Source organism: Thalassospira lucentensis, assembly GCF_001613805.1.
GTDB classification, from domain to species: Bacteria; Pseudomonadota; Alphaproteobacteria; order Rhodospirillales; family Thalassospiraceae; genus Thalassospira; species Thalassospira lucentensis_A.
Map to the genome: position 1 here is coordinate 1 of NZ_LPVY01000024.1, position 115343 is coordinate 115343.

Annotated in this window: 100 protein-coding genes, 5 tRNA genes and 1 other RNA gene (1 of these 106 running past the window's edge); 69 read left to right on the plus strand and 37 right to left on the minus strand. The window is 56.2% G+C overall.

Features of this window, described 5'->3' with window-relative positions:
• Nucleotides 1-46 precede the first annotated feature (46 nt).
• An RNA gene (gene rnpB, locus AUP42_RS19320) (RNase P RNA component class A) lies at nucleotides 47-442 on the minus strand.
• Nucleotides 443-641: 199 nt separating this feature from the next.
• Here rnpB and AUP42_RS19325 point away from each other — a divergent pair.
• Nucleotides 642-1454: a transporter substrate-binding domain-containing protein gene (locus tag AUP42_RS19325; protein ID WP_170954190.1), complete on the plus strand. Its 813-nt coding sequence runs from the start codon at nucleotides 642-644 to the stop codon at nucleotides 1452-1454.
• A gap of 8 nt (nucleotides 1455-1462) precedes the next feature.
• Here AUP42_RS19325 and AUP42_RS19330 read toward each other — a convergent pair whose 3' ends face one another.
• The 6 genes from AUP42_RS19330 to AUP42_RS19350 form a co-directional block, all read right to left on the minus strand.
• The gene (locus AUP42_RS19330; protein WP_082824859.1) at nucleotides 1463-2191 is read right to left on the minus strand and encodes an N-acetylmuramoyl-L-alanine amidase; all 729 of its coding nucleotides are present in this window, start codon (nucleotides 2189-2191) and stop codon (nucleotides 1463-1465) included.
• A gap of 15 nt (nucleotides 2192-2206) precedes the next feature.
• Complete coding sequence (locus tag AUP42_RS19335; RefSeq protein ID WP_062953244.1) at nucleotides 2207-3079, minus strand: DMT family transporter; 873 nt, start codon at nucleotides 3077-3079, stop codon at nucleotides 2207-2209.
• 35 nt (nucleotides 3080-3114) lie between these two features.
• Nucleotides 3115-3411 (minus strand): type II toxin-antitoxin system RelE/ParE family toxin, encoded by a 297-nt coding sequence (locus AUP42_RS21275; RefSeq protein WP_082824860.1) that lies wholly within the window; start codon nucleotides 3409-3411, stop codon nucleotides 3115-3117.
• Nucleotides 3405-3587: a hypothetical protein gene (locus AUP42_RS19340; protein WP_062953245.1), complete on the minus strand. Its 183-nt coding sequence runs from the start codon at nucleotides 3585-3587 to the stop codon at nucleotides 3405-3407. The genes AUP42_RS21275 and AUP42_RS19340 overlap by 7 nt, the downstream gene beginning before the upstream one ends.
• Before the next feature lie 78 nt (nucleotides 3588-3665).
• A complete protein-coding gene (locus AUP42_RS19345) occupies nucleotides 3666-5498 on the minus strand; it encodes an ATP-binding cassette domain-containing protein (RefSeq protein ID WP_062953434.1) in 1833 nt (610 codons plus the stop codon).
• 107 nt (nucleotides 5499-5605) lie between these two features.
• Nucleotides 5606-6418 (minus strand): TerB family tellurite resistance protein, encoded by an 813-nt coding sequence (locus tag AUP42_RS19350; RefSeq protein ID WP_156484660.1) that lies wholly within the window; start codon nucleotides 6416-6418, stop codon nucleotides 5606-5608.
• A 199-nt stretch (nucleotides 6419-6617) separates the two neighbouring features.
• Here AUP42_RS19350 and AUP42_RS19355 point away from each other — a divergent pair, with 199 nt between their 5' ends.
• From AUP42_RS19355 to AUP42_RS19365, 3 genes are all read left to right on the plus strand, one after another.
• The gene (locus AUP42_RS19355; RefSeq protein WP_062953246.1) at nucleotides 6618-8612 is read left to right on the plus strand and encodes a methyl-accepting chemotaxis protein; all 1995 of its coding nucleotides are present in this window, start codon (nucleotides 6618-6620) and stop codon (nucleotides 8610-8612) included.
• 263 nt (nucleotides 8613-8875) lie between these two features.
• Nucleotides 8876-10840 carry a methyl-accepting chemotaxis protein gene (locus AUP42_RS19360; RefSeq protein WP_062953247.1) on the plus strand — a complete coding sequence of 655 codons (1965 nt, stop codon included), beginning with the start codon at nucleotides 8876-8878 and terminating at the stop codon, nucleotides 10838-10840.
• Nucleotides 10841-10976: 136 nt separating this feature from the next.
• A complete protein-coding gene (locus AUP42_RS19365) occupies nucleotides 10977-11486 on the plus strand; it encodes a winged helix DNA-binding protein (RefSeq protein WP_062953248.1) in 510 nt (169 codons plus the stop codon).
• Nucleotides 11487-11579: 93 nt separating this feature from the next.
• On the opposite strand, the gene AUP42_RS19370 is transcribed toward AUP42_RS19365, so the two are convergent.
• Nucleotides 11580-12329, minus strand: coding sequence for an SDR family oxidoreductase (locus tag AUP42_RS19370; protein WP_062953249.1), 750 nt, complete (start codon nucleotides 12327-12329; stop codon nucleotides 11580-11582).
• A gap of 271 nt (nucleotides 12330-12600) precedes the next feature.
• Between AUP42_RS19370 and AUP42_RS19375 the strand changes: the two genes are divergently transcribed.
• From AUP42_RS19375 to AUP42_RS19410, 8 genes are all read left to right on the plus strand, one after another.
• Nucleotides 12601-13575, plus strand: a complete 975-nt coding sequence (locus tag AUP42_RS19375; protein WP_062953250.1) for a TRAP transporter substrate-binding protein — start codon at nucleotides 12601-12603, stop codon at nucleotides 13573-13575.
• Between the two features lie 139 nt (nucleotides 13576-13714).
• Nucleotides 13715-14227 (plus strand): TRAP transporter small permease, encoded by a 513-nt coding sequence (locus tag AUP42_RS19380; RefSeq protein WP_062953251.1) that lies wholly within the window; start codon nucleotides 13715-13717, stop codon nucleotides 14225-14227.
• Between the two features lie 10 nt (nucleotides 14228-14237).
• The gene (locus AUP42_RS19385; protein ID WP_062953252.1) at nucleotides 14238-15539 is read left to right on the plus strand and encodes a TRAP transporter large permease; all 1302 of its coding nucleotides are present in this window, start codon (nucleotides 14238-14240) and stop codon (nucleotides 15537-15539) included.
• A gap of 68 nt (nucleotides 15540-15607) precedes the next feature.
• Entirely contained in the window at nucleotides 15608-19261 is a 3654-nt protein-coding gene (locus tag AUP42_RS19390; protein WP_062953253.1) for a hydantoinase B/oxoprolinase family protein, read from the plus strand.
• A 178-nt stretch (nucleotides 19262-19439) separates the two neighbouring features.
• Nucleotides 19440-19880, plus strand: coding sequence for a hypothetical protein (locus tag AUP42_RS19395; protein ID WP_156484661.1), 441 nt, complete (start codon nucleotides 19440-19442; stop codon nucleotides 19878-19880).
• 382 nt (nucleotides 19881-20262) lie between these two features.
• A complete protein-coding gene (locus tag AUP42_RS19400) occupies nucleotides 20263-21942 on the plus strand; it encodes an FMN-binding glutamate synthase family protein (protein WP_062953255.1) in 1680 nt (559 codons plus the stop codon).
• A gap of 33 nt (nucleotides 21943-21975) precedes the next feature.
• Nucleotides 21976-22329, plus strand: a complete 354-nt coding sequence (locus AUP42_RS19405; RefSeq protein WP_062953256.1) for a VOC family protein — start codon at nucleotides 21976-21978, stop codon at nucleotides 22327-22329.
• 122 nt (nucleotides 22330-22451) lie between these two features.
• Nucleotides 22452-22991, plus strand: coding sequence for a hypothetical protein (locus AUP42_RS19410; protein WP_062953257.1), 540 nt, complete (start codon nucleotides 22452-22454; stop codon nucleotides 22989-22991).
• 87 nt (nucleotides 22992-23078) lie between these two features.
• On the opposite strand, the gene AUP42_RS19415 is transcribed toward AUP42_RS19410, so the two are convergent.
• The 3 genes from AUP42_RS19415 to AUP42_RS19425 form a co-directional block, all read right to left on the minus strand.
• The gene (locus tag AUP42_RS19415) at nucleotides 23079-23555 is read right to left on the minus strand and encodes a GNAT family N-acetyltransferase (protein WP_062953258.1); all 477 of its coding nucleotides are present in this window, start codon (nucleotides 23553-23555) and stop codon (nucleotides 23079-23081) included.
• A gap of 227 nt (nucleotides 23556-23782) precedes the next feature.
• Nucleotides 23783-24910, minus strand: coding sequence for a sensor domain-containing diguanylate cyclase (locus AUP42_RS19420; RefSeq protein WP_231858356.1), 1128 nt, complete (start codon nucleotides 24908-24910; stop codon nucleotides 23783-23785).
• Nucleotides 24873-26294, minus strand: coding sequence for a branched-chain amino acid ABC transporter permease (locus AUP42_RS19425; protein WP_156484662.1), 1422 nt, complete (start codon nucleotides 26292-26294; stop codon nucleotides 24873-24875). The genes AUP42_RS19420 and AUP42_RS19425 overlap by 38 nt, the downstream gene beginning before the upstream one ends.
• A gap of 186 nt (nucleotides 26295-26480) precedes the next feature.
• On the opposite strand from AUP42_RS19425, the gene AUP42_RS19430 reads away from it, so the two are divergent.
• On the plus strand, nucleotides 26481-27188 hold the full coding sequence (locus AUP42_RS19430; RefSeq protein ID WP_062953261.1) for a TIGR00266 family protein: 708 nt from the start codon (nucleotides 26481-26483) through the stop codon (nucleotides 27186-27188).
• A gap of 37 nt (nucleotides 27189-27225) precedes the next feature.
• Here AUP42_RS19430 and AUP42_RS19435 read toward each other — a convergent pair whose 3' ends face one another.
• The gene (locus tag AUP42_RS19435) at nucleotides 27226-28152 is read right to left on the minus strand and encodes a LysR substrate-binding domain-containing protein (RefSeq protein WP_062953262.1); all 927 of its coding nucleotides are present in this window, start codon (nucleotides 28150-28152) and stop codon (nucleotides 27226-27228) included.
• Nucleotides 28153-28298: 146 nt separating this feature from the next.
• Between AUP42_RS19435 and betC the strand changes: the two genes are divergently transcribed.
• From betC to AUP42_RS19450, 3 genes are all read left to right on the plus strand, one after another.
• Complete coding sequence (gene betC, locus AUP42_RS19440) at nucleotides 28299-29840, plus strand: choline-sulfatase (RefSeq protein WP_231858357.1); 1542 nt, start codon at nucleotides 28299-28301, stop codon at nucleotides 29838-29840.
• Nucleotides 29841-29881: 41 nt separating this feature from the next.
• Complete coding sequence (choX, locus tag AUP42_RS19445) at nucleotides 29882-30835, plus strand: choline ABC transporter substrate-binding protein (protein WP_062953264.1); 954 nt, start codon at nucleotides 29882-29884, stop codon at nucleotides 30833-30835.
• Nucleotides 30836-31044: 209 nt separating this feature from the next.
• Nucleotides 31045-32448: an FAD-binding oxidoreductase gene (locus AUP42_RS19450; RefSeq protein WP_062953265.1), complete on the plus strand. Its 1404-nt coding sequence runs from the start codon at nucleotides 31045-31047 to the stop codon at nucleotides 32446-32448.
• 76 nt (nucleotides 32449-32524) lie between these two features.
• On the opposite strand, the gene AUP42_RS19455 is transcribed toward AUP42_RS19450, so the two are convergent.
• Together AUP42_RS19455 and AUP42_RS19460 are read right to left on the minus strand one after the other, a co-directional pair.
• A complete protein-coding gene (locus tag AUP42_RS19455; protein WP_062953266.1) occupies nucleotides 32525-33610 on the minus strand; it encodes a lipid A deacylase LpxR family protein in 1086 nt (361 codons plus the stop codon).
• Nucleotides 33607-34515, minus strand: a complete 909-nt coding sequence (locus AUP42_RS19460; protein WP_062953267.1) for a LysR family transcriptional regulator — start codon at nucleotides 34513-34515, stop codon at nucleotides 33607-33609. Before AUP42_RS19460 ends, AUP42_RS19455 begins: the two co-directional genes overlap by 4 nt.
• Nucleotides 34516-34672: 157 nt before the next feature.
• Between AUP42_RS19460 and AUP42_RS19465 the strand changes: the two genes are divergently transcribed.
• Entirely contained in the window at nucleotides 34673-35584 is a 912-nt protein-coding gene (locus AUP42_RS19465; protein ID WP_062953268.1) for a DMT family transporter, read from the plus strand.
• Between the two features lie 81 nt (nucleotides 35585-35665).
• On the opposite strand, the gene AUP42_RS19470 is transcribed toward AUP42_RS19465, so the two are convergent.
• On the minus strand, nucleotides 35666-36502 hold the full coding sequence (locus AUP42_RS19470; RefSeq protein WP_062953269.1) for a DUF2189 domain-containing protein: 837 nt from the start codon (nucleotides 36500-36502) through the stop codon (nucleotides 35666-35668).
• A 395-nt stretch (nucleotides 36503-36897) separates the two neighbouring features.
• Here AUP42_RS19470 and AUP42_RS19475 point away from each other — a divergent pair, with 395 nt between their 5' ends.
• From AUP42_RS19475 to queG, 10 genes are all read left to right on the plus strand, one after another.
• Nucleotides 36898-40512, plus strand: coding sequence for an AsmA family protein (locus AUP42_RS19475; RefSeq protein WP_062953270.1), 3615 nt, complete (start codon nucleotides 36898-36900; stop codon nucleotides 40510-40512).
• Between the two features lie 169 nt (nucleotides 40513-40681).
• Nucleotides 40682-42211 carry an inorganic phosphate transporter gene (locus tag AUP42_RS19480; RefSeq protein ID WP_062953271.1) on the plus strand — a complete coding sequence of 510 codons (1530 nt, stop codon included), beginning with the start codon at nucleotides 40682-40684 and terminating at the stop codon, nucleotides 42209-42211.
• 262 nt (nucleotides 42212-42473) lie between these two features.
• Nucleotides 42474-43019 (plus strand): queuosine precursor transporter, encoded by a 546-nt coding sequence (locus AUP42_RS19485; RefSeq protein ID WP_062953272.1) that lies wholly within the window; start codon nucleotides 42474-42476, stop codon nucleotides 43017-43019.
• 125 nt (nucleotides 43020-43144) lie between these two features.
• Nucleotides 43145-44194: a tRNA preQ1(34) S-adenosylmethionine ribosyltransferase-isomerase QueA gene (queA, locus tag AUP42_RS19490; protein WP_062953273.1), complete on the plus strand. Its 1050-nt coding sequence runs from the start codon at nucleotides 43145-43147 to the stop codon at nucleotides 44192-44194.
• A complete protein-coding gene (gene tgt / locus AUP42_RS19495; protein ID WP_062953274.1) occupies nucleotides 44194-45336 on the plus strand; it encodes a tRNA guanosine(34) transglycosylase Tgt in 1143 nt (380 codons plus the stop codon). The genes queA and tgt overlap by 1 nt, the downstream gene beginning before the upstream one ends.
• 4 nt (nucleotides 45337-45340) lie before the next feature.
• Entirely contained in the window at nucleotides 45341-45808 is a 468-nt protein-coding gene (gene queF, locus AUP42_RS19500; protein ID WP_062953275.1) for a preQ(1) synthase, read from the plus strand.
• Nucleotides 45809-46008: 200 nt separating this feature from the next.
• On the plus strand, nucleotides 46009-46533 hold the full coding sequence (locus AUP42_RS19505) for an RNA polymerase sigma factor (RefSeq protein WP_062953436.1): 525 nt from the start codon (nucleotides 46009-46011) through the stop codon (nucleotides 46531-46533).
• Between the two features lie 139 nt (nucleotides 46534-46672).
• On the plus strand, nucleotides 46673-47695 hold the full coding sequence (locus AUP42_RS19510; protein WP_082824861.1) for a FecR family protein: 1023 nt from the start codon (nucleotides 46673-46675) through the stop codon (nucleotides 47693-47695).
• A 182-nt stretch (nucleotides 47696-47877) separates the two neighbouring features.
• The gene (locus AUP42_RS19515; RefSeq protein WP_062953438.1) at nucleotides 47878-50355 is read left to right on the plus strand and encodes a TonB-dependent siderophore receptor; all 2478 of its coding nucleotides are present in this window, start codon (nucleotides 47878-47880) and stop codon (nucleotides 50353-50355) included.
• Between the two features lie 112 nt (nucleotides 50356-50467).
• Nucleotides 50468-51622, plus strand: a complete 1155-nt coding sequence (queG, locus tag AUP42_RS19520; RefSeq protein ID WP_062953276.1) for a tRNA epoxyqueuosine(34) reductase QueG — start codon at nucleotides 50468-50470, stop codon at nucleotides 51620-51622.
• Between the two features lie 2 nt (nucleotides 51623-51624).
• On the opposite strand, the gene AUP42_RS19525 is transcribed toward queG, so the two are convergent.
• Nucleotides 51625-52401, minus strand: a complete 777-nt coding sequence (locus AUP42_RS19525; protein WP_062953277.1) for a phosphodiesterase — start codon at nucleotides 52399-52401, stop codon at nucleotides 51625-51627.
• Between the two features lie 78 nt (nucleotides 52402-52479).
• Between AUP42_RS19525 and AUP42_RS19530 the strand changes: the two genes are divergently transcribed.
• On the plus strand, nucleotides 52480-52734 hold the full coding sequence (locus tag AUP42_RS19530; RefSeq protein WP_062953278.1) for a ribbon-helix-helix domain-containing protein: 255 nt from the start codon (nucleotides 52480-52482) through the stop codon (nucleotides 52732-52734).
• Nucleotides 52734-54653: an asparagine synthase (glutamine-hydrolyzing) gene (asnB, locus tag AUP42_RS19535; protein ID WP_062953279.1), complete on the plus strand. Its 1920-nt coding sequence runs from the start codon at nucleotides 52734-52736 to the stop codon at nucleotides 54651-54653. The genes AUP42_RS19530 and asnB overlap by 1 nt, the downstream gene beginning before the upstream one ends.
• Nucleotides 54654-54783: 130 nt before the next feature.
• Here asnB and AUP42_RS19540 read toward each other — a convergent pair whose 3' ends face one another.
• On the minus strand, nucleotides 54784-55878 hold the full coding sequence (locus AUP42_RS19540; RefSeq protein WP_062953280.1) for a response regulator: 1095 nt from the start codon (nucleotides 55876-55878) through the stop codon (nucleotides 54784-54786).
• 276 nt (nucleotides 55879-56154) lie between these two features.
• On the opposite strand from AUP42_RS19540, the gene AUP42_RS19545 reads away from it, so the two are divergent.
• The 8 genes from AUP42_RS19545 to AUP42_RS19585 all read left to right on the plus strand — a co-directional run bounded on the left by AUP42_RS19545 (nucleotide 56155) and on the right by AUP42_RS19585 (nucleotide 66149).
• On the plus strand, nucleotides 56155-57057 hold the full coding sequence (locus tag AUP42_RS19545) for a MurR/RpiR family transcriptional regulator (protein WP_062953281.1): 903 nt from the start codon (nucleotides 56155-56157) through the stop codon (nucleotides 57055-57057).
• A complete protein-coding gene (locus tag AUP42_RS19550) occupies nucleotides 57054-58415 on the plus strand; it encodes an aspartate aminotransferase family protein (protein ID WP_062953282.1) in 1362 nt (453 codons plus the stop codon). Before AUP42_RS19545 ends, AUP42_RS19550 begins: the two co-directional genes overlap by 4 nt.
• Nucleotides 58415-59245: a 3-keto-5-aminohexanoate cleavage protein gene (locus tag AUP42_RS19555; RefSeq protein WP_062953283.1), complete on the plus strand. Its 831-nt coding sequence runs from the start codon at nucleotides 58415-58417 to the stop codon at nucleotides 59243-59245. Before AUP42_RS19550 ends, AUP42_RS19555 begins: the two co-directional genes overlap by 1 nt.
• A gap of 205 nt (nucleotides 59246-59450) precedes the next feature.
• Nucleotides 59451-60428 carry a TAXI family TRAP transporter solute-binding subunit gene (locus AUP42_RS19560; protein ID WP_062953284.1) on the plus strand — a complete coding sequence of 326 codons (978 nt, stop codon included), beginning with the start codon at nucleotides 59451-59453 and terminating at the stop codon, nucleotides 60426-60428.
• Nucleotides 60429-60636: 208 nt separating this feature from the next.
• Nucleotides 60637-63228, plus strand: coding sequence for a TRAP transporter permease (locus AUP42_RS19565; RefSeq protein ID WP_062953285.1), 2592 nt, complete (start codon nucleotides 60637-60639; stop codon nucleotides 63226-63228).
• Between the two features lie 14 nt (nucleotides 63229-63242).
• Nucleotides 63243-63671 carry a universal stress protein gene (locus tag AUP42_RS19570; protein WP_062953286.1) on the plus strand — a complete coding sequence of 143 codons (429 nt, stop codon included), beginning with the start codon at nucleotides 63243-63245 and terminating at the stop codon, nucleotides 63669-63671.
• A gap of 730 nt (nucleotides 63672-64401) precedes the next feature.
• Nucleotides 64402-65271 (plus strand): formylglycine-generating enzyme family protein, encoded by an 870-nt coding sequence (locus AUP42_RS19580; RefSeq protein WP_062953288.1) that lies wholly within the window; start codon nucleotides 64402-64404, stop codon nucleotides 65269-65271.
• Nucleotides 65272-65408: 137 nt separating this feature from the next.
• Nucleotides 65409-66149, plus strand: a complete 741-nt coding sequence (locus AUP42_RS19585) for a DUF6969 family protein (RefSeq protein ID WP_062953289.1) — start codon at nucleotides 65409-65411, stop codon at nucleotides 66147-66149.
• Nucleotides 66150-66226: 77 nt separating this feature from the next.
• On the opposite strand, the gene AUP42_RS19590 is transcribed toward AUP42_RS19585, so the two are convergent.
• Nucleotides 66227-66622, minus strand: coding sequence for a c-type cytochrome (locus tag AUP42_RS19590; RefSeq protein WP_062953290.1), 396 nt, complete (start codon nucleotides 66620-66622; stop codon nucleotides 66227-66229).
• 266 nt (nucleotides 66623-66888) lie between these two features.
• Here AUP42_RS19590 and AUP42_RS19595 point away from each other — a divergent pair, with 266 nt between their 5' ends.
• A complete protein-coding gene (locus AUP42_RS19595) occupies nucleotides 66889-68028 on the plus strand; it encodes a DUF2336 domain-containing protein (protein ID WP_062953291.1) in 1140 nt (379 codons plus the stop codon).
• A gap of 129 nt (nucleotides 68029-68157) precedes the next feature.
• On the opposite strand, the gene AUP42_RS19600 is transcribed toward AUP42_RS19595, so the two are convergent.
• The 6 genes from AUP42_RS19600 to AUP42_RS19625 all read right to left on the minus strand — a co-directional run bounded on the left by AUP42_RS19600 (nucleotide 68158) and on the right by AUP42_RS19625 (nucleotide 73396).
• Nucleotides 68158-69549 (minus strand): TRAP transporter large permease, encoded by a 1392-nt coding sequence (locus tag AUP42_RS19600; RefSeq protein WP_062953292.1) that lies wholly within the window; start codon nucleotides 69547-69549, stop codon nucleotides 68158-68160.
• 23 nt (nucleotides 69550-69572) lie between these two features.
• Nucleotides 69573-70160 carry a TRAP transporter small permease subunit gene (locus AUP42_RS19605; RefSeq protein ID WP_062953293.1) on the minus strand — a complete coding sequence of 196 codons (588 nt, stop codon included), beginning with the start codon at nucleotides 70158-70160 and terminating at the stop codon, nucleotides 69573-69575.
• A gap of 115 nt (nucleotides 70161-70275) precedes the next feature.
• Complete coding sequence (locus tag AUP42_RS19610) at nucleotides 70276-71337, minus strand: TRAP transporter substrate-binding protein (RefSeq protein WP_062953294.1); 1062 nt, start codon at nucleotides 71335-71337, stop codon at nucleotides 70276-70278.
• A gap of 604 nt (nucleotides 71338-71941) precedes the next feature.
• Nucleotides 71942-72018, minus strand: a tRNA-Pro gene (locus AUP42_RS19615).
• A gap of 203 nt (nucleotides 72019-72221) precedes the next feature.
• A tRNA-Pro gene (locus AUP42_RS19620) sits at nucleotides 72222-72298 on the minus strand.
• Between the two features lie 87 nt (nucleotides 72299-72385).
• Nucleotides 72386-73396 carry a polyprenyl synthetase family protein gene (locus tag AUP42_RS19625; protein WP_062953295.1) on the minus strand — a complete coding sequence of 337 codons (1011 nt, stop codon included), beginning with the start codon at nucleotides 73394-73396 and terminating at the stop codon, nucleotides 72386-72388.
• Between the two features lie 235 nt (nucleotides 73397-73631).
• Here AUP42_RS19625 and AUP42_RS19630 point away from each other — a divergent pair, with 235 nt between their 5' ends.
• The 6 genes from AUP42_RS19630 (at nucleotide 73632) to ppdK (ending at nucleotide 80981) form a co-directional block, all read left to right on the plus strand.
• Nucleotides 73632-73889, plus strand: a complete 258-nt coding sequence (locus tag AUP42_RS19630) for a DUF2007 domain-containing protein (protein ID WP_062953296.1) — start codon at nucleotides 73632-73634, stop codon at nucleotides 73887-73889.
• A 60-nt stretch (nucleotides 73890-73949) separates the two neighbouring features.
• On the plus strand, nucleotides 73950-74735 hold the full coding sequence (locus tag AUP42_RS19635) for a tRNA1(Val) (adenine(37)-N6)-methyltransferase (protein WP_062953297.1): 786 nt from the start codon (nucleotides 73950-73952) through the stop codon (nucleotides 74733-74735).
• A gap of 85 nt (nucleotides 74736-74820) precedes the next feature.
• Nucleotides 74821-75054 carry a hypothetical protein gene (locus tag AUP42_RS19640; RefSeq protein ID WP_062953298.1) on the plus strand — a complete coding sequence of 78 codons (234 nt, stop codon included), beginning with the start codon at nucleotides 74821-74823 and terminating at the stop codon, nucleotides 75052-75054.
• Nucleotides 75055-75301: 247 nt separating this feature from the next.
• The gene (locus tag AUP42_RS19645; protein WP_007092414.1) at nucleotides 75302-76192 is read left to right on the plus strand and encodes a glycine--tRNA ligase subunit alpha; all 891 of its coding nucleotides are present in this window, start codon (nucleotides 75302-75304) and stop codon (nucleotides 76190-76192) included.
• Between the two features lie 3 nt (nucleotides 76193-76195).
• Nucleotides 76196-78259 carry a glycine--tRNA ligase subunit beta gene (gene glyS / locus AUP42_RS19650; protein ID WP_062953299.1) on the plus strand — a complete coding sequence of 688 codons (2064 nt, stop codon included), beginning with the start codon at nucleotides 76196-76198 and terminating at the stop codon, nucleotides 78257-78259.
• Nucleotides 78260-78317: 58 nt separating this feature from the next.
• On the plus strand, nucleotides 78318-80981 hold the full coding sequence (ppdK, locus tag AUP42_RS19655; RefSeq protein WP_062953300.1) for a pyruvate, phosphate dikinase: 2664 nt from the start codon (nucleotides 78318-78320) through the stop codon (nucleotides 80979-80981).
• Between the two features lie 84 nt (nucleotides 80982-81065).
• Here the strand turns inward: ppdK and AUP42_RS19660 are convergent, their stop codons facing one another.
• Entirely contained in the window at nucleotides 81066-81980 is a 915-nt protein-coding gene (locus AUP42_RS19660; protein WP_062953301.1) for a YgfZ/GcvT domain-containing protein, read from the minus strand.
• Nucleotides 81981-82140: 160 nt separating this feature from the next.
• On the opposite strand from AUP42_RS19660, the gene AUP42_RS19665 reads away from it, so the two are divergent.
• From AUP42_RS19665 to AUP42_RS19695, 7 genes are all read left to right on the plus strand, one after another.
• Nucleotides 82141-83169, plus strand: a complete 1029-nt coding sequence (locus AUP42_RS19665) for a glycosyltransferase (RefSeq protein WP_231858358.1) — start codon at nucleotides 82141-82143, stop codon at nucleotides 83167-83169.
• Between the two features lie 3 nt (nucleotides 83170-83172).
• Nucleotides 83173-84144: a glycosyltransferase family 9 protein gene (locus tag AUP42_RS19670; protein ID WP_062953303.1), complete on the plus strand. Its 972-nt coding sequence runs from the start codon at nucleotides 83173-83175 to the stop codon at nucleotides 84142-84144.
• A gap of 25 nt (nucleotides 84145-84169) precedes the next feature.
• On the plus strand, nucleotides 84170-84901 hold the full coding sequence (locus tag AUP42_RS19675; protein WP_331710673.1) for a glycosyltransferase family 2 protein: 732 nt from the start codon (nucleotides 84170-84172) through the stop codon (nucleotides 84899-84901).
• A 153-nt stretch (nucleotides 84902-85054) separates the two neighbouring features.
• The gene (locus tag AUP42_RS19680; protein WP_062953305.1) at nucleotides 85055-85330 is read left to right on the plus strand and encodes a hypothetical protein; all 276 of its coding nucleotides are present in this window, start codon (nucleotides 85055-85057) and stop codon (nucleotides 85328-85330) included.
• A gap of 58 nt (nucleotides 85331-85388) precedes the next feature.
• The gene (locus tag AUP42_RS19685) at nucleotides 85389-85769 is read left to right on the plus strand and encodes a YkvA family protein (RefSeq protein WP_062953306.1); all 381 of its coding nucleotides are present in this window, start codon (nucleotides 85389-85391) and stop codon (nucleotides 85767-85769) included.
• A 92-nt stretch (nucleotides 85770-85861) separates the two neighbouring features.
• Nucleotides 85862-86860 (plus strand): MDR family oxidoreductase, encoded by a 999-nt coding sequence (locus tag AUP42_RS19690; protein WP_062953307.1) that lies wholly within the window; start codon nucleotides 85862-85864, stop codon nucleotides 86858-86860.
• A 97-nt stretch (nucleotides 86861-86957) separates the two neighbouring features.
• Nucleotides 86958-88916 (plus strand): response regulator, encoded by a 1959-nt coding sequence (locus tag AUP42_RS19695; protein ID WP_231858360.1) that lies wholly within the window; start codon nucleotides 86958-86960, stop codon nucleotides 88914-88916.
• Between the two features lie 53 nt (nucleotides 88917-88969).
• Here AUP42_RS19695 and AUP42_RS19700 read toward each other — a convergent pair whose 3' ends face one another.
• Both AUP42_RS19700 and AUP42_RS19705 read right to left on the minus strand, forming a co-directional pair.
• Nucleotides 88970-89623, minus strand: a complete 654-nt coding sequence (locus AUP42_RS19700; RefSeq protein WP_062953309.1) for a response regulator — start codon at nucleotides 89621-89623, stop codon at nucleotides 88970-88972.
• Between the two features lie 287 nt (nucleotides 89624-89910).
• Nucleotides 89911-90666, minus strand: coding sequence for a putative metalloprotease CJM1_0395 family protein (locus AUP42_RS19705; RefSeq protein ID WP_231858361.1), 756 nt, complete (start codon nucleotides 90664-90666; stop codon nucleotides 89911-89913).
• A gap of 198 nt (nucleotides 90667-90864) precedes the next feature.
• Between AUP42_RS19705 and AUP42_RS19710 the strand changes: the two genes are divergently transcribed.
• Nucleotides 90865-91896 carry an NAD-dependent epimerase gene (locus AUP42_RS19710; protein ID WP_062953310.1) on the plus strand — a complete coding sequence of 344 codons (1032 nt, stop codon included), beginning with the start codon at nucleotides 90865-90867 and terminating at the stop codon, nucleotides 91894-91896.
• A 6-nt stretch (nucleotides 91897-91902) separates the two neighbouring features.
• Nucleotides 91903-93186 (plus strand): oligosaccharide flippase family protein, encoded by a 1284-nt coding sequence (locus tag AUP42_RS19715; RefSeq protein ID WP_062953311.1) that lies wholly within the window; start codon nucleotides 91903-91905, stop codon nucleotides 93184-93186.
• A gap of 175 nt (nucleotides 93187-93361) precedes the next feature.
• Here AUP42_RS19715 and AUP42_RS19720 read toward each other — a convergent pair whose 3' ends face one another.
• The 3 genes from AUP42_RS19720 to AUP42_RS19730 all read right to left on the minus strand — a co-directional run bounded on the left by AUP42_RS19720 (nucleotide 93362) and on the right by AUP42_RS19730 (nucleotide 94580).
• Nucleotides 93362-94180, minus strand: coding sequence for a hypothetical protein (locus tag AUP42_RS19720; RefSeq protein ID WP_062953312.1), 819 nt, complete (start codon nucleotides 94178-94180; stop codon nucleotides 93362-93364).
• 224 nt (nucleotides 94181-94404) lie between these two features.
• Nucleotides 94405-94479 (minus strand) — tRNA-Thr (locus tag AUP42_RS19725).
• Nucleotides 94480-94505: 26 nt separating this feature from the next.
• Nucleotides 94506-94580, minus strand: a tRNA-Thr gene (locus AUP42_RS19730).
• A gap of 177 nt (nucleotides 94581-94757) precedes the next feature.
• Here AUP42_RS19730 and AUP42_RS21455 point away from each other — a divergent pair.
• From AUP42_RS21455 to AUP42_RS19760, 7 genes are all read left to right on the plus strand, one after another.
• Nucleotides 94758-94931 carry a hypothetical protein gene (locus tag AUP42_RS21455; RefSeq protein WP_156484664.1) on the plus strand — a complete coding sequence of 58 codons (174 nt, stop codon included), beginning with the start codon at nucleotides 94758-94760 and terminating at the stop codon, nucleotides 94929-94931.
• A 142-nt stretch (nucleotides 94932-95073) separates the two neighbouring features.
• Nucleotides 95074-95628, plus strand: coding sequence for a dCTP deaminase (gene dcd, locus AUP42_RS19735; protein ID WP_037989813.1), 555 nt, complete (start codon nucleotides 95074-95076; stop codon nucleotides 95626-95628).
• Nucleotides 95629-95710: 82 nt separating this feature from the next.
• On the plus strand, nucleotides 95711-97003 hold the full coding sequence (gene murA / locus AUP42_RS19740) for a UDP-N-acetylglucosamine 1-carboxyvinyltransferase (RefSeq protein ID WP_062953313.1): 1293 nt from the start codon (nucleotides 95711-95713) through the stop codon (nucleotides 97001-97003).
• 60 nt (nucleotides 97004-97063) lie between these two features.
• A complete protein-coding gene (hisG, locus tag AUP42_RS19745; protein WP_007092064.1) occupies nucleotides 97064-97723 on the plus strand; it encodes an ATP phosphoribosyltransferase in 660 nt (219 codons plus the stop codon).
• Nucleotides 97713-99008, plus strand: coding sequence for a histidinol dehydrogenase (gene hisD / locus AUP42_RS19750; protein WP_062953314.1), 1296 nt, complete (start codon nucleotides 97713-97715; stop codon nucleotides 99006-99008). Before hisG ends, hisD begins: the two co-directional genes overlap by 11 nt.
• A gap of 50 nt (nucleotides 99009-99058) precedes the next feature.
• Complete coding sequence (locus AUP42_RS19755) at nucleotides 99059-99535, plus strand: UPF0262 family protein (protein ID WP_170954197.1); 477 nt, start codon at nucleotides 99059-99061, stop codon at nucleotides 99533-99535.
• A 6-nt stretch (nucleotides 99536-99541) separates the two neighbouring features.
• Complete coding sequence (locus AUP42_RS19760) at nucleotides 99542-99988, plus strand: arsenate reductase ArsC (protein WP_062953316.1); 447 nt, start codon at nucleotides 99542-99544, stop codon at nucleotides 99986-99988.
• A 1-nt stretch (nucleotide 99989) separates the two neighbouring features.
• Here the strand turns inward: AUP42_RS19760 and AUP42_RS19765 are convergent, their stop codons facing one another.
• The gene (locus tag AUP42_RS19765; RefSeq protein WP_231858362.1) at nucleotides 99990-100514 is read right to left on the minus strand and encodes a GNAT family N-acetyltransferase; all 525 of its coding nucleotides are present in this window, start codon (nucleotides 100512-100514) and stop codon (nucleotides 99990-99992) included.
• Between the two features lie 228 nt (nucleotides 100515-100742).
• On the opposite strand from AUP42_RS19765, the gene infA reads away from it, so the two are divergent.
• The 6 genes from infA (at nucleotide 100743) to AUP42_RS19795 (ending at nucleotide 104707) form a co-directional block, all read left to right on the plus strand.
• On the plus strand, nucleotides 100743-100961 hold the full coding sequence (infA, locus tag AUP42_RS19770) for a translation initiation factor IF-1 (RefSeq protein WP_007092059.1): 219 nt from the start codon (nucleotides 100743-100745) through the stop codon (nucleotides 100959-100961).
• Between the two features lie 128 nt (nucleotides 100962-101089).
• Nucleotides 101090-101668: a Maf family protein gene (locus tag AUP42_RS19775; protein WP_062953317.1), complete on the plus strand. Its 579-nt coding sequence runs from the start codon at nucleotides 101090-101092 to the stop codon at nucleotides 101666-101668.
• 2 nt (nucleotides 101669-101670) lie between these two features.
• Nucleotides 101671-103083: a ribonuclease E/G gene (locus tag AUP42_RS19780; RefSeq protein ID WP_062953318.1), complete on the plus strand. Its 1413-nt coding sequence runs from the start codon at nucleotides 101671-101673 to the stop codon at nucleotides 103081-103083.
• Nucleotide 103084: 1 nt separating this feature from the next.
• Nucleotides 103085-103291: a DNA gyrase inhibitor YacG gene (locus AUP42_RS19785; protein ID WP_062953319.1), complete on the plus strand. Its 207-nt coding sequence runs from the start codon at nucleotides 103085-103087 to the stop codon at nucleotides 103289-103291.
• 97 nt (nucleotides 103292-103388) lie between these two features.
• Nucleotides 103389-103464, plus strand: a tRNA-Phe gene (locus tag AUP42_RS19790).
• 172 nt (nucleotides 103465-103636) lie between these two features.
• Nucleotides 103637-104707, plus strand: a complete 1071-nt coding sequence (locus AUP42_RS19795) for a linear amide C-N hydrolase (protein ID WP_062953320.1) — start codon at nucleotides 103637-103639, stop codon at nucleotides 104705-104707.
• A gap of 164 nt (nucleotides 104708-104871) precedes the next feature.
• Here the strand turns inward: AUP42_RS19795 and AUP42_RS19805 are convergent, their stop codons facing one another.
• Nucleotides 104872-105855: a hypothetical protein gene (locus AUP42_RS19805; protein ID WP_062953321.1), complete on the minus strand. Its 984-nt coding sequence runs from the start codon at nucleotides 105853-105855 to the stop codon at nucleotides 104872-104874.
• Nucleotides 105856-107027: 1172 nt separating this feature from the next.
• Here AUP42_RS19805 and AUP42_RS19815 point away from each other — a divergent pair.
• Both AUP42_RS19815 and AUP42_RS19820 read left to right on the plus strand, forming a co-directional pair.
• Nucleotides 107028-108575, plus strand: coding sequence for a CYTH and CHAD domain-containing protein (locus AUP42_RS19815; protein WP_062953323.1), 1548 nt, complete (start codon nucleotides 107028-107030; stop codon nucleotides 108573-108575).
• A gap of 36 nt (nucleotides 108576-108611) precedes the next feature.
• On the plus strand, nucleotides 108612-109166 hold the full coding sequence (locus AUP42_RS19820) for a hypothetical protein (protein ID WP_156484665.1): 555 nt from the start codon (nucleotides 108612-108614) through the stop codon (nucleotides 109164-109166).
• 7 nt (nucleotides 109167-109173) lie between these two features.
• On the opposite strand, the gene AUP42_RS19825 is transcribed toward AUP42_RS19820, so the two are convergent.
• Complete coding sequence (locus tag AUP42_RS19825) at nucleotides 109174-110658, minus strand: cryptochrome/photolyase family protein (RefSeq protein WP_062953325.1); 1485 nt, start codon at nucleotides 110656-110658, stop codon at nucleotides 109174-109176.
• Between the two features lie 111 nt (nucleotides 110659-110769).
• A complete protein-coding gene (locus AUP42_RS19830; RefSeq protein ID WP_062953441.1) occupies nucleotides 110770-112281 on the minus strand; it encodes a PLP-dependent aminotransferase family protein in 1512 nt (503 codons plus the stop codon).
• Nucleotides 112282-112414: 133 nt separating this feature from the next.
• Here AUP42_RS19830 and AUP42_RS19835 point away from each other — a divergent pair, with 133 nt between their 5' ends.
• Nucleotides 112415-113071, plus strand: a complete 657-nt coding sequence (locus AUP42_RS19835) for a pyridoxamine 5'-phosphate oxidase family protein (protein ID WP_062953326.1) — start codon at nucleotides 112415-112417, stop codon at nucleotides 113069-113071.
• A gap of 49 nt (nucleotides 113072-113120) precedes the next feature.
• Here the strand turns inward: AUP42_RS19835 and AUP42_RS19840 are convergent, their stop codons facing one another.
• The 3 genes from AUP42_RS19840 to ilvN form a co-directional block, all read right to left on the minus strand.
• Nucleotides 113121-114029 (minus strand): pseudouridine-5'-phosphate glycosidase, encoded by a 909-nt coding sequence (locus tag AUP42_RS19840; RefSeq protein WP_062953327.1) that lies wholly within the window; start codon nucleotides 114027-114029, stop codon nucleotides 113121-113123.
• Between the two features lie 153 nt (nucleotides 114030-114182).
• Nucleotides 114183-115202 carry a ketol-acid reductoisomerase gene (gene ilvC / locus AUP42_RS19845; protein ID WP_007092048.1) on the minus strand — a complete coding sequence of 340 codons (1020 nt, stop codon included), beginning with the start codon at nucleotides 115200-115202 and terminating at the stop codon, nucleotides 114183-114185.
• A gap of 98 nt (nucleotides 115203-115300) precedes the next feature.
• Nucleotides 115301-115343, minus strand: the 3' end of a protein-coding gene (ilvN, locus tag AUP42_RS19850; protein ID WP_037989846.1) for an acetolactate synthase small subunit. 467 nt of this gene lie beyond the right edge of the window; the window shows 43 of its 510 coding nt (coding positions 468-510); its start codon lies beyond the right edge, outside the window — the gene reads right to left on this strand; its stop codon occupies nucleotides 115301-115303.

The window sequence follows — 115343 nt, forward strand, 5'->3', positions numbered from 1 at the left end:
GGCGGGGCAGGTCCCCGCCGATCTGTTATCGGCATCAGAAAAAGAAATAACCAGATGGCCTGTAAGCCGGGTTCTGTCCATGCGGCGAACCGCACTGGATGGCCATTCATCTGGGACGCCCGTCGCCGGACGCCTCCTGCAACCAACCCGAATGGTGGCGCGGAAACCCGCCTGCCGACAATGCCGAAGCATCCGGCCGACCATTCCTATTAGGTTTTGCTCCCGGTGGGGTTTACCATGCGTCCCGCATTGCTGAAGGACCGGTGCGCTCTTACCGCACCCTTTCACCCTTTCCTGATGGCTTGCGCGATCAGGTGGTTTGCTTTCTGTGGCACTTTCCCTAGGGTCGCCCCCGCCAGCCGTTAACTGGCACCGTATTTCCATGGAGCCCGGACTTTCCTCCCCCGTTCCGAAGAACAGGGGCGGCCATCCGGCCATCTGGTGGGCGTGATGTAGGTGACATTGACCCCGTCGTCAAGAAAAAGCAGTGGCTACAGGGGCTTATACGATCGTTATTTTAACCATGTGAAAAATGCATGGAAGCCCGGAAAACTGCGGGTTTGCCATATCCCTCGTAAGGGGGTATGTCCTGTTTCCGGTTTCATATGGATGATGCCGGATTTTCATTTGAAGGATTGGCCATGGGTGCGGCGCTTCGGGTTTTGAGCGCGATATTGATCTTTTGTGCTGTGCCGTTGGTCGCGCAGGCAAAAGACGTGCGCCTGTGCTATGACGAATGGACGCCCTATGCCTATGACGATCAGGGCGTTGCCCGCGGGCTTGCGGTGGATATGGCGACCCGTTTTCTGGAAGATGCCGGGCATTCGGTGACGTTCGTGCAGATGCCGCTTGCGCGCTGCCATTTTTCAATCCGCTATGGGGCGGTGGATGGTTTGCTGCTGGATGATCTGTCGATGGCGGATCAAACCGGGCTTGTGACATCGGCCGAGTCCCTTGTAAGCCGGGTGACAGTGGCGATTGTGCGGTCAAGCTTTACCGTTGCGACCTATGACGGGCCGGAAAGCCTTGATAACACCAACTGGCTTAAAGTCATCGGGCAGCCTTATCCCGAGGAAATCCTTGCCAATGACACCATGCATCCGGTGGAAGTCGCCGAATATGCCAAGGGTTACGAGATGCTGAAACGGCATTATGTCGATGTGCTGTTTACTGATCTGGCCTGCCTGCGGTTCAGCGGCGGGGATCAGAAAAGCCTGATGGAGTTTAAGGTGTTGCGTCCGGCGGTCGAGACGGCCAAGCGGTATATGAGCCTTCGGCCCGAACTGGCATCGGTCATCAATGATTTTGACCGGGAAATGGCGCACGGACTGGTGAACGGGGTGGTGGATGATATCTATCGCCGGCATCTTGGTTTCAGCCGGGTCGGCTTTGCGCGCTATGTCGGATTGTCGGACGTGCCGATTGCCAATCCGGGCGGGCTGATTGCCCAGTAGGCTTTCCCCTATCGCCCGGTTTTCGCTAGCAGGGCGCGCAAGATCGCGGCACATTCGCCGTCCACCTTTCCCGAAATATCGGACGGCCGCCAGTGGCGCTGAAAGGCGATGCGGCGTTTGAGCGTATCGTTTGGCCCGTATCCCAGACGATCCAGCATCGCGTCAAATTCGGTTTCGGTGCAGGCGTCATCATCCTTAGTTGGTTCCGCGCGCGCCCATAATCCGATGCCGTTGGCGGCAAGCCGATCCCAGGGGAAAAGCTCGCCCGGGTCTTCCTTGCGGTCGGGGGCCATGTCGGAATGGGCGATGATGCGGTCAGGCCGGATATCATGGCGGGTCAGGATATCGCGGCACAGCGCGATCACCGCATCGATCTGAATATCGGGAAAGGCGCGATAGCCGAATTCATGGCCGGGATTGACGATTTCAATGCCGATGGAACTGGAATTCACATCTTCGCATTCCTGCCACTGGCCGCGCCCGGCATGCCAGGCGCGTTTATCCTCGTCGACCAGTTGGAAAATGGTGCCGTCTTCCTCGACCAGATAGTGGCTGGAGACGGAGGCCGCCGGATCGCACAGGCGATCCAGCGCAGCCGCACCGCTTTGCATGCCGGTATAATGCAGGACGAGGATATCGACCTTGCGGTCCCCCTTGGCATCACCGGGTCGGTCGCCGCAATTGGGCGAGGGGCGGGCGATGAAGCGGTTCTTGAGGTTCTCGTTTCCGGCAGACATTGTGGGCATTGCGGGTCAGTCCATTCCCTGTTCCTGTTGCTGCGGCGGTTTGCGCAGCATGATCACGCCGACCCCGGCCAGAACCGTCAGGCCGCCGATGATCTTGAGCGTGCTGATCGGTTCGTTAAAGACAATGAACGATCCGGCGACGCTGATGACCGGGGCCAGCAATGACCACGGCACCACCACATTCACATCCTGCGTTTTCAGAAGATGATACCAGAAGCCATAGGCCACGATGGACGACATCACGACGGTGAACGTCGTGTTGGCCCATGCGGCCCAGCTTGCATCAAAGATTGCATCAACAGCCGTGGGTTCCAGCACAAGCGAGAGGATCAGCAATTGCGGGGCGGCCATCAGCGCCATCCAGCCATTGAGCTGGAAGGTATCGATATTGCCGAGTTTCTTGATCATGACATTGGCAACCGCCCACATGAAGGCGGCAAACACCACCAGCAACAGGGGCAATTGCAGGTCGGTCATGGTCGGGTCCCAGAACATGATCATGACCCCGGCAAAGGCCAGCGTCATGCCCGAAAGCCGTTTCCAGCCCAGCCGGTCATTGAAGAAATAGGTCGCCAGCATCGAGGAAAACGGCACGCCAAGCAGAATGATGATCGCGACCGGCCCGGCATCAAGCATCGACAGTGCAAAGAACAGCACCCCGAAATGACCGGTGCCAAAGACGACCGACAGAATGGCGAGACGGCCAAAGCGTCCCGACGGCATTTTGGTGAAGGGCAGCAGCAGGACAGCAACCGCACCAAAGCGGATTGCGGTCAGCATCAGGGGCGGGATTTCGCCGACCGCGCCTTTGACGGTCAGCATATTGACGCCCCAGATCACGGCAACGGACAGGGCCATCAGAACGGCTTTGAGGGGCATGGCACGGGCTTTCGGCAGTGGCGCACAAAGAGATATCAGTCACTATTAGCGGGTGGCGGCGTGAAGGACTGACGTTGATGCAAGATAGCAATAATTACAGTTTGACTGCTATCAGTTTGATAAATCAGGCGCCAGGAAAAGACAGCGATTTCACGGATTTGCGGATTGCCGATTTCAGGAACAATCCGCCCGCGTGCGGAAAAATCAGCCAGAGTTTCTGATTTATCAGCAATCGTGTCGGAAACATGCCGGGCATAATGCGGCGCTGTTTCTGAAAGATATCGATGAATTTGGCCAAGTTGCGATAGAGCGTGATCTGACCAGATCACCATTCGGCGATGGCCTTACGGACGTCAGCCAGATCATGCGTTTTGCCCGCCGCGATGTCGGCCTGACCGCGCCGGATGTTTTCCAGCACGTAAAGCCGATACATGATGTCATCCATGCTGGCATCATCGGGAAGCTTGGCAATCGCGTCGATTGCATCCTGTTTTACAGCGTGGCTCATACCGATCCCCTGCAATGTTCAGTCAAAAGAGTACGGTTTTAACCGGAAAGTTGCAAGCGGTTGGCGGCGGTCCCGGGCTTATGACAGCCCGAGTTCCTCGCGGAGCATTTCGAGTTCGAGCCAGCGTTCTTCACCGGCTTCGAGTTCGGCCCGCACAGCGGCCATGCGGTCGACCTTTTTCTGGAAGGCATCCGGGTCCTTGGTGAACAGGCTGCCATCGGACAGGGCGGCTTCGATTTCGGCAATCTCGGCCTCTAGCTTGGCGATCTGGCCGGGCAGATTGTCGTATTCGCGCTGGTCCTTGTAGCTCATCTTGCCGGTCGGCTTGGGCTTTGCCGCCGGGGCGGGGGCGGATTTTTTGCCGCCTTTGCCCGATGTGCTGCCAAGCTTTTCCTCGGCCACGGCGGGGGCGGCGGACAGTTTGCGTTGCGCGACATAATCGGAATAGCCACCGGGATATTCGGTGGCGATGCCGTTGCCTTCCATCACGATAGATGACGTCACGACGCGATCGAGGAAGTCACGATCGTGGCTGACGAGAAGCAGGGTGCCTTCGTAATCGGCGAGCATTTCCTGCAACAGATCAAGCGTATCCATATCAAGATCGTTGGTCGGTTCGTCCATGATCAGAAGGTTGGTCGGCTTGGCAAGCTGTTTGGCGAGAAGCAAACGGTTGCGCTCCCCACCCGACAGCGCGCCGACGGGGCTTCTGGCCTGTTTTTCATCAAACAGGAAATCGCGCAGATAGCTTACGACATGGCGCGGGTTGCCACGCACCATGACCTGATCCCCGCCGATATCGCACAGCGTATCCCACAGGGTCATGGTGTCATCAAGGGCCGCACGTTTCTGATCGAAATAGCTGGCATTCAGGTTGGTGCCGATCTTGATCGTGCCGCTATCAGGTTCAAGCTGCCCGGTCAGCATTTTAAGCAGGGTGGTTTTGCCCGCCCCGTTCGGGCCGATAATGCCGACCTTGTCGCCGCGCAGGATACGGGTCGAGAAACCCGAGATGATCGTGCGGTCACCAAAGGATTTGGTGATGTCGGTCGCCTCGATCACGACCTTGCCCGAGGTGCTTCCGGCGTCAGCCGCGAGTGACACATTGCCAATGCGTTCGATCTGCTGCGATCTGGTTTCGCGCATATCATAAAGGCGGCGCAGACGGCCCTGATTGCGTTTGCGACGGGCCGAGATGCCCTGCACGGACCAGACGGTTTCCTGGGCGATCAGTTTATCAAGCTTGGCGCGTTCCTCGGCCTCCTTGCGGAAGATTTCCTCGGACCATTCTTCGAATTTCGCGAAGTTCTGATCGGTGCGGTGCATGACACCGCGATCAAGCCACAGAATGCCGGTTGAAATCGCGTTCAGGAAGGCGCGGTCGTGCGAGATGGCGACAACCGCCCCGCGGAAGTTTTTGATCTCGCCCTCAAGCCATTCGATGGTCGGCAGGTCAAGATGGTTGGTCGGCTCGTCGAGCAGAAGGACCTGCGGATCGGCGATCAGGGCGCGCGCAATTGCCGCGCGGCGGCCTTCACCGCCCGAGAGTTTGGTCGGGTCGGCCTGCGGATCGATATTGACCGAGTCCAGCAGCATATAGACGCGATAGGCGTAATCGATTTCATGTTCGTCCAGAGCCGAGAGGACGTAATCCTCGACCGTGGCGAAACCATCGAATTTCGGTTCCTGATTGAGATAGGCGACCTTGCAGCCCGGCTGAACGAAACGTTCGCCGCCATCGGCCTCGATTTCACCGGCGATGATTTTAAGCAGGGTCGATTTCCCGCCGCCATTGCGCCCGACAAGGCACAGGCGATCCCGTTCGCCGATGGCAAAGGAGACATCGGAAAACAGATCGTTGCCGCCAAAGGTCAGACGGATATCGTTTATATTGATCAGCGGTGGCGCCATGGAAAAACCGATAAGCTTGAGGTCACAAAAATGTGCCCCCTGCAAACCGCAAATCGCGGCATCTTGCAAGGGAAATCATTGCATGCAGGGCAGATGTGCGTGGCAAACTAGCGAATGCCGCGTTCCTTGCGGATCTGATCCCATGCGGCATTGATACGGGCCATCTTGTCGTTTGCCTGTTCGATGAATTCGGGCGGCATGCCCTTGGCCATCAGGGTATCGGGATGGTTTTCGCGTGACAGTTTGCGATGGGCGGCCTTGAGGTCATCGTCGCTGGCATCGCGGCCTAGGCCAAGCTGTTCATAGGGATCGGGGCCGCCGGGGCTGGTGTAGGCGTGATGCACGCGATCAAAATCAACATCGGCAAAGCCGAATATGGTCGCGACCTTGTGCAGGTAATCCTTTTCGGCGGGATGCAGGGCACCATCGGCCATCGCGATCTGATAGAGCGCTTCGAGGATGCCTTCGAGCAAAGCACGTTCGCCGCGGAACAGAAGGGCGATCTGTTGGGCGTAGGGTTCAAAGCCGTCCGATGACTTGCGTGCCATGTCAAACAGGCGGCCGACATTCTTTTCCTCGCCCGGCGGGATGTGAAACACGCGCTTGAAGGCGTTGATTTCATCACGCGATACCACACCATCGACCTTGGCCATCTTGGCCGACAGTACGACAACAGCGGTGGCAAAGGCGACCTGACGCGCATCCTGCCCGCCAGCAAAGCTGCCCTGTGCGGTACCGGTATAGCCGCCGATGCGGGCTGTGCGGATATTGTGCTTGATCCTGTCGACGACATGACCGGCCGCGGCACCCAGAATGGCGCCAAGTGGCCCGCCAAGGGCAAAGCCCGCAGTGCCGCCAATGATTTTACCCCAGATGCTCATGCTTTTGATCAGGCTCTTGGTTGCGAAAAGGACATTCATTTATCGCCGTATCGGCCAGATGCCGACAGACAAAGCGCATTAGATAGTACGGGTGGCCGACGATACTAGTCCTTAAGTCTATGAAACAGGCTTTTTCGGATATTTATCTGGAATATTACGTTTTTCGTAACAATCTTTAGCTCAAGGTTGAATTAACAAAGTTGAATGAACAAAGATAAAGACTGCATCGGGGGAAACGATGAAATTTCTGTCACGAATGAAGCTGGTCTACCAGATTTCACTGGTCGGGCTGGTGGCGCTTGTTCTTTTTGTTTTTGTCGCGGGTGTTTTGTTTGTCAGCGACCAGCAAAGAAAATCGGCCGAGCACGAAGCCGCCAACGCAATTTCCGATCAGCTTTTGGTCGATCGGGTATTTCGCGAATTTCTGAATGCAAGGCGACGCGAGAAGGATTTCCTTTTGCGTCTGGATGAACAGTTTGTGACCGATCATGCGACAACGGTTGCGGCGGTTCGCAGCGGTCTGGAAACCCTTGCCAATGACCCGCAACTGGTTGAATTCCGCGACAATGTCAATCTGATCACCGCAGCATTCAACAATTATGCGGCGGCATTTGAAAAAGCCGTCGCCCTGCAACGTGATATCGGGCTGGATGGTGAAAGCGGGCTTTTGGGCAGCCTGCATACGGCCGCACGGAACATCGAAAATGCGTTGGCCGAAGTTGCCAAATTCGAGGCGATGCTGGGGCTGAGCCAGACCAAGGACATGTCGATGATCATGTTGATGATGCGCAGCCTTGAGAAGGATTTCCTTACACATCCCGACCCCGAAATCATCACACAGATGGATAACCGGCTGGCCGACTTCCTGAAGGCATTAAATGCCGCAACCAGCATCAAGGATGATAAAAAGGCATCGATGTCGGATTTGATGAAATCCTATGTCGATGATTTCAAAACCCTGTCGGCGACGATGCTGCAACGTGAAGAAGCGCTTGCGGAACTCAGCACGCATTACAGTAGTGCCGAACCGGTTCTTGAACAGCTTGGTGCCGATATCGGGGCCAATGTGGCACGTATCCAGAAAGAAGCCGAACAGATCGCGCAATCCGCCCTGATGATGACCATCGGGATTTTCGTGGTTGGTGCCCTATTGCTGGTGGTGTTTTCGATCATCCTGTCACGCGCGATTGTGCATGCGATTGGCGGTCTGACCGGCAAAATGACGCGGCTTGCCGGGAACGATTTTGACGTCGATCTGGGCGAGGTCGACCGCAAGGATGAAATCGGCGAAATGGCGCGGGCGGTTCTGGTGTTTCGTGAAAACGGGGTGGAACGCCAGAAACTGGAAGCCGATCAGCGCGCCGCCGAGGAAGCCCAGCGCAAGCGGTTTGAAACGCAGGAAAGCTATATCCGCGAATTTGATACCGAGGTCGTCACGATGATGACGGCGGTTGGCAGCGCGGTCGAGCAATTGCATACGGTGTCCGAGGTCCTTCGCAACAGCGCCAATACCGCAACCGAACAATCCAGCGCGGTTTCCGCCGGGACCGAGGAAGCATCGTCAAACGTGCAGCTTGTCGCGACGGCGGCGACCGAGCTTTCGGCATCGATACATGAAATCGCCGGTCAGGTAACCGAAACATCAAGCATGGCCCAATCGGCCAGCGAACGGGCGCAAAGCACGAATGAGGAAATCCAGGGCCTGAATGACGCGGCCCTTCGGATTGGCGAGGTGATCGGGCTGATCAACGATATTGCCGGGCAGACCAACCTTCTGGCGTTGAACGCGACCATCGAGGCGGCGCGCGCCGGTGACGCGGGCAAGGGGTTTGCCGTGGTTGCAAGCGAGGTCAAGAACCTTGCCAATCAGACCGCGCGTGCGACCGAGGACATTTCGGCCCAGATCAACGGCATTCAGCAGGCAACACGTTCGGCGGTGGATGCGATTGATGAAATCGTTCGCATGATCACCGATATCAGCGAACGGGCATCGGCGGTGGCCGCCGCGGTTGAACAACAGACCGTCGCGACCAGTGAAATATCGCAGAATGTCGAACAGGCCGCCGCGGCCACCAGCGAGATTTCGGCCGCCATGCAGGGCGTATCGGGCGCGGTATCCGATACCAATGCGGCGGCAGGCGATGTGCGGGGATCGGCGGAAAATCTGGGCGATCAAAGCGGCGGATTGCGCCGCCAGATCGATACCTTCCTGCAACGGATGCGGTCGCTTTAACCAGAAGCCATATGTCGCGTCAAAAGGCAGTTCGGGAAACCGGACTGCCTTTTTTGTCTGTTTCCGGCAGATGTTTGAAAACAAAAAAGGTTGGTGTATGCCCCCTGTAAACCGGGGGGGCGGACACCCAATTAACAGAATTGGGCCAGACCAGAAGCGCACAAGATGCCGGTTTCGCCCGCAAGCCCCACCACTCAAACAAGTTCCATACCTTTTTAAGGGTGGATTGTGCCTTTTGACTGTTCCTGTCGGGGGAAAGTGACATGAATTTTCTATCGCGTATGAAGCTGATTTATCAAATCTCGTTGATCGGGGTGGCGGCCTTATCGATTTTTGCCATCGTTGCCGTGGTCCTGTTTGTGGCGGACAATCAGCGGCAGACCGCCGAAGTGCAGGCAGAACAGGCGCTTGAGGACCGGTTGGTTGTTGACGGGATCGCGCGCGAATTTCTGAATGCGCGGCGACGCGAGAAGGATTTCCTGTTGCGGCTGGATGAAAAATACGTCGCGGCCCATGCCGAAACCGTTGCAACCGTTCAAAGCGGCCTGAAAGCACTGGCCGCAGACCCGGCGCTTGACCGGTTTGATAGCGAAATTGCGATGATTGAAACGTCATTTGACAATTATGCCGCCGAATTCCGGACGATTGCCAATCTGCAACGCGAAATCGGGCTGAACGAGGAAAGCGGTCTTTTGGGCAGCCTGCGCGGATCGGTTCATAATGTTGAAGAAGCGCTTGCGAAATACGAGGCCGACAAGCTGACGATCATCATGTTGATGATGCGCCGTCACGAGAAGGATTTCCTGGCGCGGATCGATCCGAGATATGTCGAACGTATCGATGCCCGTCTGGCGGAATTTGGCCCGGCACTGGCGGCGACGGACAGTATCCCGGCAGATGAAAAGCAGAAGATCACCGATCTGATGAAATCCTATGTCGCGGATTTCAAGGCGCTGGCGGCGGGCATTCTTCAGCGCGAGGAAGAACTGGGCAAGCTGAGTGACTATTACGCCGAAGCCGAACCGGTTCTGGAACAGCTCAGTGCCGATATTTCGGCCATCGCAACCGCAATGAAGGCCGAGGCCGAGGCGATTTCGCGCCGCAGCCTGATCACGACGGTGGTGATGTTTGTGGTCGGCGCACTGGCGTTGCTGGTGCTGTCGATCTTGCTATCGAAGGCGATTGTGCGGGCGATTACCGGACTGACCGGCAAAATGACGCGGCTTGCCGATAACGACTTTGATGTCGAGATCAATGAAGTCAATCGGGCGGATGAAATCGGTACGATGGGGCGGGCGGTTCTGGTGTTCCGTGAAAACGGGATCGAGCGGGTCAAGCTTGAAGCCGCCCAGCGCGAGGCGGACGAGCGCCGGCGCAAACGCATGGAAACGCAGGAACAATATATCCGCGAATTTGATCAGGCGGTGGTTTCCGTCATGGCCGAGGTCGGTGTTGCGGTCGAACAGCTTCATCAGGTGTCAAACGTGCTTCGGCGCAGTGCCGATACGGCGGCAAGCCAGTCGATGGCGGTGTCATCGGGGACCGAGGAAGCATCATCAAACGTGCAGCTTGTCGCGACGGCCGCGACCGAGCTTGCGGCATCGATCAACGAGATTTCCGGTCAGGTCAGCGAAACATCGAACATGGCGCAATCGGCAACCGAACGTGCGCGTCATACCAATGAAAACATTCAGGGGCTGAATGATGCGGCGCTCAAGATCGGGGAGGTCATTGGCCTGATCAGCGATATCGCCGGGCAGACCAACCTTCTGGCACTTAACGCCACCATCGAGGCCGCCCGTGCAGGCGATGCCGGCAAGGGATTTGCGGTCGTGGCAAGCGAGGTCAAGAACCTTGCCAATCAGACGGCCAAGGCCACCGATGAAATCACCAGCCAGATCAATGGTATCCAGCAGGCGACGGGATTGGCCGTCGAGGCGATTGACGAGATCGTCCGGATGATTTCCGATATCAGTGAACGGGCGGCTGCGGTTGCCGCCGCGGTCGAACAGCAGACGGTTGCGACCAGCGAAATATCGCAGAATGTTGAACAGGCCGCCGCCGGGACCGAGGAAATATCAGCGGCCATGCAGGGCGTATCGGCGGCGGTGGCGGAAACCAATGTTGCCGCCAATGACGTGCATGGTTCGGCCGATAATCTTGGCACCCAAAGCGGCAATTTGAGGGGCCAGATTGACGGGTTCCTGGAGCGGATGCGATCACTTTGATAACGAAATGTCGGCAATGATATGCAGCCTGGGCTTGTCCAGGCTGCTTTTTTTGCGATAAAATCCCGACAAAGCGTATAAGTGAATGCCACAAAGCGCATCGCGAAAGTTAACAACGGGATTTCAGGAACGCCGCATGACCGACAAACCACGTATTGTATCATCATCGCATCTTGTATCGGAACGTGCCGCCGAGCTTTCCGAGCTTGAATTTGCCCTGATCCTGTCGGGTAATGCGTTTAACCGCTGGATGGTGCGGTGCATGCGGGCCGCAGGCATGCCCGATGTTTCGGTGCTTGATATCCTTGTTCTGCATAACGTCAATTCACGCGAACGGGAAAAGAGCCTGTCGGAGGTGTGTTTCGTTCTGAATGTCGAAGACAGCCATCTGGTCAATTACTCGCTTAAAAAACTGCGCAAGCTGGGGCTGGTTGACGGGATCAAGCGCGGCAAGGAAGTGCATTATTCGACGACCAAGGAAGGCCGCGAAATGTGCCAGAAATACCGTGACGTCCGCGAGGCCTGCCTGATCGAGACGTTCCAGCGGCTGGGCGTCAATCACGAGGAAGTCGGCGATGTGGCCAAGACGCTGCGCGCGATTTCGGGCGTTTATGATCAGGCATCGCGTGCGGCGAGTGCGATGTGATTAACTTCCAGAGTTTCTGAAGAGCAGATAAAAGGCAGCGCGATGGTTATCGGGGCTGCCTTTTTCATGTCTGCGTGTTCGGGCGTCCCGACCTTAGGGTTGGGGCAGAAGGGTCCGGTTATGGGTCGGGGACATGATGATTTCGTTAAAGCAGATCCGTGCCGGGGCCGCGACGACATAGGTGACCATGTCGGCCAGATCGTCGGGCTTTAGCATCAGGGCGCGTTCGTCTTCTTTGATCGGGACGGGGCGCTGGTCAAGGATCGGGGTCGCGACTTCGCCGGGGCTTATGCAGCAGCAACGGATATTGTTGTGCATTTCTTCCTGATTGATGCTGTGTGACAGGTCGACAACGCCGCGTTTGGACGCGACATAGGCCGGGCCTGCGACGGGGAATTCATGCTTTGCCGCCCAGGATGCAATATTGATGATCAGCCCGTCCTTTTGCGCGCGCATCAGGGGCAGGGTCGCGCAAACCGTGTTCGCCACACCATTGAGATTGACCGCGACGATGCGGTGCCAGTCAGCGATATCAAGATCGCGCCAGTGCCGTTTGGGGCTGTTCATGCCGGCACAATTGATCAGGACATTGATTTTGCCCATGGACGCCTGAATGTTGCGCGCGGCGTCCGCGATCTGATCGCTGTTGCTGATATCAAGCGGATGGATTTCGACCTTTCCGCCATCTGAGGTGATTTCGTTTGCGACCTTCTGAAGGGCTTCTTCGCGCCGTGCAGACAGGGCGACCTGTGCGCCCGCCGCGGCAAGCGATTTTGCAATGGCCTCGCCAATGCCGCTACCGGCACCGGTGATCCAGACCGATTTCCCCGAAAGATCCTGCACGGGCTTTCTCCCTGTTTGTTATTTGCCGGGACACTAGCACACGGACATAAGTCGAGGAATATCATATTGGTGGGGCGTTCTGATCGGTGTTCGGGTGGGGCAATGCCGATAAAATATCCTGCGTAGTTTCCCGCATTATGCATATCAGCCATGAAATAACATTGACAATTTATCAGTAAAATGTGACCGTTCTGTTGGGAGGCTACTTCGGAGTCACGAGATGCGCGCGAAAATGCATGTCGGCCTCATCACACACAGGGAGACTTGACTGATGCTTAAAAAGGCACTTTCCACCGTTGCAGTTGCCGCGATGACCATGTCGGCCGGTTTTGCCATGGCAGCCGAAAAATGGGATATGGCGACCCCGTATCCGGATGCGACATTCCATACCCAGAACATCATCGAATTTGCCAAGGACGTGAAAGAAGCGACCGGCGGTGAACTTGAAATCACGGTTCATTCCGGTGGTTCGCTGTTCAAGCACCCGGACATCAAACGTTCGGTGCAGCGCGGTCTGGTTCCGGCCGGCGAAACCCTGATTTCGCTTCTGGCGAACGAAGACCCGGTTTACGGCGTTGACGCGATCCCGTTCCTTGCGACCAGCTATGACGAAGCCAAAAAGCTTTGGGAAGCTTCGCGCCCGGCGGTTGAGGAAAAACTGGCGGCTGATGGCCTGAAGGTTCTTTATGCCGTCGCATGGCCGGCACAGGGTCTTTATACCGCAAAGCCGGTCAATACGGTTGAAGACCTGAAAGGTCTTAAATTCCGTGCCTATAATGCCGCGACCTCGAAACTGGCGGACCTGACCGGCATGGTCGGCACCCAGGTTGAGGTTCCGGAAATCCCGACCGCCTTTGCGACCGGCATTGTCGAAGCGATGATGACCTCGCCCTCGACCGGTGCGAATTCCAAGGCATGGGACTTTGTCGAAAACTTCTATGACGTTCAGGCATGGCTTCCGAAAAACATGGTGATCGTCAATGCCAAGTCGTTCGACGGTCTGTCGCCGGAAGTTCAGAAAGCCGTCATGGACGCAGCCGCCAAAGCCGAAACGCGTGGCTGGGAAATGAGCATGGCCGAAACCGATGCGCAGAAAAAGGTTCTTGCCGATAACGGCATGAATGTTGCCGCACCGAGTGCCGAGCTGAAAGCTGGTCTTGCCAAGGTTGGCGAACAGATGGTTGCCGATTGGCAGGCCGAAGCCGGTGATACCGGGGCTGCCATCATCGACGCCTTCAAGAAGTAAGCGCGAAACCACGTTTCCCGATCCGGGTGAAAATGCCCGGATCGGGACGCCCCGCCGAAATTCATGATATGACTGTCCGAAGGGGCTTTGCCCTTGTCAGCCACCACTGGGAAATCCCGCGGGCGGAAAGGGGACTGCTGTGCGCAGATCATTAGATTATTTGTTCAAATTCAGTGCGGGGTTAGCAGCCATTTTTCTGGTTGCCATCGCATTGCTGATCCTGGCCTCGTCGCTGGGCCGGTTCTTTGGAATTGCCGTGCATGATGCCAATGAACTTGCCGGTTTCTCGCTTGCGGCGGGGACGTTCCTCGCACTTGGTCCGGCACTTCGGGCGGGCACCCACATCCGGGTTCTGATCGTGTTATCGCACCTTAAGGGCGGTGTACGCCGGGTGATCGAGACCATTACGCTGGCGCTGGCAAGTTTCCTTGGCGGGTATTTCGCCTACTGGATGGCGGTTCTGGCAGAGGAAAGTTTTTCGTATGGCGATACGTCGCCCGGTGTTCTGGCCTTTCCGCTCTGGATTCCGCAGGCCGCCATGGCGCTTGGACTGGCTGTTTTTACCATCGCCATGCTTGAGGCATTGTTCGACGTGGCACGCGGTCAGCAGCCCGGCTTTGCCACGCGCGAAACCAGCGAACTGACGGAATAGGGGGACGGTCATGGGTGTACTTGAAATCGGCCTGATCCTTATGGGGATCATGTTCCTGTTCCTTGGGGCGGGGCTTTGGGTGGCATTGTCGCTGTTTGCGGTTGGTGTCATCGGACTTGAGTTTTTTACCAGCGCGCAGACCGGGCCGATCATCGCGACGACCGCGTGGTCGGGGCTTGCAAGCTGGTCGCTGGCACCGCTGCCGCTGTTTATCTGGATGGGTGAAATCCTGTTCCGGTCGCGGCTGTCCGAAGACATGTTCACCGGCCTTGCGCCGTGGCTGAACAAGCTTCCGGGCCGGTTGCTGCATGTCAATATTCTGGGCTGCGGGATTTTTGCCGCTGTTTCGGGTTCGTCGGCGGCAACCGCGGCCACGATTGGCCGGATGTCGATCCCGGAACTGCGCAAGCAGGGCTATGCCGACAAGCTGATCCTTGGCACGCTGGCCGGGTCGGGGACGCTTGGGCTTCTGATCCCGCCTTCGATCATCCTGATTGTTTACGGGGTTTCGGCCGAGCTTTCGATTGCGCGCCTGTTTATTGCCGGCATCCTGCCCGGTGCGATGCTGATCATCCTGTTCATGGGCTTTGTCATGATCTGGGCGACGATCAACAAGGACAAGATGCCGCCTGCCGGGCCGGTTTACAGCTTTGTCGAGAAAATCCGGGCGTCCGGTCGCCTGATCCCGGTGATCGCGCTGATTGCTGCGGTGATCGGATCGATCTATGGCGGGATTGCCACCCCGACGGAGGCCGCGGCCTTTGGTGTCGTCGGTGCGCTGATCCTGTCTGCGATCAGCGGGTCGCTGAACTGGGCAAGCTTTATCGACGGCCTGATGGGGGCGACGCGCACATCGTGCATGATCGGTTTCATCTTGGCCGGGGCGGCGGTGCTGACCGTCACCATGGGCTTTACCGGCATTCCGCGCGAGCTTGCGGCATGGATCGCGGAAATGAACCTTTCGCCCTATGCGTTGCTTGCGGCATTGACGGTGTTCTTTATCGTGCTGGGCTGCTTCCTTGACGGGATTTCGGTGGTGGTTCTGACCACCTCGGTGATCCTGCCGATGGTGCAGGCCGCCGGGATCGATCTTTTGTGGTTTGGCATCTATGTGGTGCTGGTGGTCGAAATGTCGCAGATCACCCCGCCGGTCGGTTTCAACCTTTTCGTTCTGCAAGGGCTGACAGGCAAAAACCTGTTTTCCATTGCGCTGGCTTCCCTGCCGTTCTTCTTCCTGCTGTTGCTGGCGGTTTTGCTGATTACGGTCTTCCCCGAAATCGCCACCTGGCTTCCGCAGAAAATGAACGGCTGACCCGCGCCGTTTAACGGCCGGCGCATTCGCAAGATTTGTTTGAATACGATGCTGAAGGAGTAAGCATCATGGCTTCGCACACCCAAAATTCGTCCGCTTCGCAAACCACAGATCAGACGACGGGACAGCCGAAATGGCAGTTCTGGATCGACCGTGGCGGTACCTTTACCGATATCGTCGCCCGCAAACCCGATGGCAGCCTTCTGACGCACAAGCTGCTGTCGGAAAACCCGGAACGTTATGCCGATGCCGCCATTCAGGGCATTCGCGAACTGCTTGACGTCCCGGCGGGCGAGAAAATCCCGGCCGAGAAAATCGAAGCGGTAAAGATGGGCACCACGGTTGCGACCAATGCCCTGCTTGAACGTAAAGGGGATCGCACGGTTCTGGTGACGACGACCGGTTTCCGTGATGCGTTGCGCATTGCCTATCAGAACCGCCCGAAGCTGTTTGATCGCAATATCAAACTGCCGGAAATGCTGTATGAGCGCGTGATCGAGGCCGATGGCCGCTTTGATGCGCAGGGCGAGGAACTGACCGCGCTTGATCGCGAGAACCTGCGGAAGGATTTGCAGGCAGCGTTTGATGACGGTATCCGGGCCTGCGCCATCGTGTTCATGCATGGTTATCGTTATACCGCCCATGAAAATGCAGCCGCCGAGATCGCACGCGAAATCGGCTTTACCCAGGTATCGGTCAGCAATCAGGTCAGCCCGTTGATGAAACTGGTGTCGCGTGGCGATACCACGGTGGTTGATGCCTATCTGTCGCCGATCCTGCGCCGTTATGTTGATCAGGTTGCCGGTGAACTGGGCGGTGTGAAGCTGATGTTCATGCAGTCCAATGGCGGGCTTACCGATGCCGCCAAGTTCCAGGGCAAGGATGCTATCCTTTCGGGCCCGGCGGGCGGTGTTGTCGGCATGGTGCGGACCGCGGAAATGGATGGCTTTAACCAGGTCATCGGGTTCGATATGGGCGGCACATCGACCGACGTTTCGCATTATGACGGCGAATATGAACGCGATTTCGAAACCCAGGTTGCCGGTGTGCGCATGCGCGCCCCGATGATGAAAATCCATACGGTTGCGGCCGGTGGCGGGTCGATCCTGCATTTCGATGGCGCGCGTTTCCGCGTTGGCCCGGACAGTGCCGGTGCCAATCCGGGACCGGCGGCGTATCGCCGTGGCGGGCCGCTTGCCGTGACCGATATCAATGTCATGCTGGGCAAGGTTCAGCCGGACTTCTTCCCGAATGTGTTTGGCCCCGAAGGCAACGAGCCGCTTGACGCGGATGCGGTCAAGGCGGGCTTTGCCGACATGGCGCTTAAGATCAAGGACGCCACCGGTCAGGTCCGAACCCCCGAAGAAGTCGCCGAAGGGTTCCTGCGCATCGCGGTCGAAAACATGGCGAACGCGATCAAGCAGATTTCGGTTCAGCGCGGCTATGACGTGACCGATTATATCCTGCAATGCTTTGGCGGGGCCGGTGGGCAGCATGCCTGTCAGGTGGCTGATACGCTGGGCATGACACGCGTGTTTGTCCATCCGTTTGCCGGTGTTCTGTCGGCCTATGGCATGGGGCTTGCCGATATTCGGGCAATGCGCGAACAGGCGGTCGAGGCGAAGCTTGAAACCGCTGCCCTTGCCGGGCTTGATGAAAGCCTTGAGGCACTGGCCGCCGAAGCACGTGGCGAGCTGCATGAGCAGGGCATTACCGATGCCAAGATCAGCATGCTGAAAAAGCTGCATCTGCGTTATGACGGCACGGATAACCCGTTGATCGTTGATTTCGGTGATGTTGCATCGATCAAGGCGCAGTTCGAAGAGCAGCACAAGCAGCGTTACGGCTTTGTCATGGATGAAAAGCCGCTGGTGGTTGAGGCCGTCGCGGTCGAGGCGATTGGCGAAACCCAAGGCCTGCCCGATGCCGAAGCCGAGGTTTCCAAGGATGGCGTCAAACCCGATCCGCTTGCCACCCGCAAGGTCGTGTTTGATGGCAAATCACAGGAAACGCCGTTCTATAAACGCGAAGATCTGAAACCGGGTGCCACCGTGCGCGGCCCGGCGGTGATTGTCGAGCCGGTCGGGACCACCGTTCTTGATCCGGGCTGGGAAGCCGAGGTCAATGGCCGGGATCACCTTGTGCTGACCCGTGTTGTACCGTTGAAACGGTCGGAAGCGATTGGCACGCAGGCCGATCCGGTGATGCTGGAAGTGTTCAACAATCTGTTCATGAATATCGCCGAACAGATGGGGGTCACACTTGCCAACACGTCCTATTCGGTCAACATCAAGGAACGGCTTGATTTCTCGTGCGCGCTGTTTGATCAGGAAGGTCTTCTGATTGCCAACGCACCGCATATGCCCGTCCACCTTGGATCGATGGGTGAATCGGTTCGGGCCGTGATGGAAAACAATGCCGGGAAAATGAAATCCGGCGATGTTTACATGCTGAACGATCCTTATAACGGCGGCACGCACCTGCCCGATATTACGCTGATCACGCCGGTCTTTGGTGATGACGGCAAGGAAATCCTGTTCTATGTCGCATCGCGTGGTCACCATGCCGATGTTGGCGGGATCACCCCGGGCTCGATGGCGCCAAATTCCCGTATTCTTGAGGAAGAAGGCGTTCTGATCGACAATTTCAAACTGGTTGATCAGGGCAGGTTTGACGAAGCCGGTTTGACTGCCCTTCTGGAAGGCGCGAAATACCCGGCACGTAACCCGTATCAGAACATCGCCGATCTGCGCGCACAGATTGCCGCCAATGAAAAGGGCGTGCAGGAATTGCGCAAGATGGTCGATCACTTCGGGCTTGATGTTGTGCATGCCTATATGGGCCATGTGCAGGACAATGCCGAGGAAAGTGTTCGTCGCGTGATTGACGTGCTTAAAGACGGCGAGTTTTCCTATGAAATGGATAACGGGGCAGTGGTGAAAGCCAAGGTCACGATCCATAAGGAAACCCGTTCGGCCACGGTTGATTTCACCGGTACGTCCGATCAGCTTGATAACAACTTCAACGCCCCATCGGCGGTGACGCGGGCGGCAGTTCTTTATGTCTTCAGAACGCTTGTTGATGATGACATTCCGCTGAATGCCGGGTGCCTGAAGCCGGTTAACCTGATCGTGCCGGAAGGCTCGATGCTTAATCCGCGTTATCCGGCCGCCGTGGTTGCCGGGAACGTTGAAACATCGCAGCATGTGACCGATACGCTGTATGCCGCCCTTGGCGTGATGTCGGGTGCGCAGGGCACGATGAACAACTTCACCTGGGGCAATGATACGCACCAGTATTACGAAACCATCTGTGGCGGTACCGGTGCGGGCCCGGATTATGACGGGACGTCGGGTGTGCATTCCCACATGACCAACTCGCGCCTGACCGACCCGGAAGTCCTTGAATGGCGTTTCCCGGTTCTGCTTGAAAGCTTTGGCATCCGCAAGGGTTCCGGCGGTGCGGGCAAGCACAAGGGCGGGGATGGCACGGTGCGCCGGGTTCGCTTCCTTGAGGAAATGACCGCATCAATCTTGTCCAACCACCGTCGCGTGCCGGTTCAGGCCGTTGGCGGCGGGGAGCCAGGCAAGCTTGGCCGCAATGCGATCGAGCGCACCAACGGCACGGTCGAGGAACTCAAGGGCACCGATGGCGCCACCATGTATCCCGGTGATGTCTTCATCATCGAGACGCCGGGCGGCGGCGGTTACGGCAAAGCCTGATCATAATACTCAGAGCCGACAGGACATCCGGGAACACCCGCCCCTCATCACGGGGTGTTCCCGACAGGGTGTTACTTGTCAGACTTGCAGCCGCCGGGAAACCGGCGGCTTTTTTAATTCTGTTTGATGAAATGCATGTTTTAAAGTCTTTTGAATTATAGCTTTTGGAGGGCTTGAAATGGGAAATGGAAGTTGGTCAAAGTTACTGTCTAGCAGCTTAATGTCTGCGTTAATCGGTGCATTAGTGGCTAGTGGTGTTTCCGCTGTGCTTAGTTATTACGGTACTTCATCTCTTCAATTGGCCGCCTATCAAATGGAAACGACGAAGGGGATGTTTGAGGTTAAAGAATATCAAAATCCAGATGCCTTAATATTCAACGAAGTGACCGGTCTTATGAAAGTGGCAATTTTTATGCCGAGGGAGGTTTTACGTTCTTATCATGAAGTTGAAATGAAGGAGTGTTTCAATGAAATACGAGAAGAATGTATTCCTCAAGTGAAGCATATGTTGAATGCGTATCGTGATGCAATTGGTACTGGAAAAGTTGAAGATGAGGTAATGGAAACTATTGTTCGCAGCATGCAGAAGAGATTGGAGATGCTCCCGTCGCGACAATAGCTATCTAGAAATAAAAGTATATTGGTTCACTTTGGGAGCTGATTTCAAATTTTTAACCAACACAGATAAGGTGCTAGGTTAAAAGAACAATTATTGGGAACTCGTCTTGCGCGACCGGTTGATAGCAATCTGTCAGGACTGTAACACATGACAGGTGCAGCGATGAAACGCCTTGCAGGGGTTAACGCAACGTTCAGCCATGCATGTTTTCGCTTCTGTCGGATGGCGGGGGTGAACAGGAGATCGGTCTTACCGGTCTGATCTCCCTGTCACACCATTTTGCTGTGCATGTCGATTTCACCCTGACGGCGGCGGCATAAGCAGGTACGATCACGCACCACATTCAAAAATTCCCCGCATCATTGAATGGGATAGGATCACTGTGAAATTTCTGATTTTGAATCAGCGTTATGCGGTTCTGGCCGGTGTGACGCTTTTGACGGTTGCCTCGTTGATCTGTGCGGCCTTGGTCGATGTCTGGTTCTGGCTGCCGGTGGTGATCTTTGGCGGGTTGATGGTTGTTGGCTGGTTTGATTTGCGCCAGACCCGGCATTCGATCCTGCGCAACTATCCGGTCAGTGGTCATATCCGGTTTATCCTTGAAAGTTTTCGCCCGGAAATCCGGCAATATATGATCGAAAGCGATCAGGACGAGGTGCCGTTCAGCCGCCAGTCGCGAGGGCTTGTTTATCAGCGTGCCAAGGGGGTCGAGGACAAGCGCCCGTTTGGCACGATCGAGGAAGTGTATAGTTCCGGCTATGCGTGGCTGACCCATTCGGTCGCGCCGACCAGCATCACCGATATCGATTTTCGGGTTCGGGTCGGCGGGGCGGCATGCAAGCAGCCTTATGACGCCAGCCTTTATAATATTTCGGCGATGAGCTTTGGCTCGTTATCGGGCAATGCGATTCTGGCGCTGAACAAGGGGGCGAAAAAGGGTGGTTTTGCCCATGACACGGGCGAAGGCAGCATCAGCCGGTATCACCGTGAAGGTGGCGGGGATCTGATTTATCAGGTGGCTTCGGGTTATTTCGGATGCCGCAATGATGATGGCACTTTTTCCGAGGAACGCTTCGCCGAAACCGCATCCAACCCGCAGGTCAAGATGATCGAGGTGAAGCTGAGTCAGGGGGCGAAGCCCGGTCATGGCGGCATGTTGCCCGCAGCCAAGATCACCCCGGAAATTTCCGAGGCACGTGGTATTCCGATGGGGATTGACTGCATATCACCCGCCGCGCACAGCACGTTTTCCACCCCCGTCGGCCTGATGGAATTCATCGCCAGGCTGCGCGATCTTTCGGGGGGCAAGCCGGTCGGGTTCAAGCTGTGCATCGGGCATCGGCGCGAGTTTATGTGCATCGTCAAGGCGATGCTGAAAACCGGTATTCTGCCCGATTTCATCGTGGTCGATGGCAAGGAAGGCGGCACGGGTGCGGCCCCGGTTGAATTTGCCAACCGGGTCGGCATGCCGATGCGCGAAGGGCTGACATTTGTGCATAATGCCCTTCGGGGGGCGGGTGTGCGTGATCAGATCAAGATCGGGGCGGCGGGCAAGATCGTTACGGCGTTTGATATCGCGCAGACCTTGGCGCTCGGTGCGGACTGGTGCAATGCGGCGCGTGGTTTCATGTTTGCGCTGGGCTGCATTCAGGCGCAGTCATGCCACACCAACCATTGCCCGGTCGGCATTGCAACGCAGGACCCGCTGCGCCAGCGGGCCCTTAATGTGGGTGATAAAAGCGACCGGGTGGCGCGGTTCCACCATAATACCATGCATGCACTGGCGGAGATTACCGGGGCGGCGGGCCTGACCGATCCGCGCAATTTCATGCCCTATCACTTCATGGTGCGCCAGAAGGACAACGAGTTTCTGGATGGCAACGAAGCCTATCCCTACCTGCCCGAAGGGTTCCTTGTTTCCGGCGGGCCGGAGATCGAGGGGCTTCATGACTGGTATTCACGCTGGGACCGGGCATCGGCGGAAACCTTTGCCCCGTCCGAAATCCCGTTCGGGCCGTTCAAGCGACACAAGAATGTCGTGACCGAGAAGGCGGCACAGTAGCGGCGTAGCAGGCCGAAAAGCAGGAGGCTCCCCATGGCGGTCAAACGCATCGTTTCGAACTTTGCCGTCGATGATATCGCAAGGGTCAGGGCGTTTTACGAGGATATCCTTGGCCTTGACTGCGTGATGGATCACGGCTGGATCGTGACCTTTGCCGCGGCAGGGCAAAATATGGTGCCCCAGATCAGCATCGCGACCGAAGGCGGTTCCGGCACTCCGGTGCCCGACCTTTCGATAGAGGTTGATGACCTTGAAGAGGTTCTCGCGCGCGTCAAGGAAGCCGGGACCGGCATCGAATATGGCCCGGCGGTCGAGCCGTGGGGCGTTAAGCGGTTTTATGTTCGCGACCCGGCGGGCAGGCTTCTTAATGTTCTGTGTCACTTGTAAGGGGAAAACGGGAAGCCCGCTACGCGCCGTTCAATTGGCACAAGAATGTCGTGGCTGAGAAAGTGGTAACGCAGAGAGCCTCTGCTTAAAGTTCCGTTTCAAACGTAGCGGTTCATTTCCTAGTGAAAAACAACGCGATTTTTACGAACGCTAAAGTTGATGTTTATATGAGTAAAATTTTTCACATTACGTCTATTGAATGCGCCAAAAACATTATTGCGGGTAAAACGATATTCGGTGCCGATTGCTCAGAACAAAGTCATGAAGCATATCCTCATTTTTTCCATTGCGAGTATGGGCGCAGTAACGCTTATTTTCCAAACGGATCAGAAATAGAATTGTATTTCAACTGCGATCTCCCAGAGAAAATAACAGAATATTCACCTCCTGAACCCGATAGATTAAATGTTCATTTCGATGGAGATACGTTCTGGCAATGTACTATTCATCCAGATACTCGATCATCACTGAAATTTGTCGGCTGGAAAGTTCTTGATCAAGTTTATATATCCGAAGATGACAAAAATTTTTTTGAAGAATTATCTCAGATGGAAGTTGAGGTTAAAGTAATTTGGCAGAGGCAACACTATGCTATCTTGATAAAACGTAAAAATTTTAGGCAAAAGATAAATCAGATATTTAATTTTTTCAAAAGACCGTAGTTTAGGATGCGTTTTAATGTAACGTGCATGCTGGTAATTCTTGTTTCATCCAAGTAGTTATTTTGGAGAAGTTTCAGTGTGGTATGATCACGCCGCCCGCTGCATCTCCACGGTCGGGATGTCGCGGCCCGGGATCGGGCCGGTGACGAGGAAGCCGAATTTGCGGTAGAACGCCTTGGCGCGTTCGTTGTGCGCGACGACCGAAAGCCTGACGGTTGCATGGGGTTTGCGTTCGGCCAGCGCATCGAGGGCGGCGATCATCAATGCCTTGCCCGCGCCCAGCCCATGTGCGGCCGGGTCGACCATGATCCAGTCGATTTCGGGATTGTCATGGATGACAATGACATAACCCAGCAGGTCATCGCCCTGGGTTGTGACGATGACGCTGTGATTGTCGCTTGCAAGCGCGTTTTCAAACACGCCGGTCGACATGTCGACATAGCGGGCAACGGTTGCGGTGGCCGCATCGCCCATGCCTTCGATGAAATAGGTTGAATCGGTTGCGCGCTTGGTCAGGTCGCGGATGAAGGGAAGGTCGTTGGCAGTGCCTTGGCGGATCTGCATTCTGGCGCTCGTTGTTTTTTCTTGTTGGGTATCGGATCGCCGAGGCGATCAGGGCGTCATATGTTTTTCGGGGGCGTCATAGCATCGACCTGACCGGATGTCACTTCCTGCTTTGGTGTGTTTTGAGAATATAGCACACGTTTTAATGGTGGATTGCCGTACATCACCGCGTAAAAGCAGGGGCAGGCAGCCAGCCAGTCCGGGGGAAGACAAGGCGGGTTGCCGCGCTATCGTTTGCGGTTTTTGTCGCGATACATTTCCTGATCGGCCATATCCATCATGGTTTCGAGGCTTTCCTTGACCGGTTCGAAAAAGACAGCCGCCCCGGCACTTATTTTCGGGGTTTCGTGGATCGGCTTTTTCGAGGCGGCCACGGTCAGTTTGACCGCCAGAAGCGCATTGCGGATACGGGTGATGATGGTGGTCAGATCGCCGCGATTGCGCACATAGCCCAGAATGGCAAATTCATCGCCGCCGATCCGCCCGCAAATATCAACCTCGCGAATGCTGGCGGTGATGGCGGCCCCGACGGCCTTGAGTGCCGCATCCCCCGCGGCGTGACCATAATCATCGTTCCAGTGTTTCATGTCATCAAGATCGATGAAGATCAGGCCGATATGATGGTGATAGCGTTTTGCGATGCGGATTTTCTGCTGGGCGAGCATTTCAAACCCGGCGCGGTTGTTAAGCCCGGTTAACTGATCGGACAGCGAGATGCTGCGCATGATCTGGAACTGTTCATAGAGCCGAAGGTCGGCTTCGATCAGATCGCGGATGGTTTCGATCAGTTTTTGCAGCGTGTCGGAATATCGCGTCGGTTCACGGTCAAACACGCAGATCGTGCCAAATATCGTGCCGTTCGACCATGTAACCGGCACCCCGAAATAGGAACAGAAACCGTCTTCGGTCAGTTCGGGGTTGTCGGCCCATTCGGGTTTGCCGCGTGCGTCCGGTTCATAGAAGGTGTCGCTTTGTGCGATGACCTGCCGGCAGAAAATATTGGCATCAAGCCCGGTGATCGAGGTTTTGCACCCGGCATAGGGATTGGTGTTGTTCTGGCTGGTGACGACGGACCGGTAACCGATCCGGTCATTATATTCGACCACGAAACCGGCGGTCGCACCCAGAAGTTCGGTCATCAGATCGACCGCACGCTGCCACTTTTCGAGTGACGGCGCGATGGCCTCGTCATCGACAAGCCAGTCGCGGGTCTTGAACTGCACCATATCCTGACGTTCCCGGTCCCTCCATTTCCCTGATGGTGCCGGTCTTTGTGCGCCAAGTGACGTGACCAGACGTTTCAGGGGTCCGTTCTTTTCATATTTGTCCGTTCCGTGCGGAGAACAAGCTGTCATGACTGTCATTTATCCCCAAAAGCCCCTGAGGGCGCAGGACGAGGATCGCCGCCAGAAGCCCGAAAACCGCCACATCGCGATAGGCCCCGCCGAAATATCCCGACCATAATGTTTCGGTCAAACCGATCATTAACCCGCCCAGCCACGCACCGCGCATCCGCCCTATTCCCCCAAGGATGGCGGCAGTCAGTGCCTTGAACCCGAAAAGCGTACCACTGTGAAAATTAATGACACCATAACGAAGGGCCAACATTGCACCGGTTAATCCGCATAAAAATCCTGCCAGAACAAAGGATTGGGATTCAGTGCGCGAAAGAGACACCCCGCAAAGGGCCGCCCCCAGACGATCCTGGCTTATGGCGCGCCAGTTCCGGCCAAAGGCGGTTTTGCCCATGATCCAGACCAGAATGCCCGCAACCATAACCGCCCCGCCAATGGCGAGCATATCGAACCCGTGCAGGCGCACGACAAAATGATCGCCGCGCAGAAGGGGGATGGAAAACTGCCAGATCGGCGGCAGGTTGAAATTGCGTGCGGATATGACAATCCGGATAAATTCCTGAATGACCAGCACACAGCCAAGGGAAGCGACAATCATCGCCCGCCCGCCTGCTGCCTTCCGGCCCAGGGGGCCGAACACATTGCGCCATGTCAGGTGGCTTAACCCCGATCCGACAAAGGCCGCCATCGCGACCGATCCGACCACCATCACCGGGATCAGCCAGCCGACCATGCCTGATATCCACAGGCTTGTGATGATGGTGCCAAGGGCGGCCGTCATCACCACCTCGCCAAAGGCAAGATTGATCCGCCCGATCAGGCCATAGATCAGGGTAAAGGACAGGGCCAGCAGGCCATAGATCGCCCCGCGCGCAAGGCCGCTTAGCACCAGTTGGGTGGCATAGGCCGCGGGCAGCCCGATATCGGGCACATCGGCGCGCAGGCCGTGGCTTTCGGGATCGATATAGCTTTCGAGTGCGGTGCGCCCGACCCGGTCAATCCAGAACCGTTTGAGCAGGGCCATATGGGCATCGGACACCGGGCCAAGGCGGGTTGTTTCAATCGCATAAAGGTTGGTGGGTGTGTTGGGTTTGGTCGCTGCTTCGAAATGGCAGGTGATACTATGCGTTTCGGTCGAGGGCAGGGGGATTTCACCCGGTTCGAGCAACTGGTAACGCAGGGTGATCGTATTGCCGTCAGAGGTCTCGTCAAACCGGGTGACAAGGCGGATCTGTTTGTCTTCATCCTCTATCCCCGGCAGGGCGAGGCGGCAGATATTGAACTGATAGGGATCGCGCGGCGCGCAGGAAGACAGGATTGCGGCCAGAAGTGGCAGCAGCCAGAAAATGCGACGAAGATGCCTTGACCCTGATCTGGTGTTCACCGGGTGCTCCGGCTTGCCCTTGATCACCTCATCCTCGTGCGATTTGGGTGTTTTTACAAGTGCTTGGTGTTGTTGCGATGACAGGAGACGAAATTTCGCCCCTTTTGGTTGCGATCAGGGGGTGGTCGTGCTGAACTTGATCAATGACGATGGATTTAACCAAAGCCCGAAGATGGAGACGCCCAAATGGCAGACGTGATCGACTATAAAATCCATGGCGAGGAAATGCAGCTTGTCGAGATCGAACTTGATCCGGGCGAGGGCGTGCGGGCCGAAGCCGGGGCCATGATGTATATGTCGGACGGCATTGCCATGCAGACCGGCACGGGCGGCGGGATTTTTTCCGGCTTCAAGCGGATGCTGACCGGCGAGGGGTTCTTTATCACCAGTTTCGTGCATGAAGGATCGGGCAAGGGGCATGTCGCCTTTGCCGCGCCCTATCCGGGCAAGGTGGTGCCGATGAATTTGCCGGAACTGGGCGGCGAGATCATTTGCCAGAAGGACGCGTTTTTATGCGCGGCATCGGGCATTGATATCGATATCGCGTTCTCCAAGAAACTCGGTGCCGGTTTGTTTGGCGGGGAGGGCTTTATCCTGCAGCGGTTGCGTGGTGACGGGCTGGCATTCGTTCATGCGGGGGGCACGATCATCCGCAAGGATTTGCAGGCGGGGCAGACATTGCGCGTGGATACCGGGACACTTGTCGCGATGACGCCATCGGTTGATTATTCGATCAAGTTTATCGGCGGCTTTACCAATGCGCTGTTTGGCGGCGAGGGGCTTTTTGTCACGACCCTTGAAGGGCCGGGGACGGTCTGGTTACAGACATTGCCGTTTGCAAGGCTGGCCGATCGGATTGCCGCGGCCCTGCCGCAGGATCGCAACAAGGGTTAGGGACCGGGGCGGAAGCCCGGCTTGAGGATCGCGGCCCTCAGGATGCGATGGCCGGAGTTTCGTCTGTTTCGGGTTTTTGCGCGACCAGATCGCGGGCCCAGCCGAGAAACGCATTGATCTGTTCCTGCCGGTGGGTGTTTGACCGGCAGGACAGGACATATCCGCGGTCTGACCCCAGTGTCACATCACCAAGTGTGACGAGCTGCCCGGTTTTCAGGTGCTGCTGCAACAGGGCGGTCCAGCCGAGCGCCACCCCCTGTCCGGACAGGGTGGCCGAAAGGACGAGCAGATAGGTATTGAACCGGTGACCGTAAAGCCGCCCGGTTTCCCGAACCCCGGCGGTGCGCAGCCAGCTTTCCCAGTTAAACCAGCGATGATCGATTTCATCATCCAGATGGATCAGCGGATAATGCCGCAGATCGGCGATGTTTTTCGGATGGCCGCGGGCCGCAAGGAACGCCGGGCTGCAGACCGGGGTGACCTGCTCGGGGATCAGCATCACGTCTTCGGGGTGGCAGTTCCCGAACGAGATTTCGATATCGATATTCTGATCGGCGGCGAAATGCCCGGTCTGGTTGGTGACGACATTGACCTCGATATCGGGATGGCGGGCAATGAATTCCGGCAGATGCGGCATCAGGATAAAGGACGCAAAGGCGAAATCGGTGCCGACACTGAGCCGGGCCGACCGTCTGGTTTTGATCCGTTCGACCGTGCGGTCGATCTGACCGAATGCCACCGAAATGCAATCAAACAGTTCCTGCCCGGCGCGCGTCAGTGACACACCGCGATGCTTGCGGCGAAACAGCGGTTGGCCAAGCTGTTCCTCAAGGGCGGTGATCTGGTGGCTGACGGCGGGCTGGCCCACACCCAGTTCGCGCGCGGCTGCGGTGAAGCTGGCGCGGCGGGCGGCGGCTTCGAATGCGATCAGGGCATGCGGCGACGGGATGTGATGAAATTTCATGACATGAATTATATTGATACCAATGATCGATGCAAGCGGCCTTCACAACCCCCGGATAAACATGAAACATATGGTTTCCAGTTATTTTCGCATCCGGCCGGTTTGCGAAAGACATCATGTTGGTGAATAGCAAAAGGGGGTTAGCGGTGCCGAAGGCCTCAAAACCGATGAATATTCTGTTTGTCATGGCCGACCAGTTGGCCGCGCGGTGTCTGCCGGTTTATGGTCATGAGGTGGTCAAAACGCCCAACATCGATGCGCTGTGTGAAAATGCGGTGGTCTTTGATTCCGCCTATACCAACAGCCCGCTTTGTGCGCCGTCGCGCTTTTGCCTGATGACCGGGCAATTGCCCGGCCGGATCGAGGCCTATGACAACGCATCCGACCTGCCGTCCGATATTCCGACGGTGGCGCATTACCTGCGCCGCGCCGGATATCGCACTGCCCTTTCGGGCAAGATGCATTTTTGCGGTGCCGATCAGCTTCACGGTTATGAGGACCGCCTGACATCGGATATCTATCCGGCGGATTATGGCTGGTATTGCGACTGGGACAATTTCGAAGACCGGCCAAGCTGGTATCACAATATGGGGTCGGTCACGCAGGCAGGGCCGGTTTACCGTTCCAACCAGCTTGATTTCGATGACGAAACCGCGTTCGAGGCGAAGCGTTACCTTTATGATGTCGCGCGCCAGAAAAAACACGATGATCGCCCCTTTTTCCTGACGGTATCCTTTACCCATCCGCATGATCCGTATAATGCGCGGCCGGAATTCTGGGACCTTTATGACGGGGTGGAAATCGATCCGGTGCGGGTCAAGATCGACGATGCGGAACTTGATCCGCATTCACGGCGTTTGCGTCATGTCTATAATCTTGATGAACAGCCGGTTACCGATGACGAAATCCTTCAGGCGCGCCGTGCCTATTATGCGTCGATCAGTTATGTCGACAGTCTGGTCGGGTCGCTGATGCAGACCCTTCGTGAAACCGGCATGGACGACAATACCCTGATCGTGTTTAGCGGTGATCACGGCGACATGCTGGGCGAACGCGGCATGTGGTACAAAATGTCGTGGTTTGAACCGAGCGCCCGGGTGCCGATGTTCTTTGCCTTTCCGGGGGCAAAGGGGCAGAAACGCGTTTCGCAATCGGTATCGCTGATCGATATCCTGCCGACATTGCGCGAGCTTGCCGGGGATGATGCGGCGGGGGCGCTGGCCGGGCCGATTGATGGCAGAAGCCTTGTGCCGCACATGCAGGGGACCGGTGGCCATGACGAGGTGATTGGCGAATATTGCGGCGAGGGGGCATTGTCGCCGATCATCATGATCCGGCGCGGGGCCTATAAATACATCGCATCGGGCATTGATCCCGATATGCTTTATGACCTTGAAAGCGATCCCGATGAAGTGCACGACCTGATCAATGATCCGGCACATGGCGAAATCCGCGATGCGTTTCGTGCCGAACTTGCGGAAAACTGGGATCTGGATGCGTTCCGCGAACGCGTCATCCACAGCCAGAAACGCCGCAAGCTGGTTTATGAAGCCCTGACACAAGGGCGGGTTACACCGTGGGATCATCAGCCGAAACGCGATAGTTCGACCATGTATATGCGCAATCATCTTGATCTTGATGACGTTGAACTTGACGCGCGTCTGACGGTTCCGGCGGCAGGGGAATGAACGGCCGGAACAGCAATTAACCAATCAGAAGGAGGCAAAAAATGAAAAAAACAGGACTTTTGGGGATGATGGCGATCGGTGTTGCACTGGCCGGGTTTGGCCAGACGACGCCGGCAAGTGCGGCAGATGCCGCCTGCGATACCGTGGTGTTTTCCGACCCGCAATGGACCGACATCACATCGACCAATGCGCTGACCGGTGTGGTGCTTGAAGCCTTGGGCTATCAGCAGAAAGTCGAAACCATTTCCGTGCCGGTGACCTTTGAAATGCTGGGGGCCGGGGAGGTCGACGTGTTTCAGGGTAACTGGATGCCCGCCCAGCAGAAATTTGTCGATGCGGCCAATGAAAAGGGTGGCATTGAAAATCTTGGCGTGAACCTGAAGGGGGCGAAATTCACGCTTGCGGTGCCGGAATATGTTGCGGCGGCGGGGATCAAAAGCTTTGCCGATCTGGGCGCGCATGGTGAAGAGTTCGATCACAAGATTTACGGGATCGAGCCGGGCGCACCGGCCAACCAATTGATCCAGAAAATGATCGATTCCGGTGATTTCGGTCTTGAGGGCTGGGAACTTGTCGAAAGCAGCGAACAGGCGATGCTGGCGCAGGCCAAGCGCCTTGAACGCGGCGAAGACTGGATCGTGTTCCTGGCATGGGCACCGCACCCGATGAACAACCAGTTCGACCTGACCTATCTCGAAGGCGGGGATGATTATTTCGGCCCGAATTACGGCGGGGCGGATGTCTATACGCTGGTGCGTGGTGACTTTGCCAAGGCCTGCCCGAATGTCGGCAAGCTGCTTGATAATGTCAGCTTCACCCTTGATATGGAAAACACCATGATGGGGATGATCATCAATGATGGCATGGCGCCCAATGATGCCGCGACCAAGCTTCTGAAAGAAGACCCGTCGGTTCTTGATGCGTGGCTTGAAGGCGTTACCACCAAGGATGGCGGCGACGGACTGGCCGCTGTCAAGGATGCACTTGGCGTCTGAGACAGGCGGACATCGTAACCGGATTTGCAAAACCGCCCGTCACCTCACGGGCGGTTTTTTGCATTTCGCGGCAAAAGGTAATACCAATTTGGGATGTATCGGATTAGGCTGGGGGCCAAATTTTTGACCTGCCGGCCCTGCGCCCCGTTTGATACCGCCTGATACTGTGTGATCCCGGCAGGCTGCCACCAAAGACTAAGAGGAACGTCATGTCCCATCGCCAATATGACCGCATTGAAACCCCCGAAAGCCTGATCGCGTCACTGCGCGATATGCTGGGGGATCGCCTGTCGACCGCCGCCGCCGTTCTTGAACAGCATGGCAAGGATGAAAGCTGGCACGCGGCATCCCCGCCTGATGCGGTGGTGTTTGCCACCTCGACCGAGGAAGTCGCGAAGGTCGTGACACTTTGCGCCGAACATAATGTGCCGATCGTGCCGTTTGGCACCGGATCGTCGCTTGAGGGGCATGTGGCGGCCCTTCGAGGCGGGATCTGTATTGATCTTTCGCGGATGGATGCGATCCTTGAGGTCAATAACGAGGACCTTGATTGCCGGGTTCAGGCCGGGGTGACGCGCGAACAGCTTAATGATCATCTGCGCGATACCGGTCTGTTTTTCCCGATTGATCCGGGGGCGAATGCCTCCATCGGCGGGATGACGGCAACGCGCGCATCGGGCACCAATGCGGTGCGTTATGGCACCATGCGCGACAATGTCCTGAACCTGACCGTGGTTACACCGGATGGCAAGATCATCAAGACCGCCAACCGGGCGCGCAAATCATCGGCGGGTTATGACCTGACGCGCCTGTTTGTCGGGTCTGAAGGTACGCTTGGCGTGATTACCGAAATCGCATTGAAGCTGTATGGCATCCCCGAGGCGATGTCGGCAGCGGTCTGTGCGTTTCCAAGTGTTGATGCGGCGGTCGATACCGTGATCCTGACCATTCAGGCGGGTATTCCGGTGGCGCGCATCGAGTTCCTTGATGAAATGCAAATCCGGGCGATCAACAATTATTCCAAGACCGACCATAAAGAAGCCCCGACCCTGTTCTTCGAATTCCACGGCACAGACGCCGGTGTGAAGGAACAGGCGGAGTTTGTTCAGTCGGTTGCCGAAGAATTTGGTGCCGAGGAATTCCAGTGGGCGACCCGTCAGGAAGACCGCAACAAATTGTGGGCGGCACGCCACAAGGCGTATTACGCGTCGCTGCAGCTTGAACCGGGCAAGGCGGGCATGCCGACCGACGTTTGCGTGCCGATTTCGAAACTTGCCGAGGCGATCCGCGAAACGCGGGCCGATTGCGATGCCAGCCCGCTGACCTGCACGATTGTCGGCCATGTCGGCGATGGCAATTTCCATACCCTGATCCTGCTGGACCCCGAAGATCCGGCGCAGATGGCAGAAGCCAAACGCCTGCATGACCGCATGGTTGAACGTGCGTTGAAACTGGGCGGGACCTGCACGGGCGAACATGGCATCGGTTACGGCAAGCTTGATTTCATGGAAGCCGAACATGGCCCCGATACGATTGCCCTGATGCGCGCGATCAAAGGCGCCATTGATCCCAAGGGACTGATGAACCCGGGCAAGCTTATTCCGGGGCTTTAAGATCGTCCGATCTGTCAGAGAAATGCAAAACGGGGCCCAAGCGGCCCCGTTTTTTGTTTGATCGTATCGTATCAGATCAGAACCGGAAGGAAACGGACAGCGAGCCGAATTGATCGCCCTTGTCCTGACCTTCAAATTCGGCAGTGCGGTAGACGTGGGTGTAGGTGAAACGGGCCTGTCCGACGATGATGGCGAAACCGATTTGCAGATCGCCGACCAGCGGTTCCTTGTCGATGGAATTGCTGTCCTTGAACGTGTTGCCATCAAGGGTGATGTCGCGCAGCACCCAGCGGCCCGCAGCCCCGGCGAACAGATAGCCGCTAATGGGGACGCCTTCGGTGTCGGGGGCGAAGAAGTCCGATCCCGGAAGGCTTGGGCGGATGCGCGGCGGGCCGTAATCCGCCGGCAGGTCAAAGCCCAGCCGGAACATGGTCCCAAGTTCGGCATTGGTGTAGGCGTTACCCAGCATGAAACCGGCATGCGGGGTGGCGTCATATTCAAGGCCCAGCACATCGCCTTCGAACCAGCTTCGGTATTTGCGTTCATAGGCCAGGTTTACAATCGGTTCGTTGCGGATCTGGTTGTCCCAGCCCCGGGGTTCCGGGCTGTCGATCATTTTATGAACGACTTTCTGGGTGTTGTCAGCGAAGGATGCCGGACCGACAACGCCAAGGGTCAGTTCAAGCGTATCAATGCGCGAATAGTCGCTGTCGCCTTCGCGCTGCAGGCCGGTATCGGACAGAAGCCCGACACTGCCATAAAGCAACCCGGCCCACGGGCGGTCATCGGGCTGGTTTTCGGCAATCGTGATGTCGTTTGGCGTAAACATGCTTTGCCCGACGGCGTAGCTTGTCCGGATGCGGCCGTTCGATGCGAAAAACGGCACGGCCTTGGCCGCACTCAGCACTGGTTCGGGGGCGTTGTCTTCGGGGGAAACGAAGGCCAGCCGCACACCGTTGGTGTAATGCTGGTCCTGATTGTTCTTGGTGAACAGATCATTTTCAATCGACAGCGACACCCCCCATTTGTCATCGGGGGTGCGCATGGATTGCGGGCCCTTGGCGGTATCCTGCTGGGCGTGTGCGATATTGGCAATGGTCAGGGCACCAAGGACGGGCAGTGATGCCAGAAGGCGTGTCGAAGCGGTTGTGGACAATGTCATCGAATGCTCTGATCATTATTTGCGCGTAACTTCCGGACCATGAAATCAATCACGGTTCTGATCTTACGCAGTTTATGACGTTGCGGTGCACATAAAGCGAAAAGTCCCAGTTCGCGCGGGGCGAAATCATCGAGCAGGCTTATCAGGCTGCCATCCTTTAGCAAATCCTCGACAACCAGACGGGGTGTCAGCGTGATCCCGCAACCTTGCAGCAGGGCGTCACGCTTCGCAAGGCTGCTATTGACATAAAAGCGGCCTTTGACCTGAATGCTGCGTTCATGTTCACCATCGGAAAAGGTCCAGAAACCCGGACGACTGTCATTGGTGTAAACAAAGCAGTTGTGGTTCAACAGATCCTCGGGTCTGGTCAGTGGAGGGGATTTGGCAATATAGGCGGGGCTTGCGCACAAGACTCTGGAATAGCCGCATAATCGCCGGGCAATAAGGCTTGAATTGGGCAGCGATTCACTGACCCGAAGGGCGATATCAAAGCCTGCGTCCACCAGATCGACGACCTTGTCATTCAGTTCAAGTTCGATGGTCAGTTCGGGATAGGCATCGATCATTTCGGCAATCATCGGGGACAGTTGCCGGATGCCAAACGACATGGGGGCGGCGATACGCACCCGGCCACGCGGACCTTCATTCAAGTCACGCACGGTTTCATCGGCATCGGCCATTTCATCGAGGATGCCGGTAATCCGGCCAAGATAGGTTTCACCTGCCTCGGTCAGGCTCATGCGGCGCGTCGTGCGGGCGATCAACTGCACGCCAAGCTGATCTTCAAGCGCGTTGATATGCTTGGTCATCGAGCCCGGCGTCATGTTGAGTTCGCGGGCGGCGGCGGCAAATGTGCCGCGTTCGGCAATTTTACGAAAACATTCCAGTGCGCGCAGACGGTCCATTTATAACCCCGTGAATTGATCGAATAATTTCCATATTGGAAATAAACTACGATCAAATACCGGCAAGATCGACTGATAATGTTGTGCTAGTTTGAACAAAATTGAAATTGCCCGCGCGCCCCACATATCTGCGCCGGCCGGAGGAAGGATAAAGATCATGAGCGCCACCTGGCTCAAACCTGTTTTATTGCTGATTGGTTCCGGAACGATGGGCGGCAGTTCCATCCTGCTTGCCAAAGTTGGTGTGCAGGAGGGTATTCCGGCACTGTCCTATCTGTTCTGGCAATGCCTTGGGGCCGGAGTGGTTCTGGGCATATTGTCGATTGGCCGGGGCGGTTTGCCGCCATTGCGTGCGACATATATCCGTTATTATTTTCTGGCCGGTCTGGTCAGCCTCGCTTTACCGATGGGGCTTGGCTATTTCATGGTGCCCTATATCGGGGCATCGATGGCCGGGGTCTTTACCGCATTGCCGCCATTGATGACCTATCTGATTTCGATGGGGATCGGGATTGAAACCGCGCAATTCAAACGCCTGATGGGGTTGATGGTCGGTTTCTGTGGTGTGCTGTTTTTGTATGTGCCGCAGATCAGTGCGCCCGATAGCACCATTCTGGTTTATCTGCTGGTGGCGGCCCTGATCCCGGTCAGTCTGGCGATTGGCAATGTGTACCGGACGGTGGCATGGCCCAAGGGGGCATCGCCCCTGACACTGGCATCGGGGATGATGCTGGCCAGTGCGATCCTGTGTCTTGTGTTTGAAACCGGTCGTGATCAGTTGCATGTCCCCGATTTCGGCAATGGCATGGCGTGGCTGATCATCGGGGTTCAGATGGCGGTCGCCAGCATGATGTATATCTGCCATTTCGAATTGCAGCGTGTGGCAGGCCCCGTATTCCTGAGCCAGATCGGCTATGTTATGGCCCTGACCAGCCTTGCCGGTGGGACGTTGCTTCTGGGGGAAACATTACGCCCGGAACTGATCGTAACACTGGGCTGTGTGGTGGCGGGTACGTTCCTTGTGCGCCCGGCACGGCCAGCGGATCGGCGGGCATCGGCCACCAGTTAATCCGACCCGACAACAGAAAACGCCGCCCATTGATCAAGGGCGGCGTTTTTTTGATGGTGAAGGTCAGGCGTTGTGTGCCGGTTACGGCACCACGCGCCGCAGGCGGCGGGCTTCGGCCTTTTCGGTATCGATCAGACCGCGATAGGCATGCCAGCTTGAATAACCCAGAAGCGGCATCATGATCGCAAGACCCAGCAGGAAAACCACCATGCCACACGCCGCCATGACGGCAATCATCGCGGCCCAGCCGGTCAGGACCCGCCAGTTTTTGCGGAATGCCGCAACGCTTGTGATCAAAGCGGTAATCACATCAACATCGCGATCCACCAGAAGCGGGATTGATACCACCGTGATGGCAAACACCATCATCGCCAGCACCCCGCCAAGGATGGTGCCGGTAATCAGAAACGTGATGGCATCGCGCGAGAAAAAGGTTTCCCAGATCAACACATCAAGGGACGGCACCGATCCGTTGTAAAACAGTGCGAATAACAGCATCGCGATGCGCGTCCATGCCAGGAAGAACAGCATCAGAATGACGCCAATCGCGCCAAGCTGCCCGGGATTGCGCCGGAAGCCATTCAGGCTGTGCCACAGGGTGACATTTTCGCCCATTTCAAGGCGGCGGCTGGTTTCATAAAGGCCGACCGCGATGACCGGGGCCAGAAGCATGAAGCCTGCGCCGAGTGGCAGGGTCAGATAGGGCTGACCCGATTGAAAGAGACTAAGCAGAATAAGGTAACCGGCAATAACGCAAAGCCCGCCATAGGCAAGGCCAATGGCCGGGGTACGTTTGAAATCGCGCCAGCCTGCTTCAAGCCATTTGCCCGACTGGTCACTGGTGGCTTCGCGGATCGCAATGCCTTGCGGAAGTCCGCTGACGGGACCCGTTGATTGTTCAATTGTCGTTTCGGACATCTGCATCCTCCCTGCACCTTATTGACAAAGGTGGCCGATACACAGACTCAAAATCCTGAAAGCTTGTTCTTTTTTGTTGATGATATCACTTCGAAAAACAATTGCCAGTGTTGGCTGTGTTGAATGTCATTAGATTTTCATATGAGTATTTACCGGTGGTTTTCCATAGGCCACGGCTTGATAGCAGGCGGTTTTGGTCACAAATACATATGTGAACCGGCAAAAGGGAAAAATCCGTACCGGATAAGCACGTAAACGGCATCATCAACCAACTTGTTGCCATTTTCTGTTGCGACGAGCGGTATGAGCCATATGCTGCTGGAATCAAATCATAACATTGCACTCTGCCGAGCCGTCGGTTTCCAGAGTGCCGAGCAAAAAGCGGAGCCGGACTGTTGAAAAAGATCCTTGCCGTGATTGGTGCCGTTCTGGTCGTGATCATCGCCGCCCTGTTGATCATTCCATCCGTGATCGACTGGAACGGTTACAAGCCACAAATCACCCAGGCAGTGCGTGAAGCAACCGGCCGCAATCTTGACATTCGCGGTGATCTTTCAATGTCTGTCCTGCCGTTCCCGGCCCTGTCGGTCGAGCAGGTGACACTCAGCAACCTGCCCGGCGCGCAGGACCCCGACATGGTATCGGTCGAGGAAGTCCGCGTTTCGGTGGCCCTGATGCCGCTTCTGACCGGCAATGTGCAGGTCACCGAAATCAGCCTGATTGATCCGGTGATTTCCATCGAGACGTTCGAGGATGGCGGCAACAATCTGGTATTTGATCCGGCACAGGCCACCCCAAGCGGCCCGGATGCCGGCACGATCACGACACCGCCATCCGCAACCCCGTCACCATCACCGGCGCCGGAAGGCGATGCGGCAACACCCGAAGCGCAGTCGGGTGGCAGTGACGCCGGTTCATCGGATTTTGCCAGCACGATCCAGATTGATCGTCTGGAAATCGAAAATGCGACGATCCTGTATCATACATCGGGCAGTACGGAGCGGATCGAGGGGCTGACCCTTGGCGTGTCGGCCGATAGCCTGAATGGTCCGGCCGAGGGCGAAGGTTATGTTTTCTATCGCGGGATTCCGTTGACGTTTAATTTCAATGTCGGTCAGGTCAGCCAGACCGGACCGTTCCCGGTTGGCATGCAGATCGGCATCGACAAGGTTGATGGTGGCATCAATGTCAGCGGCCAGGTTGATCTTTCGGCGGAATATCCGGGCTTTAACGGCCAGATTGACGGCAAGTTCGATGATCTGCGTGAAGCAGCCCTTCGGATTGCTGGTGAGGGTGCCGATATCCCCGATATCGCGGCGAAGCCTTTCAATCTGGGCGGGCAGGTTGCGGCCAATGCCAAATCAGTCACGGTCAATGACCTGTCGATCCGGTTTGGCGAAACCCGTGGATCGGGCGCGATTGCGATTGATCAGGACCCGAAAATGAAGGCCGATGTGGCGCTTCGTTTCAATCAGCTTGATCTCGATTCAATCCTTGTCCTGACCCATATGGGCGATGGTGCCGCCCCGGCAGGCGGTACGGAAACGGGCACCGATGGCAATGGCGATGCCGCCCCGGCGAATGGCGGGCATGCAACAGGTGGCCAGTCGATCCCGTCGCAGGGTGGCAAGAAATCGGGTGCGGCCAATGGGCCGATGATCCCAGCCGATCTGACCGCGTCGATTGATTTTGAGGTTGAAACCCTGATTTACAATCAGACACCGGTGCATAATGCGCGGATAAATGCCGCGATTGCCAATAGCAAGGTGACGCTGAACGAAGTTTCGGCGGGGCTTCCGGGCGGAACCGATTTCTCGGTCTTTGGCAGCATTTCGGGCGAGGGTCCGAAACCGAGTGCGGCCCTGTCCTATGAGGTGGCATCGGAAAATATTCGGGCGGTGGCGCGCTGGCTTGGGGCGGATGTAGATGGCATCCGTGCCGACCGTCTGCGCCGTTTCTCGTTGACCGGCGGGATCAAGGGAACACCCGACAAGCTTGATATTTCCGATCTGGATATGCGGATTGACGATACGGCCATTCGCGGTGCCATCGTCGCCAATCTGAGCGGCGAGGGATTGCCCGCCCTTGGCATCGGCCTGAAACTGGACCGGATCAATCTGGATCAGTATATCAGCGCAGCCCCGGCGGGCGCCAATGGTGATGCGGCGTCAGGTGCGACGGCAAGTGATCCGGCTGCGTCTGGTTCCGGCACGGCGTCGGGTGGGGCGGACAGTGCAGCCCCGTCTTCGGGGCCTGCAGCGGGCGGCGATGCCATGGTCAAAACCATCAAGGATGCGTTGGCACCGCTGGACGGGATTGCGGCCAATTATCGGCTGGCGGCGGATGAAATCATTTCATCGGGCGTGTCGATCAAGGGTATTTCCATTGATGGCAGCCTGACCGGTTCGCAGATCAAGCTGAATAATTTTGCGGTGGCGGATGCGGTCGGTCTGTCGGCAAGTGCCAGCGGGGTTTTCCGTGGCGATATTGCCGTTCCGGCATTCGAGGGGCTTAAGCTTAAGGTCACGGCCAAAACGCTGGAGCCGGTGGCGAAGCTGACGGGTATTACGCTTCCGGCACCGGCAAGCGAATATAAAAGCATTCAGGCCAATGTCGGGCTGAATGGTCCGGTGACCGGCCCGAACCTTGATCTTGATGTGTCCAACCCTTTGATGCAGGTGGCATTGAATGGGGTGTTGCAGGACCTGTTTGGGGCGACACCGGGCATTGACGGCAAATTTGCGATGCAGGCATCAAGCCTGAACCGTGTATTGCCGTTGGTGGCACCGACTTATGAACCGTCGGGCAATCTGGGGCGTCTGGTCCTGGATAGTACGGTCAAGGGCAATGCCAAGAATGTTGCGCTTGATATCGCGAAGTTCGGCATCGGTCCGTTTGAAACCAAGGGTGATGTCGATTTTGACGCCAGCGGCGAACAACCGAAACTTTCTGTTGCCCTTTCGGGCGGGACGCTGAATGTCGATCCGTTCGTGCCAGCCGCCAAACGCGCCGGTCTGATGCCGGAAGGCGGCAGTGGTCCGCGCCGTGCGGCATTCAATATGCCAACAGGCATGAAAGTCGCGACGGTCGATGCCCGCGATGGCACGCCGTGGGATGACACGGTGATTGATGTATCGGCCCTGCGTTCGATTGATGCCGATATTTCGCTGGCACTCGATCAGCTTGATTTCGATACCTACAGCCTTGTGAAGCCGGACCTTGAGGCGACGCTTGTGACCGGGCTTCTGACCATCGAGAAATTCACCGGCCTTCTGGGCGACGGGGACCTTTCGATTGATGGCACGTTTGATGCGCGCAATTCCGATACGCCGAAACTGGCGCTTAAAGGTAGCCTTGACGGCGCGGATATCGAAAAACTGGCCCCGATCCGGGTTGCCAATGACACGGTGATTGGCGGTGCGGCGACCAAGTTTGATGTGACCGCATCGGGCAATACGTCGCGCAAGCTGGTCAGTGCGTTGAACGGGACGGCGAACCTTGTTCTCAATAATGTCCGGTTCAGCAATGCCGACAAGCGGTCGGAAGATCCGAAGCTGAACATTCAGGCATTGTTGCAGCAGGGACCGCAGGCGATGGTGGTTGAAGGGGTCGGTAACAACGATCTGGTTCAGAGCCTTGAAGCCGATATCGCCATCACCAACGGGATTGCCAAAACCACCCGTGTCGAAGCGGTATCGCGCGTGGGAACGGCGGATGCCGATGCGACCCTTGATCTGCCGAAATGGCAGATGGATACCCAGGCAGATTTCGATTTTTCCAAGAAAATCGAAGAATTGCCGCCATTCAGCGTTTACGCCAAGGGCAATATCAGCAACCCGGCAATTACCGGGCGCATGGACAAGGTTGCGATCAAGGTTCTGGATAATATCCTTGATAAGGCACTGGGCGGGAGTGGTTCATCTGATAGCGGGTCGTCAGGGTCGGGAAATTCGGGCAAGGACGCGGCAAAGGATGTCCTGAAAGGGCTTTTGAACCAGTTCGGTCGGTGATTTTCTGACACGGCTCCAAATGACGAAACGGCCCTGCAATGCGGGGCCGTTTTGCTTTTGGCGGGGGGCTTTGGGACATGACTGTCATAAAAAGGCAAAAAAACCTTAACAAACCGGGTTTGCTTCGACATGATCCGCGCGTCGATTCCCTTTTTAGTAACGGTTGATCATGGTCGCAAAGAAAACCGCTCTGGATAAGGATCTCAAATGGCAGCGCCGCATGGATGCGGGTGTCGGAGAGACTGCTTCCCTGAGTGCGAAGCTCGGACTTGCGCTTGTCTTTCTTTTGGCGTGCAGCGCCTTTGTTGCCTTTCATATGGGTGGCTTGCCGCAAAGTGGGTTCCTGATCGCCGCCGCGGTGATTGGCGGTTACATGGCACTGAATATCGGCGCCAATGACGTGGCCAACAATGTGGGACCGGCGGTTGGTTCAAAGGCGCTGACCATGGTTGGCGCCCTTTTGATTGCAGCCGTGTTTGAAGCCGCCGGTGCGATTATCGCCGGTGGCGATGTTGTCGGCACGATCAAGAACGGCATTATCGACCCGACGCAGATGCCCGATGCGCAGACCTTTGTCTGGGCGATGATGGCGGCCCTTCTGGCAGCGGCCCTTTGGCTTAACCTTGCCACGTGGCTTGGCGCGCCGGTTTCGACCACCCATTCCATCGTTGGCGGTGTGATGGGGGCGGGTATGGCAGCCGTCGGCATTGGCGCGGTCAATTGGCCGACCATGGGCACGATTGCCGCAAGCTGGGTGATTTCGCCGGTTCTGGGCGGGGTGATTGCCGCCGGGTTCCTTGCCTTTATCAAGTTCAGAATTCTTTATACCGACAACCGTGTCGAGGCGGCCCGCAAATGGGTGCCGATCCTGGTCGGTGTGATGGTGTCGGCCTTTACCATGTATCTGATGATGAAGGGGATATCGAAGGTCTGGAAAACCGAGACCTGGCAGGTTGTTCTGATCGGCATTGGTGCGTTTTTCGTGACCCTTTTCCCGGTGCGCAAGGCGGTCCTGCGGGCATCGCGCAGCATGACCGGGCGGCGCAAGGAAATCGCATCGCTGTTTCGTATTCCGCTGATTGTGTCCGCCGCCCTTCTGTCATTCGCGCATGGGTCAAACGATGTGGCAAATGCCATCGGTCCGTTGGCCGCCATCGTTTCGGGTGTTGATAGCGGCCAGATCGTGACATCGGCCCCGATCCCGATCTGGGTGATGGTGATTGGTGCGATTGGCATTTCGGCGGGTCTGATCCTTTTCGGGCCGAAACTGATCAAGACGGTCGGATCGAAAATCACCAAGCTTGATCCGATCCGGGCCTATACCGTGGCGCTGTCGGCGGCATTGACGGTGATTGTGGCGTCCGCCCTTGGCCTTCCGGTCAGTTCGACGCATATCGCGGTTGGGGCGGTGTTTGGCGTCGGGTTCCTGCGTGAAACGCTGAGCCATCGTCGCCGGGTCGATAATGCGCCGATGCTGGTTGGCGAAGATACCGAAACCGACGAACAGAAACAGCATATCGAAGCCCTGCGCCAGCTTGACCCGGCACAGGCCGAAAAGGCCGAGAAGAAACTGCGCAAGCGGTTGCTGGTGCGGCGTCGTTATGCGGTGACGATTGCGACCGCCTGGGTGATCACGGTTCCGGCCGGGGCGTTCCTTGGCGCGTTGCTGTTTTTCACCATTCGCGGGATCATGCTTTAATTCCGACGGAATTAAGCGCAGAATTGAAGTTTCGCGGCACGGTGCTCCTCCTTTTCCCCGGGGCAGCTTGCAGCGATCTGCAGCGGCGGTCAGGCTTTGGTCTGGCCGCCGTTTTTCCTTGACCCTGTGCGGTGGCAAGCGTAATTACCGAAAACATAATTTGAATCAAACCCGTGCCGAATCGTCGCCCAATCAAAGTGGGCCGCGAGATTTCTTATGCGTGCGTTCTGCTTTTGGTCAGGATTTTGGTTAAGGAAAAACGATGAAAGCCATCATTATTGGCGTTCTGGCAATGGCCGTCACGGTTGTTGCATCGAACATTCTGGTTGAATATCCGCTGCCGGGCGTTTTGGCCGACTGGCTGACTTATGGCGCGTTTACCTATCCGGTGGCGTTTCTGGTTACTGATCTGACCAATCGCGCACGCGGGGCCAGGGCCGCACGCGTTGTCGTTCTGGCAGGCTTTGCGATTGCGGTTGTTTTGTCTTTGATCGTCGCAGACACGCGCATTGCCATTGCATCGGGCACGGCGTTTCTGATTGCGCAGATGCTCGACATTACGGTGTTTGACAAGCTGCGCCGGGCGACCTGGTGGAAAGCACCGCTGATATCATCGGGGATCGGTTCCGCTGTCGATACGGCCTTGTTCTTTTCCATCGCGTTCGTTGGTACCGGGCTTCCGTGGCATACGTGGGCGATGGGCGATTTCGCGGCCAAGGTGATCATGGCGCTGACCTGTCTGGCGCCGTTCCGTTTGCTGATGACGGTGGTGACCCCGCGTATGAAAGCAGCCCCTGCCCAAAGCTGATGGCGGGTTGATGCCAGGTGGATGCAGGGCTGATATTCCGACGCGATGCCTTGAGGTTTTGCAAAGAGGGGCGGTATAAAACGCCCCTCTGATTTTTTCTGATAATTGCAGGTTTTGTTTTTCCGATGAAAGTCGATCTGTTCGATTTCGATCTGCCGCGTGAGTGTATTGCCGAACATCCGGCCAATCCGCGTGACAGTGCCCGTATGCTTGATCTGACGGGCGGGGAAACGCACGACCGCATCGTTCGTGAACTGCCCGATATCCTGCAGCCCGGCGACCTTCTGATTTCCAATGATACCCGCGTGATCCCGGCCCGCCTGTTTGGCAAGCGCGGCGATGCAGGCATTGAAGTGACCCTGCACAAGCAGGAAGGTCTTGCACAATGGCGCGCCTTTGCCAAACCGGCCAAGAAGCTGCGCATTGGCGAAACCTTCAGGATTGCCGATGATTTCGAAGCCGAAGTCATGGAAAAGAAAGACGGCGGCGAGGTGTTGCTGCGGTTTAACGTTGCCGGGGCTGATCTGATTGCCGCCCTTGAAAAATATGGCGTGATGCCGTTGCCGCCCTATATCCGGCGCGACAAGGGTGGGGATGATCAGGACCGATCAGACTATCAGACGATTTTCGCCCAGCATGACGGCGCGGTGGCAGCCCCGACGGCGGGATTGCATTTTACCCCGGAATTGCTGGCAGCGATTGATGCGCGCGGTATTGAGCGCCGCACGATCACGCTTCATGTCGGGGCGGGCACGTTTTTGCCGGTCAAGGTCGATGATACCGACGATCACAAAATGCATGCCGAATGGGGCAGCATATCGCCCGAAATCGCCAGCCTGATCAATGACACGCGCGCTAGGGGCGGGCGGGTGATTGCGGTGGGGACGACGTCGCTTCGGCTGCTTGAAAGTGCGGCGCGCGAAGACGGGGTGGTTGAACCGTTCGAGAACGAAACCGACATCTTTATCACGCCGGGATACAGGTTCCGGGCGGTTGATATGCTGCTGACCAACTTCCACCTGCCGCGGTCGACCCTTTTCATGCTGGTATCGGCCTTTGCCGGGTTTGATCGCATGAAGGCGGCCTATGGCCACGCGATTGAACACAAGTACCGTTTCTATTCCTATGGCGATTGCAGCCTGCTTGAATGCGCCAGCAAGATTGAAAAAAGCTGATGACTGAATTCCGTTATGAACTTCTGGCGACCGACGGCAAGGCCCGTCTTGGCCGCATTCATACCGCCCACGGCGTGATCGATACCCCGGCCTTCATGCCGGTCGGAACGGCTGCCACGGTCAAGGGCATGTTGCCGGAAAATGTCGCCGATACGGGTGCGCAAATCCTTTTGGGCAATACATACCATTTGATGCTGCGCCCCGGTGCGGAGCGCATTGCACGCCTTGGCGGTTTGCACAAATTCATGAATTGGGACAAGCCGATCCTGACCGATAGCGGCGGGTATCAGGTGATGTCACTGTCCAAGCTGCGCAAGATCACCGAAGATGGTGTTACGTTCAAAAGCCATATCGACGGGCGCAAATTTGCGCTGTCACCGGAACGGTCGATGGAAATCCAGCATCTGCTGGGATCGACCATCACCATGGCGTTTGACGAATGCACCCCGTTCCCGGCGACCGAGCAGCAGGCCGCAGATTCCATGCGCATGTCGATGCGCTGGGCAAAACGGTCCAAGGATGCGTTTGTCGAACGTGAAGGCTATGCGCTTTATGGCATTCAGCAGGGCAGCGTTTTTGAAAGCCTGCGGCGCGAAAGTTCCGAAAAACTGGCCGAACTTGACCTTCCGGGCCATTCGGTGGGCGGTCTTGCGGTTGGCGAGGGCCAGCAGATCATGTTCGATACACTTGATTTCTGTGTCGATATGCTGCCCGCCAACAAGCCCCGTTACCTGATGGGGGTTGGCAAGCCATCGGACCTTGTCGGTGCGGTGATGCGCGGGATTGACCAGTTCGATTGCGTTTTGCCGACCCGTTCGGGTCGCAATGCACAGGCCTTTACCCATCGCGGGACGCTGAACCTTAAGAACGGCCGTCATCGCGATGATGACCGTCCGCTTGACGATCAGTGCAATTGCCCGGCCTGCACGAAATATTCGCGCGCCTATCTGCATCACCTGATCAAGGCAGGCGAGATTTTGGGTGCGGTTCTGCTGACGTGGCATAACCTTGCCTATTATCAGGACCTGATGCGCGGCATGCGGGACGCCATTGCCGAGGGCCGTATGGAACAGTTCGCCCGTGATTTTTACGCCGGGCAGGAAGGCGGGGACATTGATCCCGTGCCGATCATCGAGGATTAATCACATGGCCGATCAAACCATTTACGACAACCTGACCATGCTGGGCGGGACCACCGAACAGCCCGCCAGCCCGGATGAGGCGGTTCTTGAGCGCGTTTCGAACCCGCAGGCGGGAACGGATTACTGTGTGCGGTTTGTCGCACCGGAATTCACATCGCTTTGCCCGATCACCGGTCAGCCGGATTTTGCCCATCTGGTGATTGATTATGTGCCGGGTGACTGGCTGGTGGAAAGCAAGTCGCTGAAGCTATTCTTGACGTCGTTTCGCAATCATGGCTCGTTCCACGAGGATTGCACGGTCAAGGTCGGCAAACGGATTGCCGATATGATTGATCCGAAATGGCTGCGCATTGGTGGCTACTGGTATCCGCGCGGCGGCATTCCGATTGACGTGTTTTACCAGACCGGCCCGGCCCCCGACGGGGTGTGGATCCCCGATCAGGGTGTGGCGCCCTATCGCGGGCGTGGCTAGTAGCCAGGCTTGCCGGAATTGATGCAAAATTAAAGGCTGCTATCGGGAAACCGGTGGCAGCCTTTTGTTTTGGGGGTACCGGTATGTATAGTTATTAACAATGCGAATTATTCTCATTGTTTTGTGTTATGGTTCTTGCTAATACACGGGCGGAACAGGGGAACCTGTATCATTTGGCAACGGCATGTTTGGGCAAGACCATGGCGCGCAACAGCGCATCGGTTCTGATCGCAAGCTTTCAGGAAAATTACGAACAGCTTTTCCGGTTTCTGACCCGAAAGCTGGGCGGGGACCATGAACGTGCAGCCGATGTCGTGCAGGATACCTATGTGCGGCTTGCCGATACACCCGATCAGGGGGACGTGATCGACAATCCGCGTGCCTATGTCTATCGGGTGGCCGGGAACCTTGCGATTGACGGGATCAGGCGCGAAAAACGCATGACCGCCCATCACGACATGGACGAGGATACCGACGCGATCCACGATCCCAAACCCGGCCCAGAAAACATTATCCTGGATCGCGAACAGATATTACTGCTTGATAAAGCATTGGAAAAACTGCCAGAAAAGCCACGAATGGCGTTGCTGATGTTTCGGGTTGATGGTTTGTCGCACAGTGAAATTGCCAGTCGCCTTGGCGTATCGAACAGCATGGTGGCGAAATATATCGTGCGCGCCCTGCAACATTGCCGCGACGAGCTTCTGCGCGAGGGCAAAAAATAATGACGGAAATCATTGTGGATTTGCCCCTGCCCAAACGTCTTAACAGTAAGGGCCCCGCAACCGGGGCCGGACAGAACCATTTTCGGGGTATCGGGTTTTGAAGACCGGGCATTCGGATCCGCAGTCAACAGACAGGCCAGTGGCGACTGATCTTGGCGATCAGGCGATCGAGTGGCTTGTGATGCTGCAATCAGGCGATGCCACGGCGCGCGATCATGCGGCCTTTGCCGACTGGTGCGCGCAAAGCCCGGATCATGCCCGTGCCGCGGCAGAGGCCCGAAGCCTTTTTGCCGCCGTCGGTCAAACCGAAGCCGCGCAGCAATGGCAGGAAAATCCCGATATCCGGCACGAGATCGGCAGTTTCCAGTCACCCGCGCCGAAGGCCGCACCGATCCGCAGGCAACCTACTCTTCAACCGGCACGACACCGGGCAGTTTGGCTCCGGCCCAGACGCCTTGCCATGGCGGGGGCGATGGTCTGTGCCTTGATGCTGGCGGTGTTTGGCGGGGTGGAAGCAACCGGGCCGATCGCGCGCTGGACATCGGATTACAGTACGGCCATCGGGCAGCAGCGCGTGGTGACGCTTGCCGATGGGTCGGTTGCGCATATGAATACCGCATCGGCCTTTTCCGTTGATTTTTCCGGTCCGCGCCGCGAAATCCGCCTTGCAGCGGGTGAAGTGATTTTTGACGTGGCAAAGGATGCCGATCATCCATTCGTCGTTTCCGCCAATGGGGGGGCGGCGCGTGCGGTTGGCACGGTTTACGGGGTTCGGCTTGACGGGGACGCGGCGAATGTCACCGTGCGCGAAGGCATTGTCGAAGTCACCAGTGGCGATAGTGAACCGGTGCGGATCACGGTCGGGCAGCAGGTGCGTTATGATGGCAATGGCGGGCTGAAAAAGATCACGGATGCCGATCTTGCCGCCTATGGCAGCTGGCAGCGCGGTAAGCTGATTTTCAATCAGCGGACCCTTTCGGATGTGATGACGGAGTTGGAACGTTATCAGCCGGGCAGGATCGTTGTGGCGCGGGATGCGTTGCGCGGGCTTAAGGTTACGGGGGTGTTTGAAACCGCCGACCTTGATGCGATTTTCGCCTCCATCGAACAGACGACGTCGGCGCGTGTCACCCGGTTGCCGCTCCTGACCGTCATCTATTGATCTTCTGCCGGCGGCCAAATCCCCTGTTTTTTGGCCTTTTTCCTGTCTCTTTCCTGCTTCGGAAAATTTTTTGAATTTTTTACTGCAAATCACGTTAGGCGGTTTCGTCTCAGAAATAACAGCGAATGATTTCGGTTCTTAATTTCATTCGCATTGGGGTTTCTGACGAAAAGGCTTATGGAATGAATACAAACGTTTGTGTGGTCCGGCGGATGATGCTGATGGGCTGGAAACGCCGTCTTGCGGTAACCACGGTGATTTCCGGCATCACGGCCATCGCACCGTTTTATGCGATGGCCGCCGATATTGCGCCATCGCGGGACAATGCCGAAATCGCACAGGCGAGCGTGATTGATTTCAACATCCCGGCACAGGACCTTGACCGGGCCCTGACCAGCCTTGCCGATCAGGCAGGTGTGCGTCTGTTCTTCCCGTCCGGCGGGATTTCCGGGGTTCAGGCATCCTCCGTTCAGGGGGAAATGACGGTTGATCAGGCACTGGGGCAGCTTCTGAGCGGGACGGGTTACACCTGGCGCTTTACCGAGGATAACACGGTCACGATTGAACAGATTGCCGCCAGTGGTGAAACGGTTCTTGATCCTGTCCGGGTCGAAGCCAATGCGGTCACCGAAACCGCCGATGGGCCGGTGGACGGGTATGTCGCGACCCAGTCGCGTGCAGCAACCAAAACCGGAACGCCGATCCTTGAAACACCGCAAAGCATTAGCGTGGTGACCAAGGAGCAGATGGAAGATCAGGGATCGCAGACTGTGATGCAGGCGATGCGCTATACGCCCGGTGCCTTTACCGGACAGGTCGGTGCATCAAACCGGTACGATTACATTATCCTGCGTGGTCTGGTGGACCGCAGCATCGATAATATCTATCTCGATGGCCTGAAAACCATGAGCGATGACTCGACCTATAGCTCGATGCAGATCGATCCCTATTTCGTCGAACGTGCTGACGTGGTCAAAGGCCCGGCATCGGTTCTTTATGGCCGCAGTTCGCCCGGTGGTCTGGTGGCACTATCAAGCAAGAAACCGCAATTCGAACAGCAGGGCGAAGTCGAACTTTCCTATGGCAGCCGCAATCAGCGCGGGGTCGGTTTTGATTTCACCGGTCCGCTGGACGAGGCGGGCAAGCTTGCCTATCGCGTTGTCGGCAAGGCCGATGCGTCTGATACCCAGTTTGAAGGCACCGAAGAAGAACGTTATGCCATTGCCCCGTCACTGACAGCCAATATCAGCGATGATACGCGCCTGACACTGTCGGGTTATTTCCAGAAAGACCCGGAAGGCGGCACCCATAATGGCCTTCCGTCCGAAGGCACGCTTTTCCCGCGTAACGGCCAGTATATCTCAAACACTTTCTTTGACGGTGATCCGGCATTGGAAAGTTTCGAGCGCACCCAGAATATGGTCGGTTACGAGTTCGAACATGATTTCGACGATACCTGGACGGTGCGCCAGAATTTCCGCTTCCTTGATGCCGATGTGCATCTTGATCAGATCTATCAGACGGGCTGGAGCGGCACCTCAAACGAATTGACCCGTACCTATGGCGGTGGGGATGAAAGCCTTCGGGCCTTTACGGTGGATAACCAGGCCGAAGCCAATTTTGCCACGGGCGACATCGACCACACGGTTTTGATGGGCTTTGACTATCAGGATCGTAAAAGCGAAAACGAATGGCAGTTCCCCGCAGCATCGAACCTTGATGCCTTCAATCCTGTTTACGGCAATCCGGGGGTAACTCTTGGGGCGCCGACCAGCAGCAACAGCCGGTCTCTTGAACAGGCCGGGCTTTATGTCGAAGATCAACTGGCATATGAAAACTGGCGCTTCTCGCTGGGGCTTCGGCAGGATTGGCTGGAAACCAGCAACTTGGACCGTCTGACCAATGCTGAACAGAGCGAAGATCGCAGCAAGCTGACCAAACGGGGTGGTGTGCTTTACCTGTTTGATAACGGCATTGCGCCCTATTTCAATTATTCGGAATCCTTCAATCCCAGCCTGTCGAGTGACGCATCGGGCAAGCCGCTGGAACCGACCGAAGGCACGCAATATGAAGTCGGTGTAAAGTTCCAGCCCGAAGGCAGCAAAACGATGCTGAGCGTGGCGGCATTCCATATCGAACAGGAAAATGCGGCAGTTTATAACAATACAACTTTTGCATGGGAACCGTCGGGAACGATTGAATCACAGGGGATCGAACTGGAAGCCCGCAGTGACCTGACCGAGAATTTCAGTGTGCTGGCCGGTTATACCTATACCGACGCATCCTATGACGCGCCGGGTTCGGTCAAGGATGGTAACAGCCCGCAGCAGGTGCCGGAACATATGGTGTCGCTTTGGGGGCATTACCGCTTTGATCAGGGGGCGCTTGATGGGCTCGGCATCGGGGCGGGTATCCGCTATGTCGGTGAAACTGCCGCGAATGAGGCGAACACCCTTATGGTTCCGGACTACACACTGGTTGATGTCGTGCTGAACTATGATCTGGCACAGGTTGGCATGAACAATGCCGATTTCCGGCTGAACGTGAACAACCTGATGGACGAGGAATATGTCGCATCCTGCCTGATCACGCAGTGGTCGGATAACTGCTACTATGGCGAGGAACGCACAATTCTGGCGACGCTACGCTATCGCTTCTGATTTCGCCCAGTGTCGACTTAAAGGCCGCAGCCATATGCTGCGGCCTTTTGCGTTTCGGTGACAAACCTATATAAGGCAGCACAGAGAGAGAAAACGACCCAGATGTTTTGCCATGACGGTTGGTGCTGCGATAACCCTTGAAAGCCTTCAGGCCAAAGCCCGTGAAATCGGCTTTGATGTCTGTGGTGTGGCGCGCCCGCAGATTGACGAACGCAATCAGGCGCGGCTCGATGAATTTGTCGCCGCCGCCGAATATGGCACCATGGACTGGATGAACGACCCGGAACGGCTGCCGCGTCGTCGCGACCCGAAAATGCTGTGGCCGGATGTCAAATCCGTCATTGTTCTGGGTTCCAACTATGGCCCGGCGGAAAATCCGCTGACGCTTCTGGATCATCCCGACCGGGCGATGATTTCGGTCTATGCCAGAAATCGCGATTATCATGACCTGATCAAGAAACGCCTGAAACAGCTTGCGCGCTGGATGATGGAACAGGCGCAGAAGTCCGGGGCAGGCGGGGAACAGGTCAAGGTATTTGTCGATACCGCACCGGTGCTGGAAAAACCGTTGGGGCAGGCAGCCGGGATCGGCTGGCAGGGGAAACATACCAATCTTGTGTCGCGCGATTATGGCAGCTGGCTGTTTCTGGGCGAGGTGTTCACGACCCTTGAATTTGATCTGGCAGCGCCGGAAATCGATCATTGCGGGTCGTGCGCCAAATGCCTTTCGGCCTGTCCGACCGATGCGTTTCCCGGCCCCTACAAGCTTGATGCGCGCAAATGCATTTCGTATCTGACGATCGAGCATGACGGGTTGATCCCGCCCCAGTTTCGACGCGCGATGGGGAACCGGATTTATGGCTGTGACGATTGTCTGGCGGTGTGCCCGTGGAACAAGTTTGCCAGCCGGACGCAGGAAATGGCCTTTATCCCGCGCGCCGAACTAACCGCGCCAAGGCTTGCCGATTTCCTTGATCTTGATGACGAGACATTTCGCAGTTTCTTTACCGGATCGCCGATCAAGCGGATCGGGCGGGCAAAGTTCCTGCGCAATGTCCTGACGGCGGTGGGCAATAGCGGGGCGGCGTATCTTGTGCCGCGTGTCGAGGGCCTTTTGACAGACGAAAGTCCGCTTGTGCGCGGGTCTGCCGTCTGGGCGCTGTCGCAATTGATGGATGACAGCGGGTTTGACGCTCTGCGATCCCGTCATGAACGCATGGAAAGCGATCCGGCGGTGCTGGCGGAATGGGCGCGTGAGGCTTCCTGATCCTACTCAAACGGTACCGTTTCATAATGATAACGCACATTGCCCGACGGATCGGCAAGCACGATACCGAACATCGGCTTTAACGGGGCGCGTTCAACCAGTTCTTCTTCCTTTTCATGACGCATGTCGAGAGGTTCGCCCTTCTGGCTGCTGCCACCGACATTGAACGGAATACCCTGCCAGATGCCGTTGCCGGGACGGTGGAGGTGGCCAAGGAAGATATGTCTGACTTGCGGATTGTCCTTGAGGATGGCGGCCAGTTCGGCGTCCGCATCCATCCGGATCGAATCAAGGAACGGCAGGCCCATATCAAGCGGCGGGTGATGCATGAACAGAAAGGTCGGCAGATCGCGATGGCTGGCAAGTTCGCGTTTCAGCCAGTCAAGCCGGGCGTCGCACAATGTACCGTGATGGGCATCGGGCACGATGGTATCAAGCATCACAAACCGGATACCGCCGATTGTCTGGCCATGATTGATAAAGCCGTTTTCATCGCGCGGCGTATCGGGAAAGGCAGCCAGCATCGGTTCGCGGATATCGTGATTGCCCGGGATCATGATAAACGGCATCGCAAGGGTCGCGAACAGTTCGACCGCATGGTCATATTGTTCGGGGCGGCCATGATGGGTGATGTCGCCGGTAATCACGCAGATCGCGGCATCGGCATGATATTCGTTGATTTCGGCAATGACGGCACGCAGCGTTTCACCAGAATGCGGCGGACGCGAAAGATCATCATGGGCCAGCAGATGCGTATCTGAAAGATGTATGAATTTCATAGGGATGCCTTATCATGATCGGGTGACGCCACCGGCATGATGATCGAGTTGCCGAGGATTGGGAAGATATACAGGCCGATGAGTAGCGACGTTCGCAAAAGATCTGTGACAATTGCCGGACACCGGACGAGTTTCTCGCTTGAAGATGCGTTCTGGTTCGAACTTCAGGGCATCGCCACACGGCGCGACATGGCCATTGCCGAACTGGTGGCCGAGGTTGACGAAGGCCGCGACGGCAACCTTTCAAGTGCCCTGCGGTTATATGTACTGGCGGATTTGCAGGGGCGGCTGGCTGAAAGTCCAGATACCCAAAATATTCCGGAAGATATCTGATGTGCGGCTTGGCGGGGACGACGACGGTTGAGGACCGGGATCGTGTGTCTGTTGCCCTTCGTGCGCTTACCCATCGGGGACCTGATGATGAAGGGTGCTGGTCTGATCGCGCGGGTGCTGTAACGCTTGGCGTGCGTCGGCTGATCACAACCGATCCGGGGATGGCGGCAAACCAGCCCCTGATTTCACCCGATGGTCGGTTTGTCTTTGCTTTTAATGGTTATATCGCGGGGCATCGGCGGCTGATTTCTGGACTGCGTGACCAAGGACAGCAGGTTGAATGTGACAGTGATGCGGCGCTGTTTCTGACGGTTCTTGGTAATGCCCTGCGTGATGGTGGTGATCCTGCCAAAGCGCTTGCCGATCTTTCAGGGCAGTATGCCTTTGCGCTTTGGGATTGCGTCTTGCGGCAACTTTGGCTGGGGCGTGATCCGGTCGGGATAAAGCCGCTTTATTTTTCCGAATATGGCAGCGGGAATGTGGCGTTTGGGTCCGAGTTCGCAGCCCTTCGTTGCATCGTACCGGCCATGCCGGACCAGAATGTTTTTCCGCATTATCTTGCCCATCTGTTTGTGCCTGCACTGGCGACCGGCTTTGCCGATATCCGGCAGTTAAGGCCGGGAGAGCTGATTTGCTGGCAGGATGGCAAGATTGATAGCCGGATGATCCGGCCAGCCGTTCGCCACCGAGCTGCTGGTGACAACACAGTTTCCGACTTGCGCCGGGCCATTCGCCAGTCGGTGGCGGATGCGATGGATGCGGATCGCGAAGTCGGGACGCTTTTGTCCGGTGGGATGGATAGCGGGGCGATTGCGGCGATGGCATCAGACGTTGCGCGCGAACGCGGGCAAAAGCCGCCGCCGGGATTTGTCATGCAATTTGACAGTGCCGAGATGGATGAAACGCCGCGGGCACAGCAATTGGCAAAGCATCTGGGTATGGAGTTGCACATTGTTGCGGCACCTGACAGACCAGAGGAAATTCTGGCGCATCTGAATGATGGCCTGCGGGCTTTTGGGTCGCCCTTTGGCAATCCGTCGGTTGTTTTGATGCAGGCATTGAGTGCGGTGGTATCAAGGCATGTGCCGATCTGCCTGGCCGGGGATGGCGGGGATGAGCTGTTTGGCGGTTATCCGCGCTATCGGGCGGCTGCGATGTTCGGCGCGTGGCAGTCTGTTCCGGATTTTATCCGACGCAAGATGGCAGGCAATATTGCCCGGTTGCTGCCGCGCGGGGGTGCGCGGTTTGTTCGGGGCGGGCAGGGGGACGCACAAAGGGCGTTTCAATACTGGAATGATCGTTGCGGATTGGCGGAATTGGGCGCGCGGTTAGTGGTACCCGAGGATTTGCCGGACGGTGATTTGTGCGACCGGATGATGGCGTTTGACCGGCTGGTGACCTTGCCGGGCAATCAACTTGCCATGTCGGATAGATGCGGCATGGCGTACGGGCTGGAATACCGGGTGCCGTTACTTGGTCATGAGGTGATGGCAATTGCCGGGCGTGTTGCCGCACAGGGGCATCTGCGTGGCGGGGCGAAGTCGCTGTTGCGTGCGGCCATTGCGCCGATGATGCCGGATGGTTACCTGAGCGCAGCTAAAGTCGGGTTCAATCCGCCAGTATCGGACTGGCTGGCAAAACTTGGTGGCCTTTTGTGGGGGCGCGAGGCCCGGATTATCGAGATGCTGTTTGCCGATCTGCCAATAATGGATCGTACGCGGCAGGATTACTGGCGCAGCGCAACACGGCATGGCGAGCAGGATATGGCGCTTGGCCTTTGGGCGTTACTTGTCTGGCGGATTTGGCAGACACATCTTGCAACGGATCGCAGGGCAGAGATCAAGTATGCAAAAGGCAGCGTGGATGGATCGATAAAGGCGGCTGTTCAAGCAGAAACGTTGCCCGAGGCAGCGATGTGAAAATCGTGCATTTGATTTGGGCTTGGGATTCGGCTTGGGGCTCAGTCCTTAATTCTGCCTCTGCCTTAAGCTTAACCTCGGCCTCTGTAAGAGGTGTGGCCGGGGTGGCGAGTGTCGTCGTGAAGGCAGGTTATTGGGTTCTTTGCGGATTTCCCCAGCCGCGTGAACGGCGATAAAGGTTAAGTGCTGTCAGGGCCGTCGGTGCGAGTTGCACGACCTGGCGTGACAGAGCGAGGATGCGGCCTTCGTCGATATCGTCTTCTTCAAAGAAATTCTGCGTCGTTTCGCAAAGGTCGGAAAGCTGGCGCAGGCCAAAGGTGCCCGATGTGCTTTTAAGCACATGGACCTCGTCGCGCACGGTTGCGAGATCGTCGCTGGAAAGGGCGTTATCGATCTTGACCAGACGGGTCTGGGTTTCATTGATGAAAAGATCAATGCCGCAAGACGCCCCTTCGTCCCCGGCATCGGCATAAAGCTGTTCCAGCGTGCGGATATCAAGAACCGGGCTTGCTGGCGGGTCAAGCCGTTCCGGGCGGCTGAGGCGCGCGCCCTTGGAACGCAGCACGGGCGGCGGTGAAAGTCGCGCGGTTGGCGTCGCACCGTCCGGGGATCGGCTGATGAGGTCGCGAATGGTATCAAGAAGCTTGGTCCGCTGGATCGGCTTGTTGATGAATTCGTCCACGCCGGACTGACGCGCAATCACGTTCCAGTCGCGCGACTGGTGGGCGGAAAGGGCGATGATCGGGGTCTGGGCGACCGGGCCCTGCATGTGACGGATGCGGCGCGTTGTATGCAGGCCATCCATATCGGGCATTTCGACATCCATCAGGATCAGATCGGCAGTAACCCCACGGCGCAGCATGTTCAGAACCGTCTGGCCGTTGGTGGCCTCGACAATGCCGTATCCTTCGGCCTGCAGGATGCGGCGTGCGACCATGCGGTTGCTTTCGCTGTCATCGGCGATGATGACGGTACCGATTTTGGAATCATTGGCCGATGCGGGGAGCTCAATCGGGTGGGTGAGCTTTGCCTGCGGTTTGACAAAGCAGACGGAAATCATCCCGCCATCGGCAAGCTCGGTCTCGGAAAACAGCAGGTCTTCTTCGGCGACGCCGGTAATCAGCTGTTCCCATGCGGGGTTCGCATAGATAATTCGTTCATTGCCGTCAAAAAGGGCGATGCCCGCAGTTGTCTGCGCCAGTGCATCGATCAGCTGATTATTCATTGGCCACCTTATCGATTCGGTGCCCAGTCCCGTATCGCGGGTATAGTTTTGTATCCTTATATGAAACGGGAGCGTTTCATCCGCGAAGCCGGTATTGTTACATTTTTTTCTTATAAGTCCATGTTTTTTACCAATCCCGGCACGCAATACCGTTTTATTGATGAAACAGTTCGCGAAACAAATGTTTCATGAAAATATTAATATGAAACATTTGTTGTAAAATCTGGGCTGCTGTGGCGTAGTTTTTCGATCAATTGACCACAGGAACGCAGGAAAATGGGTGTTTACACCGATTTGCGCGAAAAGCTGATTTCGGACTATGCAACGCTGAGCCCGCAGATGCAGAAGGCGGCGCGCCATATCCTTGATCATCCCAATGATGTTGCCCTGCGATCGATGCGCGCGCTTGCGCGGGCGGCGAATGTCCCGCCCAGCACGGTCACACGCCTGATGGCGGCCATCGGGGTCGATACATGGCAGCAGTTCCGTGACAGTTACCAGAACCGGTTGCTTGACCTTCCGGCAAGTTACGCGTACCGGGCCCGTGCGTTGCAGAACAGCGAAGCCGATATCCATCGTGATACGCATCTGCTTGAAGACATCGCGCAGGCCGAAATTGCCAATATCGGTCAGGCATTCGGCCCGGAAATGTGTGAACGCATGAAGGATGCCTGCGAACATATTGCGCGCGCCCGTCAGGTATTTGTTGTCGGACGCGGGGCGGCCTATCCGGCGGCCTATCAGTTTGCCTATGCCTATCGTCTGTTTAACGACAATGTCGTTCTTGTGGACGGTCGTTCGGGCGCATTTGGCGATCAGTTGCGGGGCATTGGCCGGCGCGACATCCTGATTGCGGTGGGCGCACGGCCCTATATCCGCGATACGGTGCGCGCGGTCGAGTTTGCGCACAATCAGCATTGCCCGGTGATTGCGGTCTGCGATTCAGATGTGGCGCCGATTGCAATGGATGCGGTGATCAAGCTGGCCGTGTCCGACAGATCGCCGTCCTTCTTTCAAAGTTTTACCGCCAGTGTTTCGGTCATGCAGGCGCTTGTCGCGCTTCTGGTCGCGCGCGGCGGGCAAAAGGCACTGCAACGGATTGCCGCAGCAGAAGAACAACTTGCGGCTTTTGACACCTATTATGACGAAGCCGATCCCACACGGAATTCCAGATCATGACACAGCCCCACAGCAAACCCGAAACCTATGTCCTCCATCGCAGCAGTGTGGCGACCCCGCCGCGCGCGGTGCGGGGCGAAGGCATTTATATTTTTGATCAGAACGGCAAAAGTTATCTTGATGCCTGCGGGGGTGCTGCGGTTTCGTGCCTTGGCCATTCCGATCCGGCGGTGCGTGCCGCCATGCATGCCCAGATTGATCAGATTGCCTATGCGCATTCGGGCTTTTTCTCGTCCGATGCGATGGAAGAACTGGCCGAAGACCTTGTCACCCATGCCCCCAACGGCATTGCCAAGGCATATTTCGTTTCGGGCGGGTCCGAGGCAACCGAGGCCGCCCTTAAAATGGCGCGGCAGTATTTTCTGGAAATCGGGCAGCCGGACCGGAAATACGTGATTGCGCGTCGCCAGTCCTATCACGGCAATACGCTGGGCGCGCTTTCGGTTGGCGGCAATATGTGGCGTCGCAAACAGTTCGAGCCCCTGCTGATCACGGCAAGCCATATCGCGCCCTGTTATCAGTATCGCGACCAGTTGCCGGACGAAAGTGACGAGGCATATGGTTTGCGGGTCGCCAACGAACTTGAAACCGCGATCCTTGAACTGGGGGCAGATAGCGTTGCCGCCTTTGTTGCCGAACCGGTGGTTGGTGCAACATCCGGTGCGCTGGCACCGGTGCCGGGATATTTCAAACGCATCCGCGAGATTTGCGATCAGTATGGTGTATTGCTGATCCTTGACGAGGTCATGTGCGGCATGGGGCGAACCGGCACCCTGCATGCGATTGAACAGGAAGGTGTTGCCGGTGATTTGCAGACCATCGCCAAGGGGCTTGGTGCCGGATATCAGCCGATTGGCGCGATCCTGGTGTCGAAGAAAATCGATGATGCGATTGCCAATGGATCGGGTTTCTTCCAGCACGGCCATACCTATCAGGGGCATGCAACCGCCTGTGCGGCGGCACTTGCAACCCAGCGGACCATTCGCGAACGCGACCTTCTGGCCAATGTCGTCAAGCAGGGCGAATTGCTGGCCGATGGGCTGCGCGAACGGTTCGGGCAGCACCCGTTTGTCGGCGACATTCGGGGCCGGGGACTGTTCCGCGGTGTCGAACTGGTCGCGGATCGCGAAACCAAGGACCCGTTTGATCCGTCGCGCAAGATCAACGCCAAAATCAAGAAGGCGGCCTTTGCCCGCGGATTGATGGCCTATCCGATGGGCGGCACGATTGATGGCGTGCGGGGCGACCATGTGCTGTTTGCGCCACCCTTTATCGTGACCGAGGATGATGTTGCGAAGATTGTCGATCTGTTTGAATTGGCGATGAATGATGTCTTTGCCGCCGAGGGACTTTCGTAATGTCGTATGGCGATACCCCGTTTCTGATCGCATCGGCCCCGAATGGTGCCCGCAAGACCAAGGCAGATCTGCCCAATATTCCGATAACCCCGGTCGAACTGGCCAAGGAAGCCGCCAACTGCAAGGCCGCCGGGGCGGCAATGATGCATCTGCATGTGCGTGATGACGATCAGAAGCACAGCATTGATGTGGGACGTTATCGTGAAATGCTGACCGAGGTCAGGGCCAGTGTCGGGGATGACATGCTGCTTCAGGTCACGAGCGAGGCGGTCGGCATGTATAGCGCGCAGGACCAGATGGCGATGATTCGCGGGCTTGTGCCCGAAGCCGTTTCAATCGCGGTTCGCGAAATTGCGCCGGAAAATGCCGACCTGAACGAACTGCGCGATTTCTTTGCCTTCATGCGCGAGGCAAATATCCTGCCGCAATTCATCCTGTATGCCCCAGAGGACGTGACCCGCTTCAACCAACTTGTCCATGATGGAGTCATTCCCGGTGAAAAGCTGCCGGTGCTTTATGTTCTGGGCCGTTACACCACAGGGCAGGTGTCCGATCCCAAGGACCTTTTGCCGTATCTTGGGACATCGCCCTTCGTGTCGGAATGGATGTTGTGCGCATTCGGGGCGCATGAAAATGCCTGTGCGCTGACGGCTGCCGGATTGGGTGGGCATGCGCGTATTGGGTTCGAAAATAATCATCTTTTGGTTGACCGTTCCCGTGCGGTCGATAATGCTGCTTTGATCGTTCAGGCGCGCGAAGGTGCGCATCTCATGGGTCGTAGTGTTGCGACCGGCGATCAGGCGCGAAAGATCATGCAACCGCAGTGGTAGCCTGCGGCACGCCAATGAAAACAGACTGGATACTTTTGTAAAAGTATCAGGGGGTTTCGGGGTTATAGGGTTTCAATTCTTGGGGCTCGTCATTATAATCCCATCGCCGAAACATCTGATTTATCTGATGTTTCCATGTTTTTCTGCTGTATCTTAACGGTACGGTTGAAAACTCTATAACAGGGTGTAAAGGGAGCTAATCCTGATGAAGAAACTTATCGCTGTAGCGGGTGCCATTGCCACCTTGGCAGGTGCGTCGCTGTTCGCCGGACAGGCATCGGCACAGGAAAACCGTTTTATCACCATCGGTACCGGTGGCGTGACGGGCGTTTACTATCCGACCGGTGGCGCGATCTGCCGTCTGGTCAACAAAGACCGTAAAGAGCACGGCATTCGCTGCTCGGTCGAGTCTACCGGTGGTTCGTCGTACAACATCAACACCATCCGTTCGGGCGAACTGGATCTGGGCGTTGCCCAGTCTGATATCCAGTACTATGCCCTGCATGGTGAAAAAGCATTCAAGGAAGTCGGTCCGTTCGAAGACCTTCGTGCCGTCTTCTCGATCCATCCGGAGCCGTTCACCGTTGTTGCCCGTGCAGATGCCGGCATCAAAACCTTTGATGACCTCAAAGGCAAACGTGTCAATATCGGTAACCCGGGTTCGGGTCAGCGCGACACCATGGACATCGTGATGAATGCCAAGGGCTGGACCCTTGACGATTTCGCACTGGCATCCGAACTGAAGCCGGCCGAACAGTCCCAGGCACTTTGCGATAACAAGATCGACGCGATGATCTATACCGTCGGTCACCCGTCCGGTTCGATCCAGGAAGCCACGACTGCCTGTGATTCGGTTCTGGTTGAAGTTGCCGGTCCGGAAATCGAGAAACTGGTTGCCGACAACCCGTATTACCGTGTGGCCACCATTCCGGGCGGCATGTATCGCGGTAACCCGGACGACGTTCAGACCTTCGGTGTCGGCGCGACCTTCGTATCCTCGACCGCAACCGATGCAGACATCGTTTACAACGTTGTCAAAGCAGTCTTTGAAAACTTCGACGACTTCAAAAAGCTGCACCCGGCATTTGAAAACCTCGTCAAAGAAGAAATGGTCAAAGACGGCCTTTCGGCACCGCTGCATGACGGCGCTGTCAAATACTACAAAGAAGCTGGCCTGATGTAAGACGGGCTGAAACGGGGGGCACGGCGTGCCTCCCGTTTCATTTTTCTTGCGCCCCCGAGGGCATCATAAAATTCTGTCAAAGTGGCACACAATGATGTGCCGAAATGTTCCGTGGGCGACCGGGTAAGTGTCGACGGAGGTTTTTTGTTTCTGGGCTATCGGTTTGGGCCGCCCGAAACAGAAACCGCGTTCAGACCGGGAGTTTGCAATGACCGACGATAAAAGCGCGACACAGGGTCCATCGGACCAGGATCTTCAGGATCTTATCGCGGAAAATGATACCGGCGCGCGTCAGCCTACCGGCATGACAGCACGCATTTTGCTGTATGTCGCCGTGGCATGGTCGCTGTTCCAGCTTTGGCTGGCATCACCACTGCCCTACATTTTCAGTTTTGGTGTTTTCAACTCGACCGAAGCACGGTCGATCCATCTGGCATTCGCCGTGTTCCTGGCGTTTCTGGCCTATCCGGCCTTCAAGAATTCGCCGCGAAGCTATATCCCGGTTCTTGACTGGGTTCTGGCAGCCGCCGGGGCGTTCTGTGCCCTTTATATCTATATTTTCTATCGCGAGCTGTCATCGCGTCCGGGCTTGCCGATTACGCAGGACCTTGTGGTGGCCGGTGCCGGTCTGGTGCTGTTGCTTGAAGCAACGCGGCGCGCGCTTGGCCCGCCCCTCATGATTGTGGCGATGGTGTTCCTTGCCTATGTTTTCTTTGGCAATGCGCCATGGGTGCCCGATGTTTTACAGTGGGCCGGGGCGAGTTTCTCCAAGGCGATGTCGCATCAGTGGATCACGACCGAAGGCGTGTTCGGGATTGCGCTTGGCGTTTCGACCAGCTTCGTGTTCCTGTTTGTGCTGTTTGGCTCGTTGCTCGATAAAGCCGGGGCAGGCAACTATTTCATCAAGGTGGCGTTTGCCGCCCTTGGTCACATGCGCGGCGGCCCGGCAAAGGCAGCCGTTCTGGCATCGGCAATGACCGGGCTTATTTCCGGTTCATCGATTGCCAACGTGGTGACGACCGGAACCTTCACCATTCCGCTTATGAAACGTGTCGGTTTTTCTGGCGAGAAGGCCGGTGCGGTGGAAGTCGCATCCTCGGTCAATGGTCAGATCATGCCCCCGGTCATGGGGGCTGCGGCCTTTTTGATGGTGGAATATGTCGGCATTCCCTACCCGGAAGTCATCAAGCATGCCTTCCTGCCGGCGACGATTTCCTATATCGCGCTGATCTATATCGTCCATCTCGAGGCGCTTAAGGCCAATATGAAGGGCCTGCCGAAACGTCAGACATCGACCGTGCAGCAAGTGCTGATCCGTTCGCTTCTGTTCGTGCTGTCGCTGGTTATTCTTGCGGGTGTGATTTACTACGCGATCAATTTCCAGAAACAGATATTCGGTAACGCGGTTGGCTGGGTTGTCGCGGTCGAATGTGCTGCGATCTATTTCGCCGGTCTTTATTATGCGGCGAAATATCCCGATCTTGAACTGGATGATCCTAACAAACCGGTGCTGGAGCTTCCGGCGCTGGGCGAAACCGCCAAGTCCGGCCTGCATTATCTGCTGCCGGTCGTGGTGCTGGTCTGGTTCCTGATGATTGAACTGAAATCACCCGGATTGTCGGCCTTCTGGGCGACTGTTCTGATGCTGTTCATCATGCTGACCCAGCGTCCGGTCAAGGCGTTCTTCCGCAAGCAGCCGGATTATATGGCAAGCGTAAAGGAAGGCATTGCCGATGTGATTGACGGTTTTGCCACCGGTGCACGTAACATGATCGGGATCGGCGTTGCGACCGCGGCTGCCGGTATCATCGTGGGCACGGTGTCGCTGACCGGGATCGGTCAGGTGATGGTTGAATTCGTGGAACTGATTTCGGGCGGCAATCTGATGCTGATCCTGATCTTTACCGCTATCATCAGCCTGATCCTTGGCATGGGGCTGCCGACGACGGCGAACTATATCGTCGTGTCGAGCCTGATGGCACCGGTGATTGTCGAACTTGGGGCTGCGAACGGTCTGATCGTGCCGCTGATTGCGGTACATCTGTTCGTGTTCTATTTCGGCATTATGGCCGATGTGACGCCGCCGGTCGGTCTGGCATCCTTTGCCGCGGCTGCGGTTTCAGGGGCCGATCCGATGAAGACCGGCTTCGTCGCATTCTTTTACAGCATGCGGACGGCTGCCCTGCCGTTCCTGTTCCTGTTCAACACCCAGCTTCTGATGATCGGGCTTGATCATCCGCTTGATGTGGTGATGGTGATTGTCGTTTCGACCATTGCGATGCTGGTCTTTGCCGCAGGGACGATGGGGTATTTCTTTACCCGGTCAAAACTGTGGGAAAGTGCGGCACTTCTGCTGATTGCCTTTACCCTGTTCCGTCCGGGTTTCTGGCTTGATCTGCTGGAGCCGCCCTATGAAAACCTGCCCGCAACCGAGATTGTTGAAAAGGCGGCCGATATGCCCGCCAATACCAGCATTCTTCTGGATGTCGAGGGCATTAACCTGGAAGGCGATGAAGTCACCAAATCGGTGATGTTGCCATTGGGGCCGGAAGCATCGGGTGAAGATCGTCTTTACAATGCGGGCATTGCGGTTCGCACCGAAGACGGCAAGGTCTTTATCGATGATCTGGTGTTTGGTGGCCCGGCCGAGAAAGCGGGACTTGATTTCGATTTTGAAATCACCGCGATCAAGATCGAAGCCGACCGCATGCCCAAAGAGGTGTTCTTTATCCCGGCATTCATCGTGCTGGGCGGGATCATCGTGTTGCAACGCCGTCGCCGTCGTGCCGAAGCGGCCTAAGGAGGGCCAAGTCCATGTATAAGGATATTCTGGTTACAGTGGATCTTGATCATGACTCGTCATGGAAAAAAGCCATTCCGGTCGCCATCAAGCAAGCCCAGGCATTCAACGCGCGCCTTCATGTCCTGACCGTGGTTCCCACGGTCGGGATGTCGATGGTCGGGCAGTTCTTTCCGAAGGGTTACGAGAAAAAGGTTCTCGATGCCTATAACGAAAGGCTGCATCAGTTCGTGTCCGAACATATTCCGTCCGACCTTAAGGTCCAGCATATCGTGGGCCAGGGAACGGTTTATGAAGTGATCCTGAAAATGGCGAAAAAGACCAATTGCGATCTGATCGTCATCGGGGCGCATCGCCCGGAATTGAAGGATTACCTTTTGGGACCGAACGCCGCGCGCGTTGTACGTCATGCCGATTGTTCGGTGATGGTTGTTCGCGACTGATTGCGATCAACCCTGTCAGACAGATAAAAAAGGGGCAGTGCGGATCGCACTGCCCCTTTTGCATGTCAGGCCGACATACCGGATCGGTTATTTGGCAGCGCAGGGATTTGCCGCACACGGATTTGCCGCACAAGGATTGGAAGCTGCGCACGGGTTGGCAGCACACGGGCTGCAAGGATTGACAACCTTTTTCGCAGCACAGGGATTTGCGGCACACGGGTTGGCAGCGCAAGGATTTGCCGCACACGGATTGGCAGTACAGGTCGCGACTTCTGCGGTCGGGGTCGGAAGCGGGGCTGCCTGTGCCATCGGGGCTGCCATTGCAAGGCCGGCGCCAACGGCAATCGCGGGGATCAGAGCCGTCTGGGAGAAGATGCTGGATTTTTTGGACATGGATTGCCTCACTGATTAAGCGTTCATTTCGATACGATTGCCCGGACGCTTGAATGTTTGTCGTCCGACGGAGGCCAATATGCGCCAAATCGATTGGCCCGAAACGTCACATGGTTTCACTGTTGTGTGAGAGAACCGTGTGAGAGAAGCGGTCAAAAGATGCTTCGGGTTGAACGGACTGCGTGCAATTTATGTTTCATTTTTTATGCTTTGGTATCAAAACGATTGAAAAACCGATAGATTTTCCACATTTAAGAAATCAGGGATGCAGGTAGCGGAGCATGGCGCGCGGTTGAATAAACCGTGAGAACAGCCGTCACGGAGACCGGAACAGACAATGAAAAAACAATACAGTCACATGTTCGGGGGGCTTTTTGCAGCCGTTCTGGCCGCAATATCGTTGCCCGGTTCGGGATTGGCGCAGTCCGCGGACGTACCCATGCCCGATGTGGCGGAAATTCCGGCCGGTTGGTTCTTTCAGGGGTCGGACGGGGTCGAGCGGCAATATGCCTATCAGATCGACGAACAGGTCTATGGCCATGATGTCAGCCGCCGCAATCGCTGGTACGATGTGGAAGTCGATAAATGGCGTATCTATCTGCCCGACTATTTCATCATGAAAACAGCGGTCACCAATGACCAGTATGCCGCCTTTATCCGCGATACGGGGCGTGATGCGCCTGATATCAGCGAAGAGGATTGGGAAAGTCTTGGGCTGATTTACGGGTACGATGCGACACGCCCGTTTGCATGGAAAAACGGCGAACCACCACGCGGCAAGGGAAACCATCCGGTTGTTCTGGTGTCATGGCGCGATGCGCAGGATTATGCCAGATGGCTGAGCGAAAAGACCGGCATGAAATGGCGGCTGCCCGAAGAGATTTACTGGGAAAAGGCGGTTCGTGGCCCGGATGGCATTTTTTATCCGTGGGGCAATATCTATGATCCGTTGCAGTTAAACAGTGCCGATCGCGGCCCGTTCGATACCGTGCCGGTCGGGCAGTTTGAACCGGGCCCCTATGGATTGTATGACGGGGCGGGGCAGGTGTTTGAATGGACCGCCACCAGTTCGCAGGCCGGATACCGCATTGTTAAGGGCGGATCCTGGGATGACCGTGGCTGCGGTGTCTGTCGCCCGGCGGCGCGCCATGGCAGACCGGAACATATGCAGCATATTCTGATTGGTTTCCGGTTGATGTACGAATAGCACCTGCTGTGAAGCATGCTTGCACATTGCGACAGAATCACTAATTCTTGAACGGGATTAATTGGCCGTCATGGTCAGGGACGGGTTATTTCTGCCGTTGCGGATAGGGTTCTCATCGCAAGGTTACTGGTGTTGGAATGACCGAGATTGCAATTGACTGGACATCGCTTCCGACAGGACGGCTTGAACGGATGCTGGCCGCGGGGCGCGATGTTATGGAATGCCACCGGGTTTTGACGGTGACGGGCGACAATATTGTCGGCGAACTGATCAAGACGGGTGGCACATTTTACGAATGGTCGCATTATCCCGAAGGGGATGTCTATGATCGCAATTCGCACGCCCAGTTCTATTATCATGCCCACCCCAAGGACGAGCAGCGAGACTGGAACGAGCATGGACATTTCCATACGTTCCTGCGCCCGCGCGGCATGCCTGCCGGGTCCAAACCGTTACCGATCGAAGGATTTGACTATCCCGAAGGTCCGAATGACGCGCTTTCGCATCTGGTTGCGGTATCGATGGATGAATACGGTTTTGCCCAACGCCTGTTTACCACCAACCGCTGGGTCACCGGCGAGGTCTGGTATGATGGTGAAACCGTGGTCAATATGCTGGAAAACTTCATCATTGATCATGCGCAGCCCTCCTGGCCGGTCAACCGCTGGATATCGGGGATCATCTTTTTGTACCGGCCGCAGATCGAACAGCTGATCCGGCTGCGCGATGTGGCGATCCGTGAATGGCATGAAAAATATCCTGATCGCGACGTTTACGAAGATCGTGATCTGGAAGTGACATCGACCATCGATATCCGGGTCGAGGAACAGATCCGCGCGATTACCGAGGAACTCGGTCGGCGTCGTGCCGCGGCGTAATATCGTTCTGATAAATGAAAACGGCCAATGCGGATGCACTGGCCGTTTTTTATTCCGGTACCGGATATCGAAAGGGCTTAGTGCGCTTTCAGATATTCGATGACATCGGCAATCTCGTCTTCTTTTTTCAGCTTGAAGGTCATCTTCGAACGTTCCTTGGAGCCCGCGATTTCGCTGAGCTTTTCGGACGGGTCCTGAAGGTAGTCGACGAGGAAGGCTTCATCGATGGTGAAACCTTTGTCACAAGCTGCCTGATAGCCCTTGCCGTATTTGTAATCGGCGACATGGCCACATTGTGCGCCGAATGAACCGGCCAGCGACGGGCCGACCTTGTTCTGGCCGGGTTCCACGCTGTGGCAGGCAGCGCATTTCTTGAATACCTTTTCACCGTTTGCAGCGTCACCGGCCATTGCTGGTGCCATGCCAAGCACGGCCATTGTGGCGGCAATGGTAAGTGTTTTGGTCAATTTCATATTGCGGGCCTCTCTTGGTCTGCAGTGATAGGGTCCCCACTGCATTCTGTCGTTGGTTGGTTCCCAAGTGAACCGAAAAACACAAACAGGAGCAAAAATTCGCTTTTCGTTAAAAAAGATGGGCTTACTGTTGAGTTTCCCGAATTCGACACGACATTTACCACATGCAGGAACTGAATAATTTGCGTTTAGTCAATCGGCCCTACGGTGTATAAAGATATACGAATGGTTGGCAGCCGATTGCTTAGCGTGCCGGGAGAGCTCCATTGCCGCGTATAACCAAAGAAGATCTTAACAACCTGATCCAGGACCCTTCCGGGAAGAATCGTGCCGAAACGGCCGACAAGATCAGCCGTGAATTTTCTGCCGAAAGCCTGAGCGACAGCGAACGTGTCCTTGCCGAAGACATCTTTCGCCTGATGGTGCGCGATGCCGAGGTGCGCGTGCGCAAGGCATTGGCCAAGAACCTGAAGCAGACCCCGCTGGTGCCCCATGATGTCGCTGCGACTTTGGCGCGCGATGTGGATGACGTGGCCCTGCCGATCCTGAAATTTTCCGAAGTCCTGAATGATGACGATCTGGTCGACATCATCGGTGACAATACCGACAGCGTTGAAAAGCAGCGTGCCATCGCATCGCGCCCGCATGTGTCGGAAATCGTTTCCGCGACCCTTGTTGATATCGGCCACGAAGACGTCATGGTCGATCTGATTTCAAATGACGGTGCGCAGATCAGCGAACGGTCATTGCAAAAGGTTGTCGACGAGTTCGGCGAGAATGAACGCATCCAGAAACCGATGATCGAACGCAACCATCTGCCGATCACGATTGCCGAACGGCTGGTGACGCTGGTGTCGGACCGGATGCGATCGGAACTGATTGCGCGCGGCCATATCCCCGAGGGGATTGTCAACGCGGTCATGACCCAGTCGCAGGAAAGTGCCACCATCGGGCTTCTGGGCGATGGCGCGGAAGAACGCGATGTCGAATTGCTGGTCGAACATCTTCATACCAACAATCGTCTGACCAGCGGATTGATCCTGCGTGCGCTTTGCATGGGGGATGTTGCCTTTTTCGAGGCCGCCCTTGCGCGTCGTGCCGGGGTATCGCTGATAAATACCCGCATTCTGATCCATGACAGCGGCCCGTTCGGGCTTGAAGCGATTTATAACAAGGCCGAAATGCCAGCCCATTTCTTCCCGGGGGTCCGGGCGGCGGTGGAAGTGGCACGTGAAACCGACCTGGATGGCGGGGAACGCGACCGGGAACGGTATTCACGCCGGATGATTGAACGGGTTCTGACCCAGTATGGTGATCTTGGTGTCGAATTCGATTCAGATGATGTCGATTATCTGATGGGCCGCATGCTGCAATTGCCAAGCGAGCGGAACCTGCCGCAGCAATAGTCCGGCATCCCTTTGGACATTAAAGATTACAGCCGCCCTTTCAGGGGCGGTTTTTCTTTGTGCCGCAGGTGGCGGAAACAAAAAAGGCGCCGTTTGCACGGCGCCTTTGATGTGTCAGGGGCAGGCCCCCTATTCAAGTAGGGTATTGGGCATCCAAAGTGCCAGTTCCGGGAAATACATCACCAGCAACAGCCCGATCACCTGCAGGATCACAAAGGGAATGATACCCTTGTAAATCTGCTGGATAGAGATCGATTTTGGCGCGACACCCTTGAGATAGAACAGGGCAAACCCGAATGGCGGTGTCAGGAAGCTGGTTTGCAGGTTCACCGCAACCATGACGGCAAACCATGTCAGAACCTGTGTTTCGGTTGGTCCGACCCCGGCGACGGAAAGATGGTCGCCGAAATCAAGCTGCGCAATGACCGGTGCGAAGATCGGCAAAACGATCAGGGTGATTTCCACCCAGTCGAAGAAGAAGCCAAGCACAAAGACAATCAGCATCAGCAGGAACAGAACGCCCCATGCCCCAAGGCCCGCACTGTCAACCAGATCAATGACCAGATCATCCCCGCCCAGTGACCGGAACACATAGGAAAAGACCGTCGCACCGGCAAACAGGAAGAACAGCATCGCCCCGGTCAGGGCCGACCGTTCACAGACGTCTTTAAGCACATCCCATTTCAGACGGCCCTTGACCAGTGCCAGGAAAGTGGCACCAAGCGCGCCAACACCTGCGGCTTCGGTCGGGGTGGCAAAACCGGCAAAGATCGAGCCCAGAACCAGCACAATCAGAAAAACCGGCGGGATGAAGCTGCGCAGCATCATGCGCACCATGTCAGTGCCATGCACCGCTTCGGCGTCGGGCAGCGGCGGGGCAAGATGGGGCTGGAGCTGGCAGCGGACAAAGATGTAGATGGTATAGAGCGATGCCAGCAGAAGGCCCGGAATGATGGCCGCCAGAAACAGGTTGCCAACAGAAACCGACATCAGGTCAGACATCAGAACCAGCATGATGCTTGGCGGGATCAGAATGCCAAGCGTACCCGATGCCGCAATCGTCCCGGTCGCAAGCGACGGATCGTAATTGCGGCGCATCATGACCGGCAGGGCCAGCAGGGTCATCATCACGACCGACGCACCGATAATGCCGGTGGTGGCAGCCATGATCGTGCCCATCAGGGTAACCGACAGCGCCAGACCGCCGGGAACCTTGCGCATCAGCACGTTAAGACATTCAAGCAGGTCTTCGGCAACACCGCTTTTTTCCAGCATCGTGCCCATATAGATGAACATCGGCACGGCAACCATCACCATGTTTTCGGCGATGCCACCCCAGATGCGCGATACGATGTTGAAGAATTCAACGAATGAAAAGACGTCATAGGCCATGCCAAGGAAGCCAAAGGCGATCCCGATGCCCGAAATGACAAATGCGACCGGCAGCCCCGAAAAGACCAGAATGCCCAGCGAGGCAAACATGATCAGCGGAAACCAGTCTTCGATATAGAAGTTTTCCATTTGGAATTATCCCCGTTCCGCGATCAGTCTTCGAGCTTGGCGGCAGCGTCGCCAAGATCAGCATGATGTGTGCCGACGTAATAACCGGCGCGATTGCGCAGGTTGCTTGGTCCGAACACAAAGACATAGCATTTCAGGAAGACCGAAAGACCGGCCATGGCGAGAAGGCCGAAGCCGACGGGGATGGTTGATTTGATGATCCAGCGATGCGTAAGGCCGGTGGTTGCGGCCGAAACTTCGTGAGTTTCGTAAGAGCGAAGAACAAAATCAAAACCGAAATAAAGCACCAGTGCGCAAAACGGCAGAATGCAGATGATCGCCCCGATCATTTCGATGATGGCGCGTGTGCGCGGACGCAGATTGTCACGGATGAGTTCGATACGGACATGCGCATCGCGGATATAGGCAAAACCGAAACACAGCATAAACAGGCCGGTATGGAGATGCCATTCCAGTTCCTGCAATTTGATGGATCCCTGGCCGCCAAATTTGCGCTGGATCACGTCATACATGATCGTCAGCATCAGCGGAACTGCGAGCAGGGCGGCCCATTTCCCGATACGGGAAACAAGGGCATCAATGCCGTCACTCAGTTTTAGTAGCGCTTCCATTAAAAAGCCTCCCGGGTCTTTTCTTGATCGCGGTCAAGGCCGGGGCCGTCTGGCACCCGGCCTTGCCGAGACTTCTCTTATGATCTGGTACCCTGGGTACCAGACACCGGAAAAATCACTTCAGATATCCGATATCTTTCCAGATTTTGTAATTCTCGCGGAAAGACTGGAGGCTATCGTAAGCTTCCTTGAAGGCGGCATCTTCTGCGGAAAGTTCAGTGGCAACCTCTTCCCATGCCCCACGCATTGCATCGAGCATTTCCGGGGACCAGGTTTTGATGTTCACACCTTTTTCCTTAAGTTCCTTAAGGGCTGCGAACTGGATGGCTTCACCTTCGGCAAAACCATAGGCCAGGTTGTCGTTACAAACCGCTTCGATCTGGGCCTGCTGGGTCTTGTCGAGCCCATCCCACTTTTCCTTGTTGATCATCAGATCGAACAGGGTGGATTGCTGATGCCAGCCGGGGAAGTAATAGTATTTGGCAACCTGATGGAAGCCGAGTTTCAGGTCGATGGCCGGCATCGAGAATTCGGTCGCATCAATCGTGCCGAGTTCAAGGGCGGGATAGATATCGCCACCTGCCAGAAGCTGGGTCGAGACACCAAGCTTTTCCATGACTTTCGCGCCAAGGCCAAAGAAGCGCATTTTCAGGCCTTTAAGGTCTTCAACCGTGTTGATTTCCTTGGAAAACCAGCCCGAAGCTTCCGGTGCGATCAGGCCGCAGAACAGCGACTTGATGCCATGTTCGGCATAAAGCTTGTCAAAGATTTCCTGACCGCCGCCAAATTTGACCCATGCCAGATATTCACCAGCCTGCGGACCGAACGGAACGGCACCGAAAAGCTGCAATGCCGGAACCTTGCCCGCCCAGTAACCCGGGGTGGAGAAGGCCGCATCGATGGAACCGGTTGAAACCGCATCAAAGACTTCAAGTGCCGGAACAAGCGCGCCCGGCTCATAGAATTTAATCTGAATGTTGCCGCCGGAAACTTCGTCGATTTTTTCATCAACACGTTTGCCGAGCGTGCCAAGCTGGGTCAGGCTGCCCGGATAGGTCGAACCCATTTTCCAGCGAACACGGTCCGCTGCATCCGCATCAGGTGCAACCGTCGTCAAAGCAGCCGCTGCAAGGACGGCCACACAGGTTGCAGACTTCAAAATATTAGCAAATTTCATTCGTAGCTTCCTCCCTAAGAAGTCCGAAATTGGTATTACCACGTTGGGTCGAGTACCGCCTTTTGCTTTTATTATTACAGGCGGAATCTTCCCGTTCCTTGTGTTGCAGGGCGAAGCTTAAGCGTATTTGGCAAGTATGAGCAAGTTTGTTTCGCCCGCCGCGCAAGAAAATATCTTCGCGAACGCACAAAAATGACTTGATTTCGCTCAAAAAACCGGAATTTCCGCATGGAAATGCGTATTTATACGGGGTTCAGTATGTTGCATATCTCTCATTTAAAGTTGTTATAGCAAAAAGGCCTGTCAGCCCGCGCGATGGTTGCGAATCGATTGGTCGAATGGCTGTTTTCTGATTGCCTGCATATGGTCATGCCGGGGCAGCGGGCAGTGATGCCAGCAAAGAAAGCACCGTGAAGGCGTGACGGAAAGTTTGCGCCCGCGAACGGTAATGCAATCCTGTTGCAGCGCAGTGCCGATGACTGATCCGCTGGCAAAGTCAGATCGCCCGATGAATTTTCATCAGGTCATGCAGCAGGGAGATTTGAAGACGGAAAACCGACCGGAAATGAAAACGGGAAGCCTTTGAAAAAGACTTCCCGACTGATGGTCGGAGCGAGAGGATTCGAACCTCCGACCCCTGCCTCCCGAAGACAGTGCTCTACCAGGCTGAGCTACGCTCCGTCAGTGGGCGGTTGTTTAGCTCGTCTTCAGGGCTGGATCAAGCATAAACCGGTCGATAGGCGCGAAAAACTTTACTGTTTCGCGACAGATGATTTCACGGTTGCGCGGTGTGGGGATCAATCGCTTTGCGGGTGAATTTGGCGCTGTTAACGCCAATACGCAAAAGGCCCCGAAACGGAAACCGTTTCAGGGCCTTTGAATGATGGTCGGAGCGAGAGGATTCGAACCTCCGACCCCTGCCTCCCGAAGACAGTGCTCTACCAGGCTGAGCTACGCTCCGTCATTCTGCGAAGCCGGGTGATAATCCCAAATACGGACCGACGCAAGGGTTTTTTGCGCCAGTACGCCGGGACCCCGGCATGCGATATCAGTATGGGCGCGAAATGCAGAACTCGACCGCCTCGATCATCGCATCCTTGATTGCGCCATCTTCAAAGCGCGTCAGGGTGTCGATGGCAAGCTGGCCAAATTCACGTGCACGATCCATCGATGCGCTAAGCGCGTCATATTTGCGGATCAGTTCCTGTGCGCGATCAAGATCGCCATCCTGGAATTCCTGATCTTCCATGCAACGACGCCAGAAGGCCTTTTCCTCGTCATCACCCTTGGCATAGGAAATGATGACCGGCAGGGTCACCTTGCCGTCACGGAAATCATCGCCAACGGTTTTGCCAAGCGTCGCCTGATGGGCGGAATAATCCAGAACATCGTCGATCAGCTGGAAGGCGGTGCCAAGATAGATGCCATAAAGGCGAAGGGCTTCTTCATCCTCGGCCGAACGATTGGCAATCACTGCACCGATCTGCGACGCTGCCCCGAACAGGGCGGCGGTTTTGGCGGTGATGACTTCAAGATAGGCTTCTTCGCTGGTCGCCATGTCATTGGCGGTCGAAAGCTGCAAAACCTCGCCCTCGGCGATGACGGCGGACGCCTTCGCCAGGATATCAAGAACCTTGAGCGAGCCGTTTTTGACCATCACGACAAAGGCCCGCGCAAACAGGAAATCCCCGACCAGAACGCTGGCTTCGTTGCCAAACAGGGCATTGGCCGATGCCTGGCCACGGCGCAGCAGGCTTTCATCAACAACATCATCATGCAGAAGCGTTGCGGTGTGGATAAACTCGACACAGGCCGCAAGATCAACCGCAGATGTCCCGCCCTGATAGCCGCAAAGCTGGGCGGATGCCAGTGTCAGCATCGGGCGCATGCGCTTGCCACCGGCGGCAACCAGATGGCTTGCCAATTGCGGGATCAGCGCAACTTCGCTGTGCATGTTGTCGATGATGACCTGATTGACGCGCTTCATGTCGGCATCGACAAGGCGTATCAGGGAGTCAAGGCTGGGTTCGGTCGTCTGCTGCGTTGCGATATTGGTCACGCTGTAATCCGAAACAATTTCTCGCGTATTGACCCCGCCCACCGGGACGGGTAACGCTGATTTCAGTGGGCGGCCTCAACATAGAGATGCCGGGTGGTGACGGTCAAGTGGACAAATGGTTGCCAGCCAAGCAACAATAGCCACCTTGGTGACAGTTTTACCTGAATATGTGCGGTCGGACACATATATATGGATAGCATAATCACACAATAACCAACCGGGGCGCATAAATCGCATGATCGAGCTATTTCGCAGCAACGACCCGATCGAGCTCAGCTGGGCGCAATCGGTTCTCGCCGACGAAGGCATCGCCAGCCATATTTTTGATTACCATGCCAGCATTCTCGAAGGATCCATCGGCGCCCTTCCAAGGCGTTTGATGGTTGATCCCCAGGAAGAAAGCCGGGCCAAATACATCCTTGATATTGCCAGACGTGAACTTGATGCGCATAACGCACGGCATGATCCCGATGCCGAGGAAGTCCAGGACTGAAAATCGGCCCGGGCCTAGCAAGGCTGTGGGATTGGCAAGGTTGCAGGAATTACGAGATTTATGACCCGACCCGATAGCGCATTTCATGTTCCCGATTTTGCGGAAGAACGCATCAGCCATGATTTTCTGCTGGGCGGTTCGGTGACGTTAAAGCAGCCGGTGGATGGATATCGCGCTGCGGTCGATGCTGTTTTGCTGGCGGCGTCCGTTTCGATCAGTTCCAGACGGGATCAGAAAATACTTGATGTCGGGGCGGCTGTCGGGTCGGCCGGGTTGTGTGTTGCACGCCGTCTGCCGGATGCCGATGTGACCGGGGTCGAACTGCAGGACGATCTCTATGCGCTGTTTTGTCGAAACATTGTCGAAAATGATCTGGTGGGCCGGGTAACGCCGGTTCATGGCGATATCAATGATCGGTCCCTGCCGCTGGTGGCCGAAAGCTTTGATCAGGTGATTTCAAACCCGCCCTATTATGCCGGGGGCACACGCCCCGCCAATGAAAGCCGGGCGCGGGCGCATCAGGAAGGCACCGCCGATCTGAAGGACTGGATCAATTTCTGCCTTCGGATGGTGCGCCAGAAAGGCCGGATTACTATTGTGCATCGGGCGGATCATCTCGACCGGATCATCGGGCTTTTGCATGGCAGGGCGGGCGACATGACCATTTATCCGATCTGGAGCAAGGCGAGTGCCGATGCGCCGTTACGTGTGATTGTTTCGGCGCGCAAGGGTGTTTCCTCGCCGGTTACCCTGCGACGCGGAATTGTTCTGCATGACGAGGCCGGTGTTTATCTGCCGGAATGTGATGCGCTTTTGCGCGCACCATCTGCATTGCCCGGTTTCTAAATCGGGCTTGGTTTAATATAAGGGCACGATAAAGTGCGTTGCTGGTCCGTTGCGGCGCAGAAACCTTGATGCTTTGGGAAATGCCATGCTGAGTTTATCGAAAATCCTTTTTACCGCACTGATCGTTGTGGTGGTATGGCAGGGCTTTAAACTGTTTACCCGCAAGAATCAGGTTTCCGGGCAGGAACAGCCAAAACAGACCGGGCATGACAAGAAAGCCAAACAGCAGAAACAGGAAGCTGTGGCGCATGATCTTGAAAAATGCCCGAAATGCGGTGTCTATCACGCCGAAGGCAGCGCGCATGTTTGCGAAGTCTGAGTTGCGCGCACTGCATATTTTCATTTGCTGATTTCTTCGACTTTCGCCCAACAGGCCGTGATTTCGCTTGGAAAAACGGGTTGTTGCACGGATGTTGTATGCTGCAACGCGGTATGAGATTCGCCGCGGCGTCATAAAAAGCGCTAAATTCAGGCCCACTCAGGGCTTTTGCGTTCTTGACCCCGACGGGGTGGGGCGGTAGCTTGCCGCTCTAAATTTACCGATAACTTAATAGTGAGTTCGCGCAATGGCGCTCGACGGGTCGCAACGTCCCCCTTCATTCCAGGAAATCATTCTTCGACTTCAAAGCTATTGGGCCGATCAGGGATGTGTCATCCTGCAGCCCTATGACCTTGAAGTCGGTGCCGGTACCTTCCACACCGCAACCACGTTGCGCGCGCTGGGCCCGGAAAGCTGGAATGCGGCCTATGTGCAGCCGTCCCGTCGCCCGACCGATGGTCGTTACGGCGAAAACCCGAACCGTTTGCAGCACTATTACCAGTTCCAGGTCCTGATGAAGCCGTCACCGGCCAATTCGCAGGAACTTTACCTTGGCTCGCTGGCGCATCTGGGCATTGACCCGATGGCGCATGATATCCGTTTCGTCGAAGACGATTGGGAAAGCCCGACTTTGGGCGCGTGGGGCCTTGGCTGGGAAGTGTGGCTGGACGGGATGGAAGTCACCCAGTTCACCTATTTCCAGCAGGTTGGCGGTTTTGAATGCGACCCGGTCCCGGTCGAGCTGACCTATGGTCTGGAACGTCTGGCGATGTATATCCAGGGCGTCGAAAACGTTTATGACCTTGATTATAACGGCAATGGCGTCAGCTATGGCGATGTGTTCCTGCAGAATGAAAAGGAACAGTCGACCTATAACTTCGAAGTCGCCAATACCGATATGCTGTTCCAGCATTTCAAGGACGCGCAGGCCGAATGTGCTGTCAATATCGAACGCGGCCTTGCCCTGCCTGCCTATGAGCAGGCGATGAAAGCCAGCCATATCTTTAATCTCCTCGATGCGCGCGGCGTGATTTCGGTCACCGAACGTGCGGCCTATATCGGCCGTGTGCGCGACATGTCGAAATCCTGCTGCGAGGCGTGGCTTCGTTCGCGCGGGCATTTGAAAGAGGAGGCATAAGTCATGGCCGAATTGCTGCTTGAACTGTTTTCGGAAGAAATTCCGGCCCGCATGCAGGCGCGTGCTTCCGAGGATCTGACCAAACTGGTTACCGATGGGCTTAAGGTCGCCGACCTTGGTTTTGATAAAGTCGAGGCACTGGTTACACCGCGTCGCCTGACCCTGATCATCAATGGTTTGCCCGACAAACAGCCGGACCTTCGCGAAGAACGCCGTGGCCCGCGTGCCGATGCCCCGGAAAAGGCGATTGCCGGTTTCCTGGCGGGCAATGGCGTGACGCTGGAACAATGTGAAAAGCGCGAAACGCCCAAGGGTGTTTTCCTGTTTGCGATTGTCGAACAGAAGGGCCGTGATAGTGCGGACGTCATCAAGGACATCATCGAAGACGCCATGGCAAAACTGCCCTGGCCGAAATCGATGCGCTGGGCCGATCAGAAAGTCCGCTGGGTCCGTCAGCTTGACCGGATTCTGTGCCTGTTTGACGGCAAGGTGATCCCGGCATCCTTTGGCCCGGTAACGGCTGGCAATATCACAAGCGGCCACCGGTTCCTTGCACCGGCCACCTTCAGCGTTGCCAATGCTGCCGAATACAAGGCGAAGCTTGCCTTTGCCAAGGTCATGCTCGACCGTGAAGAACGCAAGAAAGTCATTCTGGATGGTGCGCGCAAGCTTGCGGCATCAGAAGGTTTCACGCTTCTGGAAGATAACGGGCTGCTCGAGGAAGTCTGCGGTCTGGTTGAATGGCCCGTACCGGTCATGGGCAAGGTCGATGACCAGTTCATGGATATCCCGCGCGAGGTTCTGGAAACCTCGATGCGTGAACATCAGAAATATTTCGTCGTCGAAGACAGCAATGGCAAACTGGCCGCGCGCTTCATCACCATTTCGAACATGGTGACGCTGGATGCCAACGCGCAGATCATTGCCGGGAACGAACGCGTTTTGCGCGCACGCCTGCATGATGCGAAATTCTTCTGGGATCAGGATCGGAAAGTGACGCTCGAAGCGCGTCTGCCGAAACTTGATAACATCGTGTTCCATGCCAAGCTTGGCTCGCTGGCGGAGCGTGTTCTGCGCCTGCGCGGACTGGCACGCGAACTGTCAGCCGATATTCCGGGCTGCGATATTAAACTTGCCGATCGTGCGGCGGAAATTGCCAAGGCCGATCTGGTGTCGAACATGGTGTTCGAATTTACCGAACTTCAGGGACTGATGGGGAAATACTACGCCGAGAATGACGGCGAAGCCCCCGAAGTCGCCAACGCCATTGCGCAGCATTATGCACCTGCCGGTCCGTCGGATATGTGTCCGACCGCACCTGTTTCGGTGGCTGTTGCCTTGGCCGAGAAGCTCGATACCCTTGCCGGGTTCTTTACCATCGATGAAAAGCCGACCGGTTCAAAAGACCCGTTCGCGCTGCGTCGTGCGGCATTGGGTGTCATCCGGCTGGTTCTGGAAAACGGTTTGCGTGTGCCGCTGCGTCGCGCATTTGCCTTTGCCGTTTCCCAATATCCGGCCTCCATTCGTCGTGACGAGGCGGTTGACGAACTTCTGGCATTCTTTGCCGACCGCCTGAAAGTCCATCTGCGTGAACAGGGCGTGCGCCATGATCTGGTGTCTGCCGTGTTTGCCCTTGATGGCGAGGACGATCTTGTCCGCCTTCTGGCCCGTGTTGATGCGCTTGCCGATTTTGTGTCGGGTGAAAGCGGCGTCAACCTTATGGCCGGGTACAAGCGCGCGTCCAATATCCTGCGTATCGAAGAGAAGAAGGATGAAAAATCCTATGATGCGGATGTGTCCGCCGATCTTCTGACGCAGGACGAGGAACGCAAGCTCTATGAGGCGCTCATCAATGTCCGGCATAAGGCTTTGCCGCTTCTGCGGGCAGAGAATTATGCCGAGGCTATGGCCGAATTCGCGCATCTGCGCGGACCGGTCGATGCATTCTTCGAAGGGGTCACGGTAAATAGTGACAAGGCAGACGAACGTGCCAACCGGCTTAAGCTGCTGGCGCAAATTCGCACTGCCTTGCATGACATTGCCGATTTCTCGAAGATCGAGTCATAAATAAGGTCGGGGTCGCCCGGAATTCCGGAACGCCTTGACCAGATGAGGAAAAGGCAAGATGACCAAATGGGTTTACGGCTTCGGTGGCGGTAGCGCCGAAGGACGTTCCGATATGCGCGAGCTTTTGGGCGGTAAAGGTGCCAACCTTGCCGAGATGAGCAATCTCGGCCTTCCGGTCCCGCCCGGCTTTACCATCACGACCGAAGTCTGCACGGCGTTTTATGACAATGACCGTGCCTATCCCGACGGTCTTGAAGCCGAAGTCGAAAAGTCGCTTGCTGCTGTCGAGGCCCTGGTCGGTCGTAAATTTGGCAATCCCAAGGACCCGTTGCTGGTTTCGGTCCGTTCCGGCGCACGTGCCTCGATGCCGGGCATGATGGACACGGTTCTCAATCTGGGCCTGAATGACGAAACGGTTGAAGGTTTGGCGGCGGTCTCTGGGGATCGCCGTTTTGCGTATGACAGCTATCGCCGTTTCATTCAGATGTATGGCGATGTCGTTCTGGGCGTCGATCACTACCATTTCGAGGAAATCCTTGAAATCCACAAGGAAGACAGGGGCTATGTCCTTGATACCGAAATGGGGGCCGATGACTGGCAGGCGGTGGTTCAGGGCTTCAAGAAAAAGGTCGATGCCGAACTCGGGCGTCCCTTCCCGCAGGACCCGCGCGAACAGCTTTGGGGTGCCATTGGTGCGGTTTTCGGAAGCTGGATGAACGCGCGTGCCAATACATACCGTCGCCTGCACAACATCCCGGCAAGTTGGGGCACGGCGGTCAACGTTCAGGCCATGGTATTCGGCAATATGGGCGATGATTGTGCGACCGGTGTCTGCTTCTCGCGCAATCCGTCGACCGGCGAAGACCGTTTCTACGGCGAATATCTGATCAATGCGCAGGGCGAGGACGTCGTGGCGGGGATCCGTACCCCGGCACCGCTGACCAAAATCGAACGTGAAGAGTCGGGTTCCGACCTTCTGTCGATGGAAGAAGCCATGCCCGGCGTCTTTGGCGAGCTTTGCGATATCCGCGACAGGCTTGAAGCCCATTATCGCGACATGCAGGACATGGAATTCACCGTCGAGTCCGGCAAGCTTTACATGCTCCAGACCCGTGCGGGCAAACGCACGGCCAAGGCGGCGCTGCGTATCGCGGTTGAAATGTGTCAGGCCAATGTGATCTCGCGCGAAGACGCTCTTCGCCGTGTCGATCCGGCACAGCTTGACCAGTTGCTGCATCCGACCCTTGATCCCGATGCGGACCGCAAGGTGATCGGCATGGGGCTTCCGGCATCGCCGGGTGCTGCATCCGGGCAGATTGTCTTCTCCGCCGAGGTCGCCGAGGACTGGGTGCATAATCGCGGTCAGAAGGTCATTCTGGTGCGCATCGAAACCAGCCCCGAAGACATTGCCGGGATGCATGCTGCCGAAGGCATTCTGACATCGCGCGGCGGCATGACAAGCCACGCCGCCGTCGTGGCGCGAGGCATGGGGACGCCGTGCGTGTGCGGTGCCGGTCAGGTCAAGATTGACTATGCCAGCAAGACCATGACGTCGGGCGGTGTGACCCTGAAAGAAGGGGATGTCATCACCCTTGACGGTGCGACCGGCGAGGTCATGCTGGGCGAGGTGGCAACGCTTAAGCCCGACCTGTCGGGCGATTTTTCGCAATTGATGGAATGGGCGGATGGTGTGCGCCGTCTTAAGGTCCGTACCAACGCCGAAACACCCGATGACGCGGCAACCGCGCGCGGTTTCGGGGCGGAGGGGATCGGGCTTTGCCGGACCGAACATATGTTCTTTGATCCGGCACGCATCATTTCCATGCGCGAAATGATCCTGGCCGATACGGAAAAAGGCCGTCGTGCGGCACTGGATAAACTTCTGCCCTATCAGCGTCAGGACTTTATTGACCTGTTCCGGATCATGAAGGGCTTGCCGGTCACGATCCGCCTGCTGGATCCGCCATTGCATGAATTCCTGCCGCATGGTGACAACGAAATTGCCGAGGTCGCCAATGCCGCAGGTGTGGCAGAGGTCGTCGTGCGTCGCCGGTTGCTGGAACTTTCCGAAGCCAACCCGATGCTGGGGCATCGCGGGTGCCGTCTTGGCATCAGCTATCCGGAAATTTATGAAATGCAGGCGCGTGCGATATTCGAAGCCGCGATCGAGGTTTCAAAGGATGGTGGCGATCCGGTCATTCCGGAAATCATGATCCCGCTTATTGTCGGCAAGAAAGAGCTCGAAATACTCAAGGCCGCGATCATCAAGGTTGCAGGCGAGGTCGAAACCGAAAAATCGGCAAAGCTCGAATTCCTTGTCGGCACGATGATCGAATTGCCGCGCGCCGCACTCAAGGCTGGTGAAATCGCCGAAGAAGCCGAGTTTTTCAGCTTCGGGACCAACGATTTGACCCAGACGACCTTTGGTCTTTCGCGTGATGACGCGTCCCGGTTCCTGGATACCTATATTTCCAAGGATATCTTTGCCGGTGATCCGTTCGTATCACTGGATCAGGAAGGGGTGGGTGAACTGGTCAGCATTGCGGCCGAACGTGGCCGTAAGACACGCGGCGATATCAAGCTTGGCATCTGCGGCGAACATGGCGGTGATCCGGCATCCATCGCGTTCTGCGAGGCGCAGGGACTGGATTACGTGTCCTGCTCGCCTTATCGCGTGCCGATTGCCCGTCTTGCCGCCGCACAGGCCGCGCTTAAGAAATAAGCCTGCTATCTGGCAGCACTGATAAAGCAAACGGCGGCAGAATTTCTGCCGCCGTTTGTCATTCGTAAGGCGATGATCGGTGGATCAGGCCGCCGTTTCCGGCAACTTGACCCAGTCGGGGATCTTGACCGAAATTTTGGCATCGCCCGCCGTCAGCTCGGCATCATCGCCAATCCGTTCCAGCCGGATCAGGGCAAGGCCCGCATTGCCATGGATGCTGCGGATGGTGCCGGCTTCCTTGTCGCCATTCATGATCAGGGTGCCAATTTCCGGTGCCGGGCCGGTGATCGTGATCGGCAAAAGGCGTTTGCGCACCAGCCCGCGATATTTGGTGCGCGCGGTCAGTTCCTGCCCCATATAGCAGCCTTTTTTGAAATCAACGCCGCCCAGCTCCTCGAACCCGTTTTCAAGCAGGATGGCGCGATCGATTTCCATTTCCTCGCTGCCATTGGGCAGGCCCAGCAACACGCGATGCTGATGATAGGTGCTTTCATCGCTTTCTGTGGCACCAATCGCGGCCATCTGTGCCAGTTCGTTTTTGGGCAGTAACACGCGCGCACCCATAGCACTCAGGCGCGGATCAACGGCCTTGATCCCATCGGCAAACGGTGCGGTGGCACCGGGCGTATCGGGCAGGTCAAGTGCAGCCAGGGCACCATCGCCGAAGACGGCGACAACGTCATAGCTTTCGGTGACATCGGTCAGTTCCGCCTTGGCGCGCAATTTATACATGCGCAGCTTTTTGAACAGCTCGGCCGCACGCGCACCGTCTTCGCCGCGTTCGCATTCAATCAGAAGGCTGTCCTCGTCCTGCTGATAGACAAAGAAATCAAACAGGAACTTGCCCTGTGGCGTCAGAAGCGCGCCATAGCCGGAATGATCAGCCGTGATTTTTTCGATATTGTTCGACACCAGCCCCTGAAGGAAGCTGACGCGATCAGGCCCGCTGACCCGGATAACGGCCCGGTCAGGCAGGGGGGCGTATAAAGTCTCACTCATAATTCTTATGGCTCCGGTTTATCGGAATTGTTGGCCGAAATGTGGGGCAATGACCGGGATTTGGCAAGGGGTGGTTTGGCCAAGGCAAAAGCAACCCACCACAAGAAAAGCCTTCATAAATTGCGCGGGAACCGATAGAACGCAATGTATGAAAATATTGATGCTTGATCGTTCCATCGGCTTTGATCCCAAGGATCGTGAAGCCCGCCCGCTGGGCGCGCGCCAACGCGGATTTATCGCGCTGGCCGAGGCCCTTGTTGCCCGTGGCCACAAGGTTGAAGCCCGCCGGAATGGGGGCATCGACCTTGATCATCATGGCGTTGCCTGGCGTCAGCTTGACAGTGCCATGCCGCCCTTTGGCGGGGATCCGGTGGACCGGGTTCTGGTGTGGCGCGATGCGGAGCTGCTCCGTCATCCCTCAATCCCCGAAGGAAGCGATTGCTGGCTTTGGTTTGATGGCATGGCATCCGATCTGAACGCGGATAAGGCACGACTGGCGTTGCTTGAAACCGGTGCGCAGGTGATTTTCACCCATGAAGATCAGGGCAGGGCGTTTGATGGCGATACCGCCAAACGCCCGATTGTGATTGCACCAGGCGCGTGCCCGGCCTTTGCCATGGCGTCAAACATGCACTGGGCGTTCGAGAGCCGCGAAGATCTTGCCGTGACGGTTGCCAACAGCAAAACCGGCATTGCCCAGATCATCCGCATCTGGTCGGCTTATGTCGCGCCCAAGGTGCCCGGTGCCATTCTGGAAATTTATGCCGCTGATCTGTTTTCGGCGATGGCGGGCGAAAATGACGATGTTTCCGAAGAACTCGTCGATATGGTGCGTGATAACATCGACAAGGGTGTGCGCGTCTGCCACCCGATGCCCGAGGCCGACATGGCCGAACGTATCGCAACCGCGCGTGCCTTCCTGCATCACGGCAAATACGGCAATGATCAGGTCGGGCAATGGATTTACGATGCGCTGGCGGCGGCAACCCCGGTTGTGTCCTATGGTGGCATTGCCAAGGAGCGGGTTGAAAATGGCAAGACCGGCTATATCGTTCCCGATGAAACCGCCTATGGCAATCTGGTGATGCAGTTGCTGGCAGACCGGCAGATTTTTGCCAGCCAGTCCGAAGCGGCCCGCAACAGCCGCCGCGAATGGCTTAATGTCGCTGGCGAGCTGGAGAAACTTTAAACCGTGCGGTTACTGTTCATCACCTCGAACCGGCTCGGCGATGCCGTTCTTTCGACATCGGTGCTGCGCCACTATGTCGAAACATATCCCGGCATCAAGGTAACGGTTGCCTGCGGCCCTGTCGCCGCCCCGATTTTTGAAGCGGTGCCGGGGCTTGAACGCCTCATCGAAATGCCAAAGCAGAAACGCGGCGGCCATTGGTGGAAGCTCTGGAAATCGGTCGCGTTTCGCTGGTGGGACATCATCGTCGATCTGCGCGGCAGTGCGACGGCCTATGTGCTTCCGGGCTGGAAACGGGTGGTGCTCAAAGGCAACGACGACAGCGTCCACCGGGTAGAGCAGCTTGCACGTCTGATCGGTGTTGATCCGGCCCCTGAACCGTTTGTCTGGACCGGCCCGGAACATGAACGACGCGCGGCAAAGATACTGCCCGCCGATGAACGCCCGCTTCTGGTGGTTGGACCAAGTGCCAACTGGATAGGAAAAACCTGGCGTCCGGAACGCTTCGCCGAGACGATTGCAAGCCTGCGGGCGGTTGGTGGTGTGCTTGAAGATGCCCATGTTTTACTGGTTGGCGCGCCAAACGAACGCGAGGCATCCGAACCGGTGATTGCATCGATACCGGAAAACAGACGGACCGAGATTTTTGGCCGCGAACATCTTTTAACGGTCATGGCCTGTCTGCGCCGCGCGGACCTGTATGTTGGCAATGACTCAGGCCTTATGCATATGGCGGCGGCATCGGGAAATCCGACAATAGGGTTGTTTGGTCCATCGCGTGATGAACACTACCGTCCCTATGCGAAGTGGGGACGAGCGGTTCGTACCGATTGGTCCTATGACAAAATTATCGAAAATCGTTCCAGCCCGTTATCCAAAGAGATCTTGATGGATACGTTGCCGGTGGACAAGGTTGTGTCAGCGGCAGAAACGCTTCTGAGAGACTACCGGATAGAGGAAAAGCATCATGGCTGATAAAGCGCCCCGTCTTTCAGTTGTTATGTGCGCGCATAACGAGGAAGAACGCCTGCCATCCTGTTTGGCGCATCTGACCTTTGCCGACGAAATTATTGTTCTGTGCGATAAATGTACGGATCGGACCGAGGAAATCGCACGCGAATTTGGCGCGAAAACGATTGTTGGCAGCTGGGATATCGAGGGCGAGCGTCGCAATCGGGCGATTGCCGAGGCAACCGGCGACTGGATTTTCGAAGTCGATGCCGACGAGCATGTAAACGAAGAGCTCGCGAAATCTATTCGTAAAGCGATGGAAACAGATGAGTTTGATCGCTTTGTTATCCCGGTTGATAACTATATTGGTCGCCGCCTGGTTCGTTATGGCTGGGGGGCGTCATTCGGGACGTCTGCTGTTTGGCGCCTGTTCCGAAAAGGATGTAAAAAATGGGGCCCCCAACGGGTCCATCCATCTATTGAGTTGTTGGGGCGGGCAGGCCCCAGGCTTGATGGTGCTCTTTTACATTATGTCGACAGAAACATTTCGGACATGATCAAAAGACTGAACAGCTATAGTTCTGCCCGGGCTGCGGATTTGCGCGCAAGCGGAAACATTGGAAGTTTTGCAAACAATTTTCGCCGCATCTTTTCCCGGTTTTTCCGCTGCTATGTGTCTCGAAAGGGGTACAAGGAAGGGGGGATGGGATTTCTGATAGCGCTACTTGCAGCGTTGTTTCCCCTGCTGTCCTACCTGAAAGCGCGCTATGACGACGAGTAAGTCGTCAATCTGGCGTTTGCGGCACAGAGATCATAAACTGGCAAGTAACTGATATTTAAATTGGTGCTATCGTCGTTCGGGTGGGAACAAATCACACGCTGGCGCATTTGCTTTGCATGTGACTTTTGTTCCAACTGTACCCGGACCAGACCAATGATCCGTGCTGATAATATGACAATGTTGTTTGTTTTGTTGTTTGCCATCGCGATTGCATGGCTTCAGGTGTCGGTAGAGGATCAGCGGGCCCGAGCCATGCTTGTGCCGGTTCCCGACTACGGAAGTGGCCTTGAAGTCTATGCCATCCGTCATAATCCGTCGAATACGGCCTCTTGCGGCAGCATGTGCGGGGCATTTGATCTGACCAAGGCCGCCGGGTTTGAAAGTGGCTATATGCAGGCCAGCTTGCCGGAAAGCACTGCGCGTCGCTGACATTTTCCCTGCAAGCTGTCAGAATGGTTGCGTAACGGGTCATTTTCCGGAGTATCCCATGGCCAAGGCATCCGTCTGGGCGATCATCCCCAATCTTTTACGCAGCCTGTTTCGGCCTGATGTGCCGATACGCAGCAAGATTTTGCTGGTGATGGGGATTGTCTATCTCGTCAGTCCGATTGATCTTTTGCCCGATGTGATTGCCGGGATCGGCTGGATTGACGATCTGGTTATTGTGCCCTTGCTCGGCTGGCTTTCCTATCGCAGTCTGCCGCCATCCATAAAGGAAGGTATCTCAACCGATAGTCCCGACAGTGCCAATAATCCTGCAACCTCGCGCAAATGGCTTTATCTGATGATCCTGATCGTTGTTCTGATCGGTATCGGACTGCTGACAGGGCCCGATGAATCCTTCCTGAAAAATCCATCCGGCGGTTAAGAGCAAGACACTACCTTTGCGTCTTTGACAGCCTTTGCCATCGAGCCTTAAGCTTCTTTCCCGATCACGTAACGAAAAACGGGGAAGCAACCATGAAAAAGGCGTTCCGCGGGTTGGTTCTAACCCAGCAGGATAAAACGATTCAGGCCGGTTTTCAGGATATCGCGATTGAAGACCTGCCCGAGGGCGAGGTTCTTGTCCGGGTTGACTGGTCGACCCTGAATTACAAGGACGGCATGATCCTGAATGGGCTTGGCCGTCTTGTCCGGCAATATCCGCATGTGCCTGGCGTTGATTTTGCCGGCGAAGTGATTTCATCGGATGATCCGCGTTATGCACCCGGCGATCAGGTCATCCTGACCGGATGGCGGGTCGGCGAAGCACATTGGGGCGGATATGCCCAATATGCCCGCGTCAACGCGGATTGGCTGGTGCCAATGCCAGATGGACTTGATGGCGCACATGCCATGGCCATCGGTACCGCAGGCTTTACATCCATGCTGGCGGTCATGGCACTGGAAGAGCAGGGGCTGTCCCCCGATCAGGATGGTGAAGTCCTTGTTACCGGGGCTGCTGGTGGTGTCGGGTCGGTTGCAGTCAGCATTCTGGCAAATCTTGGCTATCGCGTTGCGGCGTCGACTGGCCGGGCTGACACACATGATTATCTGCGTGGACTTGGTGCAACGTCGATTATTGATCGCGCGGCGTTAACGGATGCCAGCAAACCATTGCTGAGCGAGCGCTGGCTTGGCGCGATTGACAGTGTCGGAAGCACGACACTGGCCCATGTTTTATCTGAAATGAAATATCATGGTGTCGTTGCCGCCTGTGGGCTGGCAGGCGGGGCGGATTTGCCTGCAACGGTTATTCCGTTTCTGCTGCGCGGGGTCCGGTTGATCGGCATTGATTCCGTGATGTGCCCGTATGAAAAGCGCGTCACAGCCTGGAAACGTCTGGCACAGGAGTTGCCGATGGCGCAACTCGATGCCGTGACGACAAAAGTGGGGCTTCGCGATATCCTGCCATGGGGTGAAAAAATCCTCAAAGGGCAGGTCAGGGGGCGGTTGCTGATTGATGTGCAGGATTGCTAGTCGGCGCAAATAAATGCAGAATCCGACTGAACCCGGCCGTTGACGATGATGTGTTGGCGGTGCTTGCCAAAGTACTGAAATGAATGGGCCGCGCCTTATGACCGAAAACCGGTTTCGTATCCTTCTGGTCGAAGATAATCCCGGCGATGCCTTTCTTGTAAAGACATTGCTGGAGGAAACCGGTGAACGGTTCGAAATCGAACACCGATCCGACCTCGCCTCGGCCATGGCGTTGCTGAATGATGTGTCGCCGGACGGGGCGTTTGATGTTGTTCTGCTCGACCTGACCTTGCCGGATTCATCGGGGGTCGAAACCATTCGCCGCATTCGAAGTTGTGCCAACAGTGCCCCGGTCGTTGTTCTGACCGGGCATAAGGACGAAGAACTGGCGTTCGAAGCCCTTCAGCACGGCGCAGAAGATTATCTGACCAAGGAATTCCCCGATGGCCGAACCATTCGGCGATCCATCCGTTATGCGATTGAACGGTCGCGGGCCGAGCAGGCGCTAAAGGAAAGCGAGGAACGGTATCGCAAGCTGGTGGAGCTTGCGCCCGAACTGATTTCCGTGCTGAGCGGAGAAGAAATCGCCTATATCAATCAGCAGGGTGTTTCCATTCTGCACGGCAGCGACAGTTCGGAGCTGGTTGGACGCAGCTTTATGGAAATGGTCCATCCCGATAGCCGCGAAATCATGGGGGAATACATTGCGCGCTATGCCGGTGGTTATACCGGGCGGGCCGATTTCGTAATCATGTGCCGTCGGGGCGACGGGGAGAATGTGGAGCTTGAAGTATCTGCCATCGCCTTCACCCACGAAGGCGCGCCAGCCATGCTGATGCTGGCCGAGGATGTGACGGAAAAGCGCAAGATCGAAAGGCAGTTGGTTCAGACATCGAAGCTTGCGACACTTGGTGAAATGGCCGCATCCGTGGCGCATGAAATGAACCAGCCGCTTAACGTTATCCGGATGGCGGCCGATACCTGCGCGCTGCAATATGAACTTGAAAAGGTTCAACCCTCGTTCCAGCGAGAGCGATTGTCCCTGATCAGCGGTCAGACGCGGCGCATGGCCGAAATTATTCGACATTTGCAGATTTACAGTCGCCCGGACGAAGATGATTTCGAGCTTTTCGATCCGATGCGCGCGGTAACGCGTGCCGTTGACATGGTGGAACATGATTGCCGACTGGCGGGGATTGTCGTCGATGTTGTTCCTGCTGCGGAAAACTGTCAGGTCCTTGGTCGTCAGGTGCAACTGGAACAGGTTCTGGTCAATATGCTGACCAATGCCCGCGATGCGATCACGGAAAATGGCGATGATGCCGGTGGGATCGGTGGGTTGATTCGTTTGACCGCGATGCTGGATGCGGATCAGGAAGTGCTGCGGATTGCAATAAATGACAATGGCGGCGGGGTCCCGGAAGACGCCATCGGGCTTATTTTCCACCCGTTTTTCACGACCAAGGATGTTGGCAAGGGAACCGGGCTTGGGCTTTCGGTCAGCTATGGCATTGTCGAGGGAATGGGCGGACATATTGATGTTCGCAACGAAGGTGATGGCGCCTGTTTCGAAATCGTATTGCCGGCAGTTCATATCGGTGAAAATGCCGGCAACGACGTTGACGATCCTGATGATGCGCCGTTGCTGCCACAGCAGGAAAGGCTTCCTGAAACCCGCCCCCGAAATTTGCGCATCATGGTTGTCGATGACGAAATTGACGCGATGGAAATTATCGCGGCCTATCTGGAAGCACAGGGCTTTTCGGTTTCCGCGGCAAGTGATGGCGAGGATGCCCTGGCACTGGCCGGTGTGGTCCAGCCCGATATTCTCATTACCGATATCCGGATGCCACAGATGGATGGAAACAGTCTGGTTCGTGCCCTTCGGGAACGCAATCCTGCCTTGCCGGTCATCGTTATGACCGGCCATCCCGGAGACGCCGATCGCCCGGTCGAGGACGGGGACGACGCGCCGGTGATGGTGATGTCAAAGCCGCTTGATCTGAAAGAGCTTCTGGCCACGCTTGACGAAATTTCCGAAGTCGTTGCCGGTTAAAACAAAACCCGGCCACTGGCCGGGTTCTGGAAGCTTCAGGATATGTTGGAAGATTATGCTTCCCAGCCAAGCTGCATGGCAATTTTCACGGCCTGCGTGCGGTTGGCGGCACCGAGCTTTTTGAAAATACCGGTCAGGTGAACCTTGACCGTGATTTCGCGCACCGTAAGCTGTTTGGCGATTTCCTTGTTCGACAGACCCTTGGTCAGCAGTGCGAGAACTTCGCGTTCACGGTTGGTAAGCTGACGCAGGGGGTTGTCCGGTGCCAGACCGTCCAGATCAATCTCACCCGGGCGGCTATTGCTGCCATCATCTTCGAGCAATGCTGACGGAATGTATTTCTCGCCCGACAGGATCAGGCGAAGCGCATTGATCAGCGATTTGCCAGACAGCGTTTTGGGCAGATAACCCGACGCGCCATGTTCAAGTGCATTGAGCACATCACTGCGTTTGACCGAGCCCGACAGGATGACAACCGGAATTTCCGGATGCTTCTGGCGCATCACGGTTAACCCCGAAAGGCCGTTCATGCCCGGCATGTTGAGATCAAGGATCGTCAGTTCGACCGGCGTGTCGCCATCAACGATGGAAAGTGCCTCGGCAAAATCCTTTGCCTGTGCAATTTCGACTTCCGGGGCTGCCGTTTTCAGAAAGGATGTGATCCCGTCTCTGACGAGGTCGTGGTCGTCCGCTAGCAGGATGTTCATGTTATTGTGCCGTACCCGTTTTTAGCCGTCTCCCGCAAAAGGCGGTACCGGTATCGCGCTCCGAACCCAAGTGATACGGAATCGCGCAAAGTTGTCATCTTCCAAATTTCGCGTCCCCCCCGGACGCGAGCGCAGCATTAAATAATTCTGATGTCCTGTCAAACTGCAGGATGGATTTCAGGGGGTGATGCTATCCGTGAGGATAGTATTTGTCAGGAAATAATAAAATGTTTATCGCATGTTGCATAGTGAAACCGGCTGAATTTTGAAGTCTCTTGCTTTAGAGATCAGGCATAAATCGAAAAAATGTCGTTCGCGTCGTTTTTTAGTTGTCCATAGCCGGGGATCGGATTTTGTTCATCGCTACTGGTTGTTGCACGATGCAGGCTTGCCTGCCGGAAGGCGGCCATGTCAGCCCCTGATGGAGCATTCGGGGCAAGGGCTGCATTCTGAAGCGTTGCCAAGGCGCGTTCCTTGTCTTCTGCGCTACCCGAAATATTTACCGAGACATCAACGTGCCCGCCAATGGCGTATGCCTTTCCGTCCGGCCCGATCTGATATTCATATTGCGGGGCAGAGCCATATTGCCCGGCCGCTGCGGCATGCGCTTTCTCTTCCTGCTTCACGGCAGAATCACGTGCCTGCAATCGTGCAATATCGGCTTTTTCGGCTGCATTCAGATCAGCAGGGTTTTTTGATCCCGCATTGCTGCTTTCGGCCTGCTGATCACTTGCTTCAAGGGCCTCGCGATATTCACTTCGGCTCACACCATTGGCAACGGCTTGCGCTTCGGTCAGGGTTCTGGGATCAACGATGCGTGTGCGAAGCCCGCTACCCGCCGCTTCGCCACCAATGCCATAAGGTCCATTTGACAGACCGGATTCCTGGCCCCGTCTGACTTCGATCGCGTCATATTCGGCCAAAACGCTGCCATCAGCGGTTTGTGCAATCTCCCTGACATTCAGGACGATGCCCAATCCGCCGCTGGCCGGGTTGGTTATGGCTTGACCGGTCGTAATCATCGGATCGAAACGGTTTTCCATGGTGATGCGAACTCGATACTTAAGGATAGCAGGAAAATTACCGGGAGTCTCGTCCGGTGTCTCTGAGGTCGCCAGTGATGTCTGAGCCGAAGCATGCTGTCTTGCACGGCAAAGCCTGTCCTGTTACAGGAATGCCTGTGCTTTTAGTGCGCCGATATTCTATGGCAGCAACCTTCCAAGACAGGAAAACTGATCGTGATGTCCGACTTTGTCATTCCCGCAAATGAAAAGGTTCTGGTAACCGGGGCTGCCGGTTTTATCGGATCGCATCTTTGCCAGAAACTGCTGGATCAGGGCAGTACGGTGGTCGGTCTGGATAACGTCAACGATTACTATGACGTGTCGCTGAAAGAAGCGCGTCTTGGACGGCTTGAAGGGCGCAACGGCTTCAGGTTTGTCCGCATGAACCTGGAAGATCGCGACGGCATTGCTGATCTGTTCGCAACCGAGAAGCCAACCTATGTCGTCAACCTCGCCGCCCAGGCCGGGGTGCGTTACTCGCTTGAAAATCCGCATGCCTATATTGATGCCAACCTCGTTGGATTTACCAATATCCTTGAAGGCTGCCGCCATAATGGCGTGAAGCATCTTGTCTATGCGTCAAGCAGTTCGGTTTACGGCATGAATACCGAAATGCCGTTTTCGGTGCATCACAATGTCGATCACCCGATCAGCCTGTATGCAGCGTCAAAAAAAGCCAATGAACTGATGGCCCATACCTATAGCCATCTGTATCGCTTGCCGACCACGGGCCTGCGTTTCTTTACGGTGTATGGCCCATGGGGGCGTCCGGATATGGCGCTGTTCCTGTTTACCAAGGCCATTCTGGAAGGCCGTCCGATTGACGTCTTCAACGAAGGTAAAATGCGCCGCGATTTCACCTATATCGATGATATCGTCGAAGGTGTTTATCGCTGCATTTCAACCATCGCGTCGCCAAATCCCGACTGGAACCCGGCCAAACCGGATCCGGCAAGCAGTTCAGCCCCGTATCGTGTGTTCAATATCGGTAACAACAGCCCGGTCGAACTGATGCATATGATCGGAACGCTCGAAAAGGCACTTGGCAAGACCGCCGAGAAAAACATGCTGCCGATGCAGGCGGGTGACGTTCCGGCGACCTATGCCGATGTCGACGCCCTGACCGATGCCGTCGGTTTCAAGCCGGAAACCTCGATTGAAACCGGCATCGGTCGTTTCGTCGAATGGTACAGGTCCTTTTATGGATAAACTGAGTTGAAATTTGCCGCAATTTTTGTGCTGCTCGCCAATGCGTTTTCGGCGGGTATGATGTTCTTGGCCAGCGTGTTTATATCGCGCTATGGCGGCAAAGATCTTTTCGGATTCTTCAGTGTCGTTCTTGGGGTCGTGGTGATCGGCGCAAAAATTTCCACATTGGGGCTTGATGTCGCAATTGTTCGGTTTTTGCCAGAATATAGATTTAAGAAATTGAGTGGTATTTCTGCGGGAATGCAACGTTTCTCGCTGTTAATAACCTTTGGGGTGTCATGCGCAGGTGCTGTTGCATTTGCTATCTTGCTGCATTTTGTCAGAGGATATGCTCCTGTCACCGCAATGACGGCAGCGTTATGTTTGCCTATGGCCGCTATTTTGGCGGTTTTGCAGAGTGTTATCCGTGCGGATGCCAATGTATCACGTGCTGTTGTCGGTGAAGCAATTGTGCGCCCTGCATGCTTTGCTGCAGGATTATTGTTTGCTTATTTTTCAGCTCTCGGTGAATTGACGCAGCCAAGTGTCGCAATTTCTTATCTGATAGCGTTGGTCGCGGCCGTTCTTGTGGTTGCAGAGTTGGTTCGGCGTGGCAACCATATCCGTTGGCAGGAGCGTTTTGCTGTCACAAAATCACAAATTGCGGTTTGGATGGGGCATGGGTTTAATTTGCTGCTGTCGGAATCTGCTACTGCGGTGATCAATCAGGCACCGATCGTTTTGGCCGGTCTCTTGCTCTCTGCGTCTGAGGCCGGTGAAATGAGTGCTGTAATTCGCCTTGCCATGCTCGTGATTTTCGCACTTACGGCGGTTCAATCTGTAATTACGCCATTCTTGTCACGCGCTATGTCGCGAGAAAATCAGTCAGAACTTCAGGCTCTTGTTGCGCGCGCATCGGGGTTTGCGATGCTTGTTGCGCTGCCTGTTTGTGGTGTTTTTATTGTATTTGCAAATGAATTTCTGTCCCTCTTTGGCGAGGGCTATGAGAGTGCGACACCATTATTGCAGGTTATGCTGGTGGGTTATCTGGTCTACGCTGCTGCAGGCCCTGCAAGCGGTTTGTTAACGATGACAGGTCATCACGCAATTGCGCGTACAGTTGTTTGTTGTGCTGCGGCGACAATGATCATTGGTGCTGGGGCTGCGATGCAGATTTCTGGCTTAAGCGCAGGGGTTTGGGTTTCTGCAAGCGTTATCGCTGTATATCCGATATTACTCGCATTCTTTTGTAAAAAGTTGCTGGGTGTTGATCCTACAATCCTGTCCTTGCGCTTTTTGCTGAGACGCTGAAGGTTTCCGAATCAGAAAATTCGGAAACGCAAGAATAGCCGGGCAGCTAGGCATGCCAGCCTGTCGATGCCCTGACCGATGCCGTCGGTTTCAAGCCGGAAACCTCGATTGAAGCCGGCATCGGTCGTTTCGTCGAATGGTACAGGTCCTTTTACGGATAATGCACTCGGTCCGCTCAGGCCTGCTGTTCCTTTTCCATCAGGCCAAGAAGATAGCTATGCATCTCGGTGATGTTGCTTTGCTGCTGGCGATAGCGTTCTTCCGCCGCTGCAAGCTGTGATCGTGCCTCTTGCAGGTTGGCTTGGTATCCCTGGTCTACATCGTGATCAGGATACCAGCGTTCTGAAAATTCACGCCGTGTCGGCGCATTCTGGTCGTCATAGCGCGAAACATCGATGCTGGAATAGTCGCGCGATATGGCATCGGCGATGTAATCAACACGCGCCTGGCCTCTCAAACCCAGCTTGTCTGCCTGATCGCTATATGTCCGCAGATGGCTGCCTCTATCGTGCGTTACCATTTCCCCGTTTTCATACAGATATCCCAGAATCTGATCACCGTTGGAAAACACGGCCCGGACGTCCGATTGACTGTCCGGATGATGTTTTTCCAGATAATCAACATGCCTTTGCGCACTTTCGCGGAAAATGTCGACAGAGTCACGAAGCCCCGGAATGATGGTTTTCTGACCTTCAAGCCATTTGTCGAAATCCGGTATCATGGCTTCATATTGATCCGCCGAAATTTCCTGTGCGACACCACCGTCTTCGGTCTGGAGGGTTTTGGGCGTATATCCGTCCTCGCGCATCGCCGCGATGCGTTCGCGCATCGGGGCATAGGCTTTCTCGTAATATTGTTCGAGATAAGGGCGCATTTCCGGGTCGGAATACATTTCCTCGCTAAAGGTCGGATGTGACCCGTTCGAAGATTGCGTCGAAGACGCATAGGCCGCGTTTGCCGAGCTGGCGCTATATGTGTTTGTCAGGATGGTCATGATGCATTCCCCATGGCAATTGAGGAAACAATCCAAGCAATTAATATGCCGGGATTTACACGCAAAAGTTGCCATTCGAAGAGGGGGATCGGATCAATTGCTATGCAAAAGATAGCCTTCCGCATCAAAGGAATAGGCAGAAACTGCATCTTGGACGGCAAATAGCGCCCTCGCGCAGTCAATGTGTGCGTCGCTCGAACCTGGCAGGAATGTTTGGCTGAGAATGGTGCTGCTGGGGAGATTTGAACTCCCGGCCTCTCCCTTACCAAGGGAGTGCTCTACCCCTGAGCTACAGCAGCCCTTGAAAAGGCTGATCGTCGGGCAATGGTGCTGCTGGGGAGATTTGAACTCCCGGCCTCTCCCTTACCAAGGGAGTGCTCTACCCCTGAGCTACAGCAGCATCGAGCCCTTGCGGTGCGGGCGGGTTATAGGCCACTGGCTGGCAATTGGTCAAGCCCGAATTATGCGAAGATTTTTGATCTTGCGCGGATGGTGCAATTTTGTTGGTCAAGGCTGCATTCTGCCTCGGAATATTCTATAAAAGCCGGATCTTTGGAACCAGAAACGTATTGGCAAGATGACAGCACAGCAAAGCAAGCAATATCCCGCGACCAATGAAGAGCGTAAAAAGCGCGAGGCCGAAGCCCTGCGTGCCAATCTGGCGCGCCGGAAACAGCAGCAGCGTTCGCGCAAGACGGTTGATCAGAATACCGAGGCGGACGAACAGGGCAGCGGTTCGGACAAGGATTAGTCCACATCCCACCGGTTCCGGAGCCCCGGTTCAAGAAAAATGCCAATTTGGCCCCGTTGCCCGCATCACCCGGTTGATCTTGCATGCCCCGCGCGGGTAAAACCAACGGCACAATGCCAATTTGCACAACAGGGGTGGCGATATGTCGGTAAGACCGGATCACTGGATACGCCAGATGGCGCAGGAAAAAGGCATGATCGAACCGTTTGTCGACGGTTTCAAGCGCGATGGTGTCATTTCCTATGGGGTCAGTTCCTATGGCTATGACGCCCGGGTTGCCGACGAATTCAAGATTTTCACCAATGTCGACTCGGCCATTGTCGATCCCAAGGAATTTTCCGATGCAGGGTTCGTCAATCGCCAGACCGATGTCTGCGTGATCCCGCCCAACAGTTTCGCGCTGGCGCGTACGGTCGAATATTTTCGCATTCCGCGCGACACGCTGGTGATCTGCCTTGGCAAATCGACCTATGCCCGGTGCGGCATTATCGTCAATGTCACGCCGCTGGAACCGGAATGGGAAGGGCACGTGACCCTTGAATTTTCCAATACCACGCCGCTTCCGGCCCGCATTTACGCCAACGAAGGGGCCTGCCAGTTCATTTTCCTGAAAGCCGAAAGCGAATGCGATACCTCCTATGCGGATCGCGCAGGAAAATATATGGGCCAAAAAGGTGTCACGCTGCCGCGCCTGTGATAAAGGCAATGCCATAAAGGTGGCATCGCCAAAGACACGAGTAACCACCATGCCGCAACCGGCATGGTCATACGAGGATTGAATGGACAAGATCAAGATTTCCGGCGGCCGCCGGTTGCAGGGCAAAATTGCAATTGGCGGTGCCAAGAACGCGGCCCTTCCGTTGATGGCAGCAGCCCTTCTGACCGATGAAACGCTGACCCTTTCCAACCTGCCGCATCTGGCCGATATCACATCGATGGCCAATCTGCTGGCACAGCATGGTGTCGCGTTGCATCTGAACGGCCATGCGCCCAATGGCGGTCATACCGGTCGGGTTCTGGAAATGACCGCCAAGGAAATCGCATCAACAACCGCACCCTATGATCTGGTCCGCAAAATGCGGGCATCGGTTCTGGTGCTGGGTCCGCTGGTCGCACGTTGCGGTGTGGCACGTGTGTCGCTGCCCGGTGGCTGTGCGATTGGCAACCGTCCGGTTGACCTGCACCTTAAGGCGCTTGAAGCCATGGGTGCCGAAATCCACCTGACCGAGGGCTATATCGAAGCCCGCGCCCCCGAAGGGCTTAAGGGCGGGCATGTCCTGTTCCCGCAGGTATCGGTTGGTGCTACCGAAAACGCCCTGATGGCGGCATCCCTTGCCGATGGTGTGGTCACAATCGCCAATGCCGCGCGCGAACCCGAAGTCACCGATCTTGCTCATTGCCTTGTCGCGATGGGCGCCCAGATCGAAGGTATCGGGACCGACACGCTCAAAGTCACCGGCAAGCCGCGCCTGCAAGGGGCGGAATATTCCGTGGTGCCCGATCGTATCGAAACCGGGACCTACGCGATTGCAGCCGCCATTACGGGTGGCGAGATTGAACTGGTCGGCACCAGGGCCGAACTGATCGAAAGCCTGATCGTGTCCATGCGCAAGGCCGGCGTCGAGATCGAGGAAACCGGGGATGGCATGATCGTGCGCGGCAATCGCGCCGCCCTTAAGGGCGTTGATGTCATGACCGAACCCTATCCGGGCTTCCCGACTGATATGCAGGCGCAATTCATGGCGCTGATGGCGGTGGCCAATGGCGCATCCATGATCACCGAAACGATTTTTGAAAACCGTTTCATGCATGTCCCGGAGCTGAGCCGCATGGGGGCTGATGTCAACGTGCATGGCCGATCCGCGATTGTGCGCGGCAGTGCCAAACTGTCCGGTGCCGAAGTCATGGCGACCGATCTGCGTGCATCGGTATCCATGGTACTTGCAGGCTTGGCAGCCGAGGGCGAGACGATTATTAACCGTGTCTATCATCTGGACCGCGGTTATGAACGGCTGGAAGAAAAACTTGGCGCCTGCGGGGCGCAGATCGAACGTGTCCGTGTTCCTGCATAATTGCCGGGATCATTGGCCTTGGGGCCGGGACGACAGACAAACGCGTAAGGCGACTGATTGATGAGTGACGAAAAGCTGGTGCTGGCCCTGCCAAAGGGGCGCATTCTAGACGAGGTAATGCCGCTGGTGCGCGCGGCCGGTATCGAACCGGAAGCCGCATTTGACGATCCGAAATCCCGGGCCCTGCGTTTCGCCACCAATCATCCGCATATCGATATCATCCGTGTGCGCAGCTTTGACGTCGCCACCTTCGTTGCCTTTGGGGCGGCCCATATCGGGGTCTGCGGCAATGATGTCCTGATGGAATTCGATTATTCCGAGATTTATGCACCGCTTGATCTCGATATCGGGCATTGCCGCCTTGCCGTGGCCGAGCCCGAAGAAATGATCGATGGCGATGATCCGTCGCGCTGGTCGCATGTCCGTGTCGCGACCAAATATCCGAATGTCACCCGCAATCATTTTGCCGCCCGCGGAGTGCAGGCCGAATGCATCAAGCTGAACGGGGCGATGGAACTGGCACCGACACTTGGCCTCTGCCGTCGTATCGTTGACCTTGTGTCGACCGGTAACACGCTAAAGGCCAACGGGCTTCGCGAAATCGAACATATTGCCGATGTCACCTCGCGTCTGATCGTCAACCGGGCGGCGCTTAAAACCCGCCCGACCGATGTTCAGCCCTGGATCGACCGCTTTTCCGAGGTGCGCAATGCCGATTAAACTTTCGATCACGGATGCCGATTTCGAAGACGGCTTTGTCAAACTGCTTGGCATGAAGCGGGAATCGGATGCCGATGTGGATGTCGCGGTTGCCAATATCATTGCCGATGTCCGTAAACGCGGCGATATCGCGGTATGTGATTACACCAACAAGTTTGACCGCCTGAATATTGATGCCGCCGGCATGGTTGTGACAAAGGGCGAAGTCGATGCCGCCGTCGCCGCAATCGACGCGGATCTTCTGAAATCGCTGGAACTGGCCGCCGAACGCATTCGTTCCTACCATGATCGGCAAATGCCGTCTGATGAACGTTATACCGATGCAACCGGGGTCGAGCTCGGCTGGCGCTGGCGTCCGGTATCGGCGGCCGGTCTTTATGTGCCCGGTGGTCTGGCATCCTATCCGTCATCCGTCCTGATGAATGCCATTCCGGCCAAGGTTGCCGGTGTCGAACGTCTGGTGATGGTCGTGCCGACCCCTGATAACAAGATGAACCCGCTGGTGCTGGCAGCCGCACGGATTGCCGGGGTGGACGAGATTTACCGGATTGGCGGGGCGCAGGCGATTGCCGCCCTTGCCTATGGCACGGAAACCATCAAACCGGTCGACAAGATCGTTGGTCCGGGCAATGCCTTTGTCGCCGCCGCCAAGCGTCGCGTTTTCGGGCAGGTCGGGATTGACATGATCGCCGGCCCGTCGGAAATCCTTGTGGTTGCCGATGGCAGCAATGATCCAAGCTGGGTCGCGGCTGATCTGCTGTCGCAGGCCGAACATGATCCGGTCGCACAGTCGATCCTGATTACCGATGATGCGGATTTTGCCGATCGCGTGCAGGAAGCCATTGATGCCCATCTTGAAAAACTGCCGCGTGCCGAAATCGCCGGGGCAAGCTGGCGCGACTTTGGTGCAATTGTATTGGTCGAAAATCTGACGCAGGCTCCGGCCTTGGTTGACCGGATTGCACCGGAACATCTTGAACTGGCTGTCGATGACCCGGACGCACTTGCCGAAGACATTCATCATGCCGGTGCCATTTTCCTGGGCCGTTACACGCCCGAGGCGATTGGTGATTATGTTGCCGGGCCAAACCATGTTCTGCCAACCGCCCGTTCGGCGCGTTTCTCGTCGGGTCTGGGCGTGCTTGATTTCATCAAGCGGTCGTCATTGATCAAATGCACGCCTGAAAGTCTGGCCAAAATCGGCCCGGCGGCGATTGCACTGGCCGAAAGCGAAGGTTTGCAGGCACACGGACTTTCTGTGGCGATCCGGTCCAACCGCATGTAAGCTGTTGCAGTGCAGCGCCGAGGGATCGCAGGGAGACTAAGATGGCAGAAATTGCAGACAACCAATGCATTGCCGGTATCTATCTCGACGAGAAATACAAGGTGCGTCGCCGCCCCGAGGTCGAGCATGAGCAGGCGGTGGCCATCTACGACCTTCTGGAAGACAACCATTTCGAACCGAAAGGCGGCTTCGAAGGCCCGTATTCGGTTCATATGCGCATCGAAGACAACCGCATCTATATGGATGTGCGCGGCGATGACGATACCGAAAACCTGACCACCATTGTCGTGCCGTTAACCCCGTTCCGCCGGATCGTGAAGGATTACTTCATGATCTGCGAAAGCTATTATGATGCGATCAAAAAGGCGACGGCATCCCAGATCGAAACCATCGATATGGCGCGCCGCGGCCTGCATAACGAAGGATCGGAACAGCTTCGCGAACTGCTGTCGGAAAAGGTGACGATTGATGAAAACACCGCGCGTCGCCTGTTTACCCTGATCTGCGTCCTTCATATCCGGGGTTAAGGCACGGTGGCAGAAGAACTTCCCGGTTCGGTTCTTTTTGCCTGTAGCTTCAACGCTGTAAGATCCGTGATGGCGGCTGCAATCATGCGCCATTATCACGGAACAAAGGTCTATGTTGAAAGCTGCGGCTTGCGCGCCGGTGATCTTGATGGCTTTGCCGTCGCGGTCATGGAAGAAATCGGGCTGGATATCTCGACCTATAAGTCCAAAACCTTTGACGAACTTGAAGACGGGTTTTTCGATCTGATCATCACCCTGTCACCCGAAGCCCAGCACAGGGCGGTCGAAATGACCCGCACCATGGCCTGTGATGTGGAATTCTGGAATACGTTCGACGCCACAATTGTCGAAGGTTCGCGCGAAGTCCGGCTTGAAGCGTACCGTCAGGTCCGCGACCAGATCAAAAAACGCATTCTTGAACGGTTCCCGGTCGGTCCGGCACCCAAGGTCTAACCTAACCGTCGATCAGCGCGTCAAACGCATCCCCGTCCAGCACATGAATGCGTTCATCATGGGCATGCCGCATCCCGATGCGGGCATAGAAACGCTGCCCGATGATGTTTCCGGCATCGACCGACAGGCGGATATAGTGCCCGCCCTGTGAACGGGCCCGTGCGGCGGCCTGTGCGATCAGGTGCCGGGCAAAACCGCCGCCGCGATATTCCGGGGCGACAAACAGGTCCTGAATGTAAATCCCGGCCTTGCCGCGAAATGTCGAATAGCTCGGAAAATAAAGGCATAGCCCAACCGGTACATCGCCGTCATGTGCGATCAACGCCTCGAACGCGGGGCGGTGGCCAAACCCGTTACGCGCGAGGTCTTCGGGTTTGCTTTTGAACTTGTCCTCGCACCCGGTCGCGCGCGCAATTTCAAACAGCATGGCATGGATATCGTCAACATCCTGCGCGGTGGCGATCCTGATATGGGGCGGGGCGACGGGATAGGGGTGTTTGGCGGTCATGGTCATGCGGTCCTTCATGTGGCGGCTCTAGGTCCTGACCCTAAACCATAAAGGCGATAGACCACGCGCAACAACATGATTTCCCGGCAAAGGTTTGCGATGTTCGGTGGTCATGCGCACGGCATGCCCGAAATGCAGTGCTGGGCCGCTTTGTGCCTTGTGTGAAAGGGCTTGACCTTTTGGCGCGTTCGGAGCAGTTTGCGGGCCACCGGTAATTGATATTGCAATACGAAAGCTAGGAGTCTCATGGCTAAAGAAGACGTTATCGAGTTTCAGGGCACTGTTGTCGAACTTCTGCCCAATGCGATGTTTCGCGTGAAGCTGGACAATGATCACGAAATTCTTGCTCATACCTCGGGCAAGATGCGCAAGAACCGTATTCGTGTTCTTGCTGGTGACCGCGTCAGCGTCGAAATGACGCCTTATGACCTGACCAAGGGTCGTATTACCTTCCGTTTCAAGTAATCCGGAACCTGTAATACCGCAAAAATTGACGTTGCCGGGCGCGCAGTTTAGGTTTGCGCGCATGGTTGCGTTTTGCTGTGTCTACAACCCTTCTGGTTTGGCTTTGGATGTCTGTGGGGAGCCGCGACTTGTCGAAACTGATTTTGGCCTCTGCATCGCCGCGGCGTCTTGAGTTGCTGGCGCAGATCGGAATTGTGCCGGATCAGGTTGTCCCTGCCGATATCGACGAAACCCCGCATGACGACGAAAGCCCGCGTCGGCTGGCACTCCGCCTGGCCGAGGAAAAGGCGCGTGCGGTCGCCGACGACCATGCGGGCGGCTTTGTTCTTGCCGCCGATACGGTTGTCGCCTGTGGCCGTCGCGCACTTGGCAAGGCATCGGATACGGCCGAGGCGCGTAAATTCCTGACATTGCTGTCTGGCCGTCGTCATCGTGTTTATGGTGGCCTGTGCGTGATTGCGCCCGATGGCACCGCCCGCGCACGCGTGATCGAAACACAGGTGATTTTCCGCCGCCTTGGCGAAGACGATCTTGCGCGCTACCTGTCCCATGACGAGTGGCAGGGCAAGGCCGGCGCCTATGCCATTCAGGGATATGCCGCAACCTTCGTTAAAAGCATCACCGGGTCCTATTCCAATGTTGTTGGCCTGTCACTGTGCGAGGTTGATTGCATGCTGCGTGGCCTTGGCTTCCGGCAGGGGGCGTGATCATGGTGGCTGGCGGAACAGAAACGGACCGCCTGCTGATTGATGCCGTCGCATGTGAACGGCGCATTGCCCTGATAGGCAATGACCGGTTGTCGCGTCTGTGGATTGATCGTGGTGGCCCGGCGCGCTTTGACATTCATCTCGGTCGTGTTTCCAAAATTCTTCCCGAAATGGCCGCTGCCATGGTCGCCCTTGACGGTGTTGCCGATGGCTTGCTGCCGTTTGATCGTGTGGATGCCCCGCTTCACGAAGGCCAGTGGGTCATCGTGCAGATCTCCCGCCTTGGGTTCGAGGATAAGGGCCCGAAACTGACCGGTCGCATCGCGATCGAGGGGCTCGGTATGATCCTGCGTCCGAACGAGCAAAAAGGTGGCGGATTAATAGAACTCCCCCGCAGGCTCAAGGACGAAGACCGCCGTGCATCATTGTCGGCCCTTTTCAAGGGACTTGTCGCGCGCGAGGAAAGCATCACGTTGCGCAGTCTGGCAATCGACTGGGATGACGCTGCCCTGACGGGCGAGCTCAGGCAGCTTCGCGCCGTCTGGACACAGGCCCGAAATGCCCTGGCATCGCCGGTAAAACCGGTTCTGGTGTTCAAGGCATTATCGGATGCCGATCAGTTGATCGAACGCCATGTGATGGCGGGCGGCGAGTGCATTGTTGATGGGGCGGACGAGTTTGTCCGTCTGCGCGGATTGTTGCGGGCGCGTGGTTTCGATGATGCGCATCTGGTGCGCCATGACGGTGCGCGCCTGCTGTTTGATGATCAGGATATCGAAGACGACATCGCAACCGCGCTGCAACCGCGTGTGCCGCTTCCGGGCGGTGGCTGGATCGCGGTTGAACAGACGACGGCACTGTGCGCGATTGATGTGAATGCAGGCGGATCGGATGCCGACCATGATCAGGCACGGCGTGCCGAACAGGTCAATCTGCGTGCGGCGTCCGAAATCGTCCGGCAATTGCAATTGCGCAATATCGGCGGTCTGGTGGTGATCGATCCGCTTCGCATGGCGGGCAAGGCATTGCGCGACCGGTTCGAAAACGCCCTTCGCGATGCCTTTGGCCCGGAAATGAGCGGTGCCGTCCAGTTTGGCGGTTTCACACGGCTGGGCCTGTTTGAACTGACCCGGCAGCGCGGCGGCATTGCCCTTGCCGAACTGATGCACGCATCGCGAGCCGATCCCGTGCCAACCCGGACGGCGGCATTGAATGCCATTCTGCGTTCCGTGACTCGTGATTTGCGGGTCGGGCAAGCGGGGCGGTATCGGCTTCATGTCGCCCCGGAAATGATTGATGCCCTTGCGCCGGGGGCCACTGGGCAACAAATTCTTGAACGTGCGATGGGGATGGCGCCGGAACTGGCCGCCGATGAAACCCTGTCACGCGCAGACTACAGGCTGGAGAAACTCTGAAATGGTTGAAAAAAACACAGTTAAAACAGCAGGCTCGGGCTGTGCCATGTGCGGCAAGCCGGTGGTGGAAAAATACAAGCCGTTCTGTTCGAAACGCTGTGCCGATCTCGACCTTGGCAAATGGCTGAACGAAAGCTACGCCGTCCCGGTGACCGAGCCGCCGGAGTATCTTGAAGACCTTGAAGATGAAGAAGATTTTCACGCATAAAAAAAATGCGATTTGAGGCTGGACAAGCCCCAAAGGAGTTTGTATAACCCCGCTCGTTCCGCAGGGAACGCTCCGGAAACGGAGACGCCTACAGAATGCCCGGGTAGCTCAGTTGGTAGAGCAGTGGACTGAAAATCCGCGTGTCGGTGGTTCGAATCCGCCCCCGGGCACCATCTTTAGGTAGCCCAAAATGACCCGGCCATTGGCCGGGTTTTTTTGTGCCTGCAACTCCAGTAAAATTGAATTTTATCCATCCACACTTTCGCAATGGTTGCGGTTGGTTGCCGTGCCCGACATAATCGCGATCAGGCAGGATGAAATCGGATTGCGCAAAGGAAGAACCCAATGGACCGACGGACGCGCATTGCAACGATGATGATTGTCTCGGGACTGATGTCCACAGCCGTCCTTCTTCCCGTTGCGAAGGCTTGCACGCGGGCCGTCTATCACGGGGCGGATAATGATGTGATCACCGCGCGCTCAATGGACTGGAAATCCGATATTGCCACCAATCTGTGGATTTTCCCGCGGGGTATGGAACGGGGCGGCGAAGTCGGGCCAAATTCCGTCAAATGGGTCTCAAAATACGGCAGCGTCATCGCCAGCGCCTATGACATCGCCACGACCGATGGTCTGAACGAAGCCGGATTGTCGGCCAATGTGCTTTGGCTGGTCGAGTCCGAATATCCGCCCTATGACGGGACAAAGCCGGGTCTTTCGATTGCGGCATGGGCACAATATGTGCTCGATAATTTTGCGACGGTGTCTGATGCGGTTGCGGCACTTTCCAGGGAGCCCTTTGTTGTCGTCACCGACCAGATGCCGGGCGAAAACCGGCTTGCGACCCTGCATCTTTCGATCTCGGATGCCACGGGCGACAGCGCGATTATCGAATATATCGACGGCAAACAGGTCATCCATCATGACCGCGATTATCAGGTCATGACAAACTCGCCCATTTTCGAACATCAGCTTGCGCAGAATGCCTATTGGAAGCAGGTCGGCGGAACCGTGATGCTGCCCGGCACCAACCGGTCTGCGGACCGGTTTGCACGTGCCGCGTTCTATATCAACGCAATCCCCAGGGACGAGGACCCGGTCGTTGCCCTTGCCAGCGTGTTCAGCGTCATCCGCAATGTCTCGGTCCCGTTTGGCATTTCAACGCCAAACGAACCCAACATTTCCTCCACCCGCTGGCGCACGGTCGCCGATCACAAGCGAATGCTGTATTTCTTTGAATCCGCCCTGACCCCGAACACCTTCTGGGTCGATCTCAAGAATATCGATTTCAGTGCGGAAACCGGCAGGGTGAAAAAGCTCGACCTCGGGCCGGATCAGCGCAATGTCTATGCCGGGGATGCCGCCCCGTCCTTCGAAGAAGAAAAACCGTTCAGGTTTCAGGGACTTGCCGACTGAGCACGCCTGCAATCATGGCCGAAAGTTTGGTGGGCAGTGGACTGAAAATCCGCGTGTCGGTGGTTCGAATCCGCCCCCCAGGCACCATCTTTAGGTAGCCCAAAATAACCCGGCCATTGACCGGGTTTTTTGTGTCTTCTTTTCCCCTGATTTACGCGAAGTAGCTAAAGCCAAATTGTGAAATCGACGGATTCGCCAGTTTTTCCATTCCCTGATGCGACAAGGTTATAGTTATCGTCTACGTAAAACTTTCCAGACGCGAAATCACCGTTGGTGCAATCAATTGACCAAGTACCTTGCTCGGGAAAAGCGAACTTTGTTAGTTCGAGTTTCGTCGTACAACTGGAACTCTCTGCACCAGAGAATTTTAAAGTTCCACCGCCAGATACAATGTCGACGTCAGTTTTCAGATAACCCTCTGTCAGCTTCTTGTTCCATGTCATGGCCATTGTTCTGTAGTCCGGTCGTTCTTTGCTGCGATCAAGCCAACTAGCTTGTTCTGGTTTTTTGCCTTTTGCAGAGCATTCCATCGTTGGCAGTCTTTGTACGGCAATCGCATATGCGTCTCGGTCTTCGACCAGCGAGATCTGTGATGTCAGTTTTTCCATATCAAACGGCATAGGGCCGCAATAGATTCCGTTCACGGCGGTATCTATACCACCGTGGTCATTGTTGTAGCCTTTAAAGCCGCGGTTGGCACGAAAACCAAATGCTGCCGCCTTGCAACTTGTTCCATCCGATAGTTGAGCATCGGCCAGATATCCGACAGATCTGCCATTCTTGTTGGAAACTGCCTCAATATTGGAAACGGCGATTTTGCGTTCCTTGAATTGGGCAATAAACTTTTCCTGATTATTCATTTCTTCTTCTTCCGTTTGCTTGAACCAAGCATCGAAAGTGTATTGAAGAGTGATGTAGCCCAAGCCGCAGGCAAGTTCCCATTTTTCATTTTGGACTTGACCGTTGTTACGATCATTTTGCTCTAGTTTTGTCACGGGAACGGATGAGATAGATGGCACGTTGAAGCGTGATGCCCCGATTGGCATCTCTTGCCATTCCGAGAATGCATTGTCACGCGTTGTCTGGCACGCGCTCAAAGCTAATGCTCCGGCAATTGCTGCCAGAAGAGTAAATTTATCAAATTTCATATGCTGCCCCTCGATTAACGTCCAAATTCAGAATAGCAACGGGAGAGGGGCTCGCAACCTGTACGAAAGTGTGGGGCGGTACGGATTGCAGCCAAAGTTGTAAGGAAATTTCAGGCAAGGGTATCTTTTCACCCTCGACGAATTCGCGATTTGCTCGGGTGTTTTGACGATGCCTCATACTTTTCCTGCTAAAACGAACCTCTCGGGACGATCCGGGATCAGGAATCCGGACAGCAGACGGCGGATGCTTGGCGTCGTCATGGCCCCTTCCCCGGAAACCCCGACACAGCGCGGGCTGTCACCATTCCCGCCGACCGACGGCCTTCGGGCTTTCCGGCCGGCTCCGGTCACTCTCGGCCCTGATGGCATTTCCGGCAACGGTTCGGCCCGGACACACTTCGGGTGTCGGTCATTCTCGCCAACCAAAGACGGTCTTCGGGCGCACGGCTCCCACCTGTCCACCATCGGCGGGCCAAAGCCCGCTGCTGCCATTGCTGCCGTCTCCGGCAAATCGGGATCCCTTCCCCGATAAGATGCACCTCTCCCGTCATGACAAACAAGCGTGTTCGAAACTTGTTAGACCCGGCGCAGAATGCCGCCGTAATGGCTCCGCCATCCGCCGACCCGTGTCCTGCGGACTACCCCGCCACCCTGCCTGTATCTTTGCCGCTGCATCCTGATCACCTCTTTGATCCGACCCCAAACGCAAAAACCCGCAGAGCCTGTAAGGCCTTGCGGGGTTCGGTCCGGGTGCATTCCTCCCGTTGACTTTTATCTTATGCCATAAATAAAAGAACAAATCAAGAACTTTTTTGAAAAACTTTATATGCTGTCAGAAAAAGGGAGGGAATCGCAGGCAACGGCACCTTTTCACCCTCGACAAATTTGCGATTCGTCCGGGTGTTTTGATGATTCCTCATACTTTTACTGCTCAAACGAACGTATCGCGTCGGTTCGGTTTTCAAATGAAAACAACCGTGCGCGCAAGATATCAGCCGCAACTTTAATGCTTGAAAAGATATGTTTATGTCAGGAATGTTGCGGAAATTTTACATCCCGTTACCATGACGTCCGGCGGCTGGTTTCAAACTGCTGAAACACAATTCGGGCTATGACGTTATGGCAGACAGCGTGTTCTGCGCTGCAATAACAAGAACATCCGGGGGACCCTGATGGCCGAAAAGCAGATCGAGATCGAACTGAAACTCCGCATCGATCCGAAGCACGTATCGCGTTTGAAACAGGCACCCGTCCTGCGCGAGGTCAAGGAAGGCCGCCGCCTTCTGACCACCCATCTTGTATCCATCTATCATGACACGCCCAAACTTTCGCTGGCCCGCAAGGGACTGGCGCTGCGTGTGCGCAAAAAGGGCACCAAGGGGTGGGAGCAGACCGTCAAGGCATCGAACGGCATGCGCGAAGCACTGCCTGAACGTCATGAATGGAATGTCGAACTGCCCGACGGTGTTCTTGATCTGGATAAATTCACCGACGAAGACGTGGTGGGCTTGCTCGACAGGCATGTCAAAAAGAAGAAGATCGACCGGATTTTTGAAACCGATCTGAAACGCAGTGCCGTTGATCTGACCTATCGCGACGCGATCATGGAACTGGCAATCGATCAGGGCGTGGTGCGCACCGCAGAAAAGGAATCCCCCCTGTCCGAGGTCGAGCTGGAGCTGAAGGAAGGCCATCCCGCTGCCCTGTTTGATCTGGCACTTGAACTGCAACGCACCGTGCCCCTGTTCCTGAGCCTGCGGTCCAAGGCATCGCGCGGGCGGGCGCTTTATCTGAACGAGGTGCCTGGCTTTTACAAGGCGGCCCCCGGCGGGCTTGTTGCCGATATGTCGGCCGAAACCGCGTTTCGGGCGGTACTGGCGCAGGGGCTTCGCATGATCCTCGGGAACGAGGTCTGCGTGCGTGAAGACCTTCATATCGAAGGCTGTCATCAGATGCGGGTTGGCATGCGGCGACTTCGGGTTGCGTTCAACCTGTTTAAGAAAAACCTGCCGCAGGGAGAGGGCGTTCTGATCCGCCGCCTGCTGAAACATTGCACCAAGGCGCTTGATGGCCTGCGCGACTGGGATGTTTTCCTCAATGAAACCCTGCCGATGGTCGAGGAACGCTTTCCCGATCATCCGGGGATTACCGATTTGCGCAAGGCGGCAGCCAAACAGCGCGAAGCGGCCTTGGTGACCGCGCGCGAAATGCTTGAAAGTTTCGAGTATCAGCAACTCCTGCTGCTGCTTGGCGCATGGTCAAGCTATTCACGCTGGGCATCGGGGGCGGATGCCAGCCAGATGAAGGCAATGTCGGCCTCCGTGACCAAACTGGCCGAACCCTTGCTGAGCCGCGCCTATAAACGCCTGACCAAGCGTGGCAGCGATGTTGGCAAACTGACCATACCGCAACTCCATGCCCTGCGTCTGGATGTCAAACAGATGCGCTATGGCAGCGATTTCTTTGGCGAGGTTTATGACGGAAAACCGGCAAAGAAGTTTCGCAAGGAACTGGCAACCCTTCAGGAAATCCTTGGCTGGCTGAACGACGTTGCGGTGGCCGAGGCGCGGCTAATGGCATTGAAACCGCAACTTTCCAAAGATGGTATGGTCGCCATTGGTCTGATTTCCGGCTGGTTCGGCGCACGCGCCGATCATCGCCTGCAGGGACTTGATCAGGCATGGAAGAAATTCGAAAAGCAGAAGCTGTTCTGGAAGTAGACAGATTGGGGATCTGCATTGGGACTAATGTTGGTCTTGCATCATCTACTCCTTTTGCCGCTGATCCTGGCTTTGTCGACATGCGTGACCAGTAACGAGTTTCCGGCCGAAAGCGACGTTGTCTATCAGGAACAGTTCAATATCGTCGAAGCGTCGGGAATGTCGGTGACCTCTGTTCGGGATCTGCCAAGGGACGGGTTTTTCGAAACGGCAGCCGCCCATTACAATTGGGAACTTGATGGCGGCAAGGGGCAGGTAAGAATAGCCTATTGGGCGACGGACGACATGCCATCCGGACTGAAGAAATTCATCCATACCCGTCCCGCATTTGAAGAACGATGGCGGTCTTTGGTTTCCGATTACACCATCGTCGGCAAACCCGGCCATCCAAACGGGGCAGAGGGCTTCGTTGCCTTTGGCAAAGACAAGGAGCAGAACCGTTGCGCGGTCGGAACCGCAATCCTCAAGCTTGATAATGCCAAAAGCAAAGGTTATCGGGACAGTTTTGTCGAAGCTGCAATCTGTTCGAGTGGCACCCTGCTGCCAAACACGATGGATAACCTGATCTGGTATTTGCGCAAGGCGCGGTAAGTGCAGCCTAAGCTACCGCGCGTTTCATATCCTGATAGGCCGCCAGCGCGCGTTCACGGCCTTCCTTGATCCCGATCAGGGGTTCGGGATAGGTCAGGCCCAAATCCACCCCAGCGGCTTTCAGGATCAAGGGGGATGCATCCCACGGTTTGTGGATATACTGGTCGGGCATGTCGGCAAGTTCCGGCACCCATTGCCGGACGTAACTTCCATCCGGGTCAAATTTCTCGCCTTGCAGGACCGGATTGAAAATCCGGAAATAGGGGGCGGCATCGGCACCACATCCCCCAATCCACTGCCATGAAAACGGATTGTTGGCCGGGCAGGCATCAACAAGCGTATCGTCAAACCACGCAAGCCCCTCGTGCCAGTGGATCAGAAGGTGTTTGACCAGTACCGATCCGACAATCATCCGCACCCGGTTATGCATATAGCCTGTATGCCAGAGTTCCCGCATCCCGGCATCGACAATCGGAAAACCGGTCTGCCCGCGTTGCCAGCGTTCAAGCGCCTTTGGATCATCGACCCATGGGAAATCGGTGAACTGGCCCTGAAGCGGCACGGATTTCAGATCCCTGGCATGAAACAGGACATGATGGGCAAATTCCCGCCAGCCCAGTTCAGCCATGAATTTTGATGCGGTTTTACCCTGGCCGGGATGGGCGTCTGCATAATGGTTTGCCGCGTGCCAGACCTGGCGCGGGCTGATCTCGCCAAAGCGCAGATGCGGCGAAAGCTCCGATGTCACCCGATGATCGGGCCGGTCGCGCAAGTCCGCATAGTCAACCAACCGGTCATCGATGAAACCGTAAAGCTGATCCATCGCACCCTGTTCGCCGGGCGTGAACCGGCCGGCAAAGCCCGTGGCCCAGTCAAACGGCTTGGGCGACAGATCAAGCCCGGCAATGTCCGTTTCATTGGCCAGTTTAAGATTACCAAGCGGGATCTTTTCCGGGGCTTTTTTCGGTTCTGCCGGAGGTGGCAGTTTCAGGCATGCTCGCCAGAACGGGCTGAAAACCTTGAAGTCGGTCCCGGCACCGGTTTTGACTTCCCATGGCTCATAGAGCAACTGGCCGTTAAAGCTGTCACATTCGATATCGTGGTCGCGCATGGTCGACTTGATATCGGTATCGCGCGCGATGGATGCCTTGTCATAAAGCCGGTTCCAGAAAACCGCCCCGATTTTGTGATCAGCCTGTAACTGATTGAAAACGTCCCGTGCGTCTGATTTGAAAATCCTCAGACAGGGGGATTTTCCCCCCGCAGCCTTGGCAAGACTTTCATCAAGTCGTGCCAGACTTTTTTCCAGCCACCAGCGCGTCGCCCCGCCCAGTTGGGCATCAATCACCGGGTCAAGGATAAAGACCGGAAGCACGATGCCGTTATTTTGCTGTGCCCATTTTATGCTGGCATTCAATGCCGGGTTGTCGGCAAGGCGCAGGTCATTGCGAAACCACATGATGGCAACCGGGGCGGCAGAAGCAGAGGGCATCCGGGAACTCGTACCTTGGGGGAGGAAGAGGGGCAAAAGGGTGAGAGAGCACATCGACTGTGACAGCATAGAGGGGATGCCGATGCGCTCTCTCTGGCTCGGGGTACATCGTTATGTACGGCGCACCAGATCGATCAGTTCATCGAAACTTTGCGAAATGACGTTCTTTTTCCATCCGGCAAAACCAAGCACCAGCCCTTGCGGCAGATTGCCGCGATTTTCTTCTGATTTATCATGGTAGTAGGATGAAAGGGCGCGGCAATCGAGCTGTGCATGAACCATCCGTTCCTGCAATTCAACATCATCCTGTCCACCGGTCAGGCGCGTACAAAGATGAAGCCCCCCATCCGACGGCAGGACCTGCAAAATATCACTGGCACGTGTTTCGATCAGTTCGCGCAGATGTGCCCTTCGTTCCCCGTAACTCAGCCGCATCTTGCGGACATGACCGCCAAAGTGCCCCTCGGCGAAAAATGCGGCCAGTGCGGCCTGTGCCGTCGGGGCAGGCACACCATCGGCGAAGCCGCGCATGCCGCGAAATACCGGGATCAGGGCAGGCGGCAGAACCAGATAACCAAGCCGGATACCGGGAAACAGGACGCGCGAAAACGTGCCGACATAAAGCACGCGATTTTGCCGGTCCAATCCCTGAAGGGACGATAACGGCGGCCCGTCATAGCGATAATCGCTGTCATAATCGTCTTCGACAATCCACGCATCATGGGCGTCTGCCCATTGCAAGAGGGCAAGACGGCGGGCAAGCGACAATGTCGTGCCCAGCGGATAATTGCGTGATGGCGTCGTAACGACGATCCGGGCCGGTGCACCCTTGCCAAGCTGATCTACCTGCAATCCCTCGCCGTCCACCGGGATCGGCAGCAAGGTGGCACCACTGGCGGCCAGAACCCCGCGAATGCCTTCGTAACCCGGGTCCTCGGTTGCGATCACGTCACCCGGATCCACAAGGGCACGCGCAATCAGATCCAGCGCCTGCTGCGCGCCTGAAACAATCATCACCTGATCGGCATCGCATTTGACCCCGCGGGACTGGCGAAGCCACTTGGCAACCTCGTCCCGCAATGCGGGCATGCCAAGCGGATCAACTGGAATGGTCAGGTCAAGTGCCGGTGCCCGCCAACCTCGGCGCAACAACCGCGCCCACAGATCAAATGGAAAGGCATCAAGATCCGGTGTCCCCGGGTTAAACGGACGCGCCACGCGAAATCTTGGAAAGCGTCGGTCATAGGCCAGCATGCGGGTCGCACTCTGGCTCAGGCGGACGGGGCGGGTCGCCTTGCGCGCCGGGTCCAGTGCTTCGGGTGTGGCGGTGGCGGTCATTTCCCGGTCGGGCAGGCTGCTGGCAACGAAGCTTCCGGCACCGATCCGGGTTTCCAGATACCCCTCGGATACCAGCAAATCGAAACTCGTCACCACCGTATTGCGCGAAACGCCAAGGCTTTTGGCCAGGTCTCGACTGGCGGGCAGCTTCTCGCCCGGATGTAACCGCCCGTCCAGAATGGCCTGGCGAATGCCAAGATAAAGACGGCGATAGGCGCTGTCTTCCTTCGCATTGTCGGCTTTGGCGGTATGGCTGGGATAAATCCAGGTGTAGTCGCTGCGCATCTTGGCCAATCGGTGACGGATGATGTTGAAATTGGTTCTGTCAAAATTCTTATAACGGACCTGTGATAAAGTCCAATTCTGTCGATGATGACGTCAGCCCTTGCGTCACCAGAAGCTACAGAGAACAAAGAAAATGTCAGATACCACCGCACTTCCGGCACAATACGAAGTCCATCCCGCAACCAAAGTGGTGCGTGGCCCCAAACGTGCCAGTTACGACCGAAAACTTGTGCATGGTATCATTGATGATGCCCTGATCTGTCATGTTGGCACCATCGTGAATGGCCGTCCCTCAATGATCCCGACGGCGCATTGGCGCGTGGGGGAACGGATTTATATCCATGGTGCATCGAAGAACCGCATTCTGGCCGCTATCGCCAATGGCGAGGAAGCCTGCCTGTGCATTACGCATCTGGACGGTCTGGTGATGGCGCGTTCGGCCTTTCATCACTCGGCCAATTACCGTTCGGTCGTGATTTACGGCAAGGGCGAAATCGTAACCGACCCGGAAGGCAAAATGGAACATTCCCGGCTGTTTGTCGAAAAGCTGTCCAAAGGCCGCTGGGACCAGATCCGTCATCCCAATGAACAGGAGCTCAAGGCCACCATGTTCCTTGGTTTTGACCTGAACGAGGTATCGGCCAAGGTCCGCACCGGTGATCCGGTCGATGACGAGGAAGATTATGGTCTGCCAGTCTGGGCCGGTGTTTTGCCCTGCGCCAATGTCTGGGGCGAGCCGGTGGCAGATACCCGACTTGATCCGGCCTCGGTTGCCAAGGCACCGGAATAAAAAAAAGGCAGCCTGGATGGCTGCCTTTTTTAATCGGAATGGGGCGGGCTTAGCCTGCCAGCGCAACCGCGATTTTGGCGCCAAGGACCGCATTGTTGCGCACCAGCGCAATATTGGCTTCAAGGCTTTTGCCCTTGGTATGCTGGGTCACGCGTTCCAGCAGGAAGGGCGTGACTTCGCGACCATGGATGTTAAGGCCCTTGGCTTCGATCAGGGCACTATCAATCGCATGTTCGATGGCATCAAGTTCCAATGCCTTGTCAGCTGGCGGCGGGTTGCCGATTACAGCCCCGCCTTCAAGACCAAATTCCCATTTCGATTTCAGGAATTCTGCAATCTCGGCAGGACTATCAAGGCGGATCGGGGCTTTCTGGCCGCTTTTGACGGTATAGAAAGCCGGGAATTCATCTGTGCCATATGAAATGACCGGCACACCCAGCGTTTCAAGATGTTCAAGCGTCATCGGAATATCAAGGATCGCCTTGGCACCGGCGCAGACGACGGCAACACTGGTTTTGCCAAGTTCGGTCAGATCGGCCGAGATATCGAAACTTGCTGCCAGTTCGCGGTGAACCCCGCCAATCCCGCCGGTGGCAAAGACCTTGATGCCCGCCTTTTCCGCCAGAATCATGGTGGCGGAAACGGTGGTCGCACCATCGCGCTTCTTGGCGATGCAGTATGGGATGTCCCGGCGCGAAAGTTTCAGAATGTCGGTACCCTTGGCGAAATATTCCAGTTCCGACGGCGACAGGCCGATTTTGCAACGCCCGCCGATCACCGCGATGGTGGCCGGGATTGCGCCATTATCGCGCACATCCTGTTCAACCGCCTGCGCGGTTTCAAGGTTCTGCGGATAGGGCATCCCGTGCGAGATGATGGTGGATTCAAGGGCGACAACCGGCTTGCCAGCAGCAAGGGCTTCGGCGACTTCCGGGGCGGTATCGATAAAGTCCGACATTCAAAATGCTCATGTTTGAGTTAAAGTTTTAAAGGTCAGGATTACGCGGATCGGCCTGTAAAATCCACCCCAAACACGTCATGGCTGTTGTGTGCGGACAAACAAAAACGGCCGCCCCATCGGGACGGCCGTTTTGCAAAACAAAGCTAAAGCTTAGTTCTTTTCTTTGTCGACAAGCTGGTTGGCAGCAATCCACGGCATCATCGCGCGCAGTTTGGTACCGACTTCTTCGATTTCGTGTTCGGCGTTCAGGCGACGGGTTGCCTTGAACATCGGCTGGCCGCAATGCATTTCCTGAACGAAGTCACGAACGAATTTGCCTTCCTGAATGTCGGCAAGAACTTCTTTCATGCGTTCTTTGACCGATGCGTCGATCACGCGCGGGCCGGTGACATAGTCGCCGTATTCCGCGGTGTTCGAGATCGAGTAACGCATGTTGGCCATGCCGCCTTCATACATCAGGTCGACGATCAGTTTCACTTCGTGCAGGCATTCGAAATAGGCCATTTCCGGAGCATAACCAGCTTCGGTAAGGGTCTCGAAACCGTATTTGATCAGCTGGGTCAGGCCGCCGCAAAGAACAGCCTGTTCACCGAACAGGTCGGTTTCGCATTCTTCGCGGAAGGTGGTTTCGATCACGCCCGAACGGCCGCCACCGATTGCCGATGCATAGGACAGAGCCAGTTCAAGCGCATTGCCCGACGCGTTCTGTTCGATGGCAACGAGGCAAGGTACACCGCCGCCACGCTTGTATTCGGAACGAACCGTGTGGCCCGGGCCTTTCGGTGCGATCATCATGACATCAAGATCAGCGCGCGGTTCGATCAGGCCGAAATGGACGTTAAGGCCGTGTGCGAACAGAAGGGCAGCACCATCTTTCAGGTTGTCGCGCAGTTCGTTGGCATAGATCGCAGCCTGGTGTTCATCCGGGGTCAGGATCATGACAACGTCTGCCCATGCTGCGGCTTCGGCCGGGGTCATGGTTTTCAGGCCGGCATTTTCAGCCTTTTTGCGGGACGAAGAACCTTCACGAAGGCCGACAACAACGTCTTTAACACCGGAATCATGAAGGTTTAGGGCATGGGCATGGCCCTGCGAACCGTAACCGATGATGGCAACTTTTTTGGTCTTGATCAGATTAACATCTGCATCGCGGTCGTAATAAACACGCATCTTTCGATACCTCTGGACGTTGGACCACGCGATTTTTGTTTGCGTGGCGGATGGATCAAATTGGTTAAAGCGGGAATGCCAAGGCATCCCAGGTGAACTCACATCGTCAGCGTGCCGCGCGAAATTGCTGCGACACCCGTG

Excerpts from the sequence above, each read along its gene's own strand:
- AUP42_RS19325 (WP_170954190.1), top strand. The coding sequence starts at position 642 with ATGGGTGCGGCGCTTCGGGTTTTGAGCGCGATATTGATCTTTTGTGCT.
- AUP42_RS19330 (WP_082824859.1), bottom strand. The coding sequence starts at position 2,191 with ATGTCTGCCGGAAACGAGAACCTCAAGAACCGCTTCATCGCCCGCCCC.
- AUP42_RS19335 (WP_062953244.1), bottom strand. The coding sequence starts at position 3,079 with ATGCCCCTCAAAGCCGTTCTGATGGCCCTGTCCGTTGCCGTGATCTGG.
- AUP42_RS21275 (WP_082824860.1), bottom strand. The coding sequence starts at position 3,411 with ATGGTGATCTGGTCAGATCACGCTCTATCGCAACTTGGCCAAATTCAT.
- AUP42_RS19340 (WP_062953245.1), bottom strand. The coding sequence starts at position 3,587 with ATGAGCCACGCTGTAAAACAGGATGCAATCGACGCGATTGCCAAGCTT.
- AUP42_RS19345 (WP_062953434.1), bottom strand. The coding sequence starts at position 5,498 with ATGGCGCCACCGCTGATCAATATAAACGATATCCGTCTGACCTTTGGC.
- AUP42_RS19350 (WP_156484660.1), bottom strand. The coding sequence starts at position 6,418 with ATGAATGTCCTTTTCGCAACCAAGAGCCTGATCAAAAGCATGAGCATC.
- AUP42_RS19355 (WP_062953246.1), top strand. The coding sequence starts at position 6,618 with ATGAAATTTCTGTCACGAATGAAGCTGGTCTACCAGATTTCACTGGTC.
- AUP42_RS19360 (WP_062953247.1), top strand. The coding sequence starts at position 8,876 with ATGAATTTTCTATCGCGTATGAAGCTGATTTATCAAATCTCGTTGATC.
- AUP42_RS19365 (WP_062953248.1), top strand. The coding sequence starts at position 10,977 with ATGACCGACAAACCACGTATTGTATCATCATCGCATCTTGTATCGGAA.
- AUP42_RS19375 (WP_062953250.1), top strand. The coding sequence starts at position 12,601 with ATGCTTAAAAAGGCACTTTCCACCGTTGCAGTTGCCGCGATGACCATG.
- AUP42_RS19385 (WP_062953252.1), top strand. The coding sequence starts at position 14,238 with ATGGGTGTACTTGAAATCGGCCTGATCCTTATGGGGATCATGTTCCTG.
- AUP42_RS19390 (WP_062953253.1), top strand. The coding sequence starts at position 15,608 with ATGGCTTCGCACACCCAAAATTCGTCCGCTTCGCAAACCACAGATCAG.
- AUP42_RS19395 (WP_156484661.1), top strand. The coding sequence starts at position 19,440 with ATGGGAAATGGAAGTTGGTCAAAGTTACTGTCTAGCAGCTTAATGTCT.
- AUP42_RS19405 (WP_062953256.1), top strand. The coding sequence starts at position 21,976 with ATGGCGGTCAAACGCATCGTTTCGAACTTTGCCGTCGATGATATCGCA.
- AUP42_RS19415 (WP_062953258.1), bottom strand. The coding sequence starts at position 23,555 with ATGCAGATCCGCCAAGGCACTGCCAACGACCTTCCCTTCATCCGCGAC.
- AUP42_RS19420 (WP_231858356.1), bottom strand. The coding sequence starts at position 24,910 with ATGACAGCTTGTTCTCCGCACGGAACGGACAAATATGAAAAGAACGGA.
- AUP42_RS19430 (WP_062953261.1), top strand. The coding sequence starts at position 26,481 with ATGGCAGACGTGATCGACTATAAAATCCATGGCGAGGAAATGCAGCTT.
- AUP42_RS19435 (WP_062953262.1), bottom strand. The coding sequence starts at position 28,152 with ATGAAATTTCATCACATCCCGTCGCCGCATGCCCTGATCGCATTCGAA.
- choX (WP_062953264.1), top strand. The coding sequence starts at position 29,882 with ATGAAAAAAACAGGACTTTTGGGGATGATGGCGATCGGTGTTGCACTG.
- AUP42_RS19450 (WP_062953265.1), top strand. The coding sequence starts at position 31,045 with ATGTCCCATCGCCAATATGACCGCATTGAAACCCCCGAAAGCCTGATC.
- AUP42_RS19455 (WP_062953266.1), bottom strand. The coding sequence starts at position 33,610 with ATGACATTGTCCACAACCGCTTCGACACGCCTTCTGGCATCACTGCCC.
- AUP42_RS19460 (WP_062953267.1), bottom strand. The coding sequence starts at position 34,515 with ATGGACCGTCTGCGCGCACTGGAATGTTTTCGTAAAATTGCCGAACGC.
- AUP42_RS19465 (WP_062953268.1), top strand. The coding sequence starts at position 34,673 with ATGAGCGCCACCTGGCTCAAACCTGTTTTATTGCTGATTGGTTCCGGA.
- AUP42_RS19470 (WP_062953269.1), bottom strand. The coding sequence starts at position 36,502 with ATGTCCGAAACGACAATTGAACAATCAACGGGTCCCGTCAGCGGACTT.
- AUP42_RS19480 (WP_062953271.1), top strand. The coding sequence starts at position 40,682 with ATGGTCGCAAAGAAAACCGCTCTGGATAAGGATCTCAAATGGCAGCGC.
- AUP42_RS19485 (WP_062953272.1), top strand. The coding sequence starts at position 42,474 with ATGAAAGCCATCATTATTGGCGTTCTGGCAATGGCCGTCACGGTTGTT.
- queA (WP_062953273.1), top strand. The coding sequence starts at position 43,145 with ATGAAAGTCGATCTGTTCGATTTCGATCTGCCGCGTGAGTGTATTGCC.
- tgt (WP_062953274.1), top strand. The coding sequence starts at position 44,194 with ATGACTGAATTCCGTTATGAACTTCTGGCGACCGACGGCAAGGCCCGT.
- queF (WP_062953275.1), top strand. The coding sequence starts at position 45,341 with ATGGCCGATCAAACCATTTACGACAACCTGACCATGCTGGGCGGGACC.
- AUP42_RS19505 (WP_062953436.1), top strand. The coding sequence starts at position 46,009 with ATGGCGCGCAACAGCGCATCGGTTCTGATCGCAAGCTTTCAGGAAAAT.
- AUP42_RS19515 (WP_062953438.1), top strand. The coding sequence starts at position 47,878 with ATGAATACAAACGTTTGTGTGGTCCGGCGGATGATGCTGATGGGCTGG.
- queG (WP_062953276.1), top strand. The coding sequence starts at position 50,468 with ATGACGGTTGGTGCTGCGATAACCCTTGAAAGCCTTCAGGCCAAAGCC.
- AUP42_RS19525 (WP_062953277.1), bottom strand. The coding sequence starts at position 52,401 with ATGAAATTCATACATCTTTCAGATACGCATCTGCTGGCCCATGATGAT.
- AUP42_RS19530 (WP_062953278.1), top strand. The coding sequence starts at position 52,480 with ATGAGTAGCGACGTTCGCAAAAGATCTGTGACAATTGCCGGACACCGG.
- asnB (WP_062953279.1), top strand. The coding sequence starts at position 52,734 with ATGTGCGGCTTGGCGGGGACGACGACGGTTGAGGACCGGGATCGTGTG.
- AUP42_RS19540 (WP_062953280.1), bottom strand. The coding sequence starts at position 55,878 with ATGAATAATCAGCTGATCGATGCACTGGCGCAGACAACTGCGGGCATC.
- AUP42_RS19545 (WP_062953281.1), top strand. The coding sequence starts at position 56,155 with ATGGGTGTTTACACCGATTTGCGCGAAAAGCTGATTTCGGACTATGCA.
- AUP42_RS19550 (WP_062953282.1), top strand. The coding sequence starts at position 57,054 with ATGACACAGCCCCACAGCAAACCCGAAACCTATGTCCTCCATCGCAGC.
- AUP42_RS19555 (WP_062953283.1), top strand. The coding sequence starts at position 58,415 with ATGTCGTATGGCGATACCCCGTTTCTGATCGCATCGGCCCCGAATGGT.
- AUP42_RS19560 (WP_062953284.1), top strand. The coding sequence starts at position 59,451 with ATGAAGAAACTTATCGCTGTAGCGGGTGCCATTGCCACCTTGGCAGGT.
- AUP42_RS19565 (WP_062953285.1), top strand. The coding sequence starts at position 60,637 with ATGACCGACGATAAAAGCGCGACACAGGGTCCATCGGACCAGGATCTT.
- AUP42_RS19570 (WP_062953286.1), top strand. The coding sequence starts at position 63,243 with ATGTATAAGGATATTCTGGTTACAGTGGATCTTGATCATGACTCGTCA.
- AUP42_RS19580 (WP_062953288.1), top strand. The coding sequence starts at position 64,402 with ATGAAAAAACAATACAGTCACATGTTCGGGGGGCTTTTTGCAGCCGTT.
- AUP42_RS19585 (WP_062953289.1), top strand. The coding sequence starts at position 65,409 with ATGACCGAGATTGCAATTGACTGGACATCGCTTCCGACAGGACGGCTT.
- AUP42_RS19590 (WP_062953290.1), bottom strand. The coding sequence starts at position 66,622 with ATGAAATTGACCAAAACACTTACCATTGCCGCCACAATGGCCGTGCTT.
- AUP42_RS19600 (WP_062953292.1), bottom strand. The coding sequence starts at position 69,549 with ATGGAAAACTTCTATATCGAAGACTGGTTTCCGCTGATCATGTTTGCC.
- AUP42_RS19605 (WP_062953293.1), bottom strand. The coding sequence starts at position 70,160 with ATGGAAGCGCTACTAAAACTGAGTGACGGCATTGATGCCCTTGTTTCC.
- AUP42_RS19610 (WP_062953294.1), bottom strand. The coding sequence starts at position 71,337 with ATGAAATTTGCTAATATTTTGAAGTCTGCAACCTGTGTGGCCGTCCTT.
- AUP42_RS19630 (WP_062953296.1), top strand. The coding sequence starts at position 73,632 with ATGATCGAGCTATTTCGCAGCAACGACCCGATCGAGCTCAGCTGGGCG.
- AUP42_RS19635 (WP_062953297.1), top strand. The coding sequence starts at position 73,950 with ATGACCCGACCCGATAGCGCATTTCATGTTCCCGATTTTGCGGAAGAA.
- AUP42_RS19640 (WP_062953298.1), top strand. The coding sequence starts at position 74,821 with ATGCTGAGTTTATCGAAAATCCTTTTTACCGCACTGATCGTTGTGGTG.
- AUP42_RS19645 (WP_007092414.1), top strand. The coding sequence starts at position 75,302 with ATGGCGCTCGACGGGTCGCAACGTCCCCCTTCATTCCAGGAAATCATT.
- glyS (WP_062953299.1), top strand. The coding sequence starts at position 76,196 with ATGGCCGAATTGCTGCTTGAACTGTTTTCGGAAGAAATTCCGGCCCGC.
- ppdK (WP_062953300.1), top strand. The coding sequence starts at position 78,318 with ATGACCAAATGGGTTTACGGCTTCGGTGGCGGTAGCGCCGAAGGACGT.
- AUP42_RS19660 (WP_062953301.1), bottom strand. The coding sequence starts at position 81,980 with ATGAGTGAGACTTTATACGCCCCCCTGCCTGACCGGGCCGTTATCCGG.
- AUP42_RS19665 (WP_231858358.1), top strand. The coding sequence starts at position 82,141 with ATGCTTGATCGTTCCATCGGCTTTGATCCCAAGGATCGTGAAGCCCGC.
- AUP42_RS19675 (WP_331710673.1), top strand. The coding sequence starts at position 84,170 with ATGTGCGCGCATAACGAGGAAGAACGCCTGCCATCCTGTTTGGCGCAT.
- AUP42_RS19680 (WP_062953305.1), top strand. The coding sequence starts at position 85,055 with ATGATCCGTGCTGATAATATGACAATGTTGTTTGTTTTGTTGTTTGCC.
- AUP42_RS19685 (WP_062953306.1), top strand. The coding sequence starts at position 85,389 with ATGGCCAAGGCATCCGTCTGGGCGATCATCCCCAATCTTTTACGCAGC.
- AUP42_RS19690 (WP_062953307.1), top strand. The coding sequence starts at position 85,862 with ATGAAAAAGGCGTTCCGCGGGTTGGTTCTAACCCAGCAGGATAAAACG.
- AUP42_RS19695 (WP_231858360.1), top strand. The coding sequence starts at position 86,958 with ATGACCGAAAACCGGTTTCGTATCCTTCTGGTCGAAGATAATCCCGGC.
- AUP42_RS19700 (WP_062953309.1), bottom strand. The coding sequence starts at position 89,623 with ATGAACATCCTGCTAGCGGACGACCACGACCTCGTCAGAGACGGGATC.
- AUP42_RS19705 (WP_231858361.1), bottom strand. The coding sequence starts at position 90,666 with ATGGAAAACCGTTTCGATCCGATGATTACGACCGGTCAAGCCATAACC.
- AUP42_RS19710 (WP_062953310.1), top strand. The coding sequence starts at position 90,865 with ATGTCCGACTTTGTCATTCCCGCAAATGAAAAGGTTCTGGTAACCGGG.
- AUP42_RS19720 (WP_062953312.1), bottom strand. The coding sequence starts at position 94,180 with ATGACCATCCTGACAAACACATATAGCGCCAGCTCGGCAAACGCGGCC.
- AUP42_RS21455 (WP_156484664.1), top strand. The coding sequence starts at position 94,758 with ATGACAGCACAGCAAAGCAAGCAATATCCCGCGACCAATGAAGAGCGT.
- dcd (WP_037989813.1), top strand. The coding sequence starts at position 95,074 with ATGTCGGTAAGACCGGATCACTGGATACGCCAGATGGCGCAGGAAAAA.
- murA (WP_062953313.1), top strand. The coding sequence starts at position 95,711 with ATGGACAAGATCAAGATTTCCGGCGGCCGCCGGTTGCAGGGCAAAATT.
- hisG (WP_007092064.1), top strand. The coding sequence starts at position 97,064 with ATGAGTGACGAAAAGCTGGTGCTGGCCCTGCCAAAGGGGCGCATTCTA.
- hisD (WP_062953314.1), top strand. The coding sequence starts at position 97,713 with ATGCCGATTAAACTTTCGATCACGGATGCCGATTTCGAAGACGGCTTT.
- AUP42_RS19765 (WP_231858362.1), bottom strand. The coding sequence starts at position 100,514 with ATGAAGGACCGCATGACCATGACCGCCAAACACCCCTATCCCGTCGCC.
- infA (WP_007092059.1), top strand. The coding sequence starts at position 100,743 with ATGGCTAAAGAAGACGTTATCGAGTTTCAGGGCACTGTTGTCGAACTT.
- AUP42_RS19780 (WP_062953318.1), top strand. The coding sequence starts at position 101,671 with ATGGTGGCTGGCGGAACAGAAACGGACCGCCTGCTGATTGATGCCGTC.
- AUP42_RS19785 (WP_062953319.1), top strand. The coding sequence starts at position 103,085 with ATGGTTGAAAAAAACACAGTTAAAACAGCAGGCTCGGGCTGTGCCATG.
- AUP42_RS19795 (WP_062953320.1), top strand. The coding sequence starts at position 103,637 with ATGGACCGACGGACGCGCATTGCAACGATGATGATTGTCTCGGGACTG.
- AUP42_RS19805 (WP_062953321.1), bottom strand. The coding sequence starts at position 105,855 with ATGAAATTTGATAAATTTACTCTTCTGGCAGCAATTGCCGGAGCATTA.
- AUP42_RS19815 (WP_062953323.1), top strand. The coding sequence starts at position 107,028 with ATGGCCGAAAAGCAGATCGAGATCGAACTGAAACTCCGCATCGATCCG.
- AUP42_RS19825 (WP_062953325.1), bottom strand. The coding sequence starts at position 110,658 with ATGCCCTCTGCTTCTGCCGCCCCGGTTGCCATCATGTGGTTTCGCAAT.
- AUP42_RS19830 (WP_062953441.1), bottom strand. The coding sequence starts at position 112,281 with ATGCGCAGCGACTACACCTGGATTTATCCCAGCCATACCGCCAAAGCC.
- AUP42_RS19835 (WP_062953326.1), top strand. The coding sequence starts at position 112,415 with ATGTCAGATACCACCGCACTTCCGGCACAATACGAAGTCCATCCCGCA.
- AUP42_RS19840 (WP_062953327.1), bottom strand. The coding sequence starts at position 114,029 with ATGTCGGACTTTATCGATACCGCCCCGGAAGTCGCCGAAGCCCTTGCT.
- ilvC (WP_007092048.1), bottom strand. The coding sequence starts at position 115,202 with ATGCGTGTTTATTACGACCGCGATGCAGATGTTAATCTGATCAAGACC.